General features: G+C 32.1%; 106 protein-coding genes, 2 tRNA genes, 1 other RNA gene and 2 riboswitches (2 of these 111 cut by a window edge). Of the genes, 87 read left to right on the plus strand and 22 right to left on the minus strand.

Going from position 1 to position 115343, the window contains the following annotated elements; genetic code table 11:
• The 4 genes from QO263_RS09650 to QO263_RS09665 all read left to right on the plus strand — a co-directional run.
• Positions 1-647 carry the 3' portion of a thiolase family protein gene (locus tag QO263_RS09650; RefSeq protein ID WP_285620536.1) on the plus strand. Its footprint begins 565 nt before the window's first position, so 647 of the gene's 1212 nt are visible here — the last part of the coding sequence; the start codon falls outside the window, past its left edge; it ends in the stop codon at positions 645-647.
• Positions 648-841: 194 nt separating this feature from the next.
• Positions 842-2185 (plus strand): SLC13 family permease, encoded by a 1344-nt coding sequence (locus tag QO263_RS09655; RefSeq protein WP_285620539.1) that lies wholly within the window; start codon positions 842-844, stop codon positions 2183-2185.
• Between the two features lie 334 nt (positions 2186-2519).
• Positions 2520-2900: a RidA family protein gene (locus tag QO263_RS09660; protein WP_285620543.1), complete on the plus strand. Its 381-nt coding sequence runs from the start codon at positions 2520-2522 to the stop codon at positions 2898-2900.
• Positions 2901-2941: 41 nt separating this feature from the next.
• Entirely contained in the window at positions 2942-3700 is a 759-nt protein-coding gene (locus QO263_RS09665; protein WP_285620547.1) for an exodeoxyribonuclease III, read from the plus strand.
• 80 nt (positions 3701-3780) lie between these two features.
• Here QO263_RS09665 and QO263_RS09670 read toward each other — a convergent pair whose 3' ends face one another.
• Entirely contained in the window at positions 3781-4503 is a 723-nt protein-coding gene (locus tag QO263_RS09670; RefSeq protein WP_285620552.1) for a cell wall hydrolase, read from the minus strand.
• 7 nt (positions 4504-4510) lie between these two features.
• Positions 4511-4642: riboswitch (cyclic di-AMP (ydaO/yuaA leader) on the minus strand.
• 199 nt (positions 4643-4841) lie between these two features.
• Between QO263_RS09670 and QO263_RS09675 the strand changes: the two genes are divergently transcribed.
• Together QO263_RS09675 and QO263_RS09680 are read left to right on the plus strand one after the other, a co-directional pair.
• The gene (locus QO263_RS09675) at positions 4842-5633 is read left to right on the plus strand and encodes a M15 family metallopeptidase (protein ID WP_285620554.1); all 792 of its coding nucleotides are present in this window, start codon (positions 4842-4844) and stop codon (positions 5631-5633) included.
• 337 nt (positions 5634-5970) lie between these two features.
• Positions 5971-7215: a M16 family metallopeptidase gene (locus QO263_RS09680; RefSeq protein WP_285620560.1), complete on the plus strand. Its 1245-nt coding sequence runs from the start codon at positions 5971-5973 to the stop codon at positions 7213-7215.
• Positions 7216-7489: 274 nt separating this feature from the next.
• On the opposite strand, the gene QO263_RS09685 is transcribed toward QO263_RS09680, so the two are convergent.
• Both QO263_RS09685 and QO263_RS09690 read right to left on the minus strand, forming a co-directional pair.
• Entirely contained in the window at positions 7490-8482 is a 993-nt protein-coding gene (locus QO263_RS09685) for an aspartate-semialdehyde dehydrogenase (protein ID WP_285620563.1), read from the minus strand.
• 240 nt (positions 8483-8722) lie between these two features.
• Entirely contained in the window at positions 8723-8848 is a 126-nt protein-coding gene (locus tag QO263_RS09690; RefSeq protein ID WP_285620565.1) for a hypothetical protein, read from the minus strand.
• Positions 8849-9050: 202 nt separating this feature from the next.
• Here QO263_RS09690 and QO263_RS09695 point away from each other — a divergent pair, with 202 nt between their 5' ends.
• The 3 genes from QO263_RS09695 (at position 9051) to QO263_RS09705 (ending at position 11014) form a co-directional block, all read left to right on the plus strand.
• A complete protein-coding gene (locus QO263_RS09695; RefSeq protein ID WP_285620568.1) occupies positions 9051-9620 on the plus strand; it encodes a xanthine phosphoribosyltransferase in 570 nt (189 codons plus the stop codon).
• Between the two features lie 203 nt (positions 9621-9823).
• A complete protein-coding gene (yjbM, locus tag QO263_RS09700; protein ID WP_352169728.1) occupies positions 9824-10606 on the plus strand; it encodes a GTP diphosphokinase in 783 nt (260 codons plus the stop codon).
• An 84-nt stretch (positions 10607-10690) separates the two neighbouring features.
• On the plus strand, positions 10691-11014 hold the full coding sequence (locus tag QO263_RS09705) for a carboxymuconolactone decarboxylase family protein (RefSeq protein ID WP_285620575.1): 324 nt from the start codon (positions 10691-10693) through the stop codon (positions 11012-11014).
• A gap of 149 nt (positions 11015-11163) precedes the next feature.
• Here QO263_RS09705 and QO263_RS09710 read toward each other — a convergent pair whose 3' ends face one another.
• The 5 genes from QO263_RS09710 to QO263_RS09730 form a co-directional block, all read right to left on the minus strand.
• Positions 11164-12222: a flavodoxin family protein gene (locus tag QO263_RS09710; protein ID WP_285620580.1), complete on the minus strand. Its 1059-nt coding sequence runs from the start codon at positions 12220-12222 to the stop codon at positions 11164-11166.
• Positions 12219-13460 carry a Rossmann-fold NAD(P)-binding domain-containing protein gene (locus tag QO263_RS09715; RefSeq protein ID WP_285620583.1) on the minus strand — a complete coding sequence of 414 codons (1242 nt, stop codon included), beginning with the start codon at positions 13458-13460 and terminating at the stop codon, positions 12219-12221. The genes QO263_RS09710 and QO263_RS09715 overlap by 4 nt, the downstream gene beginning before the upstream one ends.
• Before the next feature lie 30 nt (positions 13461-13490).
• Complete coding sequence (locus QO263_RS09720) at positions 13491-18374, minus strand: nicotinate-nicotinamide nucleotide adenylyltransferase (protein ID WP_285620586.1); 4884 nt, start codon at positions 18372-18374, stop codon at positions 13491-13493.
• Positions 18375-18696: 322 nt separating this feature from the next.
• A complete protein-coding gene (locus tag QO263_RS09725; RefSeq protein WP_285620588.1) occupies positions 18697-19587 on the minus strand; it encodes a toast rack family protein in 891 nt (296 codons plus the stop codon).
• Entirely contained in the window at positions 19574-20014 is a 441-nt protein-coding gene (locus QO263_RS09730) for a PspC domain-containing protein (protein WP_285620589.1), read from the minus strand. The genes QO263_RS09725 and QO263_RS09730 overlap by 14 nt, the downstream gene beginning before the upstream one ends.
• A gap of 313 nt (positions 20015-20327) precedes the next feature.
• Here QO263_RS09730 and QO263_RS09735 point away from each other — a divergent pair, with 313 nt between their 5' ends.
• From QO263_RS09735 to QO263_RS09775, 9 genes are all read left to right on the plus strand, one after another.
• Positions 20328-20759: an FHA domain-containing protein gene (locus QO263_RS09735; protein ID WP_285620593.1), complete on the plus strand. Its 432-nt coding sequence runs from the start codon at positions 20328-20330 to the stop codon at positions 20757-20759.
• 12 nt (positions 20760-20771) lie between these two features.
• Entirely contained in the window at positions 20772-22019 is a 1248-nt protein-coding gene (locus QO263_RS09740; protein WP_285620595.1) for an FtsW/RodA/SpoVE family cell cycle protein, read from the plus strand.
• Positions 21991-23397: a peptidoglycan D,D-transpeptidase FtsI family protein gene (locus QO263_RS09745; protein ID WP_285620596.1), complete on the plus strand. Its 1407-nt coding sequence runs from the start codon at positions 21991-21993 to the stop codon at positions 23395-23397. The genes QO263_RS09740 and QO263_RS09745 overlap by 29 nt, the downstream gene beginning before the upstream one ends.
• 192 nt (positions 23398-23589) lie before the next feature.
• The gene (locus tag QO263_RS09750) at positions 23590-24033 is read left to right on the plus strand and encodes a cell wall hydrolase (RefSeq protein ID WP_285620599.1); all 444 of its coding nucleotides are present in this window, start codon (positions 23590-23592) and stop codon (positions 24031-24033) included.
• A 131-nt stretch (positions 24034-24164) separates the two neighbouring features.
• Complete coding sequence (locus tag QO263_RS09755; RefSeq protein WP_285620601.1) at positions 24165-24782, plus strand: hypothetical protein; 618 nt, start codon at positions 24165-24167, stop codon at positions 24780-24782.
• 115 nt (positions 24783-24897) lie between these two features.
• On the plus strand, positions 24898-25602 hold the full coding sequence (locus tag QO263_RS09760; protein ID WP_285620604.1) for a zinc dependent phospholipase C family protein: 705 nt from the start codon (positions 24898-24900) through the stop codon (positions 25600-25602).
• A gap of 177 nt (positions 25603-25779) precedes the next feature.
• Positions 25780-27585 (plus strand): oligoendopeptidase F, encoded by a 1806-nt coding sequence (pepF, locus tag QO263_RS09765; protein WP_285620605.1) that lies wholly within the window; start codon positions 25780-25782, stop codon positions 27583-27585.
• Between the two features lie 96 nt (positions 27586-27681).
• A complete protein-coding gene (locus QO263_RS09770; protein ID WP_285620608.1) occupies positions 27682-28878 on the plus strand; it encodes an O-antigen ligase family protein in 1197 nt (398 codons plus the stop codon).
• Positions 28879-28903: 25 nt separating this feature from the next.
• Entirely contained in the window at positions 28904-29491 is a 588-nt protein-coding gene (locus QO263_RS09775) for a hypothetical protein (protein ID WP_285620611.1), read from the plus strand.
• Between the two features lie 144 nt (positions 29492-29635).
• Here QO263_RS09775 and QO263_RS09780 read toward each other — a convergent pair whose 3' ends face one another.
• The gene (locus tag QO263_RS09780) at positions 29636-30454 is read right to left on the minus strand and encodes an NAD(+)/NADH kinase (RefSeq protein WP_285620614.1); all 819 of its coding nucleotides are present in this window, start codon (positions 30452-30454) and stop codon (positions 29636-29638) included.
• 93 nt (positions 30455-30547) lie between these two features.
• On the opposite strand from QO263_RS09780, the gene QO263_RS09785 reads away from it, so the two are divergent.
• The gene (locus QO263_RS09785; RefSeq protein ID WP_285620619.1) at positions 30548-31441 is read left to right on the plus strand and encodes an RluA family pseudouridine synthase; all 894 of its coding nucleotides are present in this window, start codon (positions 30548-30550) and stop codon (positions 31439-31441) included.
• A 442-nt stretch (positions 31442-31883) separates the two neighbouring features.
• Positions 31884-32150, plus strand: a complete 267-nt coding sequence (locus QO263_RS09790) for a hypothetical protein (RefSeq protein WP_285620622.1) — start codon at positions 31884-31886, stop codon at positions 32148-32150.
• Positions 32151-32338: 188 nt separating this feature from the next.
• Here the strand turns inward: QO263_RS09790 and QO263_RS09795 are convergent, their stop codons facing one another.
• Positions 32339-33196, minus strand: coding sequence for a hypothetical protein (locus QO263_RS09795; RefSeq protein WP_285620625.1), 858 nt, complete (start codon positions 33194-33196; stop codon positions 32339-32341).
• A gap of 155 nt (positions 33197-33351) precedes the next feature.
• On the opposite strand from QO263_RS09795, the gene QO263_RS09800 reads away from it, so the two are divergent.
• The 9 genes from QO263_RS09800 to QO263_RS09840 all read left to right on the plus strand — a co-directional run bounded on the left by QO263_RS09800 (position 33352) and on the right by QO263_RS09840 (position 40740).
• On the plus strand, positions 33352-33645 hold the full coding sequence (locus QO263_RS09800; RefSeq protein WP_285620628.1) for a hypothetical protein: 294 nt from the start codon (positions 33352-33354) through the stop codon (positions 33643-33645).
• A gap of 140 nt (positions 33646-33785) precedes the next feature.
• Positions 33786-35549: an ATP-dependent metallopeptidase FtsH/Yme1/Tma family protein gene (locus QO263_RS09805; protein WP_285620631.1), complete on the plus strand. Its 1764-nt coding sequence runs from the start codon at positions 33786-33788 to the stop codon at positions 35547-35549.
• A gap of 176 nt (positions 35550-35725) precedes the next feature.
• A non-coding RNA gene (gene ssrS, locus QO263_RS09810) (6S RNA) lies at positions 35726-35902 on the plus strand.
• A gap of 185 nt (positions 35903-36087) precedes the next feature.
• Positions 36088-36408, plus strand: a complete 321-nt coding sequence (locus QO263_RS09815) for an ArsR/SmtB family transcription factor (RefSeq protein WP_285620633.1) — start codon at positions 36088-36090, stop codon at positions 36406-36408.
• A gap of 22 nt (positions 36409-36430) precedes the next feature.
• Entirely contained in the window at positions 36431-36805 is a 375-nt protein-coding gene (gene arsD / locus QO263_RS09820; protein ID WP_285620635.1) for an arsenite efflux transporter metallochaperone ArsD, read from the plus strand.
• A gap of 29 nt (positions 36806-36834) precedes the next feature.
• Positions 36835-38580, plus strand: coding sequence for an arsenical pump-driving ATPase (gene arsA, locus QO263_RS09825; RefSeq protein WP_285620637.1), 1746 nt, complete (start codon positions 36835-36837; stop codon positions 38578-38580).
• 45 nt (positions 38581-38625) lie between these two features.
• Positions 38626-39681, plus strand: a complete 1056-nt coding sequence (gene arsB, locus QO263_RS09830; protein WP_285620639.1) for an ACR3 family arsenite efflux transporter — start codon at positions 38626-38628, stop codon at positions 39679-39681.
• A 19-nt stretch (positions 39682-39700) separates the two neighbouring features.
• Positions 39701-40102 carry an arsenate reductase ArsC gene (locus QO263_RS09835; protein ID WP_285620641.1) on the plus strand — a complete coding sequence of 134 codons (402 nt, stop codon included), beginning with the start codon at positions 39701-39703 and terminating at the stop codon, positions 40100-40102.
• A 164-nt stretch (positions 40103-40266) separates the two neighbouring features.
• Positions 40267-40740 carry a hypothetical protein gene (locus QO263_RS09840; protein ID WP_285620643.1) on the plus strand — a complete coding sequence of 158 codons (474 nt, stop codon included), beginning with the start codon at positions 40267-40269 and terminating at the stop codon, positions 40738-40740.
• 72 nt (positions 40741-40812) lie between these two features.
• Here the strand turns inward: QO263_RS09840 and QO263_RS09845 are convergent, their stop codons facing one another.
• Positions 40813-40992 carry an H-type small acid-soluble spore protein gene (locus QO263_RS09845; RefSeq protein ID WP_285620646.1) on the minus strand — a complete coding sequence of 60 codons (180 nt, stop codon included), beginning with the start codon at positions 40990-40992 and terminating at the stop codon, positions 40813-40815.
• A gap of 482 nt (positions 40993-41474) precedes the next feature.
• On the opposite strand from QO263_RS09845, the gene QO263_RS09850 reads away from it, so the two are divergent.
• From QO263_RS09850 to QO263_RS09880, 7 genes are all read left to right on the plus strand, one after another.
• Positions 41475-42248 (plus strand): hypothetical protein, encoded by a 774-nt coding sequence (locus QO263_RS09850; protein WP_285620647.1) that lies wholly within the window; start codon positions 41475-41477, stop codon positions 42246-42248.
• 449 nt (positions 42249-42697) lie between these two features.
• Positions 42698-43030, plus strand: coding sequence for a PadR family transcriptional regulator (locus QO263_RS09855; RefSeq protein ID WP_285620650.1), 333 nt, complete (start codon positions 42698-42700; stop codon positions 43028-43030).
• Positions 43030-43830: a hypothetical protein gene (locus tag QO263_RS09860; protein ID WP_285620653.1), complete on the plus strand. Its 801-nt coding sequence runs from the start codon at positions 43030-43032 to the stop codon at positions 43828-43830. The genes QO263_RS09855 and QO263_RS09860 overlap by 1 nt, the downstream gene beginning before the upstream one ends.
• 2 nt (positions 43831-43832) lie before the next feature.
• On the plus strand, positions 43833-44522 hold the full coding sequence (locus QO263_RS09865) for an SGNH/GDSL hydrolase family protein (protein ID WP_285620655.1): 690 nt from the start codon (positions 43833-43835) through the stop codon (positions 44520-44522).
• Between the two features lie 35 nt (positions 44523-44557).
• Positions 44558-45445: a DegV family protein gene (locus tag QO263_RS09870; protein ID WP_285620658.1), complete on the plus strand. Its 888-nt coding sequence runs from the start codon at positions 44558-44560 to the stop codon at positions 45443-45445.
• Between the two features lie 467 nt (positions 45446-45912).
• Complete coding sequence (locus QO263_RS09875; protein WP_285620660.1) at positions 45913-47277, plus strand: MATE family efflux transporter; 1365 nt, start codon at positions 45913-45915, stop codon at positions 47275-47277.
• 112 nt (positions 47278-47389) lie between these two features.
• Positions 47390-47488, plus strand: a riboswitch (THF riboswitch).
• 71 nt (positions 47489-47559) lie between these two features.
• Entirely contained in the window at positions 47560-48093 is a 534-nt protein-coding gene (locus QO263_RS09880) for a folate family ECF transporter S component (RefSeq protein ID WP_285620663.1), read from the plus strand.
• A 38-nt stretch (positions 48094-48131) separates the two neighbouring features.
• Here QO263_RS09880 and QO263_RS09885 read toward each other — a convergent pair whose 3' ends face one another.
• Complete coding sequence (locus QO263_RS09885) at positions 48132-48704, minus strand: hypothetical protein (protein ID WP_285620665.1); 573 nt, start codon at positions 48702-48704, stop codon at positions 48132-48134.
• Between the two features lie 343 nt (positions 48705-49047).
• On the opposite strand from QO263_RS09885, the gene QO263_RS09890 reads away from it, so the two are divergent.
• Together QO263_RS09890 and QO263_RS09895 are read left to right on the plus strand one after the other, a co-directional pair.
• Positions 49048-49752 (plus strand): ABC transporter ATP-binding protein, encoded by a 705-nt coding sequence (locus tag QO263_RS09890; protein WP_285620667.1) that lies wholly within the window; start codon positions 49048-49050, stop codon positions 49750-49752.
• Positions 49752-52955 carry an FtsX-like permease family protein gene (locus tag QO263_RS09895; RefSeq protein WP_285620668.1) on the plus strand — a complete coding sequence of 1068 codons (3204 nt, stop codon included), beginning with the start codon at positions 49752-49754 and terminating at the stop codon, positions 52953-52955. The genes QO263_RS09890 and QO263_RS09895 overlap by 1 nt, the downstream gene beginning before the upstream one ends.
• Before the next feature lie 91 nt (positions 52956-53046).
• Here QO263_RS09895 and QO263_RS09900 read toward each other — a convergent pair whose 3' ends face one another.
• Positions 53047-54591, minus strand: coding sequence for a putative polysaccharide biosynthesis protein (locus tag QO263_RS09900; RefSeq protein ID WP_285620670.1), 1545 nt, complete (start codon positions 54589-54591; stop codon positions 53047-53049).
• A gap of 788 nt (positions 54592-55379) precedes the next feature.
• On the opposite strand from QO263_RS09900, the gene QO263_RS09905 reads away from it, so the two are divergent.
• The 12 genes from QO263_RS09905 (at position 55380) to QO263_RS09960 (ending at position 66613) form a co-directional block, all read left to right on the plus strand.
• Positions 55380-56342, plus strand: coding sequence for a GntR family transcriptional regulator (locus tag QO263_RS09905; RefSeq protein ID WP_285620672.1), 963 nt, complete (start codon positions 55380-55382; stop codon positions 56340-56342).
• Positions 56343-56358: 16 nt separating this feature from the next.
• Positions 56359-56769: a methylaspartate mutase subunit S gene (gene glmS / locus QO263_RS09910; protein WP_285620674.1), complete on the plus strand. Its 411-nt coding sequence runs from the start codon at positions 56359-56361 to the stop codon at positions 56767-56769.
• Between the two features lie 31 nt (positions 56770-56800).
• Positions 56801-58192 carry a methylaspartate mutase accessory protein GlmL gene (gene glmL / locus QO263_RS09915; protein WP_285620676.1) on the plus strand — a complete coding sequence of 464 codons (1392 nt, stop codon included), beginning with the start codon at positions 56801-56803 and terminating at the stop codon, positions 58190-58192.
• Between the two features lie 10 nt (positions 58193-58202).
• A complete protein-coding gene (locus QO263_RS09920) occupies positions 58203-59651 on the plus strand; it encodes a methylaspartate mutase subunit E (RefSeq protein WP_285620678.1) in 1449 nt (482 codons plus the stop codon).
• 33 nt (positions 59652-59684) lie between these two features.
• Complete coding sequence (locus tag QO263_RS09925; protein WP_285620680.1) at positions 59685-60929, plus strand: methylaspartate ammonia-lyase; 1245 nt, start codon at positions 59685-59687, stop codon at positions 60927-60929.
• A 42-nt stretch (positions 60930-60971) separates the two neighbouring features.
• Positions 60972-61235: a citrate lyase acyl carrier protein gene (gene citD, locus QO263_RS09930; RefSeq protein WP_285620682.1), complete on the plus strand. Its 264-nt coding sequence runs from the start codon at positions 60972-60974 to the stop codon at positions 61233-61235.
• 148 nt (positions 61236-61383) lie between these two features.
• The gene (locus QO263_RS09935) at positions 61384-62256 is read left to right on the plus strand and encodes an HpcH/HpaI aldolase/citrate lyase family protein (protein ID WP_285620684.1); all 873 of its coding nucleotides are present in this window, start codon (positions 61384-61386) and stop codon (positions 62254-62256) included.
• A gap of 14 nt (positions 62257-62270) precedes the next feature.
• Positions 62271-63812 (plus strand): citrate lyase subunit alpha, encoded by a 1542-nt coding sequence (gene citF, locus QO263_RS09940; RefSeq protein ID WP_285620686.1) that lies wholly within the window; start codon positions 62271-62273, stop codon positions 63810-63812.
• Between the two features lie 6 nt (positions 63813-63818).
• The gene (gene citC, locus QO263_RS09945; protein WP_285620688.1) at positions 63819-64856 is read left to right on the plus strand and encodes a [citrate (pro-3S)-lyase] ligase; all 1038 of its coding nucleotides are present in this window, start codon (positions 63819-63821) and stop codon (positions 64854-64856) included.
• Entirely contained in the window at positions 64856-65365 is a 510-nt protein-coding gene (citX, locus tag QO263_RS09950; RefSeq protein WP_285629270.1) for a citrate lyase holo-[acyl-carrier protein] synthase, read from the plus strand. The genes citC and citX overlap by 1 nt, the downstream gene beginning before the upstream one ends.
• Before the next feature lie 27 nt (positions 65366-65392).
• Positions 65393-66265 carry a triphosphoribosyl-dephospho-CoA synthase CitG gene (citG, locus tag QO263_RS09955; protein WP_285620690.1) on the plus strand — a complete coding sequence of 291 codons (873 nt, stop codon included), beginning with the start codon at positions 65393-65395 and terminating at the stop codon, positions 66263-66265.
• Positions 66266-66370: 105 nt separating this feature from the next.
• Positions 66371-66613: a hypothetical protein gene (locus QO263_RS09960; protein ID WP_285620692.1), complete on the plus strand. Its 243-nt coding sequence runs from the start codon at positions 66371-66373 to the stop codon at positions 66611-66613.
• Between the two features lie 5 nt (positions 66614-66618).
• Here QO263_RS09960 and QO263_RS09965 read toward each other — a convergent pair whose 3' ends face one another.
• From QO263_RS09965 to QO263_RS09975, 3 genes are all read right to left on the minus strand, one after another.
• Positions 66619-67422: a histidinol-phosphatase HisJ family protein gene (locus QO263_RS09965; protein ID WP_285620693.1), complete on the minus strand. Its 804-nt coding sequence runs from the start codon at positions 67420-67422 to the stop codon at positions 66619-66621.
• 76 nt (positions 67423-67498) lie between these two features.
• Complete coding sequence (locus tag QO263_RS09970; protein ID WP_285620694.1) at positions 67499-69589, minus strand: ABC transporter ATP-binding protein; 2091 nt, start codon at positions 69587-69589, stop codon at positions 67499-67501.
• Positions 69590-69604: 15 nt separating this feature from the next.
• On the minus strand, positions 69605-71356 hold the full coding sequence (locus QO263_RS09975) for an ABC transporter ATP-binding protein (protein ID WP_285620696.1): 1752 nt from the start codon (positions 71354-71356) through the stop codon (positions 69605-69607).
• Between the two features lie 198 nt (positions 71357-71554).
• On the opposite strand from QO263_RS09975, the gene QO263_RS09980 reads away from it, so the two are divergent.
• The 4 genes from QO263_RS09980 to QO263_RS09995 all read left to right on the plus strand — a co-directional run bounded on the left by QO263_RS09980 (position 71555) and on the right by QO263_RS09995 (position 75018).
• Positions 71555-71749, plus strand: a complete 195-nt coding sequence (locus QO263_RS09980) for a hypothetical protein (RefSeq protein WP_285620698.1) — start codon at positions 71555-71557, stop codon at positions 71747-71749.
• A gap of 209 nt (positions 71750-71958) precedes the next feature.
• Entirely contained in the window at positions 71959-72717 is a 759-nt protein-coding gene (locus QO263_RS09985) for a glycerophosphodiester phosphodiesterase (protein ID WP_285620700.1), read from the plus strand.
• On the plus strand, positions 72718-73956 hold the full coding sequence (locus QO263_RS09990) for an MFS transporter (RefSeq protein WP_285620702.1): 1239 nt from the start codon (positions 72718-72720) through the stop codon (positions 73954-73956).
• Between the two features lie 177 nt (positions 73957-74133).
• Positions 74134-75018 carry a diacylglycerol/lipid kinase family protein gene (locus tag QO263_RS09995; protein ID WP_285620703.1) on the plus strand — a complete coding sequence of 295 codons (885 nt, stop codon included), beginning with the start codon at positions 74134-74136 and terminating at the stop codon, positions 75016-75018.
• A 29-nt stretch (positions 75019-75047) separates the two neighbouring features.
• Here the strand turns inward: QO263_RS09995 and QO263_RS10000 are convergent, their stop codons facing one another.
• Both QO263_RS10000 and QO263_RS10005 read right to left on the minus strand, forming a co-directional pair.
• Positions 75048-75431: a bactofilin family protein gene (locus tag QO263_RS10000; RefSeq protein WP_285620705.1), complete on the minus strand. Its 384-nt coding sequence runs from the start codon at positions 75429-75431 to the stop codon at positions 75048-75050.
• 22 nt (positions 75432-75453) lie between these two features.
• Complete coding sequence (locus tag QO263_RS10005; RefSeq protein ID WP_285620707.1) at positions 75454-76410, minus strand: M23 family metallopeptidase; 957 nt, start codon at positions 76408-76410, stop codon at positions 75454-75456.
• Positions 76411-76697: 287 nt separating this feature from the next.
• On the opposite strand from QO263_RS10005, the gene QO263_RS10010 reads away from it, so the two are divergent.
• The 16 genes from QO263_RS10010 to QO263_RS10085 all read left to right on the plus strand — a co-directional run bounded on the left by QO263_RS10010 (position 76698) and on the right by QO263_RS10085 (position 97010).
• Positions 76698-77141 carry a MarR family winged helix-turn-helix transcriptional regulator gene (locus QO263_RS10010; protein ID WP_285620710.1) on the plus strand — a complete coding sequence of 148 codons (444 nt, stop codon included), beginning with the start codon at positions 76698-76700 and terminating at the stop codon, positions 77139-77141.
• A gap of 18 nt (positions 77142-77159) precedes the next feature.
• Complete coding sequence (locus QO263_RS10015; protein WP_285620712.1) at positions 77160-78581, plus strand: MATE family efflux transporter; 1422 nt, start codon at positions 77160-77162, stop codon at positions 78579-78581.
• A gap of 191 nt (positions 78582-78772) precedes the next feature.
• Positions 78773-84163, plus strand: a complete 5391-nt coding sequence (locus QO263_RS10020; protein WP_285620714.1) for a diguanylate cyclase — start codon at positions 78773-78775, stop codon at positions 84161-84163.
• A gap of 78 nt (positions 84164-84241) precedes the next feature.
• Positions 84242-85243, plus strand: a complete 1002-nt coding sequence (locus tag QO263_RS10025; protein WP_285620716.1) for a LacI family DNA-binding transcriptional regulator — start codon at positions 84242-84244, stop codon at positions 85241-85243.
• A 41-nt stretch (positions 85244-85284) separates the two neighbouring features.
• The gene (locus tag QO263_RS10030) at positions 85285-85665 is read left to right on the plus strand and encodes a hypothetical protein (protein WP_285620719.1); all 381 of its coding nucleotides are present in this window, start codon (positions 85285-85287) and stop codon (positions 85663-85665) included.
• A gap of 14 nt (positions 85666-85679) precedes the next feature.
• On the plus strand, positions 85680-86240 hold the full coding sequence (thpR, locus tag QO263_RS10035; protein WP_285620721.1) for an RNA 2',3'-cyclic phosphodiesterase: 561 nt from the start codon (positions 85680-85682) through the stop codon (positions 86238-86240).
• 162 nt (positions 86241-86402) lie between these two features.
• A complete protein-coding gene (gene hutH, locus QO263_RS10040; RefSeq protein ID WP_285620722.1) occupies positions 86403-87929 on the plus strand; it encodes a histidine ammonia-lyase in 1527 nt (508 codons plus the stop codon).
• Between the two features lie 15 nt (positions 87930-87944).
• Positions 87945-89975 (plus strand): urocanate hydratase, encoded by a 2031-nt coding sequence (gene hutU, locus QO263_RS10045; RefSeq protein ID WP_285620723.1) that lies wholly within the window; start codon positions 87945-87947, stop codon positions 89973-89975.
• Between the two features lie 11 nt (positions 89976-89986).
• Entirely contained in the window at positions 89987-90883 is an 897-nt protein-coding gene (gene ftcD / locus QO263_RS10050) for a glutamate formimidoyltransferase (protein ID WP_285620725.1), read from the plus strand.
• Positions 90884-90892: 9 nt separating this feature from the next.
• Complete coding sequence (gene hutI / locus QO263_RS10055) at positions 90893-92170, plus strand: imidazolonepropionase (RefSeq protein ID WP_285620727.1); 1278 nt, start codon at positions 90893-90895, stop codon at positions 92168-92170.
• Positions 92171-92238: 68 nt separating this feature from the next.
• Positions 92239-92424, plus strand: a complete 186-nt coding sequence (locus QO263_RS10060; RefSeq protein ID WP_285620729.1) for a DUF896 domain-containing protein — start codon at positions 92239-92241, stop codon at positions 92422-92424.
• Positions 92425-92515: 91 nt separating this feature from the next.
• The gene (locus QO263_RS10065; RefSeq protein WP_285620731.1) at positions 92516-92971 is read left to right on the plus strand and encodes a chemotaxis protein CheW; all 456 of its coding nucleotides are present in this window, start codon (positions 92516-92518) and stop codon (positions 92969-92971) included.
• 138 nt (positions 92972-93109) lie between these two features.
• Positions 93110-93580, plus strand: coding sequence for a hypothetical protein (locus QO263_RS10070; protein ID WP_285620734.1), 471 nt, complete (start codon positions 93110-93112; stop codon positions 93578-93580).
• Between the two features lie 55 nt (positions 93581-93635).
• Complete coding sequence (locus QO263_RS10075; protein WP_285620736.1) at positions 93636-94802, plus strand: sensor histidine kinase; 1167 nt, start codon at positions 93636-93638, stop codon at positions 94800-94802.
• Positions 94795-95454, plus strand: a complete 660-nt coding sequence (locus QO263_RS10080; protein WP_285620739.1) for a response regulator — start codon at positions 94795-94797, stop codon at positions 95452-95454. The genes QO263_RS10075 and QO263_RS10080 overlap by 8 nt, the downstream gene beginning before the upstream one ends.
• Before the next feature lie 128 nt (positions 95455-95582).
• A complete protein-coding gene (locus QO263_RS10085) occupies positions 95583-97010 on the plus strand; it encodes an aminopeptidase (protein ID WP_285620742.1) in 1428 nt (475 codons plus the stop codon).
• A 26-nt stretch (positions 97011-97036) separates the two neighbouring features.
• Here the strand turns inward: QO263_RS10085 and QO263_RS10090 are convergent, their stop codons facing one another.
• Positions 97037-97948: a selenium metabolism-associated LysR family transcriptional regulator gene (locus QO263_RS10090; RefSeq protein WP_285620745.1), complete on the minus strand. Its 912-nt coding sequence runs from the start codon at positions 97946-97948 to the stop codon at positions 97037-97039.
• A gap of 98 nt (positions 97949-98046) precedes the next feature.
• Between QO263_RS10090 and QO263_RS10095 the strand changes: the two genes are divergently transcribed.
• A complete protein-coding gene (locus QO263_RS10095) occupies positions 98047-98220 on the plus strand; it encodes a hypothetical protein (protein ID WP_285620747.1) in 174 nt (57 codons plus the stop codon).
• A gap of 84 nt (positions 98221-98304) precedes the next feature.
• Positions 98305-98472 carry a hypothetical protein gene (locus QO263_RS10100; protein WP_285620749.1) on the plus strand — a complete coding sequence of 56 codons (168 nt, stop codon included), beginning with the start codon at positions 98305-98307 and terminating at the stop codon, positions 98470-98472.
• Positions 98473-98587: 115 nt separating this feature from the next.
• Here QO263_RS10100 and QO263_RS10105 read toward each other — a convergent pair whose 3' ends face one another.
• Positions 98588-99628 carry a S66 family peptidase gene (locus QO263_RS10105; protein WP_285620753.1) on the minus strand — a complete coding sequence of 347 codons (1041 nt, stop codon included), beginning with the start codon at positions 99626-99628 and terminating at the stop codon, positions 98588-98590.
• Between the two features lie 125 nt (positions 99629-99753).
• Positions 99754-99835, minus strand: a tRNA-Leu gene (locus QO263_RS10110).
• Between the two features lie 206 nt (positions 99836-100041).
• Between QO263_RS10110 and QO263_RS10115 the strand changes: the two genes are divergently transcribed.
• The 9 genes from QO263_RS10115 to QO263_RS10155 all read left to right on the plus strand — a co-directional run bounded on the left by QO263_RS10115 (position 100042) and on the right by QO263_RS10155 (position 110421).
• Positions 100042-101238, plus strand: coding sequence for a L,D-transpeptidase (locus tag QO263_RS10115; RefSeq protein WP_285620755.1), 1197 nt, complete (start codon positions 100042-100044; stop codon positions 101236-101238).
• A 169-nt stretch (positions 101239-101407) separates the two neighbouring features.
• Positions 101408-101998 carry an RNA polymerase sigma factor gene (locus QO263_RS10120; RefSeq protein WP_285620758.1) on the plus strand — a complete coding sequence of 197 codons (591 nt, stop codon included), beginning with the start codon at positions 101408-101410 and terminating at the stop codon, positions 101996-101998.
• Between the two features lie 20 nt (positions 101999-102018).
• Positions 102019-103095, plus strand: a complete 1077-nt coding sequence (locus tag QO263_RS10125; RefSeq protein ID WP_285620760.1) for a DUF4349 domain-containing protein — start codon at positions 102019-102021, stop codon at positions 103093-103095.
• 169 nt (positions 103096-103264) lie between these two features.
• Positions 103265-105955, plus strand: a complete 2691-nt coding sequence (gene polA, locus QO263_RS10130; RefSeq protein WP_502928661.1) for a DNA polymerase I — start codon at positions 103265-103267, stop codon at positions 105953-105955.
• Complete coding sequence (gene coaE / locus QO263_RS10135) at positions 105942-106556, plus strand: dephospho-CoA kinase (RefSeq protein WP_285620764.1); 615 nt, start codon at positions 105942-105944, stop codon at positions 106554-106556. The genes polA and coaE overlap by 14 nt, the downstream gene beginning before the upstream one ends.
• Positions 106557-106576: 20 nt before the next feature.
• Positions 106577-107164 (plus strand): lytic transglycosylase domain-containing protein, encoded by a 588-nt coding sequence (locus QO263_RS10140; RefSeq protein ID WP_352168637.1) that lies wholly within the window; start codon positions 106577-106579, stop codon positions 107162-107164.
• 128 nt (positions 107165-107292) lie between these two features.
• Entirely contained in the window at positions 107293-108339 is a 1047-nt protein-coding gene (locus tag QO263_RS10145) for a nicotinate phosphoribosyltransferase (RefSeq protein ID WP_285620766.1), read from the plus strand.
• 18 nt (positions 108340-108357) lie between these two features.
• The gene (locus QO263_RS10150; RefSeq protein ID WP_285620769.1) at positions 108358-110127 is read left to right on the plus strand and encodes an ABC transporter substrate-binding protein; all 1770 of its coding nucleotides are present in this window, start codon (positions 108358-108360) and stop codon (positions 110125-110127) included.
• A gap of 207 nt (positions 110128-110334) precedes the next feature.
• A tRNA-Leu gene (locus QO263_RS10155) sits at positions 110335-110421 on the plus strand.
• Between the two features lie 273 nt (positions 110422-110694).
• On the opposite strand, the gene QO263_RS10160 is transcribed toward QO263_RS10155, so the two are convergent.
• Positions 110695-110904, minus strand: a complete 210-nt coding sequence (locus QO263_RS10160) for a helix-turn-helix domain-containing protein (RefSeq protein WP_285620771.1) — start codon at positions 110902-110904, stop codon at positions 110695-110697.
• A 154-nt stretch (positions 110905-111058) separates the two neighbouring features.
• On the opposite strand from QO263_RS10160, the gene QO263_RS10165 reads away from it, so the two are divergent.
• The 6 genes from QO263_RS10165 to QO263_RS10185 form a co-directional block, all read left to right on the plus strand.
• Positions 111059-111220, plus strand: a complete 162-nt coding sequence (locus QO263_RS10165) for a hypothetical protein (RefSeq protein ID WP_285620774.1) — start codon at positions 111059-111061, stop codon at positions 111218-111220.
• A gap of 271 nt (positions 111221-111491) precedes the next feature.
• Entirely contained in the window at positions 111492-111893 is a 402-nt protein-coding gene (locus QO263_RS10170) for a hypothetical protein (RefSeq protein ID WP_285620776.1), read from the plus strand.
• A gap of 452 nt (positions 111894-112345) precedes the next feature.
• Entirely contained in the window at positions 112346-112861 is a 516-nt protein-coding gene (locus QO263_RS10175; protein ID WP_285620778.1) for a hypothetical protein, read from the plus strand.
• Positions 112862-113158: 297 nt separating this feature from the next.
• Positions 113159-113353 (plus strand): DUF5659 domain-containing protein, encoded by a 195-nt coding sequence (locus tag QO263_RS19040; protein WP_352168640.1) that lies wholly within the window; start codon positions 113159-113161, stop codon positions 113351-113353.
• Between the two features lie 12 nt (positions 113354-113365).
• Positions 113366-114436 carry a hypothetical protein gene (locus tag QO263_RS10180; RefSeq protein WP_285620780.1) on the plus strand — a complete coding sequence of 357 codons (1071 nt, stop codon included), beginning with the start codon at positions 113366-113368 and terminating at the stop codon, positions 114434-114436.
• 323 nt (positions 114437-114759) lie between these two features.
• Positions 114760-115343, plus strand: partial view of a hypothetical protein gene (locus tag QO263_RS10185; RefSeq protein WP_285620783.1) — the 5' end (the start) only. It continues 2005 nt past the right edge of the window; only the first 584 of its 2589 coding nucleotides appear in the window; the start codon lies at positions 114760-114762; its stop codon lies off the right edge, out of view.

Consider the following 115343-nt stretch of genomic DNA (forward strand, 5'->3'; position numbering starts at 1 on the left):
AGAGAAAAGCGAAATTTGCCATAGAAAGTGGTAGGTTTGCACAGGAAATAGTTCCCGTTGAAATTAAAACTAAGAAAGGAACTATTGTGGTTGATACGGATGGACATCCTAGATTCAATACTACACTTGAAGCTTTATCAAAATTAAAACCTGTTTTTAAGAAAGATGGTACTGTCACTGCTGGAAATTCTTCAGGTATGAATGATGGGGCCGCAGCATTAGTTCTGATGTCAGAAGAGAAATGCTTGGAATTAGGCCTGAAACCATTGGCCTATATAGATGTCTATGCTTTTGATGGTGTAGACCCAAATGTAATGGGATTAGGACCAGTAGGAGCAATCAAAAAGATTCTTAATAAAAAAGGGCTCACTCTTGAGGATATAGATATACTTGAAATAAACGAAGCCTTTGCAGGTCAAGTATTAGGATGCTGCAAGGAGTTAGACAATTATTTAGATACTCCATTATATGAGCGATTAAATCCTAATGGTGGGGCTGTTGCATTGGGTCATCCTTTAGGTATGTCAGGGGCGAGATTAGTAGGCTCTGCAGCTCTAGAATTAAATAACAAGAATAAGAAATATGCAATTGCCAGTGCTTGTATAGGTGGAGGACAAGGTATAGCTGTTTTATTAGAGAAAAAATAAATTAGCTCCATACAGAAGCACGCTTACAATTTCTAAGCATTGTAGCATAGCAATTGTTATTGACTAGCATAGCAGATTAAGTTAATATTATATAGTTAAGTATTTAAAGCTAGTTAGTGCAATTCAACTTATTAAGTTGGATTGCACTAATATTTGCCAATATCGCAGTTAATATTATTATTTAGGAGAAAAACATGTATAAGAAGTGGTTTTTAATAATTATTTTTCCAATTTTAATTTTACTTTTAAGGCCTTTAGGAATAGATTTAAATCAGAGTATTATTCTATCAACCCTTATTTTTGTTATAATACTTTGGGTGACAGGGATTGTCAGTAAAACATATGCTTCTATATTTCTGCTGATTATCTTTTCTATATTTGGGAAGACACCAATTGATAAAATATTTCAATTCCCTTTATCAGAAAGCTTTTTGATGTTTGTTTTATCATTTATATTTTCACAAGGGATTGCTAACAGTAAAATAGCTGAAAAAATTATTGAACCTATATTTAAAAGGTTTGGAACAAATTATATTTCACTGATCATTACAATAGTGATCACACAATTAGTTATGATATTTGTTATTCCTCAGCCTTTTTCAAGGATTATAATTATTGCCATGATATTTAAAAGCTTTTTAAATAAAATAAAAGTAGATAATTCATTGGAGGAAGTGCTTTTATTTGGTGTTTTTGCTTTTTCTGTAATAGTAAATTTAATGTTTAAACGCGGAGATATTATTATTAGCACTGCATTAACCACAATTGGCAATATCCAAATTAGTGAAATTCAATGGATTCAATATATGACAGTTCCAACTACTATATTATGTTTATTGTGTATTATTTTATATATTTTTATTTTTAAGAAAGAATTAGTGACGTATAATCAGATTAAGAAAGATTCTTTTGAAGTAAATAGAAAGTTTGATAAAAAAGAAAAAATAAATGGATTATTGATATTAGTTATTATTTTATTCTGGGCTACAGAAGCCCTTCACAATATCAATGAAATATATATAGTATCAGCCGGAATAATAATAATGTTTGCTTTGAAGATATTAACAATAAAGGATTATAAGGCTGTGAACCTAGAGCTTTTAGTATTTTTAACAGCAGCTTTTTCCATAGGTCAGGTTATGAAATTTAGTGGAATAGCAGACCTTTTGTTTTCAAAATTTATAGTACTATTCCCAGACGATTTTAATTTGATATACATGCTCATAGTTGTACTTATTTCTTTAATTCTCCATATGATTATAGGCAGCAATGTAGCTACTATGTCAGTTGTCATACCAGGAATTTTGGCTATCAGCGCTGGGGGAATAAATAATATTCCATTATTGTTTATAATTTTGATAACTGTATGTACTCATTATATTTTACCATTTCACAATGTCATATTATTAGTTGGAAACGGAAACAACTATTATTCTTCAAAAACGGTTTCTAGATTTGGAGTAGTATACACAGTAATATTGTTTATAAGCATCTGCACATTATATTATGTTTGGTGGAATATTGTAGGTTTGATTTAGGAAATAAGCAATAATAGGAATTTCAAAAGTAAGTGAAAATCATTGCCCTGGGACTGTATAAAAGCTCGGGAGCAAAATAATATTAAGCTTGGTAATACGATCTACTAGTAAAGTATCCTTGGGACTTATATAATGAAGCCTGAGAGATAATTTATTGCATCCTATGACCAAGCTGAACTATTTTTTGAGTATTGAATAACGTATCTACTGTTATAGGCTAACCTTCAAATATTTATTTTCTAATAAAAAAGAAGGAAAAAAACATTTAAAAAAGAATCTTATGAACATAGAGATTTAATTGCCAACCTATATTGAAAAGAAGAGGGGGATTTTAGTGTCGAGAAAAGCTTTTAATGCTAAGGATGCGGTAGCTGTTGGACCATATTCACATGCTGTTGAATTAGGGGATACAGTCTATTTTTCAGGACAGACTCCTATTGACTCAAATACAGGAAAAATTGTAGAAGGTAGTATTATTAAACAAACTGAGCAATGCTTTAAGAACTTATTTAATGTACTTGAAGCTGCTGGATTAAGCTCAGATGACGTAATTAAAGTAAATGTATTTCTTACTAATATGGAGAATTTTTCAGCTATGAATCAAGTATATGAAAAGCAATTTTCTAATCCATACCCTGCTAGAACCACAATAGGAGTTGCTTCATTGCCATTAGGGGCACAGGTTGAAATAGAAATGATAGCTAGAAAAAAGTAAAAATTATATAGTAGTAAAATATCAAATATGGAGGTCAAATGATGAAGCTTGTTTCTTGGAATGTAAATGGACTTAGGGCCTGCGTAAGCAAAGGATTTTTGGATTATTTCAATGAGGTAGATGCAGATATATTCTGTGTTCAGGAGACCAAATTGCAAGAAGGACAGATAGAGCTAAATCTAGAAGAATATCATCAGTATTGGAATTATGCAGTTAAAAAGGGCTATTCTGGAACAGCAATTTTTACTAAGAAAGAACCCTTATCTGTAAGATATGGGTTGGATATTGAAGAGCATGATCAGGAGGGAAGGGTAATAGCATTAGAATTTGAAGAATTCTTTTTTGTTAATGTATATACTCCAAATTCTCAAAGAGAGCTTGCAAGATTAGATTATAGGATGACCTGGGAAGATGCCTTTAGAAATTATCTTAAGGAGCTTGATTCTATAAAACCAGTTATTTTATGTGGAGACTTAAATGTAGCCCATAAGGAAATAGACCTAAAAAATCCAAGCTCCAATAGAAAAAATGCTGGTTTCACAGATGAAGAGCGAGAAAAGATGACTGAACTGCTTAACAATGGTTTCATAGATACATTTAGATACTTTTATCCAGACAAGGAGGATGCCTATTCCTGGTGGTCATATATGGGAAAAGCTAGAGAGAGGAATGTGGGCTGGAGAATTGACTATTTTATTGTATCTGAAAGATTGAAGGACAAGTTAAAGGATTCCATGATTTGTCCAGACATAATGGGTAGTGACCATTGCCCTGTATTGCTAGAAATTTATTTTGACTAGATAACAAGAGGCGGTTATCCATCATCCTTGTCATTAGGTGATGAAACCGTCTCTGTCATTTTTAATTTTTCTTAATCTTACTATTTGTAAAACACGTGATCTCCAATACGTGTTACATATGTCTTGTTATTTACAATCCATTTGCCTTCTGCTTTATCTGGATTGAAAAAATAAGTTGAATTTCCTACTGGTTTAACACCATTTAATGCATCTTTAGCTGCTTGTACACTTTCTTCTGATGGAGTATTGTAGATAGTTCCTTCCGCGACAGGACTAAACTGAGGAATACCATTATAGTACTCAAATATTACATCCTTTATCGTGTTAGGAAATTCGCTTGAAACGACTCTATTTAAGATAACACTTCCTACAGCTACTTTTCCCCTATATGGTTCAGATCCAGCCTCAGCATGGATTATTCTTGAAAGCCAATACACATTTGTAGTTTCTGCACTGCTGCCTGAGCTTGTTCCACGTGATACTTGAGTAGATGCTGAAGTTCCATATAATAAGGACTGAGTTTGTTTACCAGCTATACCATCAATAGTTATCTTGTTAGCTTTCTGAAAAGCAATTACTGCATTTTCAGTTTTTGGTCCAAAAATACCATCAACATTTCCCGCCCAGAAGCCTTTGTTATTTAGAGCCTGCTGTAATTTAGATACTTCAGGGCCTCTGCTTCTAAACTTTAATACTACATAAGAATTTGTGCTATTTCCAGCGGCATAGACACTTGTTATGTTCAGTAAGATTAATACTAGTACTAGGATTGATACAACAATCCTTTTTTGATGTATTTTCATTAGAAAACACTCCTTCCTTTTTTGCTTCCGAAGTTAGCTGACGGGTTCGGGACAGAAGGCTCCCTACCATGAGATCATGGATTAACCCCTTAATTGGTTCCTCCGTACCTAGAAATCTAGGATTCAGCAAGTATAGTGTTTTTGCATAGTAATTATTATACAGACCTTAAATTATTATGTCAACCAATATTCGAAATAAGGAATAAATTGCCGCTGCATCCATACTAAGCTGATATGGCCTTATTATCATATAAAACAGTGTCAAGCTATATAATAGTATAGAGATATGTTATAAAATAAAAATAGCAGCAAAAGTAATTATTGAATAGGAGGACAAGATGATTAAAAGTAGTAAGGTTATCAATAGCATCAAGATTATATCCTTAGTAGCGATAGTCATATTAATGTCCTTATTAATAATAAAAGAAAAAAACCATAGGAATATTCAGGGCATAGATGAAGAACCATCATTGCCTAATAATAGCCTACTAGCTTTCAACACTCCTTATGAAGAATATGATGATACAAAGAATGATGAGAATACCGCACCGGTTTTTATGTATAGCATTTTATCAGAGGAGATTACAGAAAAAATAGTAGGGGTATCTTGGAGGGAAAATACACCTGTAAAGCTAGATGAGCTTTCATATATAAAAGTTACATATTGGGGATTTGATGATAATGAATGTATGGGAGAGATGGTAGTTCATAAGAAATTAGCACAAGAGGTTATCGACATATTTAAAGAGCTCTATGATAAGAAATTTCCCATAGGGAAGATTAGGCTAATTGATGACTACGATGCAAATGATGAGCTATCAATGGCAGATAACAATACATCTGCTTTCTGCTCAAGAGAAGTAACTGGAAAAAAAGAAGTGTTTTCAAACCATAGCTATGGTATAGCCATAGATATAAATCCAATTCAAAATCCCTATGTAAAAGGAGATATAGTACTTCCAGAAGAAGGCAGTATGTATCTAGATAGGGGCAATGTACGAAAAGGTATGATAACGAGAGATGATACATGCTATAATGCATTTAAAAGTAGAGGCTGGACTTGGGGAGGAGAATGGAATGGTTTAAAAGATTATCAGCATTTTGAAAAGGACATAGAAATCACTAGATAATAATCAAAGAAGCCCCATGTTTAAAAGAGACCACTGAAAAAGTCTGTTTTTTTGATTGTCATTCTGAGACGTAGTTGAAGAATCTTATGTTTTCAATGCATGAGAGATCCTTCGCTGACACTCAGGATGACAAAAGGATTTTTTCAGTGGTCTCGTTTAAAACGGGGTTTTTCAATATCTTGACACATGTACTAAAGCTTTTGTGCTGAAAATAAAAAATTTAAACCTATTAATTTGATTTAAAATCAATTATAATATCATAGATAGTGTGATTACAGGCAATAAATTAATATGATGGAAGAAAAATAATTCACTTACTAGATTAGGAGTTTTAACAATGGAAAAATATTTTTTTGATTGGAAAGAATATACATTAGAAAATGGATTTAAAATAGTTTCTATAAAAAAAGATACAGAGCTTTGCTCTATACAATTAGGAATTGATGTAGGTGCTGTAAATGAAGAGGAAAATGAAAAAGGTCTTTGTCATTTTATTGAGCATATGCTTTTTAAAGGCACAAAATCTAGAACAAATATTGATATAGATCAGGATTTAGAAGATAGGGCAGGTTCCTATAATGCTTATACAACTTATACATCTACAGTATTTTCAATTACAGCTCTTTTTCAAGAGTTTGATCCATCTATAGAAATATTATCAGATATTATTAAAAATTCTACCTTTCCTTCTGAAGAAATAGAAAAGGAAAGAGGAGTTATATTAGCTGAATTTAGAAACAGCTACGATGATGTGGAGCATTTTAGCTTTAATAAAGTAAACAGCATAGGCTTTGAAAAAAGCCCATTGAGATATGATATATTAGGGAAAGAAAGCATTATTAAAAATGTTACGAGAAATGAAATAATGTCATTTTATAATAAATATTACATTCCGAATAATACTGTTATAAGCATAGTGTCTCCATTAGAGCATGAGGAAGTTCTTGAAAAGGTAAAGGGATATTTTAGCCATTGGCAGGGCAAAGAACTAATGAAGAAAGATGTTATAGTTGAAAAAAATCGTGGCATTGAAGTCACCTCACGCAAGAAAGAAATTGAGCAGAATACCATTGTATATCTTTATACCTTTTATAGCCTTACGAGAGACGAAGAACTTGCATTAGAGATACTAAATCATAAACTTGGTGAAAGTGCTAATTCAATCCTTTTTAGGGCTTTAAGAGAGGAGAAAGGTATATCATATGACATATATTCAGAAATAGATGTTACTGACTATATGAAGACTTTATATATCTACTGCTCAGCATCAGAGGATGACATTTTAGAAGCTAAGAAAACAATAGATAATTGCATAGAAAATATAGTAGGCAAACATATAATGATAGATGAGAGGAATATAAATTTAATGAAAAAAGTGATGAAGACGGGAATAGCTTCAATTCTCGAAGACTCTGAAGGACTATGTAATTATGCACTTCATCAGAAGCTAATGAAAAGAAAAATAGATGGATTTTCCGAGGACTTAGAGGCATTAGACAATATCAAAGCAGAAGATGTATATAAAGCAGCAGAGAAAGTTTTGTCTAATCCTACTATTCATATACTTGTCAATCAAGGCTGATAAAAATCATGCCAGTACATGTGCCTCTGAGAGCCACTAGAATGTTTCAAATTCATTATTTGTCATATTGAAGCACAATCGAAGAATCTCATGTTTTCGACACATAGAGATTCTTCGACAACCTTAGTATCTGTCCGTTAGGACAAAAATTAGGGATGTTCCTTGGACCAACTTAAATTTTTATCTGTAAAGATAATATTTAAGAGTGCTCTTTGAGCTAATGCTCAATATGATAAAATAGGACTTTTTAGTAGATCTAGAAGAACCCTATTTTTTATAAATTTACTGCTACCAATTCTGCTATCTGTACCGCATTTGTGGCAGCACCTTTCCTGACATTGTCAGCAACAACCCACATATTTATTCCATTTTCAACACTAAAATCTCTTCTTATTCTACCTACATATACTAGATCAGTTCCATCTGCATTTATTGGCATAGGATACATGTTGTTTGCGACTTCATCTTGAACAATTATACCTTTGCTATTATTTAGAATTTTATAGATATCATCTATTTCAAATGGATTTTCAAATTCGAGATTTGCAGATACACTATGGCAATTTCTCACAGGGACCCTAACTGTTGTGGCAGTTATTCGCAGAGTATCATCATTTAATATTTTTTGTGTTTCCTCAATCATTTTTATCTCTTCTTTTGTATAACCATTATCCATAAAAGTATCTATATGCGGAATGCAATTATAGGCAATAGGATGAGGATATTTTTTATTTGGAAGACACTTTAATCCATTCTCTAAATCCATAATTCCACCAACACCTGAGCCAGAAACAGCTTGATAAGTTGAATATACTATTCTCTTTATTTTATAGGCATCATGAAGTGGCTTTAAAGGTACTACTACTTGTATTGTGGAGCAGTTGGGATTTGAGATAATCCCCTTATGCCATTTTACATCTTGGGGATTTACCTCGGGTACAATAAGAGGCACATCTTTTTCCATTCTCCATGCACTGCTATTATCTATTACGACTATATCACTTTCCTTGGCTATTGGAGCATATTTTTTACTTATGTCGCCACCAGCAGAGAAAAGCGCAATATCTATATCCTTGCTGAAGGAAGAGTCATTTAATTCTTCAACAATATATTCTGCATTGTTAAATATTACTTTAGTATCCTTAGATTTAGATGAGGCATAAAGATATAAATTGTTTATAGGAAAAGCTCTTTCCTCTAGTATCTTAAGAATTGTTCTCCCTACCATTCCTGTAGCGCCTACAACTGCCACATTTAGTTTTTTCAAATAAAACCACCTCCATAAAGTCCTTTAATCTAAAAAAATCTATTTATAAATTCATTTTTTAAAGAAAATCCTCTAAGCATATAGATATATTATACTGTAAAATACAGGTATTGATAAATGCTTTCTAAATTTGAAAATTAACTAAAGAGAGGACCATATGTAGCCCTCTCTTTAGTTTTTCAGCTGCTTCATAAGTGACTTGCACGAAATTAAAGACTTTAGTAATCTGATTAAAGTAGTTTAGTATTTACCGAATCCATCACCAAATAAGAAGAATATAACTACTATTATAAGTATGATAAATATTAGACTATCATCGGATTCGCCGCCAAGTAGCCCACTAAATAGACTCTTGTTTTCCGCCATGTACTTAACCTCCTAATAAAAAATAATATATGTAATATTATCTTATGAAAAAGTAATTTTTTGGTGCAAATAATATTTTTTTAAATACTTTCAAGTACAAGATATTTATGATATCATTGTAATAATAATATTTAGACACCTTTTTTATTCTAAAAATATAAAATCAAATATGAATATAGATTATGTTTAAGGAGGTTAAAGGATGGATCTGCTAAAGAAGAAAATATTAGAAGAAGGCAGTGTTGAAGAAGGCAATATTTTAAAAGTCGATAGCTTTTTAAATCATCAATTAGACATTGCTTTTTTAAATGAAGCTGGAAAAGAGTTTAAAAGACTTTTTGCTGATAGAAAAATCACAAAAATACTCACTCTTGAAACATCAGGAATAGCCATAGCAAGCATAGCAGCACAATATTTTAATGTACCAGTAGTATTTGCAAAAAAAATTGCAACAAAGAATCTTGATAGGGAAACTTATGAAAGTGATGTTTTTTCTTATACTAAGGGTAGGACATATAAGATTAAGGTATCAAAAAAATATATAAATAAGGACGATCATATCCTTATTATTGATGATTTCTTAGCAAATGCGCAGGCAGCATTAGGACTTATGGATATTATTAATAAAGGTGGAGCTACTCTAGAGGGTATAGGAATAGTTATAGAAAAAGGCTTTCAGGATGGAGGACAGCTTTTAAGAGAACAGGGTGTTAATTTAAAATCCCTAGTTATAATAGACTCATTTGAAAATGGTAAAGTAAAATTTAGATAAAAAATCAGAGATTTCTCTGATTTTTTTGCTTTAAAATGCCTTGTCTTTAGATTATCATAGTATCATAAGGTGAGTTGATTTATCTAGCTGATAAGTAGTATAATATTTTTAGAGTTTATAAATACCTATTAAATAAATGTTTGCTAGTTAGGTAATATGCTTTTATACAGTGGGAATAATAAGGCAGAAGGTAGGGGAGAGATATTATGATATTTTATTGGGAAAAAATTTTGATACCATATGAACAAGCTGTAGAGGAGCTTAAGGTCAAATTTAAAGGTATAAGAAATGAATATAGAAGACTTGATGAATATTCTCCTATTGAATTTGTTACTGGTAGAGTAAAGGCTATTTCTAGTATCTTAGATAAGGCCAGACGAAGAAATGTACCCCTAGAAAGAGTTGAAGAAGAGATTGAGGATATTGCTGGGATACGTATCATGTGTCAGCTAGTAGATGACATTGAAAAGGTTGTTGAGCTTATAAGGAGCAGAGATGGCAAGGATTTAAGAATTGTAGAGGAAAGAGATTACATAACTAATATTAAAGAAAGTGGATATAGAAGCTATCACATTATCATTAAATATAAAGTTCATACTGTTTTTGGTGAGAAGGAAATATTAGCAGAAATACAAATAAGAACATTGGCTATGAACTTTTGGGCTACTATTGAACATTCCCTAAATTATAAGTTTTCTAGAAATATACCAGAGGATGTAAAGGAACGGCTTAAAAATGCAGCCGAGGCAGCATTTTTACTTGATCAAGAGATGTCTGAAATTAAAGATGAGATTACTGATGCTCAAGAAATTTTTCAGCTAAAATCATCATTGATTGTCGATATATTGAAAAAGATTCAAAACCTTTATTTTACTGGAAAGATTAAGGAAATAGAGGGTATTCAAGAAAGATTCCTTGTGCTTCAGGAGCATGGAAGTGTAGCTGAACTGAGAAGGTTTAGCAAAGAACTAGATGAGATGCTCTAATATTTAATATTTTTTAGCATGTTTTGGTTAATATTTTGTTTTTAGGGTAACATAATAGAAAATATTAATATTGGGGGAAAGACAATGGATAGAATTGAAAAGAATTTTAAGTATTTTTTAGATAAGTATGGAGATATATACGAGGCATATGAAAATTATGGACAAAAGGTACATAATGACGGTGGACCCCTTGATGAAAAGACTCGCTGGCTAATAAAGACAGCAATTTCAGCAGCGTGTAAGCATCATTATTCCGTAAGAACTCATATTAGAAAGGCTCTAAAAAATGGATGTACAAGAGATGAAATCGAACATGCACTTATGCTAGTAGCACCAACAGCAGGCTTTCCTGCATTTATGGAAGCGCTTATGTGTCTAAGAGAAGAACTTGATGAGGATGCATTATAAGAACGGCAAATTAGAAAGCTACTGAAAAAGTCTATTTATGTCATTCTGAGCGTTAGCGAAGGATCTCTCTTATATTGGAAACATAAGATTCTTCGACTGCGTTTCAGAATGACAGGCAATAGAATTAAAGTTTTTCAGTAGTCTTCGATTTAGCCGTTTTTATTTTTAATAGTATATATTATATTCATAGCAAAATCCTTAGCGTATTCTTCAATATTGGGCAGCTTTATAATAGAGCCTTTATCATTTGCAGTAGCCATCAGGGAAAAATAAGGTGGAAGTCTGAAGGTTTTATTTATATTTAATGCGCTGATCAGCTGTTTTGCAACTGAATCGCTGCCAGAGTTTCCTGATACTATAATACTAAAAATACTTTTATCGTAAAACTTAGTTTTTCTGAAAAGAGCTGTTAATCGATTGATTACAGCAGAAAGATTTGCAGAGATAGCATCGTTATAATTAGGACAAATCCAGATTATAATATCTGAATGCAGTATAGAGGGATACACCTCTTCTACCATAATTCCTCCGTAAAAACAGCTAGTTTGCTGTCCATAGTGCTTGCAAACCTTATATGGACATCCGATACAATCCTTTACTGTACCATTTTCTATATGTATTTCATTGATAGGATAGTCCACTAAATGTTTTTTTACCATATCCCAAAGCATTAAGGTATTTGACGTTTTTCTATTACTTGCATGAAGAACTAATATCTTTGGATTTTCCAAAGGTATAGGCTTATAATCATTTAATCTCATGCTGAGGGCCTTGCAGCTTTCAATGCATACATCAATAAGTGGCTTTTTAGATACCTTCTGTACAGTTAAAAAATTTCTTAATGATCCTGTTGCCTCTACTAAAGGTCTTCCAAGAAAACTGAGACCCATTTGATTAGATAAAAAAATAATGTCTTGAGCGACTGTTTTAGTGTATAATTCGGTGTCACTATGTATTAATATACTTCCCGTGGAGTCATGTAATGCTTGCTTCCCTTTATTGAATATTTCAGTAAGTATTTTATCTAGTCCTAGGCTTATTCCAGCACCATTAAGCTCTACAGCAAAAACAATTTTCTTGCTTCTTAAATCAGGAATATTGTGTTCATCTTCAATTATGATTGGATTCCAGTCTGCACTTACTGCATTAATCATTTTATCAAGTATATCTGAAGGCTTTTCAGGAACTATTATATAGAGGTCCTTCATATGGTTGCCAACCTTTCAAAGGTTTCTTCCAATTTCTTATACAATGTTACATGAAGATTTAGACGTTCAAGCTCTGTACCTGAAGGAGTTAGTCTATTTTTGGCTCCCATATAGACACCGCCCATAAAGGTAGCACTATAGTGCCAATTGCCTTTTATAGTATTTAGAATTGATAGTGCACCAGAGGATAGGGCAGGTGCTACAAAAGGCTTATATCCAGCTTCTCTAACCTCTAAATTTGCATATAGTGTTTTTTTAGTTAGATAATTTGATAGCTCTTCATCATAATTTTCTATACTATTAGCTATAACTAATCCTTGACCATGAGGTCCAAAGGCTCTCCCTTCGGTGATATAAGATGCTGTCATTGGATTTTTAGAAGCATAATACGCTGCTCTTGCATTCATAACACCAAGCCCATATCCTCTTATTTGCTCTGGTGCAAGTCCACCATAATCCATAATTCCTTGTGAATTTTTATTGCTTTCTATAAGAGCTGCTTTACATAGCAAATCTACAGGATCAGAGACTACAGCAAATATTCCCTTAAAATTATTTTTTCTTGCCATAATAGCATATTTTTTAATAATTTCTGAATTTCCCTCAAACTGATAAAGCCTTACATCTCCAACATCTTCTCCTATCTTAGGTACATTTTTTGAAGCACAAAATACAAACATGTCACAGCTAAATAATTCTTCTTCTGAGATTCCTTTAATTAGAGGGTATTCATTGCAATTGAAAGCATCTAATATCTGGTTTGCCTCTAGTTCCCATCTAATTACAGATTCTGCTGATCTTGAATATATGCCAATTTCAGATATACAGCTTCCTCCTAGAAGACGAAGTCCGGTTAAAAGAGTTCCGCCTACGTCGCCAAGTCCTACGAGGTTCACCTTCCACTTAGAAGGTGGGATATAATACAATACACTTCTCCAATTCTGATAGCTTGTATTTATAGCCATGATCTCTCTAGAGCTAATTTTATAAAGTAACCAGTCCTTTAAATTATAATTCCCTTCATCAGGCTTTACTAACAATCTTAAATCTTCATTTTTTAGGTATAACAGCGAAGAATCAGAAACAGAGAAGCTTCTTCTTGAAGAATTAGGCACTAAAGCTGTGAGAAAAAATATTAATCCTCTTTCTTTAGCGGCTTCGCTTTCATGAATTTCATTAAGCTCATCATATTTATTATAAGAAAATGCGATTTTGTTTCCTATTTTATAAAAAAACATTTAACCTCTCCTAACCTAAATAATATTCTATTATCTGACTATATTTCTAATTCTATTCAATCTCTCAATATCGTTCTTAAGGTATTCCGAAGGCTTGAGATTCAGGTCATATTCTATGTTTCTTCCTAATTCAGGACATCTAGGATAAGTGAATACTTCACCTAAATGCTTAAGAGTAAAATTTCTTTCCTCAGCTAATAAATACTCTCTTTCAATAGTTTGAAGTATGTCTATAGAATTTAATATGCATATTTCTGATAAATTGATAATAGCCTCTCCAGTTGTATTTTTTATGAACTTAGGATACATGTAAGGCATTATTAAGTTGATTGATGGAATCATATACCTTTTAGGCTGATCTCCTGTCCATACCGAATCCCCTCCCATAAAAGGATAAAGCAAGCTTTCATTAAACCACACCCTTAAATTAGGGATAAAATATGCAGAATCGACCTGATTTCCATGAGCATCCATCAATTCTTTTCCTCTTCCAGAAAGTATACCTACTATTGTTTTTTCTACAGTTATACCTTCTTGATTAAGAAGTGGACTAATTGCGTTCATTCTATAGCCTTTATGAAGCAAGTCGTCAATTAATATTACAGGTCTATTAAAGGAGTGTAATAGTTTAATTTGATTCTCCAAATTCATATAGTATTGAGAAGGAACAATGGTTGAGCTTTTTAAGTCTGATTCAAATCTTTTTTCAGTATGCATTGACTTAGTAACAGTATTAGGTATTATAGAGCCTTTTAATATGGAGCCAAAGGGTACACACATAAAGCCTCCAAGAGTTCTGGGCTCCATTACTTGGGTAGGCACAACATTGGTTTCACATATCTTGTTAATTAATTTTTTATGCAAAATATCTATATCAAATGGCAAGACCAAATTGCCTGGATATAATCTTGTCAATGCCAATTGGAGTCTTTTTCTTGCTCTATTTATTGAGCCTATAACATTTTCGTTACTTTTGAATGGCTCCTTAATCACTGTTTTGATATCAAGGCTCAAAGTACATGGATTAGTCATATTCACTGCATAAATAGGATTTTTTTCATCACTAAATGGTATCAGCTGAAAGCCTTGGAGCTCAAGGGTTTCATATATATCAGGCTGTAAATAAGTATCTATAGAGCTCTTAAAAACTGCATAGGTATAATCCTTAGCTAGACAAAATGAGAGAGTTTCTGTAAGCAGGACTTGATTTAGATTACTAAATCGGGAGGAATGGTCAATATATATTCCATCTACTAATAAAACTCTTCCTACAGCATTCTGCCTTATATATTCAGATACATTTTGGTTTTCAAATTCACCGTAGAACATACCTGACCTAATCCAGTGGAACATGGAGAAACCAAGTATTTTTCTGTCATCATCCTTATCTCTAAGTAATATTATACGAGGACTGAATTTTGTTTTTAAGTTGAATATTCTCTCATAGGCCTTCTCATTATTATTAAAAAATAATTGGCACAGACTAGAAATCAAGGTTTCATCTATTTTTTCAATTACTTCAATATCTATAGAGGTAGTTTGAAATAAAGTCTTATATTGAGGTTCTTTTCTATATACTCCATATTCATAAATATATTTTTGAGCTAATGGGTCTATTAGCTGGGATATATCCCTATTTTCATCTATATAGGTTCTAATTTGTGTTGAGCTTATATCCTCGTACTGGGGAGGTAGAGTAAGTCTTATGATTTTTCCGCTAATATTTTGTATTGCTTTTTCTAATTTCTTATCATCATGTTCAGTAGAAACAAAGCTCCTTCTATCAAAGATAATATGAGGGAAGCTATGTATTGAACTTTCAGTTTCCTTATTTTTATAGCTTGAAGCATTAAGTATTACATCACTTCCAGCAACCATATGTACATTAGAGTTAGGGAAGCAATCCCTTAAGGCTTTCAAATCATAATCATTAGTAATATTGACTTGTATATCCTCGGGGAACAAATGTATCCCAAGCTCATCAGCTATGGACATATTTATTATTTCTCGCCTTAATAAGTTCGGCTGAGTTCTTTTTGACCAGGAAAACTCATCAACTGCTAAGTAAACTTCAAAGCCTAAATTCCTTATTGCCTTTGCTATTTCCTTATGACCAAGAGAAAAAGGATCAAAGGTACCTGGGTAAAAGGCCACATTAGAATTATGACTGATGTCAAATTCTCCATAGAAAAACACATAATCAGATATAAATCTATAGATATGATTTAATGCAGCTGAATTACTTAAAAAAGTAAGCTTATCTCTGTCGATTTTGACTAGCAATGTGAGAATCTTTTTTAGAATAAGCTTAAATATGTCTCCTTTTTCTTTTAGTGAAAGCTCAGACGAGCCAAATATTTCTTTTCCTATAACTCTAAAGGCCTCGTGATTAATCTGATAATCATAATTTACCAGTCCATTTAATAATATTCCTAGCATTTTTTTCAGCCTTTGAATATTTCTATCTGTATCCTCATTAAATCTTTCTTTATATTGCGGGTAATTTGAAATAGTACTTCCTATGGTTCGGAGCAAAAGAAAAGTAACCTGTGAACTAGACTGTTTAATTTTTTCAATAAAATCATCTATTATTTCATCCAGTTCCACAGGATGTAGGTAGAGCAGCATTCTCCCTAAATATGGTGGTATATACTTAGTAAATTGAAAGCCTTGCATTTCAAGGGCACGTAAAAGCTCAACACTTACATCATTTTTCTCATCTAGAGTAAGGTAAGGAAATAGGTGAAGCAATGCTAAACCAGCATGAGTTCTTACATTTTCAGTTGCACTTACCTTTATTAGATTACAGTAATGCATAGCAGTATGTAATCCGTTTTTTCTTGGGGATTCTATCCCTAGCTCAAGAAGAAAATCAATAGATGTTTTCTTTATTATCCAGCTTGTTGCTGTTTTTAGGTTTTTAAGAAATACATCGCCTATTTTCTCATAATCACCTAAGAAGTAGCTTTTAAACAAAGCTTTAGTATTTTCATCAAAGCTTAATACCTCAGATATCTTATATTTCAAATAATTTATTGCAGGAATATCAGGGTAACTAGCGTTATCTGATAGCTTAAGGATTACTTCATTAAAATATTTTTTATCGATTTGAAAGGATAAGTAGTAAATGCTTTCTAAAGCAGAAAGCTCAATGTCTAAGTTATAGCTATCAGTCATTTTCCCGATGAAGCTTAGTACCCTATCAAGCTCTAGATCATCAAATTTATTAAAGGGTATGCATTTGACAGTTTGTATTAAATAAAGTATGGCCTCCCATTCAAAGCTGTATGCAGCTTCATAGTATTTAAAGAGAACATTTATATAATCTTTTCCTTGTTCTTTATTGCAATGCTTAAATAGGGATGTTATCATATCTCCTAAGCTAAAACCAATCCATTTCCTATGGGCTTCAATTATTTTATGATCAGGAGATAGAAATAAGCCAATATACTTATCAAGAAGTTCACTACTAGTCACTTCTGGTGATGCTATATTTACATCATCGGGAACTTCTTTTCTATATACCTCATCAAATATGGCTATGAAGCTGCCAATTAGCTGTGCGCATTGTTTTCTAACATCTTCTTCCTTATGAGTTAAAAAATCATAAAGAAAGTTCAGGGTTATGAGTTTTTGTCTTTGAGTTAAGAAAGCTGAATATTCCTCGAAAATATTTATATATCCGCGAAGCTTCTTCCAATCAGTTTCTCCTGCAGCCATTTCTAAAATGGAATTCAAAGATGCTTCATTTCTAAATATATTCATGACATGAATGTTATGCTCAATAGCTTTATATTTAATGTTTTCTATTATTTCCTGTCCTTGCATAAAAGAGATATGTCTTTTAACTTTATTAGGTTCTGCAACACTATTATCTAAATTAACGTTTACTCCAGCGTTTGTAATAAAGTCTTCAAAGTCTTTGAGCTTAGAATATACTCGCCTATATCTTTTTTCCTTTTCTGAATCCACATTGTCTAGCTTATTTAATATGATGTTAAAGGATTCTCTTAGCGAATAAATGTGCATTATTCTACTGCCATCAGGGAGTTCTTTATTTTTTACTCTAAAGTCTGAATATATTAGAACAAGAGATTCTATCGGCAGGTTTTCTAGCTCTAAATCCCAAGTAGAATGGTAAGTGGCAATGTGACCGATATAGGGGATATCATGCTTCTTATACCATAAATCCGTATAATAATAATGCAGATATGGAACTCTTTTATACTCACTTCGGCTGCAACCATACTTACCTATATCATGGCCGGCAGCTGCACCAGACAATTTACCTAGATCAATTGGAAGCCCATAATTCTTAATTTGTCTTCCTATAAATAATGATAAATGATGAACTCCACAAACGTGATCAAGAGTATTATGGTTAGTTATTTCCTGATGAAGCTTCATCATTTCATAAGCATAACTATTGTTAAATATATTTTTAAATTGTCTATATTCAGCTAAGCTTGCGGAGCTCTTCTCTTCCTCAGCATTGAGAAAGTTTAAAGGATATTTACTTTGACAAGTACTAGTATTTATATTTTTTTCAAATTCAGATAATACTCTAAGAGCTTTCAGATAAAAGATTATAGCAGCACTGTATTTTGATTCTGTATTTATGTCAATTGCATTAGGAAATGATTTATTAAGGGTAAATTGATAGACATAGTATAGCCAATTGTCGGGGAGTTCAGTACCACATACTTGTTTAAGTAAATTTTTACAAAGGCTATAAACTGCCTTACAGCTAAAGTCTTTTTCATCTGTCATTTCATTAACTTTATTTATAAATGAAGCCTCCGATATATTTTCCCTGATAATTTTTATATCTAATGAAAGTTCATTTATAAAACTTTCATTCATTAAGGAATGTATCAATTTGTTATGTATCTTTTGTGACAATGAACTATTCATAAGAATCCTCCTGTAGAGTGTAAAATCGATGTATACTTTTTCTTTATTTTACCATTCTATATTATTATAGTAAAGAAATCCTTAGATAAAAGGTTTCAATCTATTACTGACATATATGTACAGACGTATTTTTATCTTCATTGTATAGAAATCATTATTTATGTTACATATTACCCTTAAAATCATATTTTCAGTACTCATTTTTGATTTGATTTTCTTCTAATGATATTTATTTTATTATACATAAAAATACCCTACAAAATAGACCTTAAAAAATCTATCTTATAGGGTACACTTTAAAGCGACAAATGTCTGGATATTTTTATTCAATATTCAAATCAAAGTTTCCTACTCCCATATCAACATTAATGCTTGCTTTTGATATAGATGATTCATAGTTAGGAGACATATACCAGTCATTTACAAGCTTCCAGTTCAAATCTTTAAGATTGCTGTGCTTCAATCCTCCATCTAGTTTAACTCTCACTCCTAAGTTCTCTGGAACGGTAACACTAATGTTTGTAGCTCCGGCCTCAATATCTACATTTAAATTTTCAACATTGTTTCCAAACAATAGGTTTATATCGCCAGCACCAAAATCAAAATCAACATTAGTTACTCTAATATTCCTAAAATCCATATTGCCGCTTACAGCACCAATATCTCCATCAATGTCCCAATACACTTTATCAGAAAGATAAAGATTGCTTTCATAGCCTTTGTTTCCCTTAAAGTTAATTCCCTTAGTTCTTTCTTTTAAGATAATCTGTGCATTCTCACCGTTATTAAGATAGTCTATTTTTTTATCTACATTTGGGTTTTCTACATACCCATCAAACAAGTTTATATCAGATGATGAGTTGATTTTTAAATTAACAGCAGATAAATCTAAATCAAGGGTAGCTGTTTTCAATTTATCATTAAGCTCGTAGGTCATATTTGGAGTATTATTTACTGGTGGTAACTGATATCTGCTGTATTGCAGATAAAAACCATAAGCAATGATTATTACGAAAAAAACAATCCATATTAGAGTCTTTATGGTTTTATTATCATTAAAGACTATGGAAGCACCTACTGCAATAAGTATTAAGGGCCATAAGTCAAAGGCTACTTCAAATATAGACCATCTTATGAAATCAAGATTGTAGAGTAATAAAAATATGCCGATAAATACTATAATTACTCCCAAAATGATATTATTTTTTTTCACTGTTTTTTTCCCTCCCATTAACTATTATATACACACCAGCTAAAACAAGTATTATTCCACCAAAATTCACAAAATCAAACCAATAAAATAATTTTTTAGCAAAAATAAGAGCTCCTAAACCAATTAAGGTTACTCCAAGTATCATTTTATTTCTTTCATCTTTATTTTCTGTATTAGCATTGTCATAAGTATATTCTGGATCAGGACCATCATTTAAATTTTCTTCGTTTTTTCTATAGCCAAAAGGCGCCTCAGGAATGATAATCATACATACAATATATGCAATAACTCCTATGGCTTTCGCAAAAAATAGTAGAACACATACTAATCTTACGATTACAGGATCGACATCAAGATACTCTGCCAATCCACCACAAACTCCACCTATAACCTTATTTTCTCGCGAACGATAAAGCTGCTTGCTCATTTTAATTCTCCTTCCTTTTTCTTGAATTAATACTTCTAGTCATATAAATGATATTATTCCAATATTGTTTTAATATTGATATAGAAGTAAGACGTTGCTTTTTTTTATTATACTTCATTTTACTCTAAAAATATTTAAAAGTTCAGACAGCAAGAAGAGTATAACGAACTTTTAGGGCAATAATCATTACTAGACAATAATATTATAACAAAATAAGGGAATCCGGTAAGTATTTTCAATTAAGTATTTTCAATATTTATAGTTTATGGTAGTCTATTAACATAGGTTGATTATTATTTATGGTGGTGATTTAGTGTTTAATGTGCTTTCATTAATATTTAGATATATTTTCATATTTCTAATCTATCTTTTTATGATAGGAATAATAAGAATGATTTACCTAGATATTAAGAGTATGGGAGGTTCAATTAGCGATGGCTCCTCATATTTAAAGTTGCTGAATAGAAAAGATACATTGCATTTTAAAATAAAGGAAGTATATGTACTAGAGGATGACGTCACAATTGGAAGAGGAATTCAAAATGATATTGTTCTAAAAGATCCTTATATTTCGAAAGACCATGCTAAAATAATTCTTGATGAGGGCGAATATTTCCTAGAGGACTTAAAAAGTGCCAATGGAACCCTTGTAAATGATTCAAGAGTTCTAGATGTTGTAAAACTAAGGGATGGTGATAGAATTAAATTTGGACAGGTAGAATTCCTTTTCATAGAAGGGGATTAAGGAGTGTTTATAATGACTAAAAAACTACTTGGAATCAGATCACCTCAGAGTCTTTTAATGCTTATAAATATTTTGGCTTTGCTGCTTTTAATAACCTTTAATACAGAACTTGAGAGAAATATCATATACTCAGCAATAGTATTGATTCTCACAATTTCTCTATCTAGTTTTGTATTATATAAGATTTCTAGTGGTGATAATTACATTTTTTTAATCGTAACTATGCTTATTAGCATAGGAATAATTATGATTTATAGAATAAATCCAGCACTTGGCTTTAAACAAATCCTATGGTTTGGAATAGGTATAATAGTATTTTTTATATCTTATTTTACTATTAAAAATATAAAGTATTGGGATAAGCTCCTTTACTTTTATTTAGGGTTATCTTTAGTATTATTCTTAGCTACTTTAATATTTGGAACTAAGAATAAAGGAGCTACAAACTGGATAATAATCTTTGGTTCCAGCTTTCAACCAGCGGAGCTGATTAAGATATTATTCATTTTTTCTCTGGCTTCTTATTACACAAATAAAGATAAATACAATAATAAGCTAATATTCTTGGCTGTGGTTTATGCACATATAGGTTTTTTATTTATACAAAAGGATTTAGGAACTGCAATGCTATTTTTCCTTTTATTTATTTCCATCCTATATGTCTATGAAGAAGATAGAAGATTGATACTATATAATATGGCAAGTGCAGTGGTATTAGGGGTATTGGGCTATTTTATGTTTAATCATGTTAGAGTTAGAGTAGAGACATGGATAAATCCTTGGGCTGATATTGATGGTAAAGGATATCAAATAACACAGTCATTGTTTGCAATTGCATCAGGAGGCTTTTTTGGAACTGGAATTGGACTTGGACATCCTGAATTTATTCCAGAGGTTCACAATGATTTTATATTTTCTGCAATATGTGAGGAAATGGGGGTATTTACTGGTATAGCAGTAATTTTCTTATTTCTGATTATTGTATATAGGGGTGTAAAAATAGCTTTACAGCAACAAAATCAATTTTTTAGAATTATTGCTTTAGGTATAACACTGATGTTTGGATATCAAGCTTTCATCATACTAGGAGGAGTTACTAAAATGATTCCACTAACAGGTATTACTTTACCTTTTGTGAGCTATGGTGGCAGTTCATTAGTATCCAGCTTTGCTGCTCTTGGGATTTTACAGGTAGCTTCTGAAGAACTTGATTTAGAACAGGAGGAAGAAGATGAACACAGAATCCAAGAGGATAATTAGAATACTCATTTCTTTATGTGGATTATTTATTTGTCTAGTTTTATATATTAGTTATTTCCAAATATTTACAGCAGATAAAATTGTAACTAGCAACTATAATAAGAGACAATGGATTAATGAAGAAAATATATTAAGAGGAGAAATTACTGATAGAAGAGGAACTATACTAGTAAATAGTGTAAAAACAGATAAAGGACAGATTAGAGATTACAAATATGGAAAAACATATAGCCATATAATTGGGTACAGCTCTAGAGAATATGGAAAATCTGGAATAGAGGCTGTGTATAATAAAGAGCTATTAGATTTGAATGATTCAAATCCTATAGGAGAGCTGAAGAATATATTAAGTGACGGAGAAACAGTTGGAAACAATGTAGTATTAACAGTTGACCATGAAATCCAGAGCTATGCATACAAATTGCTAGGTAATAGAAAAGGCTCAATTGTACTAATGAATCCTAAAACAGGGGAGATATACGCAATGATAAGCAACCCTTCATTTAACCCCTCTACTTTAAAAGAAAACTGGGAAGATATTGTAGCAAACGAAGATAGTCCTCTACTAAATAGAGCGACTATGGGTATGTATGCTCCAGGGTCAATATTTAAGCTAATCACAGCTACGGCAGCCATAGAAAACAGAGAAACAGATGAGGTTTTCAATTGTGAAGGCTCAATTAAAATAGATGGATATGTGCTTAAGGATTATAAAGGAGAGGCTCATGGACAGGTAGATTTAAACGAAGCATTGGCAAAATCCTGTAATGTCGCTTTTAGTCAAATCGGGCTTGAAATTGGAGATTCTAAGCTTAGAAATGCAGCAGAAAAATATATGTTCAATAGCAGTATACCTTTTGACCTACGTACAGCAAAATCTACTTTTCCAGGGAAAATTGACTCTAAACCAGAACTAGGTGCTTCCGCTATAGGACAGGGCAAGGTTCTTGTAACTCCTCTAAATATGGCAATGGTTGCTTCTGCAATAGGTAATAAAGGTGAAATGGTAAAGCCGATTCTAATGAAGGAAATAATTAATAGTAACAGTAGGGTTTTAAAGAAGAATAGAACTGAGCTTTTGTCTAGAGTAACTAGTCCTGAAATAGCAGAACGGTTAAAATCTATGATGATTGATGTTGTAGAAAAAGGCACAGGGAAAAATGCTAGAATAAGCAATATTAGAGTTGCAGGGAAAACAGGGACTGCGGAAAACGAGACTGGCAAAGAACATGCATGGTTTATTGGCTTTGCACCAGCAGATGATGCACAAGTAGCAGTAGCAGTTATAGTTGAAAACAGTGGAAAGACCGGAGGAACAGAAGCAGCACCAATAGCTAGAGATTTAATGAGAAAAGCAATGCAAGTTTTAAGCAAGTAGTAAGTTTAAAATATTTTGGTATTATTTAGGGATATATTTGTGAATAAGTTGGGGACATTTCTGCGTATTTTGCAGATGTGTCCCTTAATTTTTTATTTCCTTTAGTTCTAATTATTTTGCATTTGCGATGTAGCAAATGCGCATCATCTTAAATATATTAGTAGTAGCAAAAGACAAGGGAGGTATGCCATAATGGCTTATTCAGACAGGGAGCTATTTGCACGAATCATAAAATGTGAGGCTGGTGGAGAAGGCGAAACAGGAATGAAGGCTGTGGCTACAGTAATAATGAATCGAGTAAATGTAGCAGATGGTGAGTATAGAAGAGTATGTCAAGGTGATTTAAGAAAAGTAATAAACCAAGAAGGTCAATTTGACTGTATGAGAGGAGTACTTGGAGGTGTAACTAACCCACAGACTATTTGGGCTAATCCTCCAGAGGATATACACTATCAGATAGCTGACTGGGCCATAGCAGGCAATAAACTATGGAATATTGGTAGGACATTATGGTATATGAATCCTTTTGTTCCAACCTGTCCTCCAACTTTCCCATATAATGGCTCAGGAACTATAAATTCAAGAATAGGTGATCACTGCTTTTATGATCCAACTGAGCTTTATAGCGACACTTAAAAATGAGGAGGGATTTTATGCGAAGACTACAAAATGATGATAACAATAGGTATATGGTTCCGGCAATGCCGCCTGTATCACCAATTACGCAGCCAAACATGCCACCAACATCACCGATTACGCGGCCAAATATGCCAAACGTACCACCAACATCACCGATTACGCGACCAAATATGCCAAACGTACCACCGATATCACCGATTACACAGCCAAATATGCCAAATGTACCGCCGACATCACCGATTACGCAGCCTAAAATGCCAAATGTACCGCCAACATCACCGATTACACAGCCTAAAATGCCAAATATACCATCGACATCACCAATTACGCAGCCAACAATGCCCATGATGCCGCCATGTACTTTTCCGCCATCATGTAAGTTTCCACCGCCTGGAACTGCTTTTAATCCAATAGGTGTTCCACCATGGGCTGCTCAACCAAGCATGCCGTCTACAGGTGGGCCAACTACTCAACCATCTGTAACACCACCATCTACATCAATGCCTGCTACACGTCGACCAGCTCCTCCAGTATTGGTGGGTAATGATTATATGCAGGGACAATTAAAAGAATTTATTGGAAGACCTGTTAAAGTTGAGTTTATTCTTGGAACAAATATGTTCATAGATAGAGAAGGTACTCTTGTAGATGTGGGAATAGATCATATCGTATTAAGAGAAACAAGAACAGATGATTTACTTTTAGCTGATTTATATTCAATAAAGTTTGTAACTGTACTCTTATAATTAACAATCAAAAATGAAGAATTTTTAAAGGAGATTAAAGTAAAATTTAATCTTCTTTTTTTAGTTTTTTTGGGCATTATAAAATAGAGAGAATATATATTATGAGGAAGATAGTATGAAAACTATAGAACTATATTATGGGAAAGCATTTAGGAGTATTTTAAAAGCAATAAATCCATTTAAGAAGACGATAATAAAAACAGAGGCAAAGGTTCATCAGTTCATTAATAATTATGCTCTTAATATACTTAAAGAAAATGAGTATAGTGTAGAATTCAATGAATTTGAAAGACATATAGATACAATAAATAAGGGAGCTGTATGGGCAGATCAGGATTTTAAGAGTATAAATCATTTCTACAATCCTACAAAGAAAAAAGGATTATATGGTCATGGAAATGCTCTAAAGCTAACAAAAAAATATTATAAAATTGCTGTAAATAGCTATAAAGAAAATGATATTGAAAAATCTATGTTCTATTTAGGAGCAAGTGTTCACATAATACAAGATCTTACTATTCCTCAACATGTGAATATAAGACTTTTAGATAATCATAGACAATACGAAAATTTCGTGAAGACGGCATATAATAAAGTTAAGGATTTTGGGACTTTAGATAAACCTGTAATATTTGATGATATTGAAGAATTTGTAAGATTTAATACTAAAGTCGCATTGAGGATACACAAGCAATTTAAGATAATAAAAGATGATAGTACTAGATTTTATAAAATAACACGCTGCTCACTTCCACTTGCACAAAGAACTACAGCAGGTTGCTTAATCATGTTTATTAAAGACATATCTAAAAGCTCTTAGAAAGAAAATTCCTTTTTATACAAACTTTATCTAAAGTAAAACTTTAAGTATAAAACTGAGGGTTAATCAGATTTATCGATGTTAATCTTAAACATTAACTTTAATTACAAAACCTAATGTGGAAAAAAGTTCTGAAAAAGTGTAGAATGTATATATACAAAATGGGGAGGGATAATCGTGGAGAATAATTTAAGAAAACCAAAAGAAAGAAAAGATGTTGATACAAAATACCTATGGAATCTAGAGACATTATACGTAAATGATGATGCCTGGGAGGATGATTTTAAAAAGGCAAAGGAGCTTTCAAAGAAAATAAAGAAGTACAAAGAGCAAATTGAAAATAGCAGCAAGACTTTACTAGAGGTATTAACTCTACAAGATGAATTATCTAGAATTACTGGAAACATATATACATATGCAAAGATGAAGCAAGATGAAGATACTAGAAATAGTACATATCAAGCCTTAACTGATAGGGCCACAGGATTAATGGTAGAGGTTGAAGAAAGCTTATCATTTATAGTACCTGAACTTCTTATGTTGGATGAAGAAAAGATAAATAGATACTTAAATGAAACAAAAGGGCTGGCAGTTTATTCTCATTATCTAGACAACATAATGAGGAGGAAAAATCATATTCTTACTCCAAGAGAAGAAGCAATATTAGCCCAAACTGGCGATATAGCAACAGTATCAGAAAATACCTTTGGAATGCTTAATAATGCTGACTTAAAATTCCCTACAATTAAAGATGAGAATGGACATGAAGTAGAAATTACACATGGAAGCTATATACCTTTAATGGAGAGTAAGGATAGAAAAGTAAGACAGGATGCTTTTAAAGCCCTTTATGATACATATTACAGTTATAAAAATACCTTCGCATCAACCTTAAGTGGAAATGTAAAGAAAAATATTTTTTATTCAAAGCTTAGAAATTATAACAGTGCATTAGAGGCTTCATTGGACGCAAATAACATACCAACTGAGGTTTATCATAATCTAATAAAAACAGTTGGAGATAATCTTAGCTCTTTACATAAATATGTAGCTTTGAGGAAAAAAGCATTAGGACTTGACGAGCTTCATATGTACGATTTATATACTCCTATAGTAAAAGATATAGATATGAAAATACATTATGAAGAAGGAGAGCAGATAGTATTAAAGGGCTTAGCAAAGCTTGGAGATGAGTATGTAAATATAGTTAATGAAGGCTTAAATTCTAGATGGGTAGATGTATATGAAAATAGAGGAAAGAGAAGCGGAGCATATTCATGGGGAACTTATGATTCAAATCCATTTATACTTTTAAATTATCAAGATACCCTAGATAATGTATTTACACTAGCCCATGAACTAGGTCATTCTCTTCATAGCTATTATTCTAAAAAGAATCAGCCTTATATATATGGAGGCTATAGCATATTTTTAGCTGAGGTTGCTTCTACTACTAATGAAGCGTTACTTATGGACTATTTACTTAAGAACGTTAAAACTAAGGAAGAAAAGCTGTATCTTCTTAATCATTATCTAGAGCAATTTAGGGGAACTGTTTATCGTCAAACTATGTTTGCTGAGTTCGAGCTTGCAATACACCAGCATGTAGAGAAGGGAGAATCTCTTACTGCAGATTGGCTATGTGAAACTTATAAAGCTTTAAATGTAAAATATTATGGTTCAGATATTATAATAGATGATGATATTGCAATAGAATGGGCAAGAATTCCTCATTTCTACTACAATTTCTATGTATTTCAATATGCAACTGGTTTTTCAGCAGCTACTGCATTATCTCAGAAGATAATAGATGAGGGCGAAAGTGCCATCCAAAAGTATATAGGGTATTTGAAGAGCGGAAGCTCAGATTATCCAATAAATGTACTTAAAAAGGCTGGCTTAGATATGACCACACCTGAGCCAATAGAAGAAGCACTTAAGCTTTTCGGAGAGCTTGTAGATAAAATGGAAGAGCTTATTTAGTAATCAAGGCTTTCTCAATAAAATTGGGGAAGCCTTTACTATTGATTTAATCTTAGATTAATAATAAAATAATGTACATAGGAGAGTAATAAAAGGATGAAGCTGAACAAAATTATCGTCTATCTAATATTTATTATATTGATACTAGGGGCCTTGCTACCAGTTGCATCGTATCTACTTATGGGAATATTGATTGCTTTGTTGGTAGCATTTAGACAGGAGAAAATTATTTGGAATCATTTGCTGCATAATAGGATACTTTTAGTGATGATTATTTCAACAGTTTTATCGTCCTTGTTTTCAGATTTGTGGTATATAAGTATCTTTTTTTCAATTTTATATATAATGAAAATATTGTTTTGTTCAATAATAAGCTGTTATTTAGATGAAGAACATGTAGATAAGATAATTTTTCTGTTAATGTGTTTAGGAATAATTGTTTCCGCCATAGGTATTTTTCAGTATTTTTATTTCAATGGAGACATGCCTAAAAGCTGGGTAGATAGCAATGTATATGATATTGATTTTAGAGCATATTCAACCTTTTTTAATCCAAATATATTAGCAGGATTCTTAAACCTTACCTTACTGGTTGGCATAGTACAATTTGAATCAAATAAAAATAATAGAAATATGATTATAGCCATCTTATGCAGCGTATTATCAACATCATGTTTATTATTAACTTATTCTCGAAATGGATGGCTATCTCTTTGTATATCTTTTGTAGCTCTGTCTATTATTAATAGAAAATATATAAAGTATGCAGTACTTTTTCCAGTTATTTTTGTAATATTTGATTTTTTAGGAGATACTGGCAGATTACTTCCTCGGAATATTGTGGCTGATTCAAGTATAGAATATAGAATTAAAATCTGGATAGCGGCTATAAAAATTCTAAAGGATAATTTAGTATTAGGAATAGGTCCAGGTACTATATGGGAGCAAATTCCACTATATTCAAATGATTTAAAAGCCTATATATCCCATGTGCATAATATTTATCTGCAGAGACTAGTAGACACAGGTATAATAGGTCTGTTTTGTTTTGTTTGGTTTATAAAATATCTATGGAGTAGAATAAGAGAAGACGTTTTTAACAATCTAGATATTAGTATTATTTCCCTTGGATTTTATGTAACATTATTAGGGAATGGTTTTTTTGATGCAATTTGTTTTCAGGAGCAGATATCAGTTTATGTATGGACACTTATTGGGATAAATCTTGCGAAGACGAAGTCCAATAGAACAGTCAATGAAAAGCATGAGGAAATACAAGAAAAAACATGCTGAGTGAATAAGCAGGAAAGGTGATAGTATGAGGAATACAATAAAAGTAGTAAAAAGACTTGTAAGTGAAATGGAATCATATATATATTGTAATAATTGCAATAAAGTAAATCAGCTAGCAGATGAATTACTTAAAGCAACTAATATGATAAAAGAACAATGTGCTAATACTAATAAGTATGGGAATAATTATACTAATAAAGTGACTTTTAATGAGTACCCTGGTTTTTCACTGATAAGCACATTACCTTTCTTATATAAACCTATAGAAGTAAAAAATTATTATGATGGAGATTATTTGGAAAAATTCAGTGGAAGACGGACAGATGATTTAAAAAGGGCAGGAGCTTTAGAGTTACATAATAAGTTTTGGATGTCGAATAATGTGGAAGGTGGAAATATTTTCGGCTCAGTACCTTTAGAATTGATTAGAAAGGATTCAGCTAAAACATTGCTTTCCTATGGCTGGAAAAAAGCAGATGTGTCAATTTATGAGATAGAAGAAGGAATAAGTCTTAGAGAACTAGATAGGATTTGTTCAATAAATTTTAAAAATTATATTATTGCTACGGAAATGAGAAACAGTACAAAGCTTGTATTAAACTTTGATATATAGGATTTATACAGCTGTTTTTAGTACTTACTAAGGACACTCCTAATTATTGTCCTATGGACAGAAATTAAAGTTGGAAAAGAACATGAAGTTTTTTAGAAACGCTTAGTATGACACAGTCTATGTCATACTGAGCGCAGTAAAATACTATATAAATCTATCTCTAACCTTAGACCAGAAGTTTTGGCTATGAAAGGTGAGTTTTCTTAATGTCATATCAGAAAGCTTGATTATAATCTCTACCACATTATCATATTTTAGTTGATTTCCATCTACTACAATTAGGACAGTATTCTCATCCCTGTACTCAGGGTTGATTTTTATAGCCATTCCATCAGGTATGATTGCACTATTTTGTAAAGACCTATAAGCTTTTGAGTTTATTGGACAAAGGGGAGTCAACTGTAAAGTTTTTAGTGTGGGATAAACTATACTACCTCCTGCTGAAAGATTATAGGCAGTACTTCCACTGGGAGTAGATATTATTAATCCATCTCCACTAAAGCATTCTAAGTGATCATCATCTATTGAAACATTTAGATGTATGACTTTTGATTCTATACCTTTTATAACTATTTCATTGACGCCTATAAGCTCAATACAGCTAGTTCTTGTACATACGATAGCTTCAACAAGATAAATATCTTCTATATTATATTTTCCCTTAGAATAATTCTCAACAAATTTATTGATATTCTCAGGGGTTATTTCATGGAAGAAACCTAAATGGCCTGTATTAACTCCAACAAAGGGCATATATGGGAAATTGTACTTATGAACAGCCCTTAAAAAAGCTCCATCTCCACCAATACATATACTTAACTCTGCATTATAGTCGAATTCACTTGAAATAATATAACCATATTGTTTTAATTTGTTTTCTAAAAGCTCAGAAGTTTCTTTAGAACGTATATTATCATTATGAATAATGTTTATTATTTTTTTTCCTTGCAGTCCATTTTCCAAAGTAGCTCCCTCCAAATTCAATTTGCAAAAATAGCAGGAATAGTATATGTATATTATACACTAATTGTATTAAATATAAAACGGAGGAAAAACATGAAAGAAAGCGAAAACGTAATAATATTTGATATAAAGTCATCAGGTTTGACAATAGAGGAAGTGTTAAAACAGAACTATGGAATTTCGGGAAGATTATTTAGAAGACTTCAAAAAAACCAGCAAATATATCTTAATAGTAAGATGGCAAAAAGCAATGCAACTGTGAAAAAAGGCGATAAGGTTACAATACATATGGAAGATGAAGTAGAGAATAGTATACCAGTAGATATTCCTATAGATATAATTTATGAGGATTTAGATTTTGTGATTTTGAATAAGCAACCTAATATAGTAGTTCATCCTACTAAGAGCCATCAAGATGACACTATAGCAAATGGCGTAGCCTATTATTTTAATAAAAACAATATTAATAAGAAGGTAAGGTTTATAAATAGGCTAGACATGGGAACGTCGGGAGTACTGGTTATAGCAAAAAACTCTTTTACTCATCAACAAATGTCAAAGCAAATGGAAGAGGGAACAATAGAAAAGAAATACTTAGCTATAGTTAATGGTATTGTAGAGAAAGAAGAAGAAATTATTAATTTGCCTATTGGAAAAGAAGAGAATGAGCCTATGATAAGATCTGTAATGAAAAATGGACAAGAAGCTATAACTAAATATAAAGTAATAGAAAGGCTTAAAGAAGCCACCTTACTTGAGGTAGAAATTGAAACAGGTAGAACTCATCAGATAAGGGTACATATGAAGCATATTGGGCATCCAATAATAGGTGATGAATTATATAATGAGTCAAGTGAATTAATAAACAGGCAGGCTTTACATGCTTTCGAGTTTAAATTTATACATCCTAGAACTGGAGCGGAAAAAGAAATAAACGCTTCTCTTCCAGATGATATGGAAGCATTATTATTAAAGCTTAGAGCTTAAAATACAAATTGCGATGAAGTAATTATACTCCATCGCAATTTGTATTTTTGTAATTATTTACTTTTACAGTAATACTAGCAGCCTCTACCCCAGAATCCACAGAAAATTAATACTAAAAGTATAAAGAAAAATAATAGGGTATCGCCATTGCCAAAGCAACCTTCAAAACCAGCGTTATTTCCCATTAAAAAACCCCCTTGTATAATTTGCAACCAAATCATTGGTTAGTATAATATATTAATCATCCAGTATTTTTGTTACATGGAAATAGAAAAAGGGCTTTGCTTACGGGGGCAGTGGAGATAAATAAGCAAAGCCCAATTTTTAAAATCTTATTATAATTTTTACCACAATTTCAAAAGCTAAACATCTTTTTATAACTTTTTTAAAACTTATGAAAAAAGAATTATATTTAGGGAATAATATACCTTGAGGTGATTCTATGTTAAATAGTATTAGAGAAATAAGAAGAAGAGACGATGAGGGAATATATACCCTCACTTTAGAAATACCAGAGAAAGAATTTTTTCTAGTCTATAATGATGTAGATAAACAATCAGCCAATGACTTATTAAAGCAATACCTGATTTTTAGACAAGATGATGCAAGATTGGATACTGTAGATATTAAACATGATAAGAATAATCATATAATTAATGTAGTAAGTGAACTGAATTATTTAGGTAATGACCACACAGATTATCCTTAAAAATCTTATTCCATAGGGAACGGTACTATCACCGTCAGACTGTGTGAAAATTCACATGCTATACGTTTTTGTCATTCTGAACGCAGTGAAAAATCTGTATTTGAAGCTATTAGAGACCCATTCGCTTCGCTCAGGGTGACAGTTTACACACAGTCCGCCGTTCCTCTTGGACTCTTTTACTGTTAAGCCTATTCCTTTTTCTCTTCCTTTGAATTCAAACCATTTAGCAATTCAAGCATTTTAAACATATCACCTATTTTTTCGGTTGACATATTTTCATTATTACCCAATACCGTTTTTGTAGCATTTACCATATTTTCTACTTGATTTGCTTTATTACTATTACTTTCTAGCATTGGTTTTAGGACATTTATCATGCTATTAAATTGATTTATTTTGCTTTCATCATTTCCTAATAATGGCTTCAAAATATTTGCCATATCTTCTATTTGAATAGGATTATTTGAACTAGCTTGAGCAGGTATTTCGGCCTTAGGCAGTGTATTTGATACCTTATCCATTCTATTATTCATATTACTTAAGCTTGACATCATATTAATTAAGGATTTATATCTATCGAAATTTAAAATTACATCAATAACTGGCTTTAATGTATTAACTTTTTCATCATTTGCTTCGTCCTTTATTGTTGAGAGAATTCCATTTATTCTATCCTTATTAGTTAAGTTATCAAGAGCTACAATTGGAGCATAGGATTTATTAGTAGTTATGATTTCCATGAGTCCAATGATTGTAGTTGCCTTTTCAATAAAGAAAATAATTGTATTTAATGGATCTACAACATATTCAGGTAAATAAGGCCCTACCTTTTTTATAATATCCATTTTTTCATTTAAGCTTTTAATGTCAATGGAGGCTATAAAGTCATTTCCTAAGCCAGATACAACATTTCTTTTTCTTGTAAATTCATGTGAAAAGTTATTAACTAAGAGAACCAAAGGTAAAAGAAAAATCAATTTCTGAATATGTAAATTAGATTTCTCAATAATATTTTGGTTTGAAGGGACTGCTACAATTTCGTTCAATTTCATGCCTCCCCAGATAAAATTTATAAATAGTATTTATAGCTATAATATGTAACAGGATTATTTCTGTTACAAGAAAATTATTTTAGCTTCTAGTAATATGACATGCACTTATCCACATAGATTTATATATAATTAAATGGGGAGGAATGTAAATGGTCAATGATAATAAAAATATTGAAGAATTAATTGAACAAATAAAAGATAAGATAGAACCTACAGAAGAACAGCTTGAAACAGTAAAGAAGTTTGCAGAACAGTATTCAAATAAATCAGGAAATGAAATTTTATTTGAAATCATTAAGCTAAATAAAAAACTTACGGAGGATATGAGTAAAGAAGAATTCATGTCTAAGCTCAATCAGCTAGAAGCTTTGAGACCATTACTAAATGAAGAACAAAATGAAAACCTTGATAGACTACTTAAAATTTTAAAAGCTGGTCAATAATTCTATCTAGCATATAATATCAAGTGGAAGGGTGCACCCTTCCATATTTTTTTATGTAAACTTTATTGTTTTTAAATAGACATAAAGTGGGTATTGTGCTATAATTGTTTTATATTATGTAAACTAGAAAGGGGACGAATATGAAGCTGTTAAAGAACAAAAGAAATCTAATTATACTATTTGCTATCCTAAGTATAGTAATAGTATCTGCATTTGTTTTCTTAAGCAGCAAACAGGAATTGACAGAAATATCATATATAGAATTTAACAAAAATCTAGAAAATGGGAATATACAATCTGTTAATCTAACCAATAAGGAAGAAATAACAGGAGTATTTAAAGATGGAAAATTGTTTAGAACAGATAATCCTAGGACTGAAGGATTCAAGGAAAAGCTTCTTAATTCTGGTGTTGATGTGAAGGAAACGGATGGAAATAGTACTATTGGGGATATATTGACTATGATCGTTGTATTATCAGCTTTTAGTGGTTTATTTTACCTTGTTAGTAGAAATTCAAATAAGCTAGCAGAGAAAGAAATGACTAAAATGTCTGATATAGATGGCGATGGAGAGAATTCCTCTACCATAACATTTGACGATGTGGCAGGAAATGATGAGGTAAAAGAAAGCCTAAAGGAAATGGTAGATTTTATAAGAGAACCTGAAAAATATGAAAGATATGGCGCGAGAATGCCTAGAGGGGTATTGCTTTATGGACCACCAGGAACAGGTAAGACACTGCTTGCAAAGGCATTAGCGGGAGAAGCAAGGGTTCCTTTCTTTGCAGTAACAGGCTCAGATTTTATACAAGTATATGCTGGACTTGGCGCAAGCAGGATAAGAAGTCTGTTTAAAAAGGCAAGAGCAGCGGGAAAATGTGTAATATTCATTGATGAAATTGATGCTCTTGGTAAAAAAAGAAAGGGTGGTGCATCAAACGGTTCCTCTGATGAAAGTGATAGAACACTTAATGCGTTGTTAACTGAAATGTCAGGCTTTAAAGAAAATCAAGGGATTATAGTAGTGGCGGCAACCAATAGAGTAGATACTTTAGATGAAGCCTTATTAAGACCAGGAAGATTCGATAGACAGCTTGAGGTAGGTTTACCTGATATAAATGCTAGATATAAGATATTAGAGCTTCATAGTAAAAATAAACCAATAAGCAAGCAAGTTGATTTAAGGAAGGTTGCTTATCAGACAGTTTATTTCAGTGGTGCTAAGCTAGAAAGTTTAATGAATGAATCAGCTATGTTAGCCGCTAGATATAATGATAACAGCATAAATATGGTTCATATAGACAAAGCCTTTTATACTGTAATAGCAGGGGAAGAAAAGAAGGATAGAAGCTATATATCAATTGAAGAAAAAAAAGTTACTGCTTATCATGAGGCAGGCCATGCTTTGGTTACTAAACTAACTTCTCCTTTAAACAGAGTAACTAAAATCAGCATTATTCCAAGTACAAAAGGGGCTGGAGGATTTAGTATGAATATACCCCCAGACAAACTGTATCAGTCTAAGGAAGATATATTAAATCATATTATGGTAGCATTAGCTGGTAGGGCATCTGAAGAAATAATTTTTGGAAAGGATAAAATAACTACTGGGGCATTGAATGATTTACAGAAAGCCACTGATATGCTAGTCTCAATGATAGCAAGATATGGTATGGATGACAATACAGGCTTGTTGAACTTTGAGGTTCTATTAGGAGACAATATTGGAAGCAGTGCATATGTAGTAGATAGAGCGAAAAAGTTAATTGAAGAGCTATATTCAAAGACCTTAAATCTGATTAAAGAAAATATTAGCAAGCTAGAGAATATATCTGAAAGATTATTGATAAATGAAACTATGGATGAAGATGAGCTCAATACTATTATCAATAGTGCTGCTTAGATTGTATTGATATAAGTATTTCCTTGTTCTTTCTGAGATTTCATCGAAAAAGCTTATATCGATAAGAAAAAATGATTATATTTTGTTTAAATATAGGTTATTCTAGATATAGGAAGATATTCAATTATATTTTGATTTGAAAATTTCGTGAAATATAGTATAATTAATATATAAAGAGTTTCCTGAGATGTGCGATAGTCTATGGTAATTCAACCGACATATTTTATACGGGAGTCTGTGTTCATTAGCTAATGATATGCCTGTTTAACTGGACATCAGCGGTTGACGACAAGACACCCACCTGCAGAAGTGCGGGTGTGAATTAGCTAGACAGCCGGCATCATGGGAATATAAAATCCTTAAGCAAATTGCTTAAGGATTTTATATTTTTTGATGGATTATGTTATAGAAAAAGAACATATATAGACATATATCTATAGAATATTATTATATAAACAATAAAACTAAGTGTTGACTGCGAGTAGCTGAGAAGCATATAATATGTTATATAGACTAATATCTATATAGAGGTGAATATATGAAACCTAATTACGAAGAAAATTCAAAAATCATTAAAGCCATATCAGATCCTAAAAGGCTACAGATAATTGATATATTATCTTGTGGTGAAAGATGTGCATGTGATATATTAGAGCACTTTGATTTTACCCAACCCACATTATCACATCATATGAAAATCTTACAGGAGTCTAGTTTAGTGAACATTAGAAAAGACGGATTATGGAACTACTATTCTTTAAACTTAGTGCAATGCAATAAAATACTTTTATTTTTGATGAATCTAATAACAGATACTGAAGATTGTATATGTAAAAGCAAGCCAAATTGTAAATGCTAATTTAAAAGAGGAGTGATAGTAAATGAAAAAAATGGTTATTTTTGATCCTGCTATGTGCTGTCCAACCGGAGTTTGCGGTCCATCTGTAGACCCAGAATTACTAAGGGTATCTAGGGTAATAAATAGACTGAAGAGAAACAATGTAGAGGTTGAAAGACACAATCTTACTGGCAATCCACAAATATTTATAGATAACAAGGTAATAAATGAAATATTAAATAAAGAAGGTGTAGAGATATTGCCAGTTACTATGGTGGATGGTGTCATAGTGAAAACCAAATCTTATCCAACAGACGAAGAATTCATTAAACTATTAAATATTCCAGCAGATTATCTAAAATTGACTATAAAAAGAAAGCCACGAAGGGGTTGTGGTTGTAGAGATGGATGCTGCTAAAACAAATATTACAAGAAAGAGGAATATCTATGTTTAAGGAATTTAATCTAAATGATATAAACCTAACTAAATATTTATTTTTTACAGGAAAAGGTGGAGTTGGTAAGACTTCAACAGCATGTGCTATGGCAGTTTCTCTAGCTGATAAAGGCAAGAAAATAATGCTTGTAAGTACTGATCCAGCTTCAAATCTTCAGGATGTATTTGACACGGAATTAAATAATAAGGGAATTCCTATAAAAGAAGTTCCTAATTTAGTAGTGGCAAATTTTGAACCAGAAGCAGCCGCTGCTGAATATAGGGAAAGTGTATTAGCACCGTATAGAGGGAAACTGCCAGAGGCTGTACTCAAAAACATGGAGGAGCAGCTTTCGGGCTCTTGTACAGTTGAAATAGCAGCTTTCAATGAATTTTCTAGTTTCATAACTGATAAAAAAGCAGAAGCGGAATATGATTATATAATATTTGATACTGCACCTACAGGACATACTTTGAGAATGCTTCAGCTTCCTTCAGCATGGACAAATTTTATCAATGAAAATGTCCATGGTGCATCGTGTCTAGGACAGCTATCAGGACTTGAGGATAAAAAAGAAATCTATAAAAATGCAGTGAAAAATTTAGCTGATAGAGAGAAGACTACACTTATATTAGTATCTAGACCAGAGACCTCAGCACTAAAGGAAGCAGAAAGAGCTTCTAAGGAACTACAAGATATAGGCATAAATAATCAACTATTAGTGATTAATGGAGTACTCAAGGAGCATGATGATTCACTTTCAAATGCTATTTTTGAAAAACAACAAGAAGCTCTAGAGAAAATACCAAAGTATCTTAAAGGTGTTGAAACATTTCAAATTCCACTAAGATCTTATAATGTAACGGGGCTAGAAAATGTGAGAGCTTTTCTGACAAACGGCGAAGTTAAGCAAAACTATGATGTATCAAATGTCAACAATACACCAGAATTAAAGGATGTAATTGAAGAGCTATACAATACCAATAAAAAGATTATTTTTACAATGGGAAAAGGTGGAGTAGGTAAGACTACAATAGCAGCTGCTATAGCTTTAGAATTAGCTAAAAAAGGCAAGAATGTGCATTTGACTACAACTGATCCAGCAGCTCATTTGAAATTTGTTATAGATGAAAGTCATGGTATTACAATAAGTCATATTGATGAAAAAAAGGAATTAGAAAAATATAGGAAAGAAGTATTAAATAAAGCTAGAGAGACAATGAGTGATGACGATATTGCATATATTGAAGAGGATTTAAGATCGCCTTGTACTCAAGAAATAGCAGTATTTAGAGCATTTGCAGAAATAGTGGACCATTCAGAAAATGAAACAGTAGTTATTGATACGGCTCCTACAGGGCATACTTTACTATTGCTGGATTCAACTCAAAGTTACAATAAGGAAATAGAGCGTTCCCATGGGGATATTCCAGAGTCTGCAAAAAAACTTCTACCTAAGCTAAGGAATGAAAAGGAAACAGAAGTAATCATAATTACGCTTGCTGAAGCTACCCCTGTTTATGAAGCAATGAGATTACAAGAGGATTTAAATAGAGCAGGCATTCACAGCAAATGGTGGGTTATTAATGCAAGCTTCTATTTAGCTAATACAACAAATGAGATATTAAAAGCAAAGGCAAAGAATGAAATACAATGGATAAATAAAGTAGATGAAATATCAAAAGGAAACTTTGCAGTAATTAAGTGGATTACAGAAGAAGTGAAGAATGAAAATCTAAGCAAGCTCTTAAAATAGAGCTTGCTTAGAAAAAAATGATATTAATTAAAGGATGGAACAGAAATGACGAAAGAAAAAGCACAATCGGGAATTAGCTTTTTTGAAAAATATCTTACAATATGGGTAGCTATATGCATGATAATAGGAGTATTTATAGGAGTTTATCGACCTAGTATACCAGAGTTTTTAAGCAGATTTGAATATGCAAGTGTGTCCATACCAGTGGCAATTTTAATATGGCTAATGATATATCCTATGATGCTGAAAGTAGATTTCAGTAGTATAAAAAAAGTCGGAGAAAATCCAAAGGGACTTATTATTACATGGGTTACCAATTGGTTAATTAAACCGTTTACCATGTATGCATTAGCACTATTTTTTTTCAATGTAGTATTTAAAAAAATTATTCCCTTAGAGTTAGCAAAAGACTATCTAAAAGGAGCTGTGCTTTTAGGTGCAGCACCTTGTACAGCAATGGTTTTTGTTTGGAGTCATTTAACTAAAGGCAGTCCAGCATATACCCTAGTTCAAGTTGCCACAAATGACCTTATAATTTTAGTTGGATTTGTTCCTATAGTTGCATTTTTGCTAGGTATGAGCAATATATCAATACCCTGGAAAACCTTATTTCTATCAGTTACCCTATTTGTAGTTATACCTCTAGCAGCCGGTTGGATATCGAGGGTATTAATAACGAAAAATAAAGGCTTAGAGTACTTTGAAAAGACCTTTATTCCGAAGTTTAGCAATGTTACAATAATAGGACTTCTGTTAACTTTAATAATAATATTCTCTTTCCAAGGTCAAATAATAGTTGATAATCCGCTAAACATAGTTCTCATAGCAGTGCCGTTAATAATTCAAACATTTCTTATATTTTTTATTGCATACATTTGGGCAAAGGCATGGAAATTACCTCATAGTGTAGCAGCACCCGCTGGAATGATTGGAGCCTCAAATTTCTTTGAGCTTGCCGTAGCAGTTGCCATATCACTATTTGGATTAAATTCTGGAGCTGCATTAGCAACTGTAGTAGGTGTGCTTGTTGAAGTTCCTGTAATGTTGACTCTAGTGAAAATTGCAAACAATACTAGATCTTGGTTCAGTGCAGACAAATAGATTGACAAGGAGCAAAAAAATGAAGAAGAAAGTTGCTTTTATATGCGTTCATAATTCATGCCGCTCTCAAATGGCAGAAGGATGGGCAAAAAAATTAGGCAGTGATGTACTGGAAGTATATTCAGCTGGAACAGAAAACTATCCGGAAGTAAAGCCATTAGCCATCCATGTAATGGGAGAAGCAGGAGTGGATATGAGTACACATTATCCAAAGCTATTGAAAGACATTCCAGAAGAAGTAGATTATCTTATTACAATGGGATGTAATGTAGTGTGTCCATATGTACCATGTAGTCATAGTGAAGATTGGGGCATAACAGACCCATTAGGTGGTCCAATAGAAGACTACAGGAAAACTAGAGATATCATAAAGGAAAAAGTTGAAAAATTAATTAAAAAGGTGGAAAATAGCAATAGCTAGATGATAATAAAAAATTTGAAATAACAAGCAAAATTGGACTGCTTTTATATTTATATCAGATATTGCAATATTTAGATACAAAGAACAGGCAAGAATATTGTTGTTTTTGCAAATACTATATATGCTGAATTATATAGCATACCAAAACTGAAAGGAGAGATTATATGAAATACACCAAGTTAAAAAAAGTTCTCATTAGCAGCTTGTTGTCAGGAAGTATAATGTTATCAGTAGGTACGGTAGCAGCTAATTCCAGCAATTTTGGTAATGTTAAATATTGTGCACAATATGGTATAGAATTATTACAAGATGATACGAAAGCAAATCAAGAAAATATTTTGAAGCCTAAGATGCATAAATCAGGAGAGAAATTCTCTAATGCATTAAACAGCTTAGTAGAAAAAAAGATTATTACAAAAGATAAGGCTGAAGAAATAAAATCTTATATGAAAAAGAATAAGGAAGAAAGAAAAGAAGTTCATGACAAAATTAAAAGTATGAAAGAGGAAGAAAGAAAAGAGTATTTCAAAAATAATAAAAAGGAAAGAAAAAGTGTCATTGATAAGATGATAGAGGATAGCGTTATAACAAAAGAACAAGGTATGGAACTTAGAAAAGCTATAAAGGAGTGTAAATAATAGAAGAGTCTAGAAAACACTCATTAAAAAGCTTTTGCCTTAGCTCTAATTAAACATAGAGCTAAGGTTTTTTTAATGCTCTACTAAATTTATGATAGATACTTCATCAATTTTATTTGACTGATTGAAGAAGCGAATTTTAGCTGTATTATTATCTTCATTTACTGATTCGATATAAACAGGAATACCATTGAAAGTCACATTAATCATATTTGGAGAATTAAAGATTTCTTTCGCGCGTTTATTATTCATGAAAAAAACCTCCTTGAGAATAATATGTAAATATATTATCTGCTTTAAGGCTAATATTAATTCTTTATTATGGATAGAATTAAAGGAATACTCAGGTCGTAAAGCTATCATAACAGGAGTTCTTGGTTTAGCAATTTAGGAGTTGTTTTTCCTGAATATGAAGCAAACGGAATGTCAGACTTTGTGTAAACTGTCACCCTGAGCGAAGTGAATGGGTCTCTAATAGTTTCAAATACGGATTCTTCACTGCGTTCAGAATGACAAAACTTATAGAATGTGAATTTTTACATAGTTTGGCGTGGAAGCTGAAATTGATTAACATGTCTGTGTCCTAGTCTTCTATATTTACCATAGAAGATGCTTATGAGAAAAACTAAAGAAATAGAGAAACCCAATTTGATGGATATTATTAGTGCATGATAGAATTCGTATAGGAAGGTAGACTTTATAATATTAATTCAAATAGCATAGGGAGTGGACATATGGGTGATATTATACTTTCAACAGCAGCATTTTGTCTATGGGATATTGAACCAATAGAAAAACTTAAAATAACTAAGGATTTAAAGTTTAATGATATACAGATAGCTTTAAGTACAGAGAAAATGCTGCGTAACTTTTTAGAATATCTAAATAATTCCTTGGAAATTGATTCATTTCAAAAGATTTCAATCCATGCTCCGTGGTGTGGTGTAACTTATGGAGAAAATGACAAAACTGAGCGAATACTAGAATACCTTTTAAAGGTTTCAAATATAATTAACATAGATATAATATTGTTTAGAGTTGACTGCATAAGAGATATAAATCCAATAATAAAATCAGGTTTACCTATATGTCTTGAAAATTCAAATAAAAAAGGTTGTTGGAGAAAGTTTAGGAGTATAGCTGAAAAACATGATTTCCCTTTGGCACTAAATATCAATAGAGCATTGCGAGGGGACGATTACTTAGATGACTTTATTGCTGAATATGGGTCTAGAATAGAAAGGATTTTAATTAGCGGATATGATTCTAATAATGGAAGAATGCCGCTATTATTAGCAAAACAGCTCCATTTACTAGAAAAAATAAAAGAAATTAAAGCGCCTTTAGTTTTAGATGGTCTTTTTGAACCGGGTGATAGGGAGGGTATAATTAAAGAGAGATATTTAGTTAAAGAATATATAAAGCATATTAATGATAACGAATCTCCAGATATTACAATGCGGAATGATTTATTTAGTGATGCTCTGAAAGAACCTTGGGATAACTGACTATTGATATTAATGAAAAACTAGTTTCTGATACAGCAGCAGCTCTAAATTCTTAGGAATTTCAAAGAAGCTATATTATATAGCCAATTAACAAGCAAAAAGAAAGATTTTTTGCTTGTTAATTGGCTATCTTTATAAAGATATCAAAATGATAGGTCTGCGATTTTTCATATTATGGTAAAGCAGATGTGCTTATGATAAATAGGGATTGATATAGATAATTTAGAAAAGGAGACTAATGATATTGAAATGGACAGAAGTGAGAGAAAATCGTCCTGATAAATGGGTATTGTTTGAAGCTACAGAATCATATTCAAAAGATGGGAGGTAATATATTTAGATTATATTATTTTCTCCTAGGGGTTAAATTTTGAAGATTGTAATTATTGACATATATCGGCAATAATGTTACAATATATCTAACCTGATTAGGTATCGGAGGAGATGAATTGAGTTATTCAAGCGAAATTTTGAGAGGAAATACAGAAACCATTATTTTAGCCATTCTCATGGAAAAAGATTCTTACGGTTATGAAATTATGAAAACCATCATAGAACGTGGAAAAGGATTAATAGATATAAAAGATGCCACTATCTATACTGCCTTTAAGCGTATGGAAAAGGATAAATGGATTGAAAGTTATTGGGGAAATGAAGAAAGTGGCGCAAGAAGGAAATATTATAGAATTACCTCAGAAGGTAGGGCAACATATATTCAGAAAGTCAATGAATGGAAAGAAGTAACTATAATTATGAATAATTTGATTGGGAGTGGATTATAATGGAGGAAAAATTAAGAAAATATATAAATAGAAAGTTTTTACTATATCCCAAAACAAAAGAGATCATAGAAGTCCGTGATGAGCTATATTCCATAATGATAGATAAGTATAATGATTGTTTTAAATTAGGGGTTACGCAGGAGGAGGCTTATAAGAGAGCGACTGAAATGATGATTGATTATAAGGACGCTATTAGAGAAGTGGAAAAAGGTAGCTCTCTTGGAGCTTTTAAAAAAATCCTTATTAATATAGACTCATTTACCACATTTTATTTCATTACACTAACATGCATATATTTTTTTGTAAGTGTGATTATTCTAAAATCCTTTAAGAAAACATGGTTAATAACTGTAGGTGGATCCTTTATATATTTAACATATTTTTCAATAAGCTTATACAAATACGCTAAATTATTTAATTTCAAAACACTTGGCAGATGGGGGTTAGCATTTATTTATATTAGCTTAATACCATTAGTCTATGTATTTCCATCATTATATTTATCTATAGTACATTCAAAAAATATATGGAGTCATAGTTGGCTAGTAGTTATAATTATAGTGTTTTTCTACATAATAACAGATTATATAGTAAATAGAAAGCATATATCAATTGTAGAAAGAGATATTTTGATTTTTGTTTCAGGATTTTTATTAACAACATTTTTATATTTATTTATATCAATGAAGTTTAGCATTTGGAGTATTGCTTGGATTTTATATGTGTTTTATTTATCATTGATATCAATGATATTCTACATTGGTAGAAATAAAAGAAGGGATCAAAAAGAGAGGTGTTAATTATGAGGCTTATAGATATTTGCGTTTTTGGAGATTCTATTGGAAAAGGTATAGTACTACAGCCTGAAACCAGTCGATATAAAGTAGTTAAAATAAATTTCGAGAAAATATTTGGATTAGAAGAAATAAATATTAAGAACTATTCTATGTTTGGATGCACTGTTTCAAAGGGTTTATCAAAAATTAAGAGACATGCAACTGAACTTATGAAGTATAAAAGTATTTTTTTAGAATTAGGAGGTAATGATTGTGACTTTAATTGGAATGAAATAGCAGAGAATCCAGAAAAAGAACACCTTCCTAAAACACCAATCATTGAATTTAGAAGATTATATGAGAACTTAATTGAAGAAATACGCAGCAACGGTGGTAGTCCAATAATGATTAATCTCCCTCCTCTTGATCCTAAGAGATATTTTAATTGGATTTCTAAAAACCTAAATAAAAAGGCCATATTACAATGGCTTGGGGATATTAATATGATTTATCGATGGCAAGAAATGTATAATGTAGAGGTTATGCTATTGGCAAGTAAAATGGACGTCCCAATAATCGATATACGTTCTGCATTTTTGAAAAATAATAATTATAGTGATTTCTTATGTTATGATGGTATTCATCCAAATGATGATGGGTATGAACTAATCTATAAGACTATTGGAGAGCAGTACATGTTTACTGTTGGGTATTAAAATTAACAATTATAATTATGTAAGGGGTGCTAAATGTGTCTAAATTTGTTTTAACATGTTGTTCTACAGCAGATATGCCCTATGAATATTTTCTTAAAAGGGATATACCTTTTGCTTCTTTTCATTTCAACATAGATGATAAAGAATATATCGATGATCTTGGTCAGACTATGTCTTTTGAAGAATTCTATAGTAGAATTGAAAAGGGAGCAATGCCAACTACTTCTCAGGTAAATATCGGAGAGTTTATAGATTTTTTTGAACCTTTTCTTAAGAATTCAAAAGATATTTTACATATTTCTCTTTCTACAGGTTTATCAGGTGTTTATAATTCCGCATGTATAGCGAAGGAAGAACTGTTATCTAGGTATCCAGAACGGAAAATTATAATTGTTGATTCCCTAGGTGCCTCTTCAGGTTATGGATTACTTACTGATTTAGCTGCTGATATGAGAGACGGAGGCGCAAGCATTGAAGATGTTTACGCATGGCTAGAGGAAAACAAATTAAATGTACATCATTGGTTTTTCTCTACTGATTTAACACATTATAAACGTGGTGGCCGTATATCTGCTACATCTGCAGTTATAGGGAGCTTATTAAATATATGTCCCCTACTAAACATGAGCTATGATGGGAAGTTGGTTCCTCGTGAAAAAATTCGTGGTAAAAAACATGTAATTTCAGAAATGGTGAAAAAAATGAAGATACATGCAGAGAATAGGATAGAGTATTCAGGTAAATGTTTCATATCCAATTCTGCATGCTATGATGCTGCACGTATGGTTGCTGATTTAATTGAAGATAACTTCCCTAATCTAGATGGGAAGGTAATGATTAATAGTGTAGGCACTGTAATAGGTTCACATACAGGTCCTGGTACAGTTGCACTTTTTTTCTTAGGTGATAAGAGGGTAAACTAATTTTAATAAATAATAATTTGAGAGTATATAATTAAGATATAGGTATATTATACTGACTTTTTAGTAAATATAAGGATAGGGGCGAACATAATTTGCCCTATTATTTTATTTATATAATGAGGATAAAAAATAATGTACATCATTGGTTTTTTCTACTGATTTATAACTATAAAGATTCTAAAATTATTTATGATTTAATTCAGAGTTTTCACTATACCCCGCATTTAGAAAAAGTTCAAATATATATGAAATCTAATAAGACATTGATAAAATGATACTATCAAAAATAAGAGAGTTAAGAGAATAAATGTCGGTTTAACATCATCAGATATAATAATTGACCCCGCCTGCCGTTCAGGCTATTAGAGCTTCTTTAGAGGCTCTAATTATTTTTTGGAAACAAACATATACATATGCGTGATTATATGATAAAATCATTCATATTGCTTTAATTATGGAGGTTCGTTATGAAGACTAGTTTCAAGAATAAAGATTTTTTTAAAGCTTTGATATCTATAGCTTTACCTATAACATTACAAAATTTAATAGCTTCTTCTGTGAATATGTTAGATACTCTTATGATTACCAGTTTAGGTAAAGAGAGTTTAGCTGCAGTAGGTCTTGCAAATCAGGTGTTTTTCTTTTATTCAGTGACTATATTTGGTGTAGCTACTGGTTCATCAATATTTATAGCTCAGTTCTGGGGAAAGAAAGATACCATGAATATAAAGAGAATATTAGGCATATCTCTTACTATAGCCAGTGTTTTAGGTATGATATTTACACTAGCTGCATTATTTATACCAGAACAAATAATGCGAATTTTTAGTAATGATATCAAAGTCATTAAACTAGGTGTTGATTATTTAAGAATAGTTTCTATTAGCTATATTATTACTGGCATTAGCTTTTCTTATGCAGTTGCTTCGAGGAGTACTGGTCAGGCTAAGATGCCAATGGTAGTAAGTATAGTTTCATTTTTGACTAACGCAGTATTTAACTATTTACTCATTTTTGGGAAGCTTGGTTTTCCACAGCTTGGAATCAAAGGGGCTGCTTATGGCACATTAATAGCTAGAATTGTGGAAATAGCTATTATACTGTATTTCATATATTCAAATGACGGGAATCCTTTAGCAGGAAGTATTAAAGAAATGACTGATTGGAATAATGATTTTATTAAAAAGTATTTTAAGACTGCCTATCCAGTTATTTTGAATGAAGCCCTTTGGTCGTTGGGAACTGTGTTGTACTCTGTAGCTTATGCAAAGATAGGTACTGAGGCAGCGGCAGCAGTTCAGATTTTGAATACTGTTCAAAATATTTTCATGGTAATGACTAGAGGTTTAGCTAATGCATGTACTGTAATGGTCGGAAATAAAATTGGAGCTGAAGAAGAGGAAGTAGCTATTGAATATGCTAATAGCTTTATGATTATATCTATTACATTAGGAATGTTTCTAGGCATAATGCTGTTCTTGACATCAGATGCAATTCTTATGTTTTTCAAAAATTTAACGCCAGAATTATATGCTACATCAAAGAAACTTTTAATAGTTTTAGCTGTTTTTTTCTTTATAAAGGCTTTCAATGGAACTATGGTAGTAGGAATATTAAGAGGTGGTGGAGACACGAGATTCTCTATGATTTTAGAAATGGCAGCTGTTTGGCTAGTAGGAGTACCTCTAGCTTTTCTAGGTGCACTAGTATTTAAGCTTCCAGTATATTATGTTTCAGCACTAGTATGCATGGAGGAAGTAGTTAAAGCAGCTGTTGGGATACCTAGAATAATTTCAAAAAAGTGGGTAACAAACGTGATCACAGATATGTAAGTATGATAGAATTTTTCAATTGTAAAAGTTGGAGTCTTGAATTAATTTAAAATATGATTTATACTATGCTTGTATAGACTATATATACTATTTAAAATTTGATATTTTTAATGGCAGAGTAGGTAGTTTGCGTAAAGTGTTAAAGGATGGGACGTTGCCTTTAAACGAAGGGCTGTTATTTAGTTCGCGTTAAACTACTGCGTTCGCTGACACATCTTAAATAGGCTTGCTTTCTTGATGTGGCGGTTCTGTCATATCATTTTATGAAAGGAGGCTTTTTGTATGCAAAAAATATCCACGAAAAACATTGCTTATTTTGGCCTACTAATTGCTTTGAACGTTGTTTTAACAAGAATAGGCAGCATTAGAATAGGTGGTGGAGGAGTAGAACTCGTCAGAATAGGTTTTGGCGGTTATCCAGTAATCTTTGCTGGAATAGTATTTGGACCATTAGCTGGTGGTATTGTTGGTGCAATTGGTGATATAATAGGCCATTTTATGAGTCCAATGGGACCATACATGCCACATTTTACATTCACAGCAGCATTAACTGGAATATTACCAGGATTAATACTGATGTCATTTAAGGATAAGAAATCCAAAAGTTCTTTCTGGAAGCTAATTTTAGCAATAGCAGTGGGACAAATCACTACTTCTGTAATCATGGTACCTTATTTTATGCAAACATTATTTAGCGTACCAATGGTAACTACTGTACCTGGGAGAATAATTAGTCAAGCATTCCATATACCACTATATGCGTATGTTACAAGACTCTTGGTAAATAGACTGAGTTTTGCATTTAAGGTTAATTAGAACCAAAACCATTACCTGTTAAAGGGTAATGGTTTTTTCTATAATTTAATATCTAATAACTTATCATTTTCTTTAGGTAATATATTCTTAATAGGGTCTTTTGTATTCTTAATATCTTTATTATTATAATTTATTTCAGCTTTATTTACCGCTTCCATTAAATATTCACCATACTTAGGATCAACTTTATCGGCAATCAATTTTGCTTCTATCTTTGCCTCTAGTATAATAATCCTAGCTTCCCTGTCGGACTTTACGTTTTTTAGCCTGCTTTCAAGTTCTTTTCGTCTCTCATTTGCTCTTTTAGCTTTTTCTAGTTTTTCAGGATCTATCTCCATAATCTTAGCTTTTTCCTCTGCCGTGAGAATTTCACCTCTTGCCACCTTTTTTGCAATTTTATCTGCAATTATATCATTTTTGATCTTATTACTCATCATCTGTCCAATGTTGCCGCCACTATTTGCCTTTTTGTATTTGCTATGATCTAAATAAAAACCAGCTATGTTTTGTCTTGATGTGATGTCTTTATTATTTAAAAGATTGAAGGACTTGATTTGCTTGTTGTTTTGCACATAGCTATTAGTTTTAAATTGATATCCTGTTATTTTCATGTCATCCTCCTATCTTATCTATTATCAATTACCTCGTATATTATATATCGGCAAATAAATAAATCTAAATATATATATTTTAAAATTTGGATAATAACATTCTTATTGTTTAAATAAGGTAAAAGCGGTTATAAAAGATATGATTTTTTAAAATAATATAGATAAGGTAATTAGATCAACAAAGATGTGAATGCATAAATAAACTGTTTATGGATTGATCACCCTGCTGCTAAAGGGTGATTGTTTTTGTAAAATGAACAAAAATTTTGTTGAAAAATGTGGTATCATTTAAATATACAGCAAATGAATAGTTCATTATATTATTGACTAAGGAGTAGAGTAGATGAGTAAATATATCGAATTTCAGGATGTTAAAAAGGTATATCAGATGGGAGAAGTGAAAACAGAAGCCTTAAGAGGAGTAGATTTTTCCATTGATAAAGGGGAATTTGTCATTATAGCAGGAGCTAGTGGAGCAGGTAAAAGTACAATATTGAACATATTAGGAGGTATGGATACAGTTAGCTCTGGGACTGTAAGGGTTGATAACAGGGAAATAAGCTCATATTCAAATAAAGATCTCATAACATACAGGAGGCATGATATAGGTTTCGTGTTTCAATTTTATAATCTAGTACAGAATTTAACTGCTATTGAAAATATAGAACTGGCAACTCAAATATGTGAAAATCCATTAGATCCAGGAGAAATATTAGATGCTGTAGGACTAAATGAAAGAAAAAAGAATTTTCCTGCTCAATTATCGGGAGGAGAGCAGCAAAGAGTAGCAATAGCTAGAGCATTAGCTAAAAATCCTAAGCTGCTTTTGTGTGACGAGCCTACTGGGGCTTTGGACTATAACACAGGAAAATCAATTCTTAAGCTTCTTCAAGATACTTGCTGCCAAATGGGTATGACAGTAGTTGTGATTACACATAATCTGGCTATAACACCTATGGGAGATAAAGTTATCAGAGTTAAGAATGGTAGAATTGAAGGTCAAACTTTAAATAGCAATCCTACTCCAGTAGAAAGGATTGAGTGGTAGTGAAAAAGACTGCACTGAGAAATGATGCTATAAAAGATATTAGAAAATCACTAGGCAGGTTTATCTCTATTGTAGCCATTATAGCTTTAGGAGTAGCATTTTTTGCAGGGATAAAAGTTTCTCCAGAGGTTATGGAATATACTGCTGACAAATATTATGATGATTATAATTTAATGGATCTAAGAATAGTATCTACATTAGGGTTAACTGAAGAAGACTTAAATGAAGTAAGCAAAATCTCTGGAGTAAAAGAAAGCCTTGGAACTTACATCATAGATGCTTTGACACAATACAAGGAAAGTGAAGTAGTGGTGAGACTGCATGGGTTCTCGTCAAAAGATCAAATAAATGGAATGAGATTATTAGAGGGAAGATTGCCAGAGAGATCAGATGAATGCTTAGTAGAGGCTGGAAAAGAGAATTATTTAAATGTGCCAATTGGCTCTAAGATTAATCTGTATTCTGGTAAAGAAGATCCTCTGTCAGATAGTCTGGAAAATACCGAATTTACAGTAGTTGGAGCTATTCAAAGTCCATACTATTTGTCTTTTGAAAAGGGAAGTAGTGATATTGGTAGTGGAAAAGTGAGAGATTTTATTTTGATTCCTCAAGAGAACTTTAAACTCGATGTATATACGGATATATTTGTTATTGTAGATGGAGCAAAGGAGTTAAACTCATATAAGGATGAATATTTTGATGTTGTTAATATAGTAGAAGAAAAGATTAAGGACATATCCAAAGACAGGGAAAAGATTAGATATGAAGGTATATTAGAGGAAGCACAGGATGAATTAGAAAAAGGAAAGAAAGAATATTTTGAAGAAAAGGCTAAGGCTGATGAAAAATTAAATGAGGCCTCAAATGAGATAGAAGATGCTAAAAAAGAGATTGAAAATGGTGATAAAAAGCTTAAAGATAATGAAGAGCTATTTAATAAGTCCATAAGAAAAGGCAAGGAAAAAATAGCAGATGCAGAAAACGAATTAACTAAAGGTGAAGAGGAATATGAAAAAGGTTTAAAGGCTTTTAACGAAAATAAGACCTTAGCTAATGAAGGCTTTAAAAAAGCTAATGAGGAAATAAAACAAGGGGAAGAAAGTATAGTACTATTAGAAGGAAATATATCACAAATTACTGCTGCATTAGAAAATCCATTACTGCCTAGTGAAGAAAGAGAAAAATTAACAGTGGAATTACAGGCAGCTATGGGAATTCTAGAAAAAACAAAAGAAGCAGTAAAAAATGGCAAAAATGAATTGGAGGCAAAAAAATCTGAGCTAGCCAAGGCGGAAGAGGAGCTTAATAGAAGCAAAGCTTTACTAATATCTTCGAGGGAAAGGCTAGAAGCTGAGAAGTTAAATCTAAGAGATAAAGAAAAAGAAGGTATCATAGAAATTGAAAAGGCTAAAGCTGAACTAGAGAAAGCAAAAGTAGACTTGGCTAAAGGAGAAGAAGAATATATTACTTCTAAAGCAAAAGCAGATAAGGAATTAAAAGAAGCATGGGAGAAAATCGAAGATGGTGAAAAAGAATTAAAGAAAATTAAAGAAGTTAAATGGTATGTATTAAATAGAGAAAGCCACTATTCCTATGTGGACTATGGTGGAGCAGCTGACAGAATAGATGCGATATCTAGAATTTTCCCGGTTTTCTTTGCATTGGTTGCCGCATTAGTATGCTTAACTACTATGACTAGAATGGTAGATGAGCAAAGGGTAAATATAGGGACATTAAAAGCTCTAGGCTATGGAAATGAAGATATTGCATTTAAGTATATTTTCTATGCTATGACAGGGACTATATTAGGGTGTAGCATTGGGATCGCTGTGGGATATACTTTATTTCCAACTATTATTTTTAATGCCTATGGGATTATGTATTTATTACCTCCTGTAGAACTTAGGTTTAATGTGCCTTTGGCTTTTTCTGTATCTTTGGGGGCTATAGGATTAACAACAATAACTGCATTTTTTGCCTGCAATAATGAGCTAAAGGAAAATCCTGCCTCATTAATGAGACCAAGAGCACCTAAATTAGGAAAAAGAATACTCCTTGAAAGGATACCTCTCATATGGAATAGGTTTAACTTTACTTATAAGGTCACAATTAGAAATATATTTAGATATAAAAGAAGATTTTTCATGACAGTGCTAGGAATAGCAGGCTGCACTGCTCTGATGCTGACAGCCTTTGGAATAAGGGATTCTATTAGGGCAGTTGTAGATAGGCAATTTGGAACATTATTTACCTATGATATAACTGTGGGGCTAGAATCTGAAAGCGAAAAATATCTAGAGGAGAATGAAGATATAAAAAGCTATGAGCTGATTCTAAAGGAAAGTGGAACTCTGTCATCAGATAATATAGAGAAGGATGTTTCTATAATTGTTCCAAGAAATTTGGAAGAAATAGATAGTTTTATTCGCTTGCAAAGACGTAAGGATGAGCAAAAGATTGATATTCCAGAAAAAGGAGTAGTTATTACTGAACAAGTAAGTAAAAGCTTAAGTGTAAATGTAGGTGATGAAATAACCTTAACTAGTGGTGAAGATGAAGCCATAGTTAAAGTCACAGGTATTACAGAAAATTATACTTTTAACTATGCTTATTTGTCTCCAGAATACTATAGGGAAATTTTCAACAAGGAAGTAGATTTTAATGAGGCAATAGGAATTTTAGAGAATACTTCTGAGGAACTTGAAAGCTCTTTATCTAAGGAATTAATAAAAAAAGAAGGAATATCTAGTGTAAGCTTTAATACTGGAATTAGAAGGAGCTTTGAAGACACTATAAAGAGCTTGGGATACGTAGTTTTAGTTATGATTGTATCTGCAGGTGCTTTGGCCTTCGTAGTTCTGTATAATCTTACTAATGTAAATATTAGTGAGAGAATAAGAGAAATTGCAACTATAAAGGTTTTAGGGTTTTATGATAATGAAGTATCAGCATATGTTTATCGAGAAAATACAATTTTAACTCTTATTGGAACCTTAGTAGGTCTAGTAATAGGCATATTTCTGCACAGATATATAATGGTAACAGTTGAAATGGAAAATGTAATGTTTGGATTGAAGCTGGAGCCTTGGAGCTATGCATTTTCTATACTGCTAACACTAGCGTTTTCTATTTTTGTAAATTTTGTAATGTATTATAAGCTTGGAAATATTGAAATGGTAGAATCCTTGAAATCTGTTGATTAAACAGTATAAGAGGGCAATAAATGTTACTAAAAGCGGAGAACTATATCTCCGCTTTTAACATGCCTAGTTTTATGAAGCTATATCATTTATTTTATGACTTAAAATTAAAGAGCCTTTTTACAAGAGAAGGAGGAAGAGCCTTTGTAATAAACAAAATTACTATATAAACTGCTACCCCAATGGCAAGGCTTATAAATAATGCTATATAATTCTTAATACTTAGCTGAAGAATATAAGAATAGGTGAGTAGTATGAATATTGTAGAGAATATAGAAGCAAATATTGGTTTGATTATATAATCTCTAAGACTAATATTTACACTTATGACTCTATTTAATGTTATAAAATTAAGGATTGATATGATAAAACTTGAAGTAATAAATCCTATAAAAAAACCATTTATTCCATAGGATGGATTGCCTACTAAAAAGAGTGTAGCCATTAATTGAAAGCACATACCAATAAGACCATTTATTGTTGCAGAAACCTGTTTACCAATTCCATTTAGTATCCCAGATAATGTACTTTGGAGAGATAAAAACACAGTACTAAAACCTAGAATACTCATATATCTTCCAACATCGCTGTCATTGTAGAGTGCCATTGCAATAGGCTTTGAAAATAATACGAATACTGTTGTTAGAGGAATGGACATTAGCAAAGTAATTCTCAGGCATAATGCTATATCATTTTTCATATGGCCAAATCTTTTTTGTTCGAACCCTTCTGCTAGATTAGGTATGATGTTTACTACTAAAGCTGATGTAACGGTAAAGGGCAGAAATAATATTGGCATTGACATTCCCATGACTTTGCCAAATATTGCAATTGCTTCTTTTGAAGTATATCCAGCTTCTGCAAGCTTTTGCGGTATCAGCACTGCATTTGTAAGCTGCATTACCATACCTATCAATCTTGAAAGTGTAATTGGTGCTGCAATATAGAATATTTTAGATATAAAGGATGCATAGCCTTGACTCTTCATAGGAAGGTAAACTTGAGATTTAGAATATAGTCTATAGTGAAGCATTAGCCATAATAATCCAAATATCTCTCCTACACTTATACCTACAACAGCAATAACTGCTCCTAGCTGAGGACTTGCTGGTTGAAAATAGTGAACAGTAGCTAAAACGAAAATTATTCTTGAAAGCTGCTCAATTATTTGAGCGATGGCTGGAGGACTTACTTTTTTCAGACCATAAAAATATCCTCTAATAACTGATGCTATAGATATTACCATTATGGCAGGTGATAACATTATTATTAAATAATATACATCATTGTTTTTTAAGATATTAGAGCAAATGAACTGTCCAAATACAATTAGTATTACAATAAACACCAATGATATAGAAAAAGCAAGGAAAAGTGCACTTCTTAAAACCTTTTTACAACCTAAATCATTTCTTGAAGCCTTCTGTGCTGCTACTAATTTAGATACTGAAACAGGAATTCCTGCAGTAGTAAAAGTGATAAAGAACATTAGAACAGGTGAAGCAATTTGAAATAGTCCAATTCCCTCAGGACCAATTTGCCTAGACAGTATAATCTTATAAGCGAATCCTATGAATCTAACTATGAAATTTACTATAGCAAGTATTATGGCACCATATATAAAACTAGATTTTTTCAATATATCACCTCAAAAACAAGTATGGACTTATAATAATGTATATTCTTCGTGATTTATAATATTACGATATTAAGTTAAAAGACCTTAGGTATAGGAAATATCATAGATTCAGAAACAAAAGTGTCAGAATTTTAACATATTAATTTTTATATACAATTTTTTATGAATTGGTAGGTTCAGATATATGGATTGAGGTTCCTAGGTTTGAACCCATTTTTATTGTAATCCCTTTCTTGTACTTATGAATATGACAAAAGTTTAACATAGTAGATTGAGTTTTAAATGATTTATATAAAAATATAAAAAGTGCAGGGGAATTGCGCCATAGTTGCATTTTGAACATATAAAATAAAATGGAATTATTCTGCAAAGAGCCATTGAAAGAGTAAAAAATGAGAGCCTATATTCTTGAAACCTGTTAGATACAAAATATAGAGGAAATATATAAACTTTTATAATGCAAATTAAAATAGCAACCATGCCAATTCAAGAAAATGGACCATCCAATTTATGAATTTATATATAGAATACTTGCAAAATAGGACATATTGCAGATTGACAGATTTAAACAAAATAATGTTTTCTATGAAAAACATATCTTTACTAAGAAATACGTAGTTGTACGGTCAAATAGAGATATAAAATGGAATATATAATGAATATGACTAAATAATACATTTTTTAATATAATACGGTGCTAGACTGGTTTTTAAAACCATGCTACCATGAGGGAGGATTGGATTAGTCCAATAGGCCAATATTCTTAGAGGAGGTGAATTGTCAAGGTAATGAAAATTGATAGAGATAGTGGAGTGCCTATTTATATCCAAGTGAAAAATTTTATCATGGATGACATAAAAAACGGAAGATTAAAGATTGGTGAGAAGCTGCCTACAGAAAGAGACCTTTCTTTAAAACTAAAGGTAAGCAGAAATACTATTTCATCTGCCTACAATGCATTAGAGCAGGAAGGAGTACTTATTTCTTTTCAAGGCAGAGGAACTTTTGTTGCAGAAGAAGCAAATCCATGGAAGCAGGAAACTGTAAAGGATAAAATATACAAAATTATTGACTTGGCGCTAGAAGAGGCAATTGAAAATGGCTTTAATACAAAAGAATTCTTAGCTATTGTACAGGAAAGAGTAAAGGAAAAGGAAATTTTATTTAAAAACCTGAATGCTGTATTTGTAGAATGCAACATAGAACAGGCTAGGTTCTTTGCAGAGGAATTAAGCCGTACCACCAATCTTAATGTACTACCAATGACAATAACTCAACTTCAAGGAGAAGCTCAGTTTGTTGAAAAGGCTATCGGAGATGCTCCAATTATTATTACAGCATTTAATCATGTAAATGAAGTGAAAAGCTTTGTCACCAATCTGAGAAAAGAAGTTTTTGGTGTGGCTACTAACCCAAGTCTTGAAACAATTGTAAAAATTGCTCAATATCCTAAAGGAACCAAAATAGGACTGATGACTCTTTCGAAAGAATTTTATTTTAAAGTAAAATATGCATTGAGTTTAGCTGGACTAGATGGTATGGATATAAATGGAACTGTTAGCAGAGAGCAAACAGACATCATGGATATTGTCAATGCTTCAGATGTAATCGTTGTCTCACATGGACGAGAGGAAGAGGTTAGAAGGCTAACCATGGGTAAAAAAGAAATTATCAGGTTTGATTACATACTTGATCAGAGTTCTGTTCAAGCAATTATGTCTAAAATAATGGAGATTAAAAGACGTTTATAGAGGGAGAGAAGACATTATGAAAAAAAATATTGTTCTTGGTGTTATAGGAGCAGATTGTCATGCAGTAGGAAATAAAATTCTTGATCATGCATTTACAGAAGCTGGTTTTGAAGTAATAAATATTGGTGTACTAAGCTCGCAAGAAGATTTCATCAATGCAGCTATTGAAACTAGCGCTTCTGCAATTTTAGTATCATCTCTTTATGGTCATGGAGAAATTGACTGTAGAGGACTGAGAGAAAAATGTGAAGAGGCAGGCTTAAAGGATATATTGTTATATGCGGGAGGAAATCTTGTAGTAGGAAAGCAGGAGTGGGGACCAGTAGAGAAAAGATTTAAGGATATGGGATTTAACCGTGTATATGCTCCTGGAACATCACCAGAAATGGGAATAAGGGATTTAAAAGAAGATTTAAAAATTGCTTAGAAAAAATACATAATATATAAAGGTGATAATAATGAATGCGCTCTTATTAATTGATTTTGGCAGCACGTATACAAAGCTTACAGCTGTTGATATAGATAATGAAGAAATTATTTCAAGTTCAAAGTCCTTAACAACTGTAGACACAGATATTATGATTGGATTTCGAAATGCCTATAGGACTATAGAAGAAAAGTGCAAAGGGAAGAATGTTCAATTTAATGAAAAGCTTGCATGCAGCAGTGCGGCAGGGGGACTAAAGATGGTGGCTATTGGTCTAGTGCCAGATCTTACAGCAGAAGCTGCCAAAAGAGCTGCTTTAGGTGCAGGCTCTAGGATTCTTCAAGTATACAGTCATCAACTGACTCTAAGAGAAGTTAGAGATATAATACAGAAAAAGCCAGACATTATTCTACTGGCCGGAGGAACAGATGGAGGAGACAAAGACTGTATAACATACAATGCAAAGATGATTGCTATGAATATAAAAGACGTACCTGTGGTTGTTGCAGGTAACAAAAATGCCAGTGATGATATTGAGGAGATGTTTGAAAGCCAAGGCGTTTATTATCGTATAGTAGATAATGTGATGCCTAAGCTCAATATATTGAATGTTGATCCAGCAAGGGATGCCATAAGAGAGATATTTATGAAAAAAATCGTTGAAGCAAAGGGAATGCGTGGTGCAGAGGAATATATAAATGGCATATTAATGCCGACTCCTGCTGCAGTGCTAAATGCGGCTAAGGTTTTGGCTGATGGAACAGATACAGAGGAAGGTATAGGAGATTTAGTTGTCGTAGATATAGGAGGAGCTACAACTGATATTCATTCCATAGCTGATGGAGAGCCTACAAGAGCAGGGGTTATGCTAACAGGATTACAGGAACCCTACGTGAAAAGAACCGTTGAAGGAGATCTTGGCATGCGAGTAAGCGCCGAATCTCTCTGGCAAGCTGTAGCAACGCGAAAAATTAAAAAATATGCACCGGATTTAAAATATAATGTAGAGGAAAGATGTCATTATCTTGCGCAAAATGTCAGTGAAGTTCCACAGAATTATGACGAAATAGAATTTGATGAAGCCTTGAGCATGGTAGCAACAGAAGTAGCAATGGAACGACATGTAGGAAAAATAGAAGATGTATATACTCCAATGGGAAAGATTTACACGCAGGTAGGAAAAGATTTATTAAATGTAAAATACTTAATAGGTACAGGTGGCGTACTTGCTTATAGTAAAAATCCAGAAAAAATATTGAAAGCTGGTCTATTTAGCGAGGACAATCCTAAATACCTGAAACCCATAGAACCGAAGCTATTAATAGACAGAAGCTATATTCTTTCTGTAATGGGGTTGATGGCAGTTAAATATCCTGACAAAGCTATTAGAATGATGAAGAAATACCTTATTAACCTACAATAGGAGGAGAAAAATGGAGCTTAAAAATAAAAAGTGGAGTGAAGCAGAATTTTATAAGGTAAGAGAAGAAGTACTAACTCATTGGCCTACCGGTAAAGATGTGGATTTGAAAGAAGCTGTGGAATTTCTAAAAAGTATTCCTGAACATAAAAATTTTGCAGCAAAGCTTAGAAAGGCAAAACAAGAGGGAATAACTCTTGCACAGCCAAGAGCTGGTGTTGCATTAGTAGATGAACATATTAAGCTTTTACAATATCTTCAAAATGTAGGAGAGGCAGACCTTTTACCAAGTACAATTGATAGCTACTCAAGACAAAACAGATACAATGAGTGCCAGGTAGGAATCGATGAAAGCATTAAAGAAAATCGTTCCATGCTAAATGGATTTCCAGCAGTAAACCATGGTGTTAATAATTGTAGAAAAGTATTGTTAGCAGTAGATAGGCCAGTACAAGCAAGACATGGCACGCCAGATTCAAGATTGCTGGCGGAGATAATTCATGCAGGTGGATGGACTTCAAATGAAGGTGGAGGAATATCCTATAATATTCCTTATGCAAAAAGCGTAAGCGTTGAAAGGTCATTACTTGACTGGCAATACTGTGATAGACTTGCAGGATTATATCAGGAAATGGGAGTTGAAATCAATAGAGAGCCTTTTGGTCCTCTAACAGGAACTCTTGTACCCCCAAGTATGTCAAATGCAGTTGCAATTATTGAAGGGTTACTTGCTGCTGAGCAAGGAGTAAAAAGCCTTACACTAGGATATGGTCAATGTGGAAACTTAATACAGGATGTGGCTGCAATCAGAGCACTAGTTGAGCAATCAGAGGAGTATTTTAAGACTTATGGATATAATGTGGATCTAACAACAGTGTTCCATCAATGGATGGGTGGTTTTCCAGCCGATGAGGCAAAAGCCTTTGGTGTAATTTCTTGGGGTTCAGCAACAGCGGCACTAGCAGGTGTAACAAAGGTAATTGTTAAAACACCACATGAAGCTGTAGGTATTCCAACTATGGAAGCCAATGCCCAAGGAATAAAGGCAACAAAACAAACATTAAACCTATTAAAGGGTCAAAGGCTACAAATGTCAAAAGAACTCGAAGCAGAGATAAAGCTAATAAAAGCTGAAGTTAAATGCATATTGGACAAAGTGTTAGAGCTAGGCAAGGGAGATTTAGCTGTAGGTACTGTAAAAGCCTTTGAAGCAGGAGTGATAGATGTTCCATTTGCGCCAAGTAAATATAATATAGGCAAAATGCTTCCAGCAAGGGACAATAATGGAGCAGTTAGATACTTAGAATTTGGGAATGTTCCTATGTCACTAGAATTAAAAGATTTCAATAAACAGCTATTAGAGGAAAGAGCAAAATCTGAAGGAAGAAAAGTTAGCTTCCAGATGGTTATTGATGATATATATGCTGTAGGTAAAGGAACACTTGTAGGTAGACCTGAATAAAAACAATAAAAAATATGTCTGGAGGAAATAGTGATGAAAATAATTGATATTGTATGCTCAGCAGGAAGAACAGGGTTTTATTTTGATGATCAAAGAGCTATTAAACGAGGTGCAAAAAGTGATGGCTTTACATATGTTGGTGAGCCTGTTACAGAAGGCTTTACAAAGATTAGACAGGCTGGAGAAGCTATATCAGTAATGTTAGTTTTAGAAGACGGACAAGTAGCTCATGGAGATTGTGCAGCGGTTCAATATTCAGGAGCAGGGGGAAGAGACCCATTATTCCTTGCAGATGAATTTATTCCAATTATAGAAAAACATATTGCACCAAAACTAATTGGAAGAGATATAAAAAACTTTAGGGAACTTGCTGAGGAAGTTGATCATATGACTGTAGAAGGAAAAAGGCTTCATACAGCTATGAGATACGGTATTACTCAAGCTGTTCTGGATGCTGTTTCTAAGGTGAAAAAGGTTACAATGGCAGAGGTAATTAAGGAAGAATACAATACTAACGTGGAATTAAAGCGAATTCCTATTTTTACTCAATCAGGTGATGACAGATATAATAATGTAGATAAAATGATTATAAAAGGTGCTGATGTACTACCTCATGCATTATTTAATAATGTTGAAACTAAATTAGGGAAAAATGGAGAAAAGCTTAAGGAATATGTTGGTTGGCTAAAAAATAGGATAGAGACTCTTAAAGCTAGAGAAGAAGACACATTTGTCCTACATATAGATGTTTATGGAACTGTAGGTCTTGCATTCGACAATGATACAGAAAAAATGGCTGATTATCTTGCTGAATTAGGAAAAATTGCATCTCCTTTTAAACTTCGTATAGAAGGTCCAATGGACGTTGAAGATAGAGAAAAACAAGTACAAGCCCTTAAGGAGTTAAGGCTTGCTCTTAGAGAAAGAGGAAGCAAGGTTGAACTTGTTGCAGATGAATGGTGTAATACATTTGAAGATATAAAATTATTTGTAGATGAAGGCGCAGCAGACATGGTTCAAATCAAGACACCAGACCTTGGAGGAATAAACAATACAGTGGAAGCTATTCTATACTGCAAGGAAAAAGGCATAGGTGCTTATTGTGGAGGAACGTGTAATGAAACTGATAGATCCGCTCAAGTATGCGTAAATGTGGCTATTGCATGTGGTGCTGATCAATGTCTTGCAAAACCGGGAATGGGTGTAGATGAAGGCTTTATGATTGTCCATAATGAAATGAATAGAGTCCTTGCATTAGCAAATAGGAGAAATAGATAATAAAAATACAGAAGCATTAAAAAACAATGGTAGGTGATAGCTATGGATATCAAGGTTCCCGCAAAAGCAGGCACTATGGAATCTAGCGATATTTACATTATGGTTCAACCCAATGATAAGGGCGGAATCATAATCGACCTTGAAAGTATTGTTATGAAACAGTTTGGGAAGCAGATTGAGGAAGTAATTCTAAAGACTTTGGATACTTTAAATGTTAAAAATGTCCACATTGTTGCTAGAGATAGAGGGGCTTTAGACTATACTATACGAGCAAGAGTGGAAACTGCAATTAAAAGAGCAATATAAGAAAGCTACTGAAAAAGTCCATTTGTGTCATCCTGAGCGTCAGAGAAGGATCTCTCATATATTGAAAACATACATCTTCGACTGCATCTCAGAATGACAAATAAGAAAATTAAAGTTTTTTGGTAGTCTTAATATAAGAGGTGATTTTATGGATAGACCTAGAAGAACTATGCTTTTCATTCCTGGTAACAATCCTAATATGTTACAAAATGCAGGGATTCTTGGAGCTGATAGTATAATATTAGATATTGAAGATGCTGTAAGTATTACAGAAAAGGATGCAGCAAGAATACTAGTGAAAAGTGCCATAAATAACTTAGACTTTTATGGTACAGAAATAGTAGTGAGAATTAATCCTCTTTCATCTGCCTTTGGTGTTAAAGATATTGAAGAAATAGCTACAGTACAGCCTGCTGCGCTAATGATAGCAAAAGCAACGGAAGAAGATGTGCGTACAGCATGTGAGATGCTTGCTAAAATTGAAGATGAAAAAGGCTTTGAATTGGGAAGAATTAAGCTATTCCCATTGATTGAAACAGCCTATGGTCTTGAAAATGTATATAGCATAATAAAGTCCTCCGACAGGGTAGTAGGAGTGTTATTAGGAGCAGAAGATTTAACAGCAGATCTTGAAGTTAAAAGAACGGCAGAAGGAAAAGAAATTTTTTATGCGAGATGTAAGATTGCTGCCGCATGTAAGGCTTGCAGGGTAGATGCTATAGACACACCCTTTGCTGATATGAATAATTGTGAAGGATTTATAAAGGATATTCAAACAGCAAAATCTCTAGGTATGACAGGAAAAGCTGCAATAAATCCAAGGCAAATAGATACGATTCATGATATTTTTGCACCTTCTGAGGAGGAAATAAAATATGCTCAGTCTGTGATTAAAGCCATGGAGGAAGCTAAGGAACAGGGTAAGGGTGTATTTTCACTGAATGGAAAAATGGTTGATGCACCTATCATAGCTAGAGCACAAAATGTGGTTAAAAAAGCAAAGCTTGCAGGCTTGCTGTAAGGGGTGATAGATATATGAAGAATATACTTGGAAGAGAAATCCCTGAATATATCCAAGGATACGGAGTAGTAAAACCTTTTAAGGGTGCTTTTGAATCGTTGGGCGAAGTACAGAAAAAGTCTATAAAGCTTAAGAGTGCTATACCAAAACAGCAGAAGGTATTAGGCTCTATTAAAGAAGTCCTTGAAAAATGTGATATTAAGGATGGTATGACTATTTCTTTTCACCATCACCTAAGAAATGGTGATTATGTACTCAATATGGTTTTAGAAGAAATATCAAAAAAAAATATTAAGGATATAAGAGTAGCTGCAAGTTCTATTTTCCCAATACATGAGCCACTAGTTGGGTATATGAAAACTGGCATGGTTACAGGAATATGTGCAAATTACATTTCAGGACCTGTAGCTGATGCCATTTCAAGGGGAGAGTTAAAGAATCCAGCTATTATGCATACTCATGGAGGGAGAGCAAGAGCTATAGAAGCAGGAGACGTTAAAATTGATATAGCCTTTATTGCTGCTCCTACCTGTGATACTTATGGCAACATCAATGGTGTAGATGGAAAATCTGCTTGTGGGTCTTTGGGATACGTAGTTCCAGATGCCTTATATGCCGAAAAAACAGTAGCTATAACAGATAATCTAGTATCCTATCCTGCTTGTCCCATCGAAATCAGTCAGGAGTATATAGATTATGTTGTTAAGGTAGAAAGTATTGGAGATGCAAAGGGAATTGTATCAGGCACTACAAAGATTACCAAAGATCCTGTAGGACTTAAAATTGCTAAAATGACTTCTAAGGTCATAGAGGTCTCAGGACTATTAAAGGATGGATTTTCATTCCAGACAGGGGCAGGCGGAACGTCTTTAGCAGTAGCTGCCTATGTGAAGGAATTAATGCAGAAAAATGAGATTAAAGGAAGCTTTGCCTCTGGAGGCATTACAGGATATATGGTTGAAATGTTCGAGGAAGGGTTATTTGATGCACTTTTTGATGTGCAATGCTTTGATTTAAAGGCAGTTGAATCTTATAGAGATAATAAAAGACATCAGGGCATGTCTGCATCAATGTATGGAAATCCCCATAATAAAGGCGCAGTTGTAAACAACCTTGATGTTATGATATTGGGAGCAACTGAAATAGATGTAGATTTTAATGTCAATGTTACAACAGGATCCAGTGGAGTGATTATGGGTGGATCAGGAGGGCATAGCGATACAGCTGCTGGAGCGAAGCTAGCTATTGTTGTTACACAGCTTATAAAGGGAAGGCTTCCTATTGTAGTTGACCGTGTCACTACAGTTACTACTCCTGGAGAAACTATTGATGTGTTAGTTACAGAAAGAGGCATTGCTGTCAATCCTTCAAGGCAGGATTTAATTAAAAGACTAGAAGGTACTAATCTACCAATCATGCCAATTGAGGATTTAAAGAGAATTGCTGAAGATATGACAGGGGTTCCAGAAAGGATAGAATTAGGTGATGAAGTAGTAGCTGTTGTCGAATATAGAGATGGTACTGTAATAGATGTGGTAAGAAAAATAGGGGATTGATTTATTATGTATGATATAAGAATTGAAAGCATTGATTTAAGTACCAATGATAGATTAAAAGTTGAGAGCTTCCTTTCAACTTTTAATCTGCTTTTAGATAAAGATGTGGAGCATACCATTGTAGCTAGATATGAAGGTGAAATAATAGGGACCTGTTCCTATTCTGGAAAGGTGTTAAAGTGTTTTGCAGTAAAGGAAGGATATCAGGAACAGGGAATAGCTTCTAGGCTTATTACTCACATAACCAATCAACTCTTTGATAGAGGAATTTATAGTAGCTTTATATTTACAGAACCTAAGAATATTACCTTATTCAAAAGGTTAAATTACCGTGAAGTCCAAAGCGTTGATGAGGTGGTCTTATTAGAGGGTGGCATGTCTAATATCAAAAAATATGTAGAAGAGATGTTTAAAGATAGTGACTTGAATAAAAATAAAAAAGCTGCTCTTGTAATGAACTGCAACCCATTTACATTAGGGCATAGATATTTAATCGAGAGGGCAGCTGGAGAGAATGATGAGGTAATTGTATTTGTTGTCGAAGAAGACAGATCACTTTTTCCCTTTGAAGTAAGAAAAAATCTGGTTAGTATAGGAATAGAGGATTTAAAAAATGTTCATGTTTTATCTGGCGGGAGTTATATTATTTCATCTAATACTTTTCCATCATATTTTTTGAGACAAGAGGATATGAGGATGAATGCTTATGCTAAACTAGATGCAGAAATATTTGGCAGGTATTTCAGCTCTGTTTTTAATATAGAAAGACGTTATGTAGGAACAGAACCCTATTGTAATATGACAAAACAATACAACGAAGCATTGCACAGCATACTACCCAAGTACGGTATAGATGTAATGGAAGTTGATAGGCTAAGTAAAGAGGATAAACCAATTAGTGCCTCTGAAGTAAGAAGACTTATAAAAGCTGATAAATTTCATATAATTAAAAATTTAGTTCCTAAAGTAACCTATGAATTTTTAATGTCAAATGAAGCTAAACTTATTATAGAAAAAATTAAAAGGAGTGACTCTTCCCATTGATGAAAAATATTTTAAGGGATAGAGAGGAAAGATATTATAAAATATTATCTCTAATAGATAAATATAGAGTGCCTGTGATTTGCGGAAAGATAAATTATCCTGGTAATGATAAAGACACTTTGGAAGCTGTAAAGGCTTTTCAAATTCTCAAAGAGCTGTTGACTGAAAAACTTAGTGAGAATAGTATCCATACACAAATATTATCTGGAGACGATGGAAGCAGCATATTAATGGCAATTACCATGAAGCCCCTAGAAGCTAAAAAAATTGCAGTAGATTTGGAAATGAACCACTCGTTAGGAAGGTTATTTGATATAGACGTATATGCAGGAGAGGGAGAATCTATAGGCAGAGAAAAATTGGGCATGGAGTCTAGAAGGTGTATAATCTGTCAGGAAGATGCCAGAGTATGCATGAAAACAGGACGTCACAGCCTTCAGGAAGTAGTGGACAGAGTAAATCAGTTAATCAACGATTATACGTTATTAAATGCTAATAAACCAAGGTAAATTTGTGGAACTGTTGGAGGAGAAAAAATGTCTATAGATTTCGGCTTTTGTGAATACATCAGTGAAATAGCTATTAAATCCATGCTGCTTGAAGTCAGCGCTACACCTAAGCCTGGTCTTGTAGACAGGAATAACTCTGGGGCTCACAAGGACATGGATTTTTACACATTTATGGAGAGCTGTGCATCTCAAACATTTACTTTTTATAAATGTGCTTTGGAGGGCCTAAAATTTGAGGGTAAAGATAAGAAAGAACTATTGAGAATTATTCGCCCCATAGGTATAGAGGGAGAAAATAAAATGTTTAATGCAACCAGAGGAGTCAATACCCATAAAGGATTGGTCTTTTCATTAGGAATTATTTCGGCAGCAGCAGGGTTACAGTATAGAGAAGCTAAAAACCAAAAAATAGACGTAGAAGATATTTGTCGCAGAGTGATGGAGATAACGGAGGGTATTGTCAGCAGAGAATTAGAGCATTTAAGCAAAGGGTCTTTATCATACGGCGAAGAATTGTTCAAAAAGCATGGAATTAAAGGAATTAGAGGGGAAGTAGAGGCAGGTTTTCCCACTGTAAGAAATCACTCTTTACCTTTATTTCGAGAGTTTATGAAATATGAAGGAGATATAAATGACAGTCTAGTGCAGGTTTTACTTCATCTTATGGCTATTACGGAAGATATTAATATATTAGGAAGACATGGCTTAGATGAACTAGAATATACTAGAACAGCAGCAAAGGAAGTCCTAAGCCTAGGTGGTATGTTAACAGAAAAGGGTAGAAGAAAGGTTTTAGAATTAGATAAAGAATTTATTCGCAGAAATATTAGCCCAGGAGGATCAGCAGATCTTTTAGCCGTAACACTAATACTATATTTTTTAGAAAATTCTTTATTGTAAATATTTTATTTATAAAATAAATTACAAAGGGGACAATAATCTTCAAGAATGTAGCAGAGCGTATACAAGATGGATTGTAATATAAGATGGAAAGAAGGTAATTGAATGGATTTAGTATGTCCTCTTTGCAATGGAATTAAGGATATAAGCATAAATTGCCCAGAATGCCTTGGCAAAATGAAAGACAATGGACCTATAGTAAACTTTTTAGATGATTATAGTCCCTACCTATCTAATGATATTACACAGCTTGTAGATGGAGTTCCCCATGATCAATGTGTTCATCTATATAGGTGTGAAAAATGCAGATATGATGAACGAGTAAAAGTAAATAGAGTGAGGATGTAATATCCTCACTCTATTTTAATAAATTGTTTTTTCCTATTTTTAAATGTAGTGATATATTTGTAATTTAGAGTTCTTAAAAGTTCAACTGCTTCTTCATAGTTAGATCCAACATACTCTGGGCTATGTGCATCAGAGCCTATAGTAACAATTTCGCCTCCAAGTTCTTTATAAAGGCTCAATATCTCTACAGTAGGAAGGAATGAATTTATCCCATAGCGTATTCCAGAAGTATTAATTTCAATGCCTTTATCTTTATCTATTATTTTCTTTAAAACCTTTTCAATAAACTCCTTATACTCTTCAAGCCTTACGGTTTTGTTATTCATATGTTTTACATATCTATCTATTAAGTTTATATGGCCTACTACATCAAAATCATTGAATTTATCTAATACTTCGAGCATTTCGTCATAATAAAGAAAATAAGCATCTAATAAATCTCTGTCTTGAAATAGTTCGCCTTCATGTATCTCCTTACCCATGACAGTATGGATAGACATAATTATAAAGTCAAAGTCCTCTAAGCTCATTTTCTCATGAATATTTCTAACTAGATGTGGCTGCATTCCTAGTTCAATTCCGCTTAAAATATCTATCTGCCCTTTATAATTACTCCTTATTCTTTTTAGTTCCTTGAAGTAATCCTCTTTATCGAAAACAAAATCTAGTTCATCATTGCCATAATCATAGTCAATATGATCTGTAAAGCAAAAAGCTTTAATGTTTTTTTCTAAGGCGCCTTTTACCATATCCTCCATAGAGTACTTGCAATCACCAGAAAAGCTACTATGGACATGATAATCGTACATTTATAACCACTCCTATAAATAATATTAAATTCATGCTACCTATTCTACTAGATATTTTGTAAAAAGTAAATGCTGATTATAGGCTTTCTCCTAATTGAAAATCCTCTTTATACTGTAATTTATAAAGCTCGTAGTACATACCGCCTTTATTTAACAATTCTTGATGAGAACCAATTTCTCTTATTTGTCCTTTATGGAGAACAATTATCTTATCAGAACGCTGTATTGTGGATAGCCTGTGAGCTATAGCTATAGATGTTCTTCCCTTAACTATCTTACCAAGAGCATCTTGGATAAGAATTTCTGTCTCAGTATCAATGTTTGAGGTAGCTTCATCTAATACTAATATATCAGGCTTAAATGCTAAAGCTCTCGCAAATGCAAGAAGCTGTCTTTGACCTGCTGAGAGAGTAGAACCTCTTTCCATAACAGGTTCCTCATATTTCTTAGGAAGCTTTTCAATAAAAGTGTCTGCATTGACATATTTAGCAACTTCTTTGATTTCCTTATCAGATATATCTGCATTATTTAATCTAATATTATCCTTGATAGTTCCTGTAAAAAGGAAAACATCTTGAAGGACAATTCCTATTCGTCTCCTTAATTGATACTTATCCATGTCTTTTATATCAATTCCATCAATTAATATTTGACCTTTTTGTATATCATAAAACCTGTTTATTAAGCTAATGATAGAAGTTTTACCTGCACCCGTTGCACCAACAAAGGCTACAGCCTCTCCTGGGTTTATGGTGAAGCTTACATCTCTAAGCACCCAATTATCTTTTTCATATGCAAACCATACATTTTTGAATTCGATTTTACCCTTTATAGTATCTAGATGTATTGGTTGTTCTGAATTTTTAATATCTTCCTCAGTATCCATTATCATAAAAATTCTCTCAGAGGAGGCCATTGCAGATTGAAGAATATTATATTTTTCAGTTAAATCCAATATAGGCTCAAAGAACATTTGCAGATAATTTATGAATGCATATAATACCCCAAACTCTATGGCGCCATTTATAACATTATTACCACCAATCCATATAATCAATGTTAAGCCTAAAGAGCGTATTATTTCTATAGCAGGTCTGAATATAGCATATAGCTGAATTTCCTCATTGGCAGCCTTTAGATAATCTTTGTTTATTTCGTCAAACTCTTTAAGCTTTTTGTTTTCCTTGCTAAATATATGAACTGTCTTCATTCCAGTTATATTTTCATTTAGGGATGAGTTTATACGAGCTAGTCTTACTCTTACTGCCCTATAAACTCTTCTAATATTTATCCTAAAAATAATTGAGGCAATAATTATAAAAGGCAAGACAGTAAAAGAAAACAAAGCTAATTTAGCATTCATATTAAACATAGTAACTATGATACCTGTTAACAGAAATAAATCCTTAAAAAGTGTAACTAGTACACTAGAATACATTTCATTTAAGGCTTCTGTATCGTTTGTGACTCTAGTAACAAGTCTACCTACTGGATTTTTATCAAAATATGAAAGAGACATTTTCTGCAAATGTGAAAAAATCTCCTGTCTTATATTGAAAACAATCTTTTGGCTAGTATAGTTTAATATAAAAACCTGAGCATAATTAAAAGCAAAGCTTAGGACAATTACTGCGAGAAAAATTATTCCAACCATCTTAAGATTTTTTATATCCTTTTCTCTAAACAATCTATAATCCTCTGTTGAGAGTAAATCTGCTGTATATTTGTCATTATCTACTGTTAAAACATATTCATTATTTTGTTCACTTATAGCTGGATCATGATTATCACTTTTTATATAGCCATTTACTAGGTAGTAGTTGCCATTTACCTTAAGGATTGTCTTCATTTCTGAATTTTTTAGTACTTCTTTTTCAGAATCGGACAATTCATTTTCCCTAACATATATTTTATCCTTATATAAAATGCCTTTCATGCCAGAGCTTTTATCAAGCACATACATTGGATTGAGATAACCCCTTATAGTATCATCTATTGCATATTTTAATATATATGGACGCGCCAAATCACCAGCAGTTACGGCTATAAGGAGGACTATACATATTAAGATATATACCCAGTATGGTTTTGCATATGAAAGAAGCCTTTTCATAAGCTTGGAATCATAGGCTTTACCTAAGGTTTCTTCTTCATGAAAATTAGTCATTTGCCAATCCCCCCATTACAGATTTTGAATTCTATCTTCTAATAGTTGTTTTTCGTAGATATTTTTATAAATACCTTCATTTTCCAGAAGCTCATCATGAGTACCTCTTTGAGCAATTTCACCATTATCTAGAACAATTATCTCATTTGCATTCTTTATTGTAGATATTCTGTGGGAGATAATTATTGTTGTACGAGACTCCATAATTTCATTTAGATTTTCTAAAATTTTTTCTTCAGTTTGAGTATCTACAGCAGATAAGCTATCGTCAAGTATCAATATGCCTGGGCTTTTAATTATTGCCCGAGCAATAGATGTTCTCTGCTTTTGCCCTCCTGATAGGGTAACTCCTCTCTCTCCCAATATTGTATCGAACTGCTCAGGAAAATCTAGGATATTAGAATAAAGCTCTGAAAGCTTTGCAGCTTCTACTATTCTTTCGTCTTCCACTTCTTCATCAAATGCAAAACCTATATTTCCTTTAATAGTTGTGGAGAAAAGGAAGCTTTCTTGTGGAACATAACCTACATTTTCTCTTAAAGATTTAAGTGTAACGTCCCTGATATTAACTCCATCTATTAAAATATCTCCTTCTTGTATATCGAAAAGCCTAATTAATAGATTTACTAATGTTGTTTTTCCGCTTCCTGTTCTACCAATGATAGCTAGAGTGTCTCCCTGTTTAATTTTAATATTGATATTTTTCAAAGCATAGTTGTTACTTCCAGGATACTTAAAGGATACATTGTTATATTCTAAGTCTCCATTTATTTCAGTAAGACTTAGGGCATTTTCGCTGTCTACAATTTCAGGCTTTTCATTAAATATTGTATTTAATCTTTCCATTGAGGCGATCCCTCTTTGAAACATATTTATTACCCAACCAATTGCCATTATGGGCCATACTAGAAGTCCTAGATAGCTATTAAGTGCTACAAAATCACCTAAGGAAATTTCATTATTTATTACTGATATTCCACCATACCATATTAATATTAGAAAGCTTAAGGCAGATATAAATTGAATCAATGGTGAAAACATTCCCCATACTTTAATTAGACTCATATTCATTTTAAAGTTATGCTCATTTGAATCTGTGAATTTATCAATTTCTTTTTCTTCTTGAACAAAGGATTTAATTACCCTTACTCCTGCAAAATTTTCTTGAACGCTGTCAGTTAATTTTGAAAATGCATCTTGTACATCTTTAAATTTACCATGTATCATTTTACCAAATTTCATAACTAAAAAGGCTAAAAAAGGTAATGGTATAAGTGATATTAAAGTGAGCTTTAAATTTGCAGTCCCTATCATTGCATATATGGCTGATATAGTTATGAAGAAGGCATCGGTTATCATTACAATACCAGGACCCAAAGCCATTCTTACTGCATTTATATCATTTGTTGCATGGGCCATTAAGTCTCCTGTTTTATGATTATTAAAGTAGTTAGTGGAAAGTGTTTGGAGATGATGAAATAGTTTGTTTCTTATGTAATATTCCAGTTGTCTTGATGTTTTATTAATGTATATTCTCCAAAAATACCTACCTACGCCAATGATAAGTCCAGTTAGAATTATGTAAGCTGAATATTTTATAAGATTTTGGCGTGTTAATGTTCCCTTTTCAAGTGAATCCGTAATTACCCTAAATATTTGAGGTACCAATAGCTGAACTAAGTCAACTATTAAAAGCCACATAATACCTAGTACATACTTCCACTTATGTTTGATGAAAAATTCTTTTAAAGTTTTGAAATTATGCATACTATGCCTCCTTAGTGTTACAGAAATGATCACTATAATTATTTCGACACTCAAAATATTATACCTTCTGCAAAATAAAAAATATTTTCAATTCGATTTGTAAGGAAACAGTATGAATATTTTTTTAGGTATGTTAGAAACTAAGGCTAATGAAATTGTTTATATAACAAACAATTTATTTATGGGAGGTGAAAAAGTATGGAAATGAATGACATGGATATATTGAAAAAGAAGCTTTTAGATGCGCAAGAAATGGTAAGAGATTATGAAATGTTTTCAAAACAAACTGACGACAATGAAATTAGAAATGCATTTAAACAATTTGCAGAAGAATCAGGATTTCAGGCAAGTAAGATGCAAGCTATGATAGACAAATATGAAGGCTTAAAATAGATGAAAAAGGACTTAAATGTCCTTTTTTTATGATAACGAACAGATAAATTTGCTCTGCTAGACTGAGATGATGAGACAAAATAAATTATTATTATTGAAGGAAAAAACATAAACATGAAGAAATAGTTATATTAAGTTAAGACATCTGAGAAGCAGTTAATAAAGATGTTTTATTTTTGTAAATAAATTAGAAATCCAGAATATAATTAATGGAAGGAGGGATTGTTATCAATACATTAATCATTGCACACAGAGGAGCTTCTGCATATGCGCCTGAAAATACGATGGTGTCATTTATGAAAGCTTTAGAGATGAAATCAGATGGAATAGAATTAGATGCACATATGACAAAGGATGGCGCTTTAGTTGTATGTCATGATGAAAGAGTAGATAGAACAACAAATGGAAAAGGATTCATAAAGGATTTCACTTTGGAAGAAATAAGAGAACTTGATGCGGGAAGCTGGTTTGGAGAAGAATTTAGGGGAGAAAAGATACCGGAATTGAGAGAGGTTTTAGAACTTATAAAGGACAGCAATATTTTACTGAATATAGAGTTAAAGAATGCTCCAATACTATATGCAGGAATAGAGAAAAAGACAATTGAAATGATTGCAGATTATGGAATGGAAGAAAAGGTAATAATATCTTCATTTAATCACTATAGCTTAACGGAAGTAAAAAGAATAAATTCTCAAATTAAGACAGGAGCCTTATATATGGCTGGTTTAGTGGAGCCTTGGATATATGCAAAAAGAATAAATGCAGATGCTTTACATCCACTTTTTTACAATTTATTGGTGCCTGAGCTCATAAAAGGCTGCTTTGAAAATGGAATAATGCTAAATCCATTTACTGTTGATGATGAAAGATATATTTCCGCATTACTCAATCTTGAAGTAAATGGCATTATAACCAATTATCCTGATAGAGCAGTGAAAATACGAGATAATACAGGGGGGAATTAGATGAAACTTAACTATAAGAAGACCTTTATACTAGGTCTTGGATTTTTTGTAATTAGTTTAGTGTGGTCGCTTTATAATTTTTATGTTCCATTATTCTTAAGAGACTTTATTGATAGTCAGTTTTGGATAAATGCAATAATGACATTTGATAATATTCTGGCTGTATCCTTAATTCCTGTAATTGGAGCTATGAGCGACAACACTAGGACTAGATTTGGCAGAAGAATGCCTTTTTTACTTATAGGAATACCAATATCAGCTGTATTATTTAGTGCATTGCCTTTTTACACAAGTTTTTTAAGTATAGTTATTATTCTGTTTTTCTTAAACCTATCAATGTCCATATACAGAGCACCTACAATAGCTCTGATGCCTGACATTACACCGGCACCTCTTAGGAGTAAGGCTAATGGGGTTATAAATTTTATGGGTGGATTAGCATCTGTACTAGTTTTATTTGTAGGGGCATTTGTGTATGAATATAATAAATACCTGTTATTCATAGCAACTTCAGTACTTATGATATTATCTCTATTTCTTCTTTTTAAATTTATCAAGGAGCCTGATAAAGGTGTTGTTAGTAAAGAGGATAGGGTTAATATATTTGGTGCATTATCTGATGTAATAAAAAGTGAAGACAAAACAGCCCTTTACATATTGTGTGCAATTTTCTTTTGGTTCGTTGCATACCAAGGGGTTGAGGCTACCTTTAGTAATTATAGTGTCTACTTTTTAGGAACAACGGAGAAAACAGGCTCAATAATTATGAGTAGCTTTGCAGGAATATTTTTAGCATTTGCCATTCCAAGTGGATTTATTGCTTCAAAAGTAGGGAAAAAAAGAACAATTCTAATGGGTATAACAGGATTGGTAATTGTATTCCTCATATTATCTACTATTAGGTCCACTACTACATTTTTTTCATTGCCATTTAATATAATAATGATGATTCTCATGGGAATAGGAGGATTTTTCTGGTCATTAATAAACATAAATTCTTATCCCATGGTAGTTGAGTGTACGACAGAAGATAAAATTGGTACTTATACAGGTCTTTATTATTTCTTTTCATCCTTAGCAGCCATACTTGGACCTTTAATGTTTGGTTTTTTTGTTGATATTGTAGGCTTTGGATTTATGTTTATATTATCCTCTCTTTCATTTGTATTGGCTTTTATATTTGTTTTTTTGACTAAGCCTAAAGCTACTGAAAATAAGGATATTGAAAATGCCAATTAACGTAATGATAAATTACCATTTTATTTTTTGAGCTGCTTTCACTTTTACTTTTTATAGTTAAAGAAGGTTTGGAAATCAGACTAATGGAAATTATATGAATAATGTATTATTATATAATATAAGAGATAGCAATTATTTTATTGACCTTATGAAATTAAACTGAGAAAGGTGAACTTTATGAAGAAAATAAAAGTAATTTATAATCCTTCTTCCGGTAGACAGATTATTCAAAAGAGGATAGATTCAATATGTAGAATACTTTTGGATAATGGTTATCTAGTAGGAAAGGTAGCAACTCAAAAAAAGGACGATGCCACGTACGAAACTATACAATGCTGCAAAGAAGACTGGGATGCTATAGTGGTTTGTGGAGGAGACGGTACTGTAAATGAGGTTGCAGCGGGGATTGTAATAGGGGGAAGAAAAGTACCAGTTGCTATTTTAGCTGCTGGCACTGTGAATGATTTTGCTAATTATATGGGATTACCCAAGGAGCCAAAGGAATTCTGCGAAATGATAATGAATGAGAACACATTAGATGTAGATTTAGGAAGTTGGGGAGATAAGTATTTTGTAAATGTGGCTGCCGGAGGTTTTTTAACTAATGTAGCCCATCAAGTACCCGCTGAAAGTAAAAATGTTTTAGGAAGAATGGCTTACTACTTAGAAGGACTTAGAGAAATACCTAAGCAAATGTTTAATGGAATAAATGTTAGGATAAGCAGTGATGAATATTCTTCAGAAGAAGAAATATTTCTGTTTTTAGTATCTAACAGCTCATCTATTGGTGGATTTAGAATGCTAGCTCCAAAGGCTCAAGTAGAAGATGGATTACTGGATTGTATTATAATCAGAAAATCTGAAATACAGGATGCATTATCGATTTTCTTAAATATATTAAAAGGTGAACATGTAAATCATCCGAATGTTGAGTATTTTAAAACCAAAAAGATAACTATTGAAACTGAAGATGAGGTACAGGTAGATATTGATGGGGAATATGGTGGACTTCTCCCAGCAACTTTTCAAGTTGTACCTAGAAGCTTTAGAATATTTAATTAAAAAGGAGCCTATTAGGCTCCTTGCTACTATTATTCATTTGTTTCTTTGTCCATTATGGTACCATTATTTATATTTTCCATTTTGCATTTGCCTTCAAAAACAGCATTCTCATCTATTATTAAAGTGTTTACTTCTACATCACCAAATAGCTTTGCAGTGTTACCTAGTCTGAGATGCTCATTGCACTTAATGTTTCCATATACTGTTCCAGATACGAATATGCTGTTACCTTCAATATTTCCTGTAATTTTACCGTCTACTCCTATATGAACATTTCCATCAACTACTATATCTCCATCTAGCTCGCCATCTACTCTAATAGTTCCTTTAGCTTCAATTTTACCATTTAGTTTAGTGTTTTTGCCAATTAAGGTATCAATCTTACCTATATTTTCCTGACTTTTTTTAAACATATTTATCCCCCCAAAAATATAGCTAATCCATATTATCTATTACTTTTACTGGATCTACTGGATTTCCGTTTAATCTTACTTCAAAGTGAAGGTGAGGGCCAGTACTTCTACCAGAGCTTCCCATTTCACTGATGATTTGTCCCTTTTCAACCTTGTCTCCAACCTTTACAAGTATTTTTCTATTATGTCCATATACTGACTGATAACCATATCCATGACTTATCATTACATATCTTCCATAACTAGAATTATATCCTGCAAAAGTTACAACTCCACTTCCTGCAGCTTTTATCTTTGTGCCTGAATTATTTGCTATGTCTAATCCATTGTGAAACTCTCTGCCTCTCCCAAAAGGATTTTTTCTATAGCCAAATCCAGACGTAATCTTTCCTGTAGTTGGCATTAAATTAGGTTTAGCATCTAAATATTTTAGTTTTGCCTCAACATCATTAATAAGAGAGCTTAACTCCTCAGAACTTTTGTCTAATAGAGAAGATAATTCTTTTATTTGAGACTCAAAATTACTTTTAGTAGAGTAATTTCCTCTTAGGCCTGGACCACCTCTAGAGGGAAGACTACTTGAACTTTGCTCTTTATCTTTTGACGTTTTTTCAGAAGTATCTTCAAGACCAACTAGACCCTTTACAATTTCCTGTAGATCATCTATTGTATCTAGCTTCTCTTGAACTTCGGCTGACATAGATCTTAGATTTTCTATTTCTAGTCTTTGCTGTTGATTTGCCACTTCTAGTGTTTCTAATTTATGACTTTTTTCACTGTAGTCCTGTTTTAGAATATTATAAGAAGTATATAGGTTAAAGCTCAGATATCCAGACACTAATAAAACCATCATAATTAAACATATGGAAAACTTTGGAATCCAAGTTGCTATATTTATTTGACTTATCTCCTTAGAATGGGGAATTATGAGCAATGAAACAGTTTTTGCTTTTTTGTTCTTTATATGTACGGTTTTCACTTCAGCCCCCCTTTCATAATTGTCTTCATATTGTATTATATCATTAAATATTATATATTCTAGCAAAATTTACTAAACCCTTTTTAAAATTAATTACTCATATATAATTTAATTTTCTGCACAAAAAATACTTAACAAAGGCTAAAGTGTGGCTAAAAAACAAGAGATATTTATAGATAAATAAGGTTATTGACCTAATATTTTATTATATTATATTGATAGATTGACTAAATACTTATTATAAGTTAATATATTTAGTGAGGCGAAACATATTGGGAGGTGAAATGATGGGCCAAAACGAAGTTGAGAACAATGTTGCGCTAATAGAAAAATATCTAAGAAAAGTTGATTGGATTATTAGAAAAAAAGGTAGAGAAATACTAAATGATATTAATATTACAGATCCTCAGTTTATTGCTCTTCAATATCTTGTGAGCAATAAACAGCTTACTATAGGAGAATTAAGTCAAAGGATGTCTTTAGCTTGCAGTACTATTACGGATCTAATAGACAGAATGGAAAAAAGTGAGCTAGTTATAAGAGAAAAGGATGAACAGGATAAAAGAGTTGTTAGATTAATAGCTCAACCTAAGGGTCACGATATCGTAAAGCAAGTATTAGAAAAAAGAAGAGAATACTTGTCTGAAAAATTATCTGGTTTAAGTGATAATGATAAGGATGTTCTACTAAAGAACCTTAAATATTTGTACGAGGCAATGACTGAAAACTAGTAAGGGGGATTGATAAAAGTGACTAATGAAGCAGTGGAAGTAAAAGATAATGAATTGCCTGAGTCGAATTTAGAAAAATCAACCTTAAAGCTAGCACTGCCTGCTATTGGAGAAATGCTAATGCAGACACTTTTAGGCTTTGCAGATATGTCAATGGTTGGAAGCTTAGGAGCTGCAGCAATAGCAGCAGTAGGACTAAGTGATATGCCAATGATGACAGCCATGTCTTTTTTTGCTTCTATAAGTGTTGGTACTACAGCATTAGTTGCTAGAGCTATAGGAGCAAAAAAGCAAGATGAAGCTAATAATGTAGCTAAGCAATCCCTAATCTTAAGTGTAATCATGTCTGCTATATTCGTAGTTCTTGGATTATCCCTTGCTACTCCTATTGTAAAGCTAATGGGAGCTGAGCCAGACGTAGTGCCTATATCTGCTTCCTATTTTAGGATAAATGCTTGGGGACTTCCCTTTATGATAGTAACTATGGTAATGAATGGAGTACTACGTGGGGGAGGGGATACTAAAACCCCTATGTACATAAATGGACTTTCAAATATAGTCAATATTGTAGGAAACTTTTTTCTGATTTATGAGAGCAGAACTGTTAACATGAATATTCCTTTTATAAATAAAAGCATATCATTATTTGTTCCAGGAGCTGGTTGGGGAGTAGATGGAGCAGGTATTGCAACTACCTTTTCAAGATTTGTCGGATTTATAATAATAATGATAATTCTTATAAAAGGAAGTAAATTCTTAAGAATTAATTTTAAAGAAAGATTAAAAATAGATACTCATATTATAAAAAGAATTTTTAATATAGGTATCCCAGCTGCCGTGGAGCAGTTTCTTATGAGATTTGGTCAGCTTCTATTTAGTAGAATAGTATCGTCATTAGGTACTGTTACATTTGCAGCTCATAGGATAACTATGACAGCAGAATCTTTATCCTTTAATGCTGGCTTTGGTTTTGCTTTAGCAGCGACCACACTGGTAGGACAGTACTTAGGAGCAGAAAAGCCTAAATTAGCAGAAAAAAGTGGGCTTATTGCGGTTAAAATGGGCGCAATTCTAATGGCAGTTGTAGGAGTATTTTTCTTTATATGGCCAGACTATTTTCTTATGATTTTTACGAAGGATAAAGAAATCCTAAGCATGGCAAGAGTATGCTTAAGGGTTGTGGCAATATCTCAACCATTTTTAGCTGCTGTCATGGGTTTTTCTGGAGCCTTGAGAGGTGCTGGAGATACTAGACGAGTTATGGCAATAACTCTTATAGGAATATGGGGTATTAGATTAGTGTTTACTTACATATTTGTGGTAACTTTTAACTGGGGTCTATTGGGTGCTTGGATTGCCATGAGTATAGACCTAATAGCTAGGGGTATTTTATACTTCTTTATATTTAAAGGCGGAAAGTGGAAATATATAAATGTATAATATATAATAAAAGATGAAGTTTATTGCTTCATCTTTTATTTATTTAATTTGTGAATAATAAGATTATTAACTTTAGAAATTGTTAATTATATGTTAAAAATATTTCATATTTATGATATAATGGAATGAAAATATATTTCCTAATATAGGAAAATTATGGGAAATAACTTACAGGGCACGGGGGAAAGGATATGCAATTAATCAATAATAGGTATAGAATAAAAAAAATATATAGGGTATATGACCATAGTACTATATACGTTGTATATGACTTATGGAACGATAATGAAGAGCTATTATTAAAGCTGTTCAGCAATGACAGCACCAATTATTCCCTTTTTAAAGAATTTACTGATACCTTTATTGAATTAAGAAGTCTAAGACATAAATGCATTATTCCAAGTTATAGCTTTGATATTGTAAGTTCAATTGATAATAAATCTATAAATGTAAAACAATTTTTTTATACAATTGATTTTATTAAAGGAACTAGGCTTAGAAATTATATAGGTAAAATGAATGTTGGACAGATATTATCTGTTATATATCAGCTTTTAGAGCTTACATCATATATGACTTTTAGAGGCTATACATACAAATATATTAACCTTGACAATATTTTTGTTGTTGATGATAATAGCAATTTCAGTATTAAGTTAATTGACTTTGCAACAATAAATGAAAGAATAATAAAAAACTTCTATGATGAGGAATATAATATATTTACTGCTCCAGAGGTAAGGATGAAGCAAAATAATATTGGAGTTGGGTCTGACATTTATTCAATTGGCATGGTGCTTAAGGCTATGTTGTCTGGAAGCACATGTGTTGCTGATGAGAAGGACTGTAAAATTGCAAATTATTTGGACATTAACGAGAGTCAAAGAAGCAGTGTAATTGATTTGGTCACAAAATTAATCGATAGGGATTATGATTCGAGAATTAAAAATATTAGTGAAATAGCAGAAAAATTAAACTATATTTTTGAACAGAATTATGTGCTTAACCTGACGGAAGAAAGAAATGTATTAATTTTTGGAAGCCGGATTATCGGAAGGGACAAAGAAATCAATGAGATTTTAAACAATGATAGCAAGCTTGATCTTCGCCTTCTAGATAGACAGTTAATATCCTTTACAGGTGAGGAAGGCATAGGCAAGACAAGGCTTTTAAAGGAATTAGCATATAGACTTAAAATGAATGGAAGATCTGTCTATCATACGTCAATTTCGGATTCAAGCATTAAAGAACTAGGACCTATAATAAGAGTACTTAAGAGCATGCTAAAGGATTGTGACAGCAGGCTTATTGACATATATGGGAGCGAGCTTGTTAAGATAATACCAGAAATATCAGAATCGAAAGATATAAAACCTTCTTCTATGTTAAGTGGAACTAAGGAGAGGTTTAGATTATATGATAGAATAACAAAATTTATTGTTGAAAATGTGAAAAACACTCCAACCTATGTGATAATAGATGATCTTCACAATTGTGACATTGAAACAATTAATTTGATGAATTATCTGATAAATAGCAGTGAACAAACTCCTTTAGTACTGATTGTTTCATATGATAAGGATTTGTTAAAGAAGAAGAAAGCCCTTAGTGATACTGTGAATAGCTGGATAAACTTAAAGAAAATCTATGAACATAGACTTTTACGTCTAAATCTAGATGAGACCTCAATATTAATAAAAAAGATTCTTGGAATAAGTTATAAACCAATTAACTTTTCTACTAGAGTGATGAATGATACTTTAGGTAATCCTGGGCATATAGAGGAAGCTATTAAAAACCTTGTAGCAACAGGTGAACTTTTTATAAATAAAAATGGGAATTGGGATGTGCCAACACAAAACTATACAAGCTTGTATATTCCGCCTAATATTGGTGATGCAATAAAAAGGCAGGTTAAGCTTCTAGATAAGGAGCTACTCGAGGTAGTTAAATATATTTCCATATTTAACACTTCTGTTTCCAAAAACATCATAAAGAAAATTGCTGAGGGTAATAGTATAGATACTGATGCTCTAATAGATAAACTTGTTACTATGAAAATTTTAGATGAAAGAGTCGAAGACTGGGGTTTTACTTATGATTTCTATAACAGACATATAAAGTCGTTTATCTATAGCGATCTATCAGATGACGAAAAGCATAAGTTTCATAGAAAGGCAGCAGAAATTTTAGAAAATATTTATTTGCAGCAGGATAGAGGAAACATTGATGAGTTAATTTATCACTATAACATGTCTATGCAGGACGACAAGGCTGTTAAACAAACCATATTAAATGCAAAAAAAATGAGAGGCTTAGTAGGGAATATTCAATGTGTACATCTTTGGGAAAAAGCCTACGATCTTATGAAGAATAGAGAAGATAAGGACATGCTTGAGGTATTGTCTAATCTAGGCAATCTATATTTGCTTCAGGGTATGACAGGGAAATCCATATGTAGTTATGAAGAAGGATTGAAAATTGCTATAAAACTTAATGAAAAAAAATATATAGCTATTTGTAACAATGGTTTATCTGCTGCTTATTATAGAAAATATGATATAGATTTATCTAAAAAATATGCGGAAGAAGCAAAAGCCATAGCTGAGAAAAATGGATACACTGAAGAATTACTAGAATCAGTAAGAATAATATATAGAATAGGTATATCAAAAGGAGAGTACGACAAGGTTTTTGAAAGTGTAGGCCAATATTTAGATATTGCTACTAAGCATGGCTTTGATTTATATATAGGTCATTTTTATAATCAAATGGGTATAACAAAAGTATTTACTGGTCAAATAGATTTAGCAAAAGAATATTTTGTAATTAGTTTTGACTATTTTAATAAATCTGGGGATTATGTAGAATCTACTAGAGCTTTAAACAATATTGGATATATATACTCTGATTTCCTTGACGATATAGACATTGCTATGAGTTATTATAAAGAAGGTATTGAAATTTCTAGAAAATTTCAATCCTTGGAAAGCGAAGCAACTTTTCTTAACAATATCGGGGAGCTATATATAAGAACCAATAATTATGAAAAAGCTCAGGAGTATATTGGAAGAATGGAAAGTATATGCAAGGATATTGAAGATGAGAACTCATTGTTTTTGTCTCAGATAAATCTTGGTCTAGTATATTTGTTTATTGGGAAATTTGATAAATGCTACAGTTATTACGAAAAAGTAAACAGAACCTTTAATGAAGGCTTTGTTGAAGATCAAAATATTTCTAGATATTATTATTTTTTAAGTAATTTTTATTTGACTCTTGGTAATTATGATGAAGCTCTTAGATATTCAAATAAGATACTTAATAGCGGTCAGAGTGAAAATATAATCATACTTGATTCTAGGCTTAAAAGAGTGCTGTTAAAATATTGGATGGATGGAAATGTAAAGAAGAAAGACATAGATGGAATAAGAGGCCAGTACAAATTAAGCAAATATTTTGGTGAAAGAAGAAAAGGTCTATTAACACTGGCCCATACATCAATATTGTTTGGTGATATTGAGCTTGCAGGAGAGTTGCTTTTAGAGGATGATGAATTAAAAGACACTTTCACCACTGATTATTTAGATTTATTAAAATCTATGCTTAAAGGCAAATTGAGTAAGGATTATAATATTTTATCTAGTATTTCTGCCAAAGCAAACAACAAGGGCTTTTATGAAATAGAATTTTTCACTAATGTCGAGCTCGGAGACATATGCTTTGATAATGCTCAGTACTATAAATCGGTAAATCATTATTTGACTGCATTAGATTTGTTATATGGAATAGCGAAAAAAATACCTGATAAAAGTCTGCAAATTACCTTTATAAATAAAAATAGAGCCTCAACGGTTTTAGATAAGCTTAGAAAAGTAGTTTCAGTTGTAAAAGGAAATGAAATATTTCATAGTAAACCTATTGATTTTAATGAAAATATTAAACTAGAGGATTTTTTCAATATTAAAAATATAGTTGACTTATTTAGTGAAGATATTTTCAATATTGAGTATAAAGAAGATATAGAACCTGAAAAGGAAATAGCCAAGAGCTTTGAGGAGTTAATTTTACAATTAGATAACAATTATATGCATAATCTGAACGCCATACTTAATTATGCAGTTAGTAAGACATTTGCAAGCAGAGGATTGATTTTTGTACATGATTATGAATCAGACCAGTTGATTACGGCAGCATCTACATCACAGGATGACTTTATACCTGATAAAGAACTTATCATATCTGAAATTATGCAAAAAAACAAGGGAATTATGGTCAATAAATCTTTCGGGAATAAGGGACTCGATGAGCTGTTAAATATAGATGATAGTATAAAGGCAATGATATGTATGCCTATATTTAAGTTGCAGCCATCAGAATACACAGTAAATATTCCTGATAGGAGGAAGAAAAGCAAGACTAGTAATCGAGAGAATATAATTGGATATCTTTATCTAGATACAGATAAGCTATTTAATAAATTTGACAGTAAAAGATATAAACTCATTGATGCCCTTTCTCACCTTATTTCTATTAATATTGATAATTATATTCTTAAAATAGTTTCTTCAATAGATAAATTGACAGGAGTATTTACCCGTAAATACTTTGACAGCACTTTTAAGGATTATATATCAATGGCTAGAAGAGATGGGAAAAAATTTTCTGTTATTATGATAGATATAGATAAATTTAAAAATGTAAATGATACTTTTGGACATAGAAAAGGAGATGTAGTACTAGGTAAGATAGGTAATATTATTTTGGAAAATGTAAGAAAATCAGATATAGTAGGTAGGTATGGAGGAGAAGAGTTTATCGTTATTCTACCTAATACAACAATAAAAGAGGGAGAAGCTGTTGCTGAAAAGATAAGGAAAACCGTAGAAAAATCTAACTTGATTAATGAAAGTTATCCTATTACAATTAGTTTAGGGATATCATCTTTTCCTGAACATGGACAGACTGAAGATGAGCTTATTGAAAAGGCAGATCAAGCATCATATGTAGCAAAAGAAACAGGCAGAAATAGAAGCATTGTTTGGAGTAATGATATAGGCCAGCTAAAGAAAAGATTGGACAAATTAGCAGGAATAATTTCTGGAAACACTGTTAAGGATCAAAGGATTGGTTTGGTAATAGTAGAGATAATTGGGTTAATTAAGGAGAAAATGGATAAAGAGGATAAGATATTTAAAGCTCTTGGAAGAATGATTGAAATTTTAGAGGCCGAACAAGGTATTCTTATTGCATTAGATGAAGATAATAAAGTTAATAAAACTTATGGCAGACTTAGGTTTTCTGATTCTTGGATTGAGAATATAGAGTATAATAATGAAATAATATGCAAAGCTATTAATGAGCAAAATGGAGAATTTTTTATTGATTGGGAAGATATAAGAGAAATAGATCTTATTTCAGGAAAACCAAACTGGCAATCTGTTATAGTAGTTCCGCTTATTAATAGTGGGGTAGTTAAAGGAGTGCTCCATATAACAGTTCCAATTAAAGAGAAAGAATTTGATTATAATAGTTATAACTTTGTAAACACTATAGGAGGTATAATAGCAGCTATGTTGTAGTATAGCTGCTATTACATATATATTTGCTATCTATGATATAATAAAAAAAATAGAAATGAAAATTGAAGGAGTGGGATTATGACTGCAACAATTAAGGACGTAGCTAAAATGGCAGGTGTATCTATATCTACAGTTTCTAGAGTTATTAATAACTCTAAACCTGTAAGTACAGAAATAAGACAAAAAGTTTTAGAGGTTATTAATGAATTAGGATATAAACCAAATGAAATAGCTAGAACACTCGTAACTAAAAAATCATTTTTAATAGGAGTAATAGTTACGGATTTAGGAGATGCATATATTGCACAGCTAGTAAGAGGAATAGAAGAAGTCGGAAAAATGTACGACTATGATATTCTCCTTTGCAGCACATATGGAGACAAAGCTACGGAGCTCAAATTTATACAGCTTCTAAGCAGAAAACAAGTAGAAGGTATAATAATGGTTTCAGATTCACTAAATAGCGAAATAGATAAGCAAATAAAAGAGTTTAAAATACCTTTTGTTTATCTAAATAGATATTTTTATACTGCTGATTTTCCTACTGTAGCTATAAACAGCTTAGAAGCGACTTATGAGATGACTAATTATTTGATTAATCTAGGGCATGAAAATATAGCCTACATATCATCTAGCAAGGAAGATCATTCTTTAGAGCTATTGAAGGTAGAGGGCTATAAAAAAGCTATCTTAGAAAATGAAGGATTTGAAGAGAACATATTTTATGCTAAGGGTAGAGGCATAGATGATGGATATGAGGTATGCAGAGATATCATAGGACACAATAATGATATTACTGCAATATTCTGTAGTCATGACGAGTTAGCTATTGGTGTATTAAATTATCTATATGATAATAATATTAAAGTTCCTAATGACATATCTGTAGCTGGATATGGAGATATAAAAATGGCTTCTATGTTTAGACCTAGACTAACCACAATTAAAGAACCGTTTTATGATATTGGGGCTGTGGCCATTAGAAGAATAATTAAAGAGATTAAGAAGGAAAGCAATGACAATGACACTATATTTCTTCCATTTCAAATACAGAAAAGAGAAAGTTGTGCTAAAATATAGACTATTAAGGCAGCTAGCTGCTTTTGTTGCGAGGTGTCAATATGGCAGATAAAGATAGCAGGAATAATGCGCAATATATTCTAGAAAAGAAAAATGTTAAAAGATTAACTATAGCTGCGAGTTCCTTAATAATAATTATATTTTTAGTTGCCTTTATTAAACACGGCAGTCTTGTTAATAGCAAGATTATAAGTGACTATTTTTTTATAGCAGGAATTGTATTATTGATTGCAGGAGCTTTGACAAGAACCTTTGCCTGGATAGTACACAAGAGATCAATAACAAAACCAGGTAACGAAAATGAAGGTGATGTTATAAAGGCAAAATTAGCGCTCAAATTTCTTTCGAAGACATTATCTATTATTGGATTTGTTAATATTGTTATATCTATAATATTTGTAGTACTATATTATAATGTGTAATTGGTGGTGTTAATATGAGGACTTTTATTGCTTTTGAGTTTGATAATATCTTAAAAACAAGGATTTCTCTAATTCAAGACAAGCTAAAAAAACTTTCTACAAAAGGAAGATGGACTCATATAGATAACTTTCACCTTACTCTAAAATTTCTTGGAGATACGACTATTGAACAATGTGAAAAAATTGAAGAACAGCTTTCAAATACTTTAGATTCTTCCAATGCTGTAAATTTATCTTTAGACGATATAGGCTTTTTCCCCGGAAATACAGAGATAAGGGTATTATGGTTAGGTTTAAAGGGAGAAATAAAAGCTTTGCAGAAGTTGAATACTGATATTGAAGAAAGCATGTTTAAATTAGGATATGAAAGAGAAAAAAGAAATTTTAATCCTCATATAACATTGGGAAGAAATATAGTACTAAAAGATAACTTTAATACAGCTAGAGAAATATTGAAGGAAGACTGCAAATTTTCTTTTGCTTTAAGCAAAATTTCCTTTATAGAAAGTCAGTTGATGGATGGAAAGAGAATATATACACCCTTAAAAAGCTACAGTTTAAGTAAGCCCCTATAGTATAGGGGTGTTTTTTTATGATCTTATCGCTTTAATGAGTTACAGCTATACATTACTAAAATTTGTTGAAGGCTTAAAATTTTTTTGAAATGTGGCAGGATTTTTTGTATAATTAAAGAATAGATAATTAAACAAATCATAATTATGAGAAGGAGCGATATTGTGGGAAAGGTAGTCATAGATGGGAATAGCCTCAAAATAGAGGATGTAGTTAATGTATGTAGAAATAATTATCAGGTTGAACTATCTGCTAATGCTATGGATAATGTTGTTAAGTCAAGAGAAGTAGTAGAGCAGTATGTAAACAATGAAAAAGTGGTATATGGAATTACTACAGGTTTTGGTAAGTTTAGTGATGTTGTTATTTCAAAGGATGAAGCTAAGACCCTTCAAAGAAATCTAATAATCAGCCATTCTTGCGGAGTAGGAGAGCCGCTGGATGAGGAGATAGTAAGAGGAGTCATGCTTTTAAGAGCAAATGCATTAGCAAAGGGATATTCAGGCATAAGGCTTGAGACTTTAAACATACTTATAGAAATGGTTAATAAAGGAGTACATCCAGTAATACCTGAAAAGGGATCCCTTGGTTCAAGCGGGGACCTCGCACCTCTTTCCCATATTGTACTTGTAATGTTAGGAGAAGGAGAAGCGTTTTATAATGGTGCTAGAATGTCAGGAAAGAAAGCTATGGAATTGGCCAATATTCCTACCATAGAGCTTACATCTAAGGAAGGCTTGGCTTTAATAAATGGTACACAGGTAATGACTGCAATTGGCGCACTTACTGTATATGATGCAATGAACCTAAGCAAGATGTCGGATATTATAGCTGGATTAACTGTAGAAGCATTATGTGGAATTGTAACAGCCTTTGATGAAAATGTTCACAGGGTAAGACCTCATCAAGGACAAATAAATACTGCAAGAAACCTATTGAGGGTTTTACAGGATAGCAACATGACTACAGAACAAGGGGAAATTAGAGTCCAAGATGCGTATGTATTAAGATGTCTTCCTCAAATTCATGGAGCTAGTAAGGATGCCATTGAATATGTAAAGGAAAAAGTGGAGATTGAGATCAACTCAGCAACAGATAATCCTTTAATATTCAGACATGAGGATAAAGTAATTTCAGGAGGAAATTTTCATGGGCAGCCCATGGCTTTAAGCTTTGATTTCTTAGGTATAGCATTAGCTGAACTAGCAAATGTTTCTGAAAGAAGATTGGAAAGATTAGTAAACCCTGCATTAAGTGAATTACCAGCATTTTTAGTTGAGAAGGGTGGTTTAAACTCAGGTTTTATGATAGTTCAATATTCCGCTGCATCACTAGTTTCAGAGAATAAAGTACTTTCACATCCTGCAAGTGTAGATTCTATACCTTCTTCTGCAAACCAAGAGGATCATGTATCTATGGGTACTATTGCTGCCAGAAAAGCAAGAAATATATTGGATAATGCAAGGAAAGTATTATCAATGGAAATTTTAGCAGCATGTCAAGCCATAGATCTAAGGGGAAACAAAGGCTTAGGTAAGGGTACTTTGGTAGCCTATGAACTAGTGAGAAAAGAAGTATCTAAACTTGAGGATGACAGGGTAATGTATATAGATATAAATAAATGTGAATCTCTACTAAAATCAAATATCATCATTGAAAAAGTAGAAGAAAGTATAGGAGAATTAAATTAAAGGAGGAGGATTAGTATGGTTAATAATTTTGATGTCTCTAAGGCAATGACTATTAAGCTTGACAATCAGCTGCCACCAATGCCTGAGTTCGTAAATGGCATAAGAAGGGCCCCAAAGAGAGAGCTTACTTTGACCAAAAGAGAAACTGAGATAGCTCTTAAGAATGCATTAAGGTATATACCTAAGGAGCTGCATGAAGAACTGGCACCAGAGTTTTTAGATGAGCTAATGACTAGGGGAAGAATATATGGATATCGTTTTAGGCCTGAAGGTAATATTAAAGGGAAACCTTTAAAAGAATACAAGAGTAATTGTATAGAAGGCAAGGCATTTCAGGTTATGATTGATAACAATCTTGACTTTGATGTGGCTCTTTATCCTTATGAATTAGTTACCTATGGAGAAACAGGTCAGGTTTGTCAAAACTGGATGCAATATAGATTGATTAAAAAATACTTAGAAGCTTTGACAGATGAACAGACTCTAGTAGTTGCTTCTGGACATCCAGTTGGACTCTTTAAATCTACTAAGGGGAGTCCAAGAGTAATAATAACTAATGCTCTTATGGTGGGAATGTTTGATGATCAGGATCATTGGAATAAAGCACAGGCTATGGGAGTAGCTAATTATGGACAGATGACTGCAGGTGGATGGATGTATATAGGACCACAGGGAATAGTTCATGGAACCTTCAATACTATATTAAATGCAGGTAGAATAAAACTTGGCGTAGCGAAAGATGGAGATTTAAGAGGACATGTATTTGTATCTTCAGGCTTAGGCGGTATGAGTGGAGCTCAAGGTAAGGCTGTAGAGATAGCAAATGGCGTGGGCATAATTGCAGAGGTGGATTATTCAAGAATCCAAACAAGACTTGATCAAGGATGGATAAGCAGAGCTTCAAACGATTTAAAAGAAGTCTTTGCTTGGACAGCTGAATATATGAAAAAGAAAGAGTCTATTTCAATAGCTTATCATGGAAACATAGTAGATTTGCTTGAGTATGCAGTAGACAATAATATTCATATAGAACTGTTATCAGACCAAACTTCATGTCATGCACCATATGATGGAGGATATTGTCCTCAGGGATTAACCTTTGAAGAGAGAACAGAGCTATTAAAATCTGATAAGGCTAAATTTATTGAACTAGTAAATAAATCACTTGTTAGACAGTTTGAACTTATTAAAAAGCTTACAAGTAAGGGGACTTATTTCTTCGATTATGGAAATAGCTTTATGAAGGCTGTATTTGATGCAGGGGCTAAGGAGATAGCTAAAAATGGAATTGATGAAAGCGAAGGATTTATTTTTCCTTCATACGTTGAGGATATATTAGGACCTTTATTATTTGATTATGGGTATGGACCTTTTAGATGGGTTTGCTTAAGTGGAGAGCATGAGGACCTTATAAAAACAGACAAAGCAGCTATGGAGGCCATTGATCCTAATAGAAGAGGACAGGATAGAGACAATTACGTATGGATAAGGGATGCAGAAAAGAATAAGCTTGTAGTAGGCACACAAGCTAGAATATTATATCAAGATGCACTTGGACGAAGAGATATAGCTCTCAAGTTCAATGAAATGGTGCGCAATGGGGAAGTAGGACCTATTATGCTGGGAAGAGATCATCATGACACTGGTGGAACAGATTCACCATTTAGGGAAACTTCAAATATTAAAGATGGAAGCAATATAATGGCTGACATGGCTACTCATTGCTTTGCTGGAAATGCAGCTAGAGGAATGAGTCTCATAGCACTTCATAATGGAGGAGGAGTAGGTATTGGAAAATCCATTAATGGTGGCTTTGGATTAGTCCTTGACGGAAGTGAAAGGATAGATAATGTTATAAGAACTGCTATGCCTTGGGACGTAATGGGTGGAGTAGCTAGGCGTGCTTGGGCAAGAAATGATCATTCTATAAAAACATGTATAGAGTATAACAATATGCATAAGGATACTGATCATATTACATTACCATATATTCCAGATGAAGATTTGATTAGTTCTCTTGTAGAAAAGGCTTACAGTAAAAAATAGGAGGAAATGAAATGGCTAAGATAGTGCAATGTGTCCCTAATTTTAGTGAGGGTGTAGATAAAATACTTATTGAAAAAATAATTGATGAAATAAGAAAAGTAGAAGGCACAAAACTGATGGATTATTCCATGGATAAGGATCACAATAGATGCGTGACTACTTTTATAGGAACTCCCGAAGCCGTAGAAGAGGCAGCATTTAATGCTTGCAGGAAGGCAGCTGAGCTTATTGATATGAGTAAGCATAAAGGTGAGCATCCAAGAATGGGGGCAACAGATGTTATTCCTTTAATACCTATTGCTGAGGTTACAATGGAAGAATGTATAGAAATGTCTAAGCGGATTGGTAGAAGAATAGGAGAAGAACTGGGAATATCTGTTTTCTTATATGAGAAATCTGCAAGCGCACCTCATAGAGAAAACTTGGCTTCTGTTAGAAAAGGCCAGTATGAGGGAATGAATGAAAAAATGAAGGATGAAAGCTGGAAGCCTGATTTTGGTCCAGATACTTTAAATATTAAATCTGGTGCTACAGCAGTTGGAGCTAGAATGCCTTTAGTTGCATTTAATGTAAATCTAGATACAAATAATTTAGAAATAGCAAATAAAATTGCAAGAAGTGTCAGAGGGAGAAATGGAGGCTTTACATCCTGCAAGGCACTAGGTGTAGAGATTAAAGAAAGAAACATAGTTCAAGTCTCAATGAACATGGTAGACTATGAAAGCACACCATTGTTTAGAGTATTTGATATGATTGAAAGAGAAGCACAAAGATATGGAGTTAATGTCATAGGAAGTGAAATCATTGGTTTGGTACCTATGATGGCACTTATCAATTGTGCAGACTACTATTTAAAGATAGAGAATTTTAGAGCAGAGCAGATACTAGAAAAGAGAATATATGAATAGGGTGATTTAATGAAGGCTGATATTGTAATAGAAAACATATCTCAGTTAGTTACAATGGAAGGACCTGATAGACCTAGAATAAAAGAAGAGATGAAGAATATTGGATTAATTGAAAATGGTATTGTGGCTATAGCTGGAGATAAGATAATTTTTGTTGGAGAAGGGAAAATACCTAGCTATATCGAAATAGGAAAAGAAACCATAATAATCGATGGAGCTGGGAAGACTGTAACTCCTGGTTTAGTTGATCCTCATACTCATTTAGTTCATGGTGGTTCTAGGGAAAATGAACTGGCTATGAAGCTAAATGGCATGAAATACTTGGATATATTAAAAGCAGGCGGGGGGATACTAAGTACAGTTAAAGCTACTCAAAATGCTTCTTTTGAAGAATTATATAAAAAAGCAGAAAAAAGCCTAAATACCATGTTAGAGTTTGGAATAACAACAGTAGAAGCAAAAAGTGGATATGGATTAAATACAGAAACTGAGCTTAAACAGCTAAGGGTAGCAAAAGAATTAAATGAAAAACATCCTGTAGATATAGTATCTACGTTTATGGGTGCCCACGCAGTACCAAAGGAATATAAAGATAATCCAGAAAAATTTGTTGAAATTATTATTAATGATATGATTCCTAAGGTAGCAGAAGAAAGACTGGCTGAATTCTGTGACGTGTTTTGTGAAGAAGGAGTGTTTACAGTAGATCAGACTAGGAGAATATTGAATGCAGCTAGAGAACATGGCATGCTTCCAAAAGTTCATGCAGATGAGATAGAACCATTAGGTGGGGCTGAGCTAGCTGCTGAGGTAGAAGCTGTATCTGCTGACCACTTAGTTGCAGCAAGTGAAGCAGGTATGAAAATGATGGCTGAAAAAGGAGTAATAGCAGATTTACTTCCTGCTACATCTTTTAATTTAGCTAGTGGAAAGTTTGCAGATGCTAGGAAAATGATTGAACTAGGTGTTCCTGTTGCTTTATCAACAGACTATAATCCTGGCAGCAGTCCAACGGAAAATTTGCAGCTAGCAATGTATTTTGCTTCCCTTATTCTAAGAATGACTCCAGAAGAAGTGTTTACAGCAGTTACTATAAATAGTGCATGCTCACTTAGAAAAGAGAAAGCAATTGGAAGCATAAGAAAAGGCAAGAAGGCAGATATAATTATATTTGATTCACCTAATATAAATTATATTATATATCATTTTGGAATAAACCATGTAGACATGGTAGTCAAAAATGGGAAAATAGTAGTAGAAAAAGGCAGGAAAAAGGGCGCATTTTAATGTGCCCTTTTCTTAAGCCTAGTATGAGTAGTATAATATATTTAATAAAAGGTAAGAGGAGTGTTTAGATGATTTCAAAAGAGAAGTTAGATAGAATTAACTTTCTAGCTAAAAAATCAAAAGAAATAGGATTAACTGAGCAAGAGAAAGAGGAGCAAAAATCTTTAAGGCAAGAATATTTATCTGCTTTTAGAGAAAATTTTAAAAAACAGCTTGAATGCATAGAAATAATTGATGATGATAAAATTCATTAAATAATAAAATTAGGATAAAAAAGTTTTTTGAAGGAAAAACAAAATTATTGTAGAAATAAACAGATAAAAGAAATAATAAGGGGGATTTAAGTTGTCAGAAAAGCAATATGTTGTATTTAACCTAGGCAAAGAAGAGTATGGCATAGACATAATGAACGTTACAGAAATAGTTCAATGTCAAGATAGTGTAAAGGTTCCTAACTCACCTAAATTTATTGAAGGAATAACAAATTACAGAGGTAAAGTAATACCAATAATCTGTTTAAAGAAGAAATTTGGCATGGAAGACAGCACAAGAGATGCCAATACAAGAATAATTGTCATTAATCTAAATGATAAACAGATTGGTTTTTTAGTAGATGAAGCTTCTCAAACAGTTAGACTTGACGATTCAAACATTGATCCTACACCAGATATTATTGCTGGGATTGAAAGAAAGTACATAACTGGCGTGGGTAAACTTGAAAATAGGCTAATAATTTTAATTGACTTAGAAAAAGTATTAACTGACGATGATAAAGAAAAGATTAATATGATAGAAGTATAATGTCAACTTTTATAAAAAATAAGAGCAATGTAAATTCATGTCAATGAAAATTACATATCTCCTTCAATAGTTGCCAAATTTTTTGTACAAAGTCTTCTATACTTATAATTATAGGATATTAAGTATAGGAGGCTTTTTATGAAGAGAAATATAATTATTTTAACAGGTATCATATTAACGTGTTTGTTAGCACACAGATATCTAGCATATGGATCCACCTCTGAGAAGGAATATAAAGTTTACGAAGAGATAGTTTATGAGTTACTCTCTAGTCGGACAAGTATTATGAATAGGGGACTATATAGCGATGAGGATATAAATAATATATTCTCAGACTTAGAAGAAATAGAAAGAGGAAGGCTTTTAGAAGAGGACATTGACTGTCTAAGAGATGTGAGAGCAAATCCTACAGATTATCCTTCTGTATCTGATTTAAAGATATTGAAGGTAGATGTAATTGCCTTAGAAGATAATATTTATAAGTTAAAAGTACTAACTCAGTGGAAAGTAATAGAAGCTAAAGAGTCAAGAGAAAATATTGAATATCTTATAGAAATACAGCAGCAAGAAGGAAGATATTTTTTGATTAAATTAGAACCTGTTGAATAAATAGGAATTAGGCAAATTAGCCTACTGATATCAATAATCCTTAGAGGTGTTTATATTGTCGAAAACAGCATTAGATTTAAAAAGAATGAACGAAATAATCGAAAAAACCATTGTCACAATAGATTCAGGAAGACAGGAGATTTTTGAAATTGCTGAGGATGCTAGAAAAGATTGTGAAAGATTTAAAAAAGAACTGACTAGTATACAGCAAAAAATATCATTAGCAATATTTGAAGTAGATGGGCTGGAACGAGAAGAGAGAAGAACTAAAGCAAAGCTTATGATGGTTAGCAAAGACTTTAACAGATATTCTGAAGAAGATATAAGACTTGCTTATGAGGAAGCAAATAATGTTAGAGTAAAGCATATTCTAAAGAAGCAGGAAGAAAAGGAATTAATATGTAGAAGAACTGAGTTAGAATTAAACCTTAAAAGGACTTATGAAATTGTACAGAAGGCTGAAAAACTTGTATCCCAGGTAGGAGTTGCTATGGACTTTCTGAAAGGAAATCTAAGTGATATTTTTGAAACAATTGAGGATATGCATAAAAAACAACTACTAGGGATAAAAATCATCGAGGCTCAAGAAGAAGAACGTATGAGGGTTTCAAGGGAAATTCATGATGGGCCAGCTCAATCAATGGCAAATGTTGTTTTAAAAGCAGAGTTATGTGAGAGATTACTTGCTATAGATATAAATCAATCAAGATTAGAGCTACGAAAATTAAAGGATATTGTGAGAGGAAGCTTAAAAGACATTAGAAAAATAATTTACGATTTAAGGCCAATGTCACTAGACGATTTAGGCCTTGTACCTACTATAAAAAGATATACAGATAATTTCACTGATGAAACAGGGATAAATGTTGAACTCATGGTAATAAATGAACAGCAAAGCATTAATTCTATTATTGAAATAGCCTGTTTTAGGATAATACAGGAAGCGTTAAATAATATATCGAAACACTCACGTGCTCGAGATGTGTTAATTAAGATTGAGCAAACTATGGATAAGATTTCTATAGTAATTAAGGATAATGGCATTGGCTTTGAGATGAATAATCTTAAACGTAATCCAGAAAAAAACGGCTTTGGACTTATTGGAATGAAAGAGAGAGCAGAGCTATTAAATGGAAAGCTAGATATTATATCTGCTTTTGGAGAAGGCACAAAGATTATTTTAACAATACCTCTAGAAAGAAAGGATGAATTATATGAATGACAGAAGAATTTCAGTTTTAATAGCAGATGATCATTCCCTTATGAGAGAGGGTCTTAAGCAAATTCTTGAGCTTGAGCCTGATATTAAAGTCATATCATTATCTGCCAATGGAGAAGAAGTGATTAAAGATGCTCAGCGTTACAAACCAGATGTTATATTGATGGACATAAATATGCCTAAAATGAGTGGATTAGATGCACTTAGAAGATTAAAGGATATTGGAATTGATTCTAAAATAATAATGCTTACTATCCATGATTCGAGAGAATACCTATATGAAACTATAAGGATAGGAGCTAATGGTTACGTACTTAAAGATGCAGATTCTGATACTTTATTAAAGGCAATTAGAGATGTTGATGAGGGCAAATCCTACATACAACCTAGTCTATCTGAGCTACTAGTAAAAGACTTTAACTCTAGGGGAGAAAGAAGCAAAGAGTCTGCTCTCATAGAATCATTAACCAAGAGAGAGTATGAGGTACTTACTCTTATTGCAGAAGGTATGAATAATAGGGAGATAGCAGAGAAACTTTTTATAAGTGAAAAGACTGTTAAAAATCATGTATCAAACATATTCAAAAAAATTGATGTGGCAGACAGAGTTCAAGCAGCAATATTCACATTTAGAAATAATATAAAGAAGATATAGGGTTTCTAAATAACAAGTCTAGTCATCTAGGCTTCTTTTTTAGGAAATATCTATATTATATTGACAATAAAAAAACATATATATATCATATTAATTAGAGACACTAAATTTCAAATGGAGGGATTAATATGTCTGATAAAACAGAAGGTAAAAAGCTTCAAGAGTTATTAACTCATAAGTGGAGAAATTCTTGGGAAGAATTTACTGAAAATGAATTAAAAGAAGTGTTTGAAACTAGTGAAGAATATAAGTTGTTTCTGGATAGATGTAAGACAGAAAGAGAATCAGCTGAAGAAATAATTAAGAGTGCAAGAGAAAAAGGTTACATATCTATCGATGAAGTAATTGAAGCTCAGAAACAAATAGAACCAGGTATGAAAATTTATGCTGCAAACAAAAATAAAGCAGTTGCTCTATTTGTAATGGGAAAAGAAAAATTAGAAAAAGGCATGAACATAGTAGGCTCTCATATTGATGCGCCAAGAATTGATTTAAAACAATTCCCTCTTTATGAAGATTCAGAGCTAGCATTACTTAAAACTCACTATTATGGAGGAATAAAAAAATATCAATGGGTTGCCTTACCTTTAGCTCTTCATGGAGTACTCATAAAGAAAAATGGTGAAAAAGTAAATGTAGTTATTGGAGAAGATGAGAATGATCCAGTTTTCTTCGTTACAGATCTATTGCCACATCTTGCAAAGGATCAAATGGCTAAAAAAATGGATGAAGGAATAACAGGTGAAGGACTTAATATTTTATTTGGAAGTATACCATATAATGAAAAGGACTTAAGTGATAAAGTAAAACTTAATGTGTTAAATATTTTACATGAAAAATATGGGATGGTAGAAGAAGACTTTACTTCTGCAGAATTTGAAATCGTACCTGCAGGAAAAGCTAAGGATGTTGGTATCGATAGAAGTATGGTTGGTGGATATGGACAAGATGATAGAGCCTGTGCATTTACAGCACTTAAAGCAATTCTTAATGTAGAAGCACCTAATAGAACAGCTGCTGCATTATTTGTAGATAAAGAAGAAATCGGAAGCGTAGGTAATACAGGAATGGAATCTATGTTCTTCGAAAACGTGGTTTCAGAGCTTATAGCTTTATCATATGCAAATTATAGCGAATTAACTCTAAAGAGAGCTTTAGCTAACTCCAAGGTATTATCGGCTGATACATTGGCTGGATTTGACCCTAATTATCCGGAAGTATTGGATAAAAGAAACTCTCCTTTTATAGGCAAGGGAATAACTTTAGTTAAATATACTGGTGTTAGAGGAAAAGGCGGCAGCAATGATGCCAATTCAGAATACTTAAGTGAAGTAAGAAGATTGTTTAATGATAATCATATTATTTGGCAAATGGGTGAGCTTGGTAAGGTTGATCAAGGCGGCGGCGGAACAATTGCATATATACTAGCTAGATATGGCATGGAAGTAGTAGACTGTGGAGTACCGCTATTAAGCGTTCACGCTCCATATGAGATTTCAAGCAAAGCAGATATATATATGACATACAAAGGATATAAAGTATTTTTTGAGGCATAATTAAAAGCTCAGGGTGACCTGAGCTTTTATAATGGTGTTGTAGATATATATTCAATTACAAAGTCTCTAAAGGTGAGGCTTAAAGGTGAAAGCTGTCTTTTTTTATGATATACAAAATAAAACTTTCGTCTTAAATCCAATCCCTTGATGCTGTAGGGCTTTAATATACCCATATCCATTTCTCTTTTTATGGCTCTTTCTGAGATAAAGCTTATTCCAATATCTAGTTCTATAAACTTTTTAATAGTTTCAACATCTTCAATATAAGCGGCTATGTTTAGCGCTTCTAGATCCAGATTTAGCTCTTTAAGCTTATTTTCAAGCAGATCTCTTGTGCCTGAGCCTTTTTCTCTTAGAATAACTTTGTTTTCTAATAAAAAGTCAATATCAAGTTCATGATATTTTTCCCATGGATAGTTCTCGGTATTTGGAACTATCAAATATAGCTTATCTTCTATTAAATCTATGTATTCAAGCTGTGGAGAAGGGTATTTAGCTCCAATTATACCGAAGTCAGTGACACCATCAATTATACCTTCAACAACTTTTTTTGAATCGAAATCAGTTAATGAAAATGTAACATCTGGATATTTATCAGTAAATTGTTTTAATAATAATGGTAGCACATAATGCCTTGGTATAGAGCTAGAGCTTATCTCTAAATGACCTTGTATCTTACCTTTATGAGCTCCTAAATCAAACTGTGCCATATTACGCATATTTATAATATTAAGTGCATATTTGTATAGAAGCTCGCCGGCTTCAGTAGGGGTTATGCTTTTCCCTGATCTATTTAACAAGAATGTACCAAGCTCATTTTCTAGGTTTTGGATATGGCTTGTAACAGTAGGCTGAGTAAGATATAATCTTTGTGCAGCTTTTGAAAAGCTTTTTCTATTTACTACTTCTATAAATGTTTCTAATTGTCTAAAATCCAATATATCACCACTTTCTATGCTCATAATTTAATACTATTTGAAAAGAGTATTTTTGTCAATTATATAAGTAATAATAAAAATATGAGGAGGTATGAAGAGTGAGTAAAGAGACTAAGATTATATTAGATGAACTGAATTTTACTATAGGAAAGCTGAATCAAAAAGAACGAGAAGGAAAAGAACTTAAGGAAAGTCAGTATTGGTACAGAGAGGGCTTAAAAGCTGCAAGAGATATAGTATTAAATGTAGAAAAGCTTGCGAATATATTCTAGTAAATAAAAATCGTGATTATACTCTCATATTAAATAATCATAACTAATATAATTTAATAAAGTGTAATATGAGAGGTGAAAATCATGAAGCATATGACAATATTAGAATATGATGATGGATCAGGGCTTACTGATAAAGTACAAAGATGGGTAAGTGAAAATGAAGAACAAATACTAGAAATAATAGATATCGAATATTCACAACATGGAGATATATTCATTGCTACGATAACCTATGAGGAAAGAACATAGAATTAAATAAATAAAACCAATAAAAAAACAAGATAGTCTAAGTATAGTACTTAAATTATCTTGTTTTTTACTAGAGCAATATTAGAAAAAAGATTTTATGGATTAAATAGAGTATTTATGCTTGATCCGTAACATTTTCTAATAAAGTTATCGATTTTTCTTCGCAATCAATCTCTGTCATTATTCCATAAGGAAGAATGCCGATTGGCATAGCATGACCAAAATTTACGTTATACAGAATGGGAAGATTAATAAGATGCTCTTCTGCTGCTACAACTTGAAGGATTGCAGATTTATAATCTTCGTAGTATACTTCTCCCTGGGGTTTTCCCACAAGTATTCCACGAATCACTTTTAAAATTCCCTGAGCAGCCAAGTTTCGAAGTGTCCACTTAACAAAGTCTGGAGAAGGCTTATCCTCACTTGTTTCAATAAATAAAATGGTGTCTTTCCATTCTTCAAGTGCTGGCCAAACTTCTGTTCCAATACACATCATAAAAACATCAAGGCATCCGCCAAGAAGATGTCCGCGTACTTTTCCTGTTCCCTGTAAAATTTCATAACCATGTTTTTCAGGTTTTAATTTTTTAGCAACATGTCGATTTTTTTCATCCCATGGTATAAAATCATCTGACCATTCTGGGCTTGACAATATTTGGTATCCCTTTGTATCTTCAAATAACATTTTACTTACAGATGTTTTTGTATACTCGAACATGGATACATATTCACCGAATTCACACATAACAGATGGCCCGTAAAAAGAAACTAACCCTGCTTTATACATCATTAGGTGACTTATTGTACTATCGGAATATCCCATAAAAATTTTTGGATTGTTTTTGATTACTTCATAATCTATATATGGGAGCAACCTTATGGAGTCGTCACCACCAATAGCGCAGAAGATTGCCGATATTGTATTATCTTCAAAAGCATCCATTAAATCCTTTGCGCGAAGCTCGGGATGTTCAGCAATGAACTTGCTTCCTTTCAAAGCATTGGACATTGCGACTACTTCAAGACCAAATTCTCTTTCCAACCGTTCTTTGGCAATATCATATTTATGTATTAAATTTTTATCGCCAAGGCCGCCCCAAGAAAGGCTTACAACTGCAACTCTATCTCCAGGCTTTAATCTTTTTGGACGAATCATAGCTATGCCTCCTTATTACTCCTATGTATTTATGCGTTAGCATTTAGTTTCAACCTAATACTATCATGTTTTTTTATATAAAAAAAGACATATCATTCCTTGATATAAGGAAGAAATGTCTATTATGGTGCCCGAGGCGAGAGTCGAACTCGCATGGTTTCCCGCTCGATTTTGAGTCGAGTGCGTCTGCCATTCCGCCACTCGGGCATATTAGCTACAAAAAACATCTTAACACAAATATAATTAAAAATCAATAGTTTTATAAGAAAGTAATTGTGTAAATCAAGGAAACAATATTAGGTGTTTTTATTAGAATGATAAATATGTTATTCGTGATAAAATAATGAAAAATTGCATAAACTTTTCTTATGTGGAGTTATTAGAAAAAACATATTGCCCGTAGGAGGAGATTTATGAAGAAGATAGTAATTATTGTTGCTGCAATAATCTTATTGTTTTCCTTGGAAAGCGGAGCGCAACCCCAACCACCGTTGCCACAATATAAAATAGAGATAGATATAGTATCTAGAAGTCTTTATTTCTATGAGAACAACAATGTAGTTAAAAAATATCCCATAGCAGTAGGAAAGGCTAGTACTCAAACCCCTATTGGAGACTACAAGATAATAAACAAAGTAGTAAATCCGTATTATTCTAAAAAGAAGATAGCAGGGGGAAGCCCTCAGAATCCTTTAGGCAGTAGATGGATGGGGTTTAAGCCATCATATGGGATACATGGAAATAATAATACGAAATCGATAGGAACCTTTGTATCTGAAGGATGCGTTAGAATGTACGATAAGGATGTAAAGGAATTATACGAGAAGATTACAGTTGGGGTACCAGTAACAGTAAAATATGAACCAATCAAAACAGAAAGGGATATCGAGAATGATAATCCAATAGTTATTGTCTATCCCGATTATTATTCAAAAGTACCTAATCTGGTTAATCTGGTTGATGAAAAATTATCTGAGCTTAGCCTTATTGAAAAAATAGATAGCAATAAGTTAGCCACATTGAAAAAACAAATAAATAAAGAAATTGTTGTCTTTTCCGATAAATGGGTTTATATGATAAATGGAAACTATATTACTAATGATGTAATATTTAAAGATAGTACTCTATATATAAACCTAGATAAAGTATGCAAATTCCTTAAAATAGATGTTTATAGTACTGAATCCACAGAAACCGTAATGATCCTTAGCAATAATATTTCCATAATTGAAGAAAGTGGAAGTAGATATGTATCAATTAACCAATTAGAAGCCAATCTTGGAGGCAGTCATAAGATACATCAGGAGCAGCAGACGATAAAACTTGACTTAAATTATTTGCTGTTCAATAATAAGTTTGTTAAGGGGGAAGTATTGAATATAGAAGGAGATGTGGCAATTTCCTTAGATAGTTTATATAGCATATCAAATAAAGAGCTTACCATATCACAAGAAAAATCAAATGTTATAGTAAATAACAAAGAGATAAAATGCAAACCTGTTAATGGCAAGCTTTATATAGCTTTAAAAGATTTATTGCTACAAACAAATTTTAAATCAAATACATATACTAAAGATAAATATATTGAAATATTTAGAGAGCCTTTATGAAGATATATCCGTAGACTTAAAGAAAAACTTTTAATTTCAGATATCTGAAATTAAAAGTTTTTTTGTGCAAAATAATCCCAAAAATGATAGAATAGAATCTAGATTTTAAAGGCGAATATAGATAAAATATAAATAATGAAAAAGAGCATTTGGGGGAAGGGGTGAATAAATGTTCGATAGAGAGCAGAATTTGATAAAAAAATGCGTGAATGGAAATTTAAAGGCATTTGATGAACTAATAGAAAAATATGAGAAAACAGCATATAATATAGCACTTAGAATGCTAAAAAACCCAGAAGATGCAATGGACGTATCTCAGGAAGCATTCATTAAGGTTTTTAAGTCAATAAAAACTTTTAACTTTGAATCGGCATTTTCCACATGGCTATATAGAATAGTTACAAATACCTGTTTAGATTTTTTAAGAAAAAAGAGTACCATTGTATATTCATTAGATAATCCAATTCAAACAGAGGATGGCGAAATGGAAAGGGACATTCCAGATGGTTCACATAGTCCAGAGGAATTATTAGAAAAGAAGCTTACAAAAGAGCTTGTAAATAATGCCATAGGGAAATTAGAAGAAAACCATAGGGTGGTTATTATTCTTAGAGATATTCAGGGCTTTAGCTATGAAGAAATATCAAACATACTGGATTGCTCAATTGGAACGGTTAAGTCCAGGATAAATAGAGCTAGGAATAATTTGAAAGATATAGTAATGAAAGAGATGGAACTAAATAAGGAATATATCGTCTAATAATTGAAAGGAGGGATAATATGAACTGCAATGATTTTATTGATAACATATCCTCATACATTGATAATGAAATGACTGAAATTGAAAAGAAAGATTTTGAACTTCATATTTCAAAATGCGATAGTTGTAGACAAGAGTATGAATGTATGATTAGTATCTTAAAAAATGTAAATAACCAGGAACAAGTTGAGTTACCTGATAATTATAGATTAGAACTTAGACGAAAACTTAAAGAAACGGCTCAAGAAAAGAAAACGTTAAATTGGAGAGTTATATCCTCTATAGCGGCTGGACTTATTGTTATGATTATAAGTATTAGTATGTTTTCAGATAAACTTCCTTTTATAGGCGGGAATGATTCTTTGCTTATAAGTCCTAAAAGTGAAAGTCCACAGGAAAATATTGCTTCTGATAAGAATGAATCTATGGGAATAATGGAGGCTAAAAGTATGGATATAAAAGCCTTAGACGATAATACTGATGAAGAAACAGATATGGCTATGAAAAATTTAGAAACGGATAAGGATCAATCTGAAGGTGTAAAACAAAATAATGATTTTGGAGTCTTGGCTTCTAGAAGTAGCTTGGGAAATAATAGAAAATCAATAAAAGAAGCATATTTATCTATTGACCTAGATGAATTAGGTAAAGTGCAGGAGCAAATAATCAACCATGTTGAGGAAAATGGAGGTTTTGTCGAAAGTATAAATATAGAATCAAATGAGGATGTTGCTAATGCTAAGCAAAAAAGTCATTTAATGAAGATTAGAATACCTGCAGAAAAGTTTGATAAGACACTGGACTTTTTAAAGGAGCTAGGCACATTAGTAGATGAACGATTAACTCATAACGATGTTACAGAAAAATACAATACAATAGAGGATAATTTAAAAAATCTCTACGAGCAGGAAGATTTATTGTTAGAGATATTAAGTAAAGCGGAGGATTCAAATGACAAGTTGTTAATAGAAGAAGAAATCAAAAAAGTGAAGGAAGGAATAAACTCCCAGACATCAGCTTTAGAAGAATATGAAAGTTCAATAACACTACCTACTATTAATACTAGGCTGAATGAAGCTGGAGAAAGCAATAATTAATTATTTTAAATATAGTTGTTATTTTATAATTATGACTCTACTTTTAGAGTCTTTTTTTTATTTGATTTGTTTACTGAAAATATCTTTTAATATATACTTAGAGTTAAGGGTTTACAGAACAAATATGGTATATAATAATATATATACTGTTTTTAAGGAGTTGGTATTATTGGTTAAGAGATTTATGATTATAGATGGTAACAGCTTACTCCATAGGGCTTTTCATGCATTGCCTCCTTTAATGACTAAGGATGGAATATATACAAATGGAGTATATGGCTTTCTTACAATGTTTTATAAGGTCACAGAGGAATATAAGCCGGATTATATTAGTGTGGTTTTTGATAGAAAAGCTCCCACATTTAGGCACATTGAATTTGAAGAATATAAAGCTGGAAGAGCTAAAACACCTGACGAATTAGGAATGCAGTTTCCGATACTAAAAGAGATAATAGACAATATGAATATACATAGAGTTGAATTAGACGGATTTGAGGCTGATGATTTAGCAGGTACACTTTCAAAAATTGGGGAAAAAAATGGGCTTGAGGTTGTCTTAGTTACAGGCGATAAAGATTATTTGCAGCTTGCAAGTGATAAGACTAAGGTATTGTTAACAAGAAAAGGCATATCCAATATTGAGGTTTTTGATAAACAGGCAGTTATTGAAAGATATGAACTTACTCCACAGCAATTCATAGACCTAAAGGGATTGATGGGAGATAAATCAGACAATATCCCTGGTGTCCCAGGAGTTGGAGAAAAAACTGGAATCAAGCTTTTAAAGGAGTTTAACTCTATTGAAGGAATATATAACAATATTGAAAAAGTAGATGGTAAGAAACTTAAAGAAAAACTAATTGAATATAGAAATCAAGCTATTATGAGTAGAAGACTATCTGAAATAATTACTTCGGTGCCTATAAATGTGAAATTAGAGGATCTTATTTTAGAAGAGCCTAATGTAGAAGAACTACTTAATATATATAAAAAGCTTGAGTTCAATAGCCTATTAGGAAGGCTAAATTTGAATAAGGATACAAAAAAAGATACATCCAATGCAGAGAAGTTATTTCCTGAAGCAAATATTATTAAAGAAAAAGAATACCTTAAGCATATTTTGAAAGAAATAGAAAGTTCTAAATCTATGATTTTTAAATATATAATAGATGGAGATCATCCTTTAATAGACGACATCTTAGGTATTGGCATCAGTATTTCAGAGAAAACGAGTTACTATGTTGACCTAACAGAAGGAAATATTTGTGTTGAAGATTTCTTTGACTCGTTTAAATATGTGTTGGAGAATGACAAAATTAAAAAGATAGGACATAATATAAAAGAAGAAATTTTAGTATCTCTAAGATATGGAGTAGATATAAATGGTATTATATTTGACAGCATGATTGGACAGTATTTACTTAACCCATCACAGAACGACTATAGCTTAAAAGTATTAGCAGATGATTATCTGAACATTGATATTGAAGGCAAAGAAAGTCTTCTAGGTACAGGAAAGAACAAGAAGACGTTTGGACAATTATTTCAAGCAGATAGAGTATCATATATGTCCAATGAATTGGGGATAATTTCAAGACTAAAGGATATTATTGAAAACACCATTGTATCACAGAATATGGATACATTGTTTTATGAAGTGGAGATACCTTTAATCAGCGTCTTAGCTAATATGGAGTATTTAGGCTTTACTGTAGATGAAGAAAAATTAAAAGAATTAGGAAGAGAACTTGATGGAAAAATTGATATATTAACACAATCTATATTTGATATTGCAGGAGAAGAATTTAATATAAATTCTCCTAAGCAATTAGGTGAGATATTGTTTGAGAGGCTTAAGCTACCTGCTGTTAAAAAAACTAAGACAGGGTACTCTACTAATGCAGAGGTTCTTGAAAGTCTAGCAGAAATACATCCTATTGCAGAAAAAATATTAGAATATAGACAATTAGTTAAATTGAAATCAACTTATGTAGATGGTTTAATCTCAGTTATTGATGAGAATACTGGGAAAGTCCATTCTAGCTTCAATCAAACTATTACTACTACGGGGAGAATAAGCAGTACGGAGCCTAATCTTCAGAATATACCTATTAGGACAGAGGAAGGGCGAAAAATAAGGAAAGTATTTGTCCCAAGCAACAGTGATTATACTCTAGTAGATGCGGACTATTCTCAAATTGAGCTTAGAGTTCTGGCAAGTATTTCTGACGATCCTAAGCTTAAGGAGGCATTTTTTACTGGAGAGGATATTCATAGAAAAACTGCTTCTGAAGTGTTTGATGTTAAACTTGAAGATGTTACACAATTGATGAGGAGCAGAGCCAAGGCAGTTAATTTTGGAATAGTATATGGAATAAGTGATTATGGGCTTGCTAGAGACTTAAAAATCTCAAAAAAAGAGGCTAAGCTCTATATAGATAATTATCTTAAAAATTATGTTAAAGTAAAAGAATATATGAAAAATATTATAGACGAAGGAAAAAGCAAAGGATATGTTGAAACTATTCTACATAGAAGAAGATATCTACCTGAATTATCTTCTAGAAATTTTAACATAAGATCCTTTGGAGAAAGAATGGCAATGAACACTCCTATACAAGGAAGTGCAGCAGATATAATAAAATTGGCAATGGTTAATGTTTACAATGAACTCAAAAAAAGAGGCTTAAAATCAAGACTGATTTTACAGGTACATGATGAGTTAATTATTGAAGCTCACAAAGAAGAGGTAGAAGAAGTAAAAACTCTTTTAAAAGACTTAATGGAAAATGCAATACCACTAAATGTACCTCTTAGTGTTGATATGGAAACAGGTGATAGCTGGTATGATACAAAATAAAGTAAAAATAATAGGTTTAACAGGTGGAATAGGAACAGGGAAAAGTACTGTCTCAAAGATAATAAGAGATAGAGGCTTTCCGATTATAGATGCAGATGTGATTGCAAGAGAAGTCGTGGAAATTGGAGAAGTTGCTTATTTAAAAATTATAGAGACCTTTGGAGAACAGATATTAAATAATGACAAGAGCATAGATAGGAAAAAATTAGGCAATATTGTGTTTTGTAATCCTGATTCTAGACTTGCTTTAAATAGAATTGTACATCCTCAAATAAATAAAAAGATTAAGGATGAAATCTTAAATTATTCTAAAAATAATGATATTATTTTTCTAGATATTCCTCTTTTGATAGAGGAGCTAGAAAATTTTAATGAGGCAGGGATACAATTCGACGAAATATGGTTAGTATATTCAGATATAGAAACTCAGTTAAAGAGAATTATTGAAAGAGACAATACTGACTATGAAAGTGCAATTAGAAGAGTAGAAGCTCAGTTACCTATAGATGAGAAATTAAGATATGCTAATGTTATCATAAATAATACTGGAAGTATAGAAGAGCTTATTAATAATGTGGTTAGGGAATTAAACATGTTTTAATGATTGTGGAGGAGATATTATTGCAGATTAGATGTAGAAAATTACTAGCAGTTTTTTTTGTAATCCTTATAGCTGGGGTGGCCATGTCAAGTTTTAAATGGATTGGCAAAATCCTTTACCCTATAAATTATAAGGAACAGATAGCCGATTATTCAAATAAATATGATATAGACCCTTTCCTTGTGGCTGCAATTATTAGAGTAGAAAGTAAATATGACAAAAATGCTTTATCCCATAAAGGAGCTAGAGGATTGATGCAAATAGCTCCAGTAACTGGCAGATGGGCATCTGGAGAGATTGGTATTCAAAATTATAGCGAAAAGCTTTTGTATGATCCAGATGTAAACATTGAAATAGGCTGTTGGTATATTAATAAGCTTAATACTCAGTTTTATAATAATTTAGAGCTTGTATTGGCTGCTTATAATGGTGGAAGTGGTAATGTAGCTAAGTGGCTTAATGACAGTAATTATAGTGATGATGGTAAAAGTCTTAAGCATATACCTTTTAAAGAAACTGAGTTATATTTAAAGAAAGTTAAAAAATCATACGATATATATAAAAAGCTATATACCTCCGATTATTTTAAGAATAATATGGGAAAATGATTTTATTATTAGGAAAAAAATTATAAAAACTTAGTTAAAAAAATAACTTATCTTAAAAAACGGAGACAAAGTTGCTATACTAATAGTTAAGATAACTAACTAAATAAATATGTATATTATAAGAGGAGATGAAAACCGTGAGCTACTTAAAAAGCATAAAGGATGTACAGAATTATGATATAAATAGAGAAAAAAGATTGTTACATTCTGCACAACATGAGGATATTCTTGCGGGACTAACTACAGATATTTATTTTTTTACCACTATGGATGTCCTAGGAAGTATGGAAATGAGTGGTAAGGAAGTTGTTGCAGAGATATTTGCTAGAAAGTCAGGTATTTTTGTAGGTATTGAAGAGGTAAGAAACATACTGAAAGATAACAATATAGAAATGTGGGCTCTCGAAGAAGGAACAGAATTTCAGCCTAAGGAGACATTAGTTAGGATAAAAGGGCCCTATGAGAAGTTTGCCATATTTGAGTCTGTTATTCTAGGCTGCTTAGCTAGTCCAAGTGGGTGGGCAACTGCAGCTAGAGAAGTAAAAGAAGCTTGTGGAGATAAGCCATTTGTGTGCTTTGGGACAAGACATGTTCATCCTTCAGTTGCTCCTGTTATGGAAAGGGCAGCTAGAATAGGAGGAGCAAACTCAGTAAGCAATATTTTAACAGCAAAACTATTAGGTGAAAATCCAACAGGTACCTTACCTCATGCAGCTTTTTTAGTAGCAGGAGATACTCTTTTAGTAGCCCAAAAATATAATGAAGTGATGCCAGAATCATATAAAAGAATAGTCTTAGTAGATACATTTAAAGATGAGGTTGAAGAAACTCTAAGATTAGCTAAGGAAATGGGAAGAGACCTTTATGGGATTAGATTAGATACTCCTAGTGAAAGAGGGGGAGTTACTCCAGAGTTAGTTATTGAGCTAAGAGCTAGACTTGATATCAGTGGTTATAATTGGGTTAAGATTTTTGTCTCAGGAGGATTAAAGCCTGAAAAAATAAAAATATTAGCTGAGGCAGGTGTAGATTCTTTTGGAGTAGGTAGTTATATTTCAGGAGCACCTGCAATTGATATGACCATGGATATAAAGGAAGTTGAAGGAGTAGCAATTGCGAAAAGAGGAAGAATACCAGGGCCTGTTGAAAACCCTAGACTTGTAAAGATGCTCTAGTATTGAGGAGGAAAGAAATTGAAGTTCAAAGGACAGTTATGTCTACTTTTAGTAGTATTTCAGATAATCATTCTAAGTGGTTGTGGATTAGAAGATACTTTTGATAATATAATAGATTCTGAAATAGGAACTGAAGAAAATATTGATAATGGGCCAGAGTATGGCGGGGAGCTTGCGGTACCCATATCTTACGGAATTATGCTTAATCCTCTGTTAAGAACTGATAAGTTTATGTATAATTTCAATAAATTAATATTTGAAGGATTATTTGATATAGACAAAAATTTAAAAGTAAAAAATGCTTTAGCAGAAAGCTATAGCTTTGAATCAGATGGCATGATACTAAATATAAAACTGAAAGAAAATGTTAAATGGCATGATGGAGAGGATTTTACTGCTGAGGATGTAAAGTTTACAATAGATACAATAAAATATGGATTGTCTAATTCTAGCTTAACAGATAGCCTGTCAGATATTATTAAAGCTTCAGAATCCTTAAAATATTTAAAGGATGTGCGTGTCATAAATAAGTACGATTTAACATTGACTTTTGACAGAGCTTATGGTGATGTTTTAGAGGGATTAGTCTTTCCTATCGTTCCAAAACACGCATTTCTAAAGGGAAAAGATATAAAAGCTAGTTATGGTAATGCCTTAGCAAAAGATAATTACAAACCAATAGGAACAGGACCGTACAAAGAAATTGAGATTAACAAATTTCAAAATGTTATCCTAGAATCCTATAAGGACTATTGGGGAGAACAGCCATATATATCTAAAATTATAGGAAAGGCTTTAAAGGATGAAGAGTTAGCTGTTACTTCTTTTGAAGCAGGTCAAATAGATGTAACTGCAAGCCTGGGAGTTGACTGGGAAAAATATGCTCAAAATAAAAAAGTAGAAATATATGAGTATGCTTCAAATAAATATGAATTTTTAGGATTTAACCTTAGAGATGGAATTTTTACTGGAGAAAAGGGAAAAGCCTTAAAAAAGGCTATAGCATATGCTATAGACAGACAATCAATAGTACAAAAAGTATATATGGGACATGCTACAAGAAATGATGTACCTATACATCCAGAATCTTGGTTAATATCAGATGATGCAAATTCGTATGGATATAATGTCAGCAAGGCTAGGCAAATTATAGTCTCAGCTGGCTGGAATGATGTAGACGGAGATGGTTTTTTTGAGGATGCAGATGGAAATAAATTAACAATCAGGCTAATAACTAATTCATTTAATGATTTAAGAAGAGAAACTGCAAATATTATTGCAGAAAACTTAACTGATGCAGGAATAAAGGTTGTAAAAGAATATAATGAAAATAAACAAGGAAACTTAACTGAAGAGATAAAAGAAGAACAATGGGAAAATGTCATGCAAAAAATATCAACGGGAGCCTATGATATAACATTGCTTGGCTGGGAACTATCATATATTCCTAATCTATCTTTTGCTTTTCATTCTTCTCAAATAAATGGAGGATTGAATTTTATAGGCTATAATAATGAGAAAATGGATGAATTGCTATTACAAGCTCAAAGCACTTATAGGATTGAAGATAAAAAGAAGATATATGAGCAGATTCAAGACTTAATAATCGACGATCTTCCTTATGTTAGTTTGTATTTCGTAAATTCATCTATATTAGTAAATAGCAAAGTTCATGGTGAAATTGCTCCAAATGAATTTAATATGTATGACAACATTACAAAGTGGTATATTCCAAAATCGTTGCAGCAAGAGGATGCATTGAAGCAGGAGGAAAGCTCATTAAACTAACTAATATTTGTAGTTGACATGCGTATGGATTATAGCTATAATTATTTTATTGACCTAAAAATAGGCATATAAAAGTAGCAAGTATTAACACAATACTTGCTATTCTATGCAGAGGTGGTGGAATAGGCAGACACGTACGTTTGTGATGACAACTACTCTGTGATAACTCTTTTGAATATATTAGAAGAGATGTCTAAGGTAGCATAAGCGGGGATGGTGGAATTGGTAGACACGATAGTTTGAGGGGCTATTGGTGGAAACACTGTGAGGGTTCGAATCCCTTTTCCCGCACCATATAATATTAATAAACTGTAAATAAAAGAAAGCGAGTACCCATTAATTTTTAGTGAGTAGTCGCTTTTTATTATTTGTTTATTACACTCTATATATGAAATTTCGACTTCTAAACAAGGCTATTTTACTACATCACAGAAAGGCATTTTTGAAATATAGGGGTAAATCGGCTTTATTTTACTCTTAGTCGAGGTTTTATATGGCTAAGAAATTAAAGCTCTTAAATCGCCTTCTACAGAAGAAATTAAGGTTAAATAAAAAGCCCGTGTGGGCTTAATCAGGAATATATTCGATTAGTTCGGATAACTTGCAGTTTAGAGCATTACAAAGTTTAATAAATGTTTCAAGCGAACTAGCTTCAATTTTTTCTTCTTTGTATATTTTATTAATAGCATTTCTTGATAGTCCAGATAGCTCAATCAATTCTGTAATGCTATCAATTTTACGCTTTGCCATTATCACTCTTAAATTGGATTTTAGCATAATATCCCTCCTATCAATATTATATTCTACAAAATTTTAAAATGCAACAAACAATTAAAAAATTAACCCTATAAAGTTAAAATATATGTTGACAAGGTAATAATTTTACCTTATAATAATATTAGAGGGTAGAACAAATTAGGAGGTGGAGATAGTGAAAGTAGATGATTTTTTGCAGCTTATGCAAAAGGTTAAAAGCTTTAAGCAAAAGATGGATAAAAACAATATTTGTAAAAGAGACCAGGATATTATCTTAAAAATTTACATAGCAGAACTTACACCTAAAATAAATGTAAATTTCTTGGAGGTGATTTAGATTAATTATATAGATATAAATTTTGAAAATGTAAATGGTCATCAAAAATTATCAGATAGTGCTAAAGCTTTATTTGAAAGCACATATAAAAGACATAACGCAGGACAAGGCTTAGATTACAAAGCAGACTGGATTCCTACAAAAGTAAAAGAGCATCGACAATATTTAGAAGTACACTTCAAAAATGGGTGTTGGTTGCATTATTATTCTAACGGCACATGGGGCTAAGCCTTTAATAAAAATAATAAAAAATCAAAGGGGGAAAATTATAATGAAAAAGAGTATGGAAGAACAAAGAGAATTACAAAACTTAGAGTGGATTGACCTACTATGTCAACATGGTTCGCACGAAGAATTTGAGAGCATAAAGGAAAACGCTAAATGTACCGCCCTAGCTATAATGGAATATAGGGGAATTTTAATGGATAGGGGCATTGGGAAACATATTACTGACAAGCATCTGAAAGCAGGAAATATATCACCTGTAGAAGAATTACAATTCTACTTACAATTGATGTTTTTAGAACCAATATCAATTAAAAAAATCGAGTATTTTTACGAATCGGCAACCAAAAGAGGATATAAGAGTCTAAACGACGCAGTAGAAGAATTATATAGAAGGCATATAAAGGACACAGGAAAAAGATTTATGAGCATAGTTTTATCAATATAAAAACCTATAAAATCGTACTTTTAAAGGGTTTTTGAGACAATAAAAAAAGAGTTGTCTATCTAATTTAATAGGCAACTCTTAGATACAACAAAAACACTTGACAAGCATCTGCCAAATGTGATACACTTAAGTTAGAGGGATAGTTATGTCCATTTTTAGGTATCCCTAGTTTTTCCATTACTTTTAAAGTTTTGGTTTAATTTTTTATTGCTTTTTTTGACTTTTTCACATACTTCCACATATCTTTCTAATAACATTATATCAGAAACAAATCATATGTCAAGGAATATTATGTGACATATTTTAAAATACGTTGGCTATTTTAAGCCATTTGTGAAAAAGCAAAAAATATTATGTGACATATTTTTAAATTAATTTGAAAGGGGGATAGTAGTACAAGTAAGTAGGCATTAATTATAAAAAAATTAAAAATCAAAAGGGGGAAATTGTTAATGAGAACTGAAAAAATGGCAAATCAAATTAAAGAGGTATTAGAACAAAAAGGATTAAGAGTTAGTGTTAGTTGGAGTACCGATAATATGTATATTGATGTTTACCAAGACGATTACGATTATTCTCAAGTGATTTTAAAATATTTAGAAGAAGAAAAAGTTGAAGAGTATGTAATAACAATTTTATCTATACTCAATGACAAGGTTAATAGGTCTAAATATGTTAAAGAGTTTAAAGCGTCGCCAGTAAAAAGATTCCTGATAGATTTGATTAAACATTATGATTGTGAAGAGTTCCTATTTATCCACGTAAATGATTTACATTGTGATGTTGAGAATGGATATATACCGATTGATGACATAGTAGATTTCAATTATAGTCCGTTTGGTGACGTATTAAAATTACAAGAGGATCAAGGCGGAGATGAATATTTCTATACTATAGATTTTGAGCATAGGACAATAGAGACTAGGGTTGAGTTGCTAGAAGATATGGATTTTTCAGAAACAAATTAAAGGGCTTGGGGTTAATAGCCCCACCCTTGAAATAGAATTTAGCGGGTTATTTAAGGTGTCCCCAATTTAGGGGAGTGGAAATCCACTAGTGAAATACAGGATTTGACGGCGGAAAAATCCGTAGCCAATACGGTCAACTATGAAAACAAATTGCTTGTGTCAGTAAGTCACGAACATTAAGTGGGGCATATTTTACATTATAAAGTCATTTACATATACAACATAATAGCAGAGCTGACCCGCTTCCTTAACTGAAACGTATATACATATCAAATATAATCGAAAGGTGGTTTTATTATGTATTATGTGGTTAAATCATTAAAATTAGCAAATTTTTTAGTTAGACAAGGATTTGATATTTTAAAAGTATCTGATTCAGAACATGATCCAAAATTTAAAGTATTTCTATTTCAAGATTGTTCAGAGCTAAGAAAAAGTATCACGATGTTTACATATGTAAATAATAGAAGTTTAAATCAAAAATCATCGTAAGGAGGTAATTGTATGTCATCTAATATCAAATTGAAACAGGGACAGGTCATAAAAAATTACAAAGAATTATGTAGTTTACTTGATTTAGAAGTAAAGGACGGAAACTCTAAAATTGCACAGATGAAAGAAATAGAAAGATTTTACAAACTTAGAAAAGATAAATACAAATTAATTGTTGATGAAGTGTATTCAGAGCCATTACTTAAAGTAGATGGTAGGGTGAATAATGGGGGTCATATAGGAAATACAAAATATGATGATTTGATGGACAAGATTATCATAAATCTACTAATAACATATGACGGATATATAGAAGAATCTTATTCATCTTTAATAGATTATTATTTTGACTTCTTTACACCAGAATATAAAAAACTATTCGATATGGGTTATCGTAGATATGCAAAATTAAATAAAATGAGTTCAGGTCTTGTAATGACATATCAACAGAAAATAAAAGGCGTAATAGAAACGGCACTAGAAACATCATTAGAGCGTTTACAAAGAAATGGAATTATAACATATTCAAACGAAGTTAAGATTAATAATGAGGAATTTGCCGATAAAAAGATGCAAACATTAATATCTAAAACAGAACAGAAAGTGTATGATGAATTAAATATGACACCATTTGATAGATCAATCCCAAGTAAAAATAAGCAATTTAAAAAACAAGTATGTAATTATCTTGATATATGGACTTATTATAATGTTTATGTAATTAAATTGAAAAATAGAAAAATACAAGAAGTTGAAGATGATGAAGAAGAACTGAAACAAAGATTCATAAAATCAGTTGTCGATGCAACTAAGAGAAAAACAAGCAAAGGGAAGGATGGAAAATATAAACCTTATTCATATGGCAAATATGCATGGGAGATTGACAAACTAACTAAATTACTATGGAAGTTGCCAGATGGCTATATCAGCGAATATGATGCAAAATTACTATTGGCAGGAAAAGATATATCTAATACAGAAGAACAACAAAAAGAACATGAAATATCTAATTCAGATATAGAAAATTACAATACATATTATGATTATGGTGTGCAGGATTTACAAGATAACATACCTTTCTAATTTGAACAATATTAAAGCAACAAATTAGCTACTCACATTCGTTCGTCGCATTATAAATTTTAATTAGGTATTAAAAAATGTTGGACATCTTTAATACCCGTAATATATATTATATTAGTTATAGGTATTAATTATGTCCAACATTTTATATTATAATTATATTTATTGATTAAGTGAAATAAGATTATTACTATATTATAAGGAATATATACAAATTAATAAATTCCTGAACGAACGTGAAGGAATCAAGTGTTTATTTAATTATGTTGTAATATCAATATTGCATGTGTTTCTTATTGTAAACATTAAAGGGAGGAATTGGGATGTGTAATAATGTATATATTATGTCTTTAGAAGCTGCGGATATATATTCACACATGTTTAGAAATCAGTATTTGAAAAAAGATTATGTTGGCATGTTACCTTATAGTTTAGAGTTAATAAAACTAGAAGAAATAGAATTGAAAACTTGGGAAAGTAAAAGGTTTAATAAAACTTTGTCAAACGATATAATCAACGTTAAATTTAAGCAAAAAGTTAGAAGTGGTAAGGAAATAGTAAAATCTACTGACAAGAAGATATTAGAAACATCAAATGAAGAGTATGGGGAAAAACTTATTGCTTACAGAGATTTAATTTCTAAAGAAAAACTTACATGGAAAGAAATTAAACCTAATGCATTAAGAAAAAAATTATATACTGAAGGGTTTACTATTGAGTTTGATAATGGTACTAAAATAGAGTATGTTGTCTACTCAAGAACCTCAGCGAAGAGTAGAACAGGACAAGTACTATTTATAAAAAAGCAACTAAGGGATAAAATGATTAAGTGGAAGAGACTAGGAATGAATTTAGATGGTAGAGCTGATATAGATTATCCAGGTCTGTTGTCGTATGAATCTCTTGT

Origin of the sequence: Proteiniborus sp. MB09-C3, assembly GCF_030263895.1 — a bacterium.
Lineage (GTDB): Bacteria > Bacillota > Clostridia > Tissierellales > Proteiniboraceae > Proteiniborus.

Coding starts and splice junctions, on each gene's coding strand:
- QO263_RS09655 (WP_285620539.1), top strand. CDS start 842: ATGTATAAGAAGTGGTTTTTAATAATTATTTTTCCAATTTTAATTTTA.
- QO263_RS09665 (WP_285620547.1), top strand. CDS start 2,942: ATGAAGCTTGTTTCTTGGAATGTAAATGGACTTAGGGCCTGCGTAAGC.
- QO263_RS09670 (WP_285620552.1), bottom strand. CDS start 4,503: ATGAAAATACATCAAAAAAGGATTGTTGTATCAATCCTAGTACTAGTA.
- QO263_RS09675 (WP_285620554.1), top strand. CDS start 4,842: ATGATTAAAAGTAGTAAGGTTATCAATAGCATCAAGATTATATCCTTA.
- QO263_RS09680 (WP_285620560.1), top strand. CDS start 5,971: ATGGAAAAATATTTTTTTGATTGGAAAGAATATACATTAGAAAATGGA.
- QO263_RS09690 (WP_285620565.1), bottom strand. CDS start 8,848: ATGGCGGAAAACAAGAGTCTATTTAGTGGGCTACTTGGCGGCGAATCC.
- QO263_RS09695 (WP_285620568.1), top strand. CDS start 9,051: ATGGATCTGCTAAAGAAGAAAATATTAGAAGAAGGCAGTGTTGAAGAA.
- QO263_RS09705 (WP_285620575.1), top strand. CDS start 10,691: ATGGATAGAATTGAAAAGAATTTTAAGTATTTTTTAGATAAGTATGGA.
- QO263_RS09710 (WP_285620580.1), bottom strand. CDS start 12,222: ATGAAGGACCTCTATATAATAGTTCCTGAAAAGCCTTCAGATATACTT.
- QO263_RS09715 (WP_285620583.1), bottom strand. CDS start 13,460: ATGTTTTTTTATAAAATAGGAAACAAAATCGCATTTTCTTATAATAAA.
- QO263_RS09720 (WP_285620586.1), bottom strand. CDS start 18,374: ATGAATAGTTCATTGTCACAAAAGATACATAACAAATTGATACATTCC.
- QO263_RS09730 (WP_285620589.1), bottom strand. CDS start 20,014: ATGAGCAAGCAGCTTTATCGTTCGCGAGAAAATAAGGTTATAGGTGGA.
- QO263_RS09740 (WP_285620595.1), top strand. CDS start 20,772: ATGACTAAAAAACTACTTGGAATCAGATCACCTCAGAGTCTTTTAATG.
- QO263_RS09745 (WP_285620596.1), top strand. CDS start 21,991: ATGAACACAGAATCCAAGAGGATAATTAGAATACTCATTTCTTTATGT.
- QO263_RS09750 (WP_285620599.1), top strand. CDS start 23,590: ATGGCTTATTCAGACAGGGAGCTATTTGCACGAATCATAAAATGTGAG.
- QO263_RS09755 (WP_285620601.1), top strand. CDS start 24,165: ATGCCAAACGTACCACCAACATCACCGATTACGCGACCAAATATGCCA.
- QO263_RS09760 (WP_285620604.1), top strand. CDS start 24,898: ATGAAAACTATAGAACTATATTATGGGAAAGCATTTAGGAGTATTTTA.
- QO263_RS09770 (WP_285620608.1), top strand. CDS start 27,682: ATGAAGCTGAACAAAATTATCGTCTATCTAATATTTATTATATTGATA.
- QO263_RS09775 (WP_285620611.1), top strand. CDS start 28,904: ATGAGGAATACAATAAAAGTAGTAAAAAGACTTGTAAGTGAAATGGAA.
- QO263_RS09785 (WP_285620619.1), top strand. CDS start 30,548: ATGAAAGAAAGCGAAAACGTAATAATATTTGATATAAAGTCATCAGGT.
- QO263_RS09790 (WP_285620622.1), top strand. CDS start 31,884: ATGTTAAATAGTATTAGAGAAATAAGAAGAAGAGACGATGAGGGAATA.
- QO263_RS09800 (WP_285620628.1), top strand. CDS start 33,352: ATGGTCAATGATAATAAAAATATTGAAGAATTAATTGAACAAATAAAA.
- QO263_RS09805 (WP_285620631.1), top strand. CDS start 33,786: ATGAAGCTGTTAAAGAACAAAAGAAATCTAATTATACTATTTGCTATC.
- QO263_RS09815 (WP_285620633.1), top strand. CDS start 36,088: ATGAAACCTAATTACGAAGAAAATTCAAAAATCATTAAAGCCATATCA.
- arsD (WP_285620635.1), top strand. CDS start 36,431: ATGAAAAAAATGGTTATTTTTGATCCTGCTATGTGCTGTCCAACCGGA.
- arsA (WP_285620637.1), top strand. CDS start 36,835: ATGTTTAAGGAATTTAATCTAAATGATATAAACCTAACTAAATATTTA.
- arsB (WP_285620639.1), top strand. CDS start 38,626: ATGACGAAAGAAAAAGCACAATCGGGAATTAGCTTTTTTGAAAAATAT.
- QO263_RS09835 (WP_285620641.1), top strand. CDS start 39,701: ATGAAGAAGAAAGTTGCTTTTATATGCGTTCATAATTCATGCCGCTCT.
- QO263_RS09840 (WP_285620643.1), top strand. CDS start 40,267: ATGAAATACACCAAGTTAAAAAAAGTTCTCATTAGCAGCTTGTTGTCA.
- QO263_RS09845 (WP_285620646.1), bottom strand. CDS start 40,992: ATGAATAATAAACGCGCGAAAGAAATCTTTAATTCTCCAAATATGATT.
- QO263_RS09850 (WP_285620647.1), top strand. CDS start 41,475: ATGGGTGATATTATACTTTCAACAGCAGCATTTTGTCTATGGGATATT.
- QO263_RS09860 (WP_285620653.1), top strand. CDS start 43,030: ATGGAGGAAAAATTAAGAAAATATATAAATAGAAAGTTTTTACTATAT.
- QO263_RS09865 (WP_285620655.1), top strand. CDS start 43,833: ATGAGGCTTATAGATATTTGCGTTTTTGGAGATTCTATTGGAAAAGGT.
- QO263_RS09875 (WP_285620660.1), top strand. CDS start 45,913: ATGAAGACTAGTTTCAAGAATAAAGATTTTTTTAAAGCTTTGATATCT.
- QO263_RS09880 (WP_285620663.1), top strand. CDS start 47,560: ATGCAAAAAATATCCACGAAAAACATTGCTTATTTTGGCCTACTAATT.
- QO263_RS09885 (WP_285620665.1), bottom strand. CDS start 48,704: ATGAAAATAACAGGATATCAATTTAAAACTAATAGCTATGTGCAAAAC.
- QO263_RS09890 (WP_285620667.1), top strand. CDS start 49,048: ATGAGTAAATATATCGAATTTCAGGATGTTAAAAAGGTATATCAGATG.
- QO263_RS09905 (WP_285620672.1), top strand. CDS start 55,380: ATGAAAATTGATAGAGATAGTGGAGTGCCTATTTATATCCAAGTGAAA.
- glmS (WP_285620674.1), top strand. CDS start 56,359: ATGAAAAAAAATATTGTTCTTGGTGTTATAGGAGCAGATTGTCATGCA.
- glmL (WP_285620676.1), top strand. CDS start 56,801: ATGAATGCGCTCTTATTAATTGATTTTGGCAGCACGTATACAAAGCTT.
- QO263_RS09920 (WP_285620678.1), top strand. CDS start 58,203: ATGGAGCTTAAAAATAAAAAGTGGAGTGAAGCAGAATTTTATAAGGTA.
- QO263_RS09925 (WP_285620680.1), top strand. CDS start 59,685: ATGAAAATAATTGATATTGTATGCTCAGCAGGAAGAACAGGGTTTTAT.
- citD (WP_285620682.1), top strand. CDS start 60,972: ATGGATATCAAGGTTCCCGCAAAAGCAGGCACTATGGAATCTAGCGAT.
- QO263_RS09935 (WP_285620684.1), top strand. CDS start 61,384: ATGGATAGACCTAGAAGAACTATGCTTTTCATTCCTGGTAACAATCCT.
- citF (WP_285620686.1), top strand. CDS start 62,271: ATGAAGAATATACTTGGAAGAGAAATCCCTGAATATATCCAAGGATAC.
- citC (WP_285620688.1), top strand. CDS start 63,819: ATGTATGATATAAGAATTGAAAGCATTGATTTAAGTACCAATGATAGA.
- citX (WP_285629270.1), top strand. CDS start 64,856: ATGAAAAATATTTTAAGGGATAGAGAGGAAAGATATTATAAAATATTA.
- citG (WP_285620690.1), top strand. CDS start 65,393: ATGTCTATAGATTTCGGCTTTTGTGAATACATCAGTGAAATAGCTATT.
- QO263_RS09960 (WP_285620692.1), top strand. CDS start 66,371: ATGGATTTAGTATGTCCTCTTTGCAATGGAATTAAGGATATAAGCATA.
- QO263_RS09965 (WP_285620693.1), bottom strand. CDS start 67,422: ATGTACGATTATCATGTCCATAGTAGCTTTTCTGGTGATTGCAAGTAC.
- QO263_RS09970 (WP_285620694.1), bottom strand. CDS start 69,589: ATGACTAATTTTCATGAAGAAGAAACCTTAGGTAAAGCCTATGATTCC.
- QO263_RS09975 (WP_285620696.1), bottom strand. CDS start 71,356: ATGCATAATTTCAAAACTTTAAAAGAATTTTTCATCAAACATAAGTGG.
- QO263_RS09980 (WP_285620698.1), top strand. CDS start 71,555: ATGGAAATGAATGACATGGATATATTGAAAAAGAAGCTTTTAGATGCG.
- QO263_RS09985 (WP_285620700.1), top strand. CDS start 71,959: ATGGAAGGAGGGATTGTTATCAATACATTAATCATTGCACACAGAGGA.
- QO263_RS09990 (WP_285620702.1), top strand. CDS start 72,718: ATGAAACTTAACTATAAGAAGACCTTTATACTAGGTCTTGGATTTTTT.
- QO263_RS09995 (WP_285620703.1), top strand. CDS start 74,134: ATGAAGAAAATAAAAGTAATTTATAATCCTTCTTCCGGTAGACAGATT.
- QO263_RS10000 (WP_285620705.1), bottom strand. CDS start 75,431: ATGTTTAAAAAAAGTCAGGAAAATATAGGTAAGATTGATACCTTAATT.
- QO263_RS10010 (WP_285620710.1), top strand. CDS start 76,698: ATGGGCCAAAACGAAGTTGAGAACAATGTTGCGCTAATAGAAAAATAT.
- QO263_RS10020 (WP_285620714.1), top strand. CDS start 78,773: ATGCAATTAATCAATAATAGGTATAGAATAAAAAAAATATATAGGGTA.
- QO263_RS10025 (WP_285620716.1), top strand. CDS start 84,242: ATGACTGCAACAATTAAGGACGTAGCTAAAATGGCAGGTGTATCTATA.
- QO263_RS10030 (WP_285620719.1), top strand. CDS start 85,285: ATGGCAGATAAAGATAGCAGGAATAATGCGCAATATATTCTAGAAAAG.
- thpR (WP_285620721.1), top strand. CDS start 85,680: ATGAGGACTTTTATTGCTTTTGAGTTTGATAATATCTTAAAAACAAGG.
- hutU (WP_285620723.1), top strand. CDS start 87,945: ATGGTTAATAATTTTGATGTCTCTAAGGCAATGACTATTAAGCTTGAC.
- ftcD (WP_285620725.1), top strand. CDS start 89,987: ATGGCTAAGATAGTGCAATGTGTCCCTAATTTTAGTGAGGGTGTAGAT.
- hutI (WP_285620727.1), top strand. CDS start 90,893: ATGAAGGCTGATATTGTAATAGAAAACATATCTCAGTTAGTTACAATG.
- QO263_RS10060 (WP_285620729.1), top strand. CDS start 92,239: ATGATTTCAAAAGAGAAGTTAGATAGAATTAACTTTCTAGCTAAAAAA.
- QO263_RS10070 (WP_285620734.1), top strand. CDS start 93,110: ATGAAGAGAAATATAATTATTTTAACAGGTATCATATTAACGTGTTTG.
- QO263_RS10080 (WP_285620739.1), top strand. CDS start 94,795: ATGAATGACAGAAGAATTTCAGTTTTAATAGCAGATGATCATTCCCTT.
- QO263_RS10085 (WP_285620742.1), top strand. CDS start 95,583: ATGTCTGATAAAACAGAAGGTAAAAAGCTTCAAGAGTTATTAACTCAT.
- QO263_RS10100 (WP_285620749.1), top strand. CDS start 98,305: ATGAAGCATATGACAATATTAGAATATGATGATGGATCAGGGCTTACT.
- QO263_RS10105 (WP_285620753.1), bottom strand. CDS start 99,628: ATGATTCGTCCAAAAAGATTAAAGCCTGGAGATAGAGTTGCAGTTGTA.
- QO263_RS10115 (WP_285620755.1), top strand. CDS start 100,042: ATGAAGAAGATAGTAATTATTGTTGCTGCAATAATCTTATTGTTTTCC.
- QO263_RS10120 (WP_285620758.1), top strand. CDS start 101,408: ATGTTCGATAGAGAGCAGAATTTGATAAAAAAATGCGTGAATGGAAAT.
- QO263_RS10125 (WP_285620760.1), top strand. CDS start 102,019: ATGAACTGCAATGATTTTATTGATAACATATCCTCATACATTGATAAT.
- coaE (WP_285620764.1), top strand. CDS start 105,942: ATGATACAAAATAAAGTAAAAATAATAGGTTTAACAGGTGGAATAGGA.
- QO263_RS10145 (WP_285620766.1), top strand. CDS start 107,293: ATGAAAACCGTGAGCTACTTAAAAAGCATAAAGGATGTACAGAATTAT.
- QO263_RS10160 (WP_285620771.1), bottom strand. CDS start 110,904: ATGCTAAAATCCAATTTAAGAGTGATAATGGCAAAGCGTAAAATTGAT.
- QO263_RS10170 (WP_285620776.1), top strand. CDS start 111,492: ATGAAAAAGAGTATGGAAGAACAAAGAGAATTACAAAACTTAGAGTGG.
- QO263_RS10175 (WP_285620778.1), top strand. CDS start 112,346: ATGAGAACTGAAAAAATGGCAAATCAAATTAAAGAGGTATTAGAACAA.
- QO263_RS19040 (WP_352168640.1), top strand. CDS start 113,159: ATGTATTATGTGGTTAAATCATTAAAATTAGCAAATTTTTTAGTTAGA.
- QO263_RS10180 (WP_285620780.1), top strand. CDS start 113,366: ATGTCATCTAATATCAAATTGAAACAGGGACAGGTCATAAAAAATTAC.